Below are 115,343 nucleotides of genomic sequence, written 5' to 3'. Positions count from 1 at the left end.
CAGCTCGGTCTCAAACGCGACACCCATCCCGATACCAACGGCTGGCCCCACCAGCTCTACGTGCGCATCACCCGCCGCATGCACGCCCCCTATCAACTCACCCACGCCGACGTTCTCAATCAAACCAACGAACCTGACAGCGTCGGCCTCGCCCTCTACGGAGTCGACACCTATCCCGCCCGACGTTATGTCGCCAAACACCCCGAAACCGGCCAGATCGGAGTCGCCACCGAAGGCAACATGTTCATCGGCGGCGCCAAAGGCACCGGCACCCCCTATCCGGTTCCTTATCGATCCATCACCCCCAAACCCGAGCAATGCACCAACCTCCTTGTCCCCGTCTGTTTCAGCGCCACCCACATTGCCTATGCATCCGCCCGTATGGAGCCCGTCTTCGCCGTCCTCGGTGAATCCGCCGGCGTCGCCGCCGCCCAATCCGTCAAAGAATCCAAACCCGTCCAGTCCATCGACATCGCCACGTTGCAGAAACGACTTCTGCAACGCGGCCAGGTGCTCGAATGGAAAAAGTCCCAGTAAGCTTTTGGCCCACCGAAAACTTACAGTGTCTTCAGATACTTGATGCTCTCCTTCACGCTCGCCACCGGATCAGGCGACTGATCCTGCTCCACGTGCGCATGCTTCACCCCGGCCTTCTCCGCCGCCGCCAGCAGGGGTTCCGTGGCGATCACCCCATTGCCCAACTCCTTGAACGCATCCTTCGGCAGACTGCCAAAATTCGGCACCTCAATTCCCTCTTTCAAATCCTTCAGGTGAACCTGCGACACCCGTCCCGCCAGCTTCCCAATCAACTCCGCAGGCTCCAATCCCCCGACCTTCACCCAAAACAAATCCAGCTCAAACTGCGCGGCATCGAACTCCTCGACAAACACATCAAACCCCGTCTTCCCGCCTTCAAACGGCTTGAACTCAAACGCATGATTGTGATACGACAACACAACCCCCGCCTCCTTCGCCTTCACCGCCGCCTTGTTCAGATTCTCCGCCACTTTTTTATAAGCATCCAGCGAGTCCCGATACTGATCCTGCAAATACGGCACCACCAAATGCGTCAATCCCGCCTCTTTCGCCTTCTCCACAATCTTCAAGAAATCCGAGAACGAATCATCTTTCGGACTAACCGCCGAGTCCCACTGAAAATGCGAAGAGTTCACCTTCAACCCCACGTCCTTCGCGCCCTTTAACAGCGCCTCCGCATCAGGAAATCCAAACAACTCCACCTGCTTGTAACCCGCCTCCGCCACCGCTTTCAAGGTCCCCATCAAATCCGCCTTCAACGGATCCCGCAAGGTATAAAGCTGCAGCCCAATGTCTCCCACATACTGCTTCCCTGCCTCCAGCGCCAGCAAACGACTCGCAGGAACAGAAGCAAGAACACTGGCAACAACAGAACGAACAAAATAGCGGCGATTCATGCACCGATTGTGAACGGACTTCCCTCTCACAGCAAGTTTCCTTCCATGAAAATTCCCTGCCCGATCAGGACAAGGCCCACGGTGGATCTACCCCTCAAAGTCCTGCGCTCCCGCAAAAATCCCCGCCAGCGGACTCGTGGCACTCGCCAGCGCACTGGCACCGGCCACACCAATTTCATAAGCCGCCCGACCCGCCTCCACCGCCGCCTTAAACGCCAGTGCCATGCGCACCGGATCACTCGCGATGGCAATCGCCGTATTTACAAGCACCGCATCCGCCCCCATCTCGAAAGCCTCCGCCGCGTGACTCGGCACCCCAATCCCCGCATCCACCACCACCGGCACCGTGGCCTGCTCAATGATGATCTCAATCTGCCGTCTCGTCGTGATCCCTTGATGAGATCCAATTGGCGATCCCAAAGGCATCACCGTCGCCACCCCCACATCCTGCAACCGCTTCGCCAACACCGGATCCGCATTGATATAAGGCAGCACCACAAACCCCTCCTTCACCAAAATCTCCGCCGCCGCCAACGTCTCGATCGGATCAGGCAGCAAATAACGGGGATCAGGATGAATCTCCAGTTTCACCCAATTCGGCAAACCCGCCGCCACCGCCAGCCTCGCCAACCGAACCGCTTCCTGCGCGTTCATCGCTCCGCTGGTATTCGGCAAAAGCAGATACTTGTCCGCAGGAATGAACTCCAAAATATTCGCAAACGGATCCTTCTTCCCACTCAAATCCGCCCGGCGCAGCGCCACCGTCACGATCTCCGCCCCACTCGCCTCCAGCGCATCGTGCATCAATGGACCCGAAGAAAATTTGCCCGTTCCAAGCATCAACCGCGAACGAATTTCACGGCCGGCAATGATCAAAGGTGTCGAGGATGAAGAAAGTGACATGGACCCGAAACCTACTGCAAACGCCGCTTCAGGAAAGCACGAATCCATCACTCCCTCAATCGTCGGGAAAGAAAAGCCCGCACCCATGCCGGATCACGCCTTTGATCAATCACCGCCAACACAAGCACATTCTCCACCTCGATCCGATAAAAAACCGCATAATAAGGGAACTTGCCACCCACCCGCATTCTAAACACCCCGTTTCTTTCAGGGTGCAAACCAGAAAGGATCTCCAGAGAAAGAATCTCAAGACTCATTTCATCATAAAAGCGGTCCCCCAAGCCAGACTCTTGAAGCTCCCAAAAAGTAGAAGCTTCAAACAAATCCCGCTTGGCACCATTGCCAAGCTCCACCCTTTTCACTGGTTCCCTTTCGTCTCCTTCCACTCTTTGAACTCCGCCCGTAACTCATCAAACGCCTGCTCCAGCGGAATCACCTTCATCTTGCCCTCATCCACCAAGCGGCAGCGCTCTTCCAGCTCCTCCATCGGCCAAAAATCCTGCAAGATCGCCGGTTGCATCGATTCCGCCAGCACATCAAAAAGCGCCAGCTTCTGCTCAACACTCAGCGCATCAACCTCTTCGGGGGATAAAGGGGACTTCACCAACATCCCCCATCATCCACCCAAACCCACATCACGTCAACCCAACTGCACGCGGCTCAGCAGCTCATTCAACGGCAGTTGCAGGCAGATGTAAAAATCTCCAAACTCCGCATACTTCGAGCTCACCTCATCAAAACGCATTTGATAAACGATCCCCTTGATGTTGAACGTGTCATGCGCCAGCAAACTCACCCCCCACTCCATTGAGTCCAGTCCCGTTGATCCCGTGATCAACTGCCGCACCTTGCCCGCCCACTGCCGGCCCACCCGCGCGTGACCCTGCATCAACTCACGACGCGCCTCAAAATCCGTCGCATACCAGTTGTTGCCATCGCTGCGACGCTTGCTCATCGGATAAAAACACAGCACCGGCCAGTCGGCCAGATTCGGATACAAGCGGTCCTGATTATACTTCTCCATCCGCTTGCGCCACTCCACCACGCGCAGCTCAAAGGTCTCGCTGCCATCCAGATCATTCGGATTCAACACCAACTCGGTGCCGTGCGCCGCCTGCTCCTTCATCTCCGCCGCCAGCGTCTTTTTATACTCCTCCTCCGATGTCGAATATTCACTCAATTCCGTCATCGAATAATAGCTATACACCGGCTGCAACACATCAGCCCCCAACGACAACGTGAGTTCCTTCTCAAACCGGTTCGCATCGTGCAAATCGGGGGTCAGCAACATGAACCCCAAATCCGCTTTTGGCGTCACCACACTAAAAGTCAGCAGCTGCGTTTTCGGATGCGAACGAATCATCTGCACCAGCTCCGCAAACCGCACCTTCGCCGCCCGCTGCTCTTCGCCCGTCAACATCGCCCACGCCCCATGCTCGATCGTGTAAAACAGATGCAGCACATGCAACCCCTCCACAGGGATCAACGGCTTCAAAGCCTCAACATTCGCAGACGTAGGGAAGGGAGTCGTGGACATAAAAATAAAAAAACTCAGCAGGCCAGCACCCTGCCACTCCCCGGCCCTTGAAGCAACCCACACGAAACAAAAAATCCAATTGGCCCGCCCAATGCTTCAGCGACCTTAATCGAACGCCTTTTCCTTTACTCAAAATCAAAAAGTCCGTTCGCCAAAATCCAGTTGCAGCCCCTGCATCTGGGATTACCCTCCAACGACAATACTTCCCACCCACCTTCCATGGCCGACGTCGAAAACAAATATCCTCAAAACACCACAGGCAAATTCTACGTGGACGATCAGTGCATTGACTGCGACCTCTGCCGCGAAACCGCCCCCTCCAATTTCACCCGCGATGACGACGGCGGTCACAGCTACGTCTTCAAGCAACCCGAGAGCGCCGAAGAAATCCAGCTCTGTGAAGAAGCCCTCGCCGGTTGCCCGGTTGAAGCCATCGGCGAAGACGGCGAATAAACCGTCACTTTAGTCCTCATTTTCAAGCCGTGCCTCCACCCGGGGTCACGGCTTTTTTTATGCAACAAAGTAGAAGGTTCGTCCCGAGCCTTGCCTTTCCACCCAAGGGCCGGGACGGCCCTTCTACTTTCCTTTTGTGTTTTCTGTGATCTTTCGTGGCAAACAACCTCAAAACAAAAAATACCGCTGCGCCATCGGCAGCACCGATGCCGGTTCACACCGCAACTCCCGTCCATCCGCCTTCACAATGTAAGTATCGGGATCCACCTCAATCTTCGGCAGATAATCATTCCAAATCAGATCCTTCTTCCCAATCCCCCGGCACTTCTTCACCACCGCCAGCGTCTTCTGCAACCCCAGCTCCTTCACCCCCGCCTCCAACCCTGCCTGACTCACAAACGTCAGCGACGTCTTATACTTTGCCCGACCATGCGCCGCAAACTGAGGACGATAAAACATCGGCTGCGGCGTCGGAATGCTCGCATTCGGATCCCCCATGTTCGCCATCGCAATCAATCCTCCCTTCAAAATCACCTCGGGCTTCACCCCAAAAAACGCCGGTTTCCACACCACCAAGTCCGCCAGCTTGCCCACCTCAATCGATCCCACTTCATGCGCAATCCCCTGCGCAATCGCTGGGTTGATCGTGTATTTCGCCACATAACGCAGCGCCCGGAAATTGTCCCCTGCCTGATGCACATCGCTCTCCAGCTTGCCAAACTGCGTCTTCATCTTGTGCGCCGTCTGCCAGGTCCGCGTGATCACCTCCCCAATCCGTCCCATCGCCTGACTGTCACTCGACATGATCGACATCGCCCCCAAGTCATGCAGCAAATCCTCCGCCGCAATCGTCTCCGGCCGAATCCTCGATTCCGCAAATGCCACATCCTCCGGGATCTTCGAGTCCAAGTGATGACACACCATCAGCATGTCCAGGTGCTCATCAATCGTGTTCACCGTGAACGGCCGCGTCGGATTTGTCGAAGCCGGCAGCACATTCGGCTCGCCGCAAACCCGAATGATATCCGGCGCATGTCCTCCGCCCGCGCCTTCCGAGTGGAACGTATGAATCGTCCTTCCCTTAAACGCCCCAATCGAACTCTCCACAAACCCCGCCTCGTTCAGCGTGTCTGTGTGAATCGCCACCTGAATGTCCATCTCATCCGCCACGCCCAGACACGTATCAATCGCCGCAGGAGTCGTCCCCCAGTCCTCATGCAACTTCAGCCCAATCGCCCCCGCCCGCACCTGCTCACGCAACGGCTCCGGCGTTGAGCAGTTCCCCTTGCCCATGAATCCCAAATTCATCGGATATTCCTCCGCCGCCTCCAGCATCCGCTCAATGTTCCACTTACCCGGCGTGCAAGTCGTCGCATAAGTGCCATGCGCCGGACCCGTTCCGCCGCCAAACATCGTGGTAATCCCACTCGCCAGGGCATGCTCAATCTGCTGCGGACAAATAAAATGAATGTGCGTGTCGATCCCCCCCGCCGTGATGATGCACCCTTCTCCCGCGATCACCTCCGTCGCCGCCCCCACGATCATGTCCACCCCATCCTGCAAAAGCGGATTCCCTGCATGCCCGATCCCAACAATCCGCCCGCCCTTGATCCCAATGTCCGCCTTAATCACCCCCTGAATCGCGTCAATGATCAATGCATTCGTGATCACCAAATCCAGCGCGTCCACATCCAAAGCCAGTGGCGACTGCGCCATCCCATCACGAATCACTTTCCCTCCGCCAAACTTCACCTCATTGCCATACCCCCCCATCTCCGCGATCAAGTCCCGTTCCACCTCGACAAAAAGTTCCGTGTCCGCCAACCGCACCTGATCCCCCACCGTCGGACCAAACATGCTGGCGTGTTGCTTGCGTGAAATCTGTAATCCCATAATCAAAAAAATCGGTAGGGACGCGCTGCGTCGCGTCCGTCATTCAGCTAATTCTACAACGGCCCACCCACCAACCCATTCAAGCCATAACCCTCGCGTTTCCCCGCAAACGCCACCAACTCCCCCTCCCTCGTGTCCCCCGGCTCAAACCGAACGGCAGTGCCCGCCGGGATATTCAATCGAAACCCCCGCGCCGCCGCTCTATCAAACACCAGCCCGGTATTCACCTCAAAAAAATGAAAGTGACTTCCCACCTGCACCGGCCGGTCCCCCGTATTGGCCACCTGCACCAGACAAGTCGCCAACCCCACATTCGCCTCCAACATCGGAGCCCCCACAGGATGGACATATTCACCAGGAATCATAAGAAAGTCGGAAGTTAGAAGTCGAAAATCAGAAGTTAAAAATACAAATTCAGAACCACAGATGGACACAGATAAACACAGATCCTGAGTTCAGAACCAAAGGCATTTATCTGCGTTCATCTGTGTCCATCTGTGGTTAAAAAACTCAGCCTGCTCGAGCTTCATCTCACCGGATTGTGCACCGTCACCAGCTTCGTCCCGTCGGGAAAAGTCGCTTCCACCTGCACGTCATGGATCATCTCCGGCACCCCCTCCATCACCTCATCGCGTTTGACGAGCGTCGTCCCATAACTCATCAAATCCGAAACCGACCTCCCATCCCGCGCCCCCTCCATGATCTCCGCCGTGATCAACGCCACCGTCTCTGGGTGATTCAACTTTACCCCCCGATCCCGACGTCGACGCGCCAAATCAGCCGCCACCACAATCAAAAGCTTTTCCGTTTCGCGAGGAGATAAATGCATAACAAAGCGTGCGGAATAATTTCATCAACCCAGGCGGCTCACAATCAGCACCACTCCCGCCACCGCCACCGCCGCCCCCGCCAACCGTGGCACCTGAGGAGACCATCTGCCCGCCGCCACCGCCGCCAAAATTCCCACCACCGCAATTGACAGCATCCCTGCCAGCAATCCCAAGCCATAAACCGCATTCGCCGCCTCCATCCCGTGAGCCCCCCCATTCCAAAAACCAATCAATCCCAACACCCCCCACTTCAGCCAAACCCCTGAACCCGGCTGCAACATCAACAACACCCCCGCCGCCAGCACCGCCAGCGCCATGCCCGACTCCAGCATCGGCAACGCAAACCCCACATGACCCGCCGCATACCCAAAAGCCATCGCGGCAAAAAACACGCCCATCGTCGCCGCCCCCTGTTGCCTCCCCATCCCCAAAGCCAAAGCCCCCACCGCCAGCGCCGCCAGCAAATGATCCAAGCCCGTGAATGGATGTTTCACCCCCATCATAAACGCCTCTGCATCCGCAAACTCATCCACCTCCTCCGGCGGATGATAATGCCCCGGATGCGCTTCCACCGGAGCCACGCAAACCACCCAACCCAACATCAAAAGAGGAAACCAAAAACGCATCATGAGATTCAATTCGTGAACCTCAAAAAAGCAGAAACCAAGCCAGATGTGAAGCTCAAATGTAGAAGGTCCGTCCCGGGCCTTTCATCTCAACTCCAAGGTTCGGGACGAGCCTTCTACTTTCTCTCCAAATCCAGATCCACCTCCAACTCCCCCGACTCAATTGCCGCCACATCCTCAAAGATCCGTTTCGCGATCGGAGCCGCCACCGACCCACCCGAATGCGCTCCCTGCACAAAAACCGTCAATGCCCACTTGGGCTTCTCCGCAGGAGCATACCCACAAAACCACACATGATTGTCCTTTCGCCCATCCGGCCTCCAATTCTGCGCCGTTCCCGTCCTTCCCGCGATGCTGATCTTCTCACTCTTCGCCTGCTGCGCCGAATACTTCTGCACCACATCCTCCATCCCCAGACGCATCTCCTTCATCCCCTCCGCAGTCACTCCATATTCCGCTAAAAACCCCGCTCTCAGCGCCGGGCGTTTCTTGTTCCCCAACCGATCCACCAACCTCGGCTTCCACACCGTCCCCCCATTCGCAATCGCCGCATACACTGTCGTCATCTGCAATGGACTCGCCAGCACCTGCCCCGCACCAATCGCGGTATTCGCCGTGTAGCCCGCCGACCATTTTTCCTTTGGCCGATTTTTCGCCAGCCAATCCGGACTTGGAAGAATTCCCTGATCCTCTTCTTCCAACTCAATCCCCGACTTCTGCCCCAATCCCAAAGCCTTCCCGATGCTCACGATGTTGTCGATCCCCGCCGCATTCCCCATCTGATAAAAATACGTGTTGCACGAACGTCCCATCCCCTCCCGCATCCCCAGCGGTCCATGAGTCTCCCCTTTAGTGGCGATCCAGCACTTCATGCTCTTGCTCCCAAAAGTCACCGACCCCGTGCAGTTAAACACCGTATCCTTTTGTCCCCCAGCAATCCCCGCCAGACAAGTCACCGGCAAATAAGCACCTCCAGGCCCAAAGGTATTCACGGCACGGTTAAACATCGGATTCCTCCAGTCGTTCACCAACTTCCGAAAGTCATCCCGCGAGATCGATGGCACAAACCAATTCGGATCATAACTCGGCCACGACACCATGCCCAGAACATCCCCCGTCTCCACATCCATCAACACCGCCGCACCTCGATCCAACTTCGGAATTGAATCAAACTCCCGCAACGCCCGTTCAATCACCAGCTGAACCCGCATATCCAACGTCAAAAACACATCCTCCCCCCGCCTGCGTTTTCCATGAATCACCGTTTTCAGCACCTCATCCATCGACTTCTCCACACCGGCCACCCCAAACAATTCATTCCCTCCTCTCTGATCATCGGGCTGACTAACGTAACCCGTCACGTGGCTCGCCAGCTCCCCGAACGGATACCGCCTCAACTTCACCACCCGCGTTGCGATTCCTGGCAATTCGACCGCCATCTCCGTCAATGCCTTTACCTCTTCCATCGTAAGACCCGAACGATACATCCAAGGATCACCTGCAGCCATCTCGCGAAAATGCATCCGCATAGCGTTCGCGTTATACTCTTTGGCAATCCCCCGATTATTGAGGGCAGCGATCACCACCTCATCAAACATCGCCTTGATGTCCGGTTCCTCCCCCACCACCGCGAACTCACCATCAGCCCCCTTCTCTTTGAGATCATGCATTGGTAAAATTCCATCATGTTTCGCCGCAAATGCCTCCATCACTTTGGATAAATCAAACACGACCTGCCGATCCACTTTATCCGAAACCGCCAACGCCACCCCATTCCGATCCCGAATCGCCCCGCGCACCAACTCACGCTCGACCTCAACCGCCAAAACCTCCCCGCCCGCCGGCATTAACCACACGCCAACTCCCACCAACAACACCCCCACCCAAGCCAACCCCGGGAACAACCTCAACTCCTCACGCCCCTCCGTCATCCGCACCAACCGCGTTACCCGCACCCACAAATCCCCACGTTCACCCGAAGCCGCCATCGCCAGTGCCATCGATGGAACCCCGTCCAACTCCCGCTCCGCCAACTGTGTCAATGTCCGCGCATAACCATCGGCATCTCCCATCACCGCCACCACCGCTTCATCACAGGCATGCTCGCGCTCACGACGAATCTGCCGGTTGATCCACCACACCGCCGGGTGAAAAAACAACACTGTCTCGGTCACCATCTGCAACAGGTTCACCAAATAATCCTGACGCCGCACATGCGCAAACTCATGCGCCAGGATCATCTCCACCTGCGCCGCCGTAAACCCCGTCATCAACGACACCGGCAGCAATACTACCGGCCTCCACCATCCAAAAACCAGCGGTCCACCCACCTTGTCCGACCAGTAAACCACCACCCGCCGTCCCACTCTCATCTTCCGCGCCAAACGCCTCGCCAGCGTTTCAAATTCGCCACTCAACGGCACCGCCCCCACCTTCAATCGCCTCAAGGCGCACCATCCCATCGTCCGCCACACCGTCAGCAGCATCATCCCACTCAGCCAACCAACCATCAGCCATCCCCAAATCGGCAACCTTCGACCTTTCTCCACCTTCGCTCCTCCGCTCGCCACCATATCGACCTCCTCACTCCCATTGCCCCCAACCTGCGTCATCGCCGTCATGTCTCCACTTCCCATCACTTGATCCCATGGCATCTCCACCACCTCCAAACCCGTCCCTCGCCCCATCTGCCACCACGTCCACACCGGCCACAAAACCAAACCGACCAACGCCAAACAGCACACCCCATATCTCATTCCCGCCCCCGCACTCCGCATCATCTTCAACACCACCGCCAGCCCCACGGCCACCACCGTCCCCTGCCAAAGCGAATGCCCCAACGTCACTGCCACCTCTTGCATCAGTGGATGCGATAACCACTCCATCATCCATCCACTCATGACTTGTTCCCTCCCTTCTCAAGTTCATCCAACAATCCCCGAATCGCCAAAATCTCCTTCTTGCTCGCTTTCTTCGCCCCCAGCGCATGCATCACCAACTGACTCACCGATCCCGCAAAAACTTTTTCCATCAAATCCCCCACCAACCTCCGCTGCATCCTTTCCGCCGGAATCCCCGCCTCATACACATGGGTTTTGCCCGCCTCATCCCGTTTCACCAGCCCCTTGCCCAACATGATCTGCAAAAACTTCAGCACCGTCGTATACCCCATCTCCTTCTCACCCGCCAGATGCTCCATCACCTCCCGCACCGTGCTCGGCCCCCGCTCCCACAACACCCTTAACAGAGCCAACTCCGCCGCCGTCGGTTTTTGATTCATTAAATCCGCCATGTCGCCATCATCTACGAAGCCCTTCGTTCTATCAAACGAATTCTTTCGTAGATCGTCGATTTTTCATTCACTCGAAAAAAACCAGGTTCCTCCCCCGTAAACCTATCCCATGCCGCGCTTCGCCCTTCTCCTGTTTCTAGCTTCCCTCACCACCACGGTCTTCGCCCACGAAAAAGTCGCCGACGATATGGCTAGGGCCGCCAACACCTTCACCGCCAGCCTCAACGCCGAACAAAAAACCAAAACCCTTTTTCCCTTCGAATCCGAAGAACGCGTCAACTGGCACTTCGTCCCCCGCGAACGCAAAGGCCTCTCCTTCCGCGACATGACCGAGGCCCAGCAAAAACTCGCTCACACCCTCATCAACACCGGCCTCAGCGCCCAGGGCTACCGTCGTGTCAACGACATCATCTCCCTCGAAGATCTCCTCTTCGAAATCGAATCCGCCACCCGCACCGACCCCAAAGATAAAGCCTCCGTCCGCGAACGTCGCAACCCCGCCAAATACCACCTCAGCATCTTCGGCGAACCCTCCATGAAAAGCATTTGGGGCTGGCGCTTCGAAGGCCATCACCTCTCCCTGAATTACACCATCAAAAACGGTCACCTCCTGCGCACCGCCCCCCACTTCTTCGGCTCCAATCCCGCCGAAATTCGTCAAGGCCCCCGCGCCGGACTCCGCGTCCTCGCCGAAGAAGAAGACCACGGCCGCACCCTCGCCGCCTCCCTCAACGACCAACAATGGAAACAAGCCCTCGTCAGCGAGAAAGCTTATCCCGACATCCTCACCGGCAACAGTCGTAAAGCCAAAACTCTGGAGCCCCTCGGTCTCTCCACCGCCGACTTCAGCGAATCGCAAACCACCTATCTCCAGCAACTCGTCCGCACCCACCTGTTCCGCATGCGACCTGAAGTTGCCGAAGACCGCTGGAAGGAAATCCTCACCGAAGGCCCCCTCCATTTCGCCTGGGCCGGCAGCCGCAAACCCAACGAACCCCACTACTATCGCGTCCAGGGCAAAAGCTTCCTTCTCGAATACGACAACACCCAAAACAACGCCAATCACATCCACACCGTCTGGCGCGACTTCAACGGCGACTTTGGCGACGACCTCCTCCGCCAGCACCTCGAACAAGACCACGGCCTCAAAAAATAATTCGGAGGTGTTGTTCAAAGGACAGGCTCATTCTCAGGCCTTTATCCCTTAGCCTTTAGCCTTTAGCCTTTCGATATCAGCTTCTCCATCCGCTTCCTAAACACCGCCGCCTTTTTTTCCTCGCCCGCTGACTCCAAAACGGTCAGATAATCCGCCCCCGTCTCCGCATAAGCATCCGTGCCCGTGGTCTCCAGATGCTGCTCAAGGATTGCCAGACTTTTCTCGTAATTCTGCTGCGCCCCGGCATCGTCCTGAAGCTCGTAACATGACGTCGCCAAATTGTTGTAGCTCTGCGCCACCTCGGGGTGATCCGCCCCGAAAACCTGAATCCGGATGTCCAGCGCCTCCAGATGCATCTCCTTCGATTGCTCCGGAAACCCCGCCGCATAATACAACCCACCCAGGTTGTTAAAAACCGCCGCCACCCGCTCGTTGTTCCGTCCGTAGATCTCCTCCAACGTTTCCAGCGCCATCAAATAATGCTGCTCTGCGAGCGCATAACGCCCCAGGCTTTTGTAAATCATCGCCAGGTTGTTGCGCAACTGCGCCGCATCCTGCCCGCGAGGTGGAGTCAGCTTTTCATACTCCGAAATCGCCTGCTCATAATGGGGAATCGCCTGTTCCTCACGCTGATTAAAATCATACAGCATCGCCAGACTGCTGCGCAACCGCGCAAACCGATCCTTCGACAAGCCCGCCTGCTCCGCATGCTCCAACGCCTCAAGATACATCGACTCCGCCTTGTCAAAATCCCCTACTTCCTGATGCAGCCCCGCCAGTTTTTCCAAGGCATTTACCAATAGTGGCAACTCAGCCTCGTCCTCTTCCGCCGCCTGTCGCGCATTCCTCAGCGCCGTGCCCGCGACACGCATCGCCTCATCAAATTTGCCTGCATCATACAGGTTGTCGGCATGACCTTCTAAGAGGGAATTAATCGATTCTGACGACATCGTGACTATGGAACACTTGTTGGGGGTTCTGGGACATTAGGACGAACGCGACAAATTAACAAGCCCTGAGTTCAACGATTGGTTAGGAATTTTTCATTTCATCGGTTCCGCGCGATTCCTGCCGCCTCAACTCCTTCATCAAATCCCCCCTCTGTGTCGGCAACGGACGATGAAACACCTCCCCCAGCATCCGCCCCCCGCTTCCCGGCAACACCTCGCCCAACCCCAGTTCCAGGCACAACCGATCCTCAAATCTTTCCACCAATCTCACCGTTGGCTCATGCGAATCCAAATAGTCCAAGCTCAACTCGAGCAGCGGAAATACCCCTGGCAACGGCGTCTGCGTTTCCGCCACCAGCTCCAGCAACTTGCAAAAATACGTCGCCGCCAGCACCCTCGAATAACTGCCGCGCAACCCCATGCGTGCCGTCAGCATGCGCACCTCCTTCAGCGCATGCAAATCCGAAACCCGCGCCGGAACCCAGCCTACCTCACAGGTCACCAGCAAATCCAACCCCGCAAAGGCCGACTTCGGCCTCAACGCCCCCTTCGCCACCGTCTTGAACAACCCCGCCTCCGCCGAGCACCAGTGCACGATCAGCGACGACTCCGTCAGTCGGTAACGATTGATCAAAATGGCCGTATTCTTCTCCAATCAGACAGAAGACTCGAAGACAAAAGACAAAAGACAACCATATCCTCAAACAACTCCACTCAACAAACCTCACGTCCGTCCAGAAGTCTTTTGTCTTGAAGTCTTCCGTCTTATGTCTACCTAGTAAAATGGAAAAGCCAGCCAAATCCGTCATCACCGATCTCCAAGCCTTCGATACCGAGGCTCTCAAGGGCCGCCTCGGGGCGCTCCGGAGGTATCTTTGACGTCGCTAAACTAAACTCCGAACTCGCCGCCCTCGAAGACCAGATGACCGCCCCAGCCTTCTGGGACCGTCAAGAGGCCGCCAAAAAGGTCATCGACCGCGTCAACACCATCAAAGGCCAGCTTGGCCCCCTTGCTGAAATCGACGCCCGTCTCGACGACTTCGCCGTGCTTGGCGAAATCGCCCAGTCCGAGAACACCCTCGATTCATGGAAGGAAGTCGAACTCGAATTCGAATCCATCGAGAAAGCGCTCGACCAGTTCGAACTCACCGTCATGCTCAGTGGCACTTTCGATAAGAACGGTGCCTACCTGACCATTCACTGCGGCGCCGGCGGCACCGAATCCTGCGACTGGGCCGACATGCTCCTGCGCATGTTCACCCGCTGGTCCGAACGTTCCGGCTACAAACTCGAAATGATCGACTTCCAACCCGGTGAAGAAGTCGGCGTGCGCAACGCCACCCTGCGCGTCAGCGGCGATTACGCTTATGGCAAGCTCAACTGCGAACGCGGCATTCATCGCCTCGTGCGCATCAGCCCCTTCGACGCCGCCAAAAAGCGCCACACCTCCTTCGCCAGCGTCGATGTCACCCCCGAAGTCGAAGAAGACGTCGGCATCGAACTCAACGAAGCCGACATCAAATTCGAAACCTACCGCTCCGGCGGCAAGGGTGGACAGAACGTCAACAAGGTGGAAACCGCCGTGCGCCTCATCCACCAGCCCACCGGCATCATCGTCAACTGTCAGGTCCAGCGTTCCCAAGGCAAAAACCGCGAGATGGCCATGAACATGTTGCGCGCCAAACTCTACCAGCTCGAAGAAGACAAAAAGAAGTCCGAGATGGAGCGTCAATACGGCGAAAAAGGCGACGTCGCCTGGGGCAACCAGATCCGCTCCTACGTCTTCCAACCTTATCAGATGGTCAAAGACCACCGCACCGGCGAAAAAACCGGCAACGTCAGCGGCGTCATGGACGGCGACCTCGATGACTTCATCGAAGCCAAACTCCGCGGCAAAAAAGCCGGCGAAGACGAAGACGACATCGATTAATTCGAACGAAAAAAGTAGAAGGCTCGTCCCGGGCCTTTCATACCACCTCCGTAGTGACACAGGCTTCAAGCCTGTGGGCGGGACAGGCATTTTGTCTGTCCCGAACGTCCCCGCGCATCAATTCCGCCTCACGCCCCCAAACCCTTCCACCCAACCGCTCCGTCACCTCGGAACCCGCTCCACTCCGACTTCCCCAAGTCGCCTAATTTCTCCATTGCGCCCACGAAGGAAATCTGAAACCATTTCCGGCATGCCCCCGCCACCCCTCCACAGTCGAGTCCACCGCTTCGCCAAATACCTTCCGCTCTTCCTCTGTCTCCTCGCCATCTCCCTCGAAGCCATCCGCCTCAAAACACGTCCCATCCAATACATCGCCATTGCCAGGCTGAAGATATCATCATCGGCTCCAGATCAACCCACCCTCAAGTCGTTCCCAAAAACACTTGTGCGCGAATTCTTTGAAACACAAATCGAAGTCATTCAAAGCCATCAAGTCCATCTTGGCGCCCTCCATCGCCTAAACTCCCTTCATCCCAACCTTCAACCTGCCGAGGTATCCCTGAAAGTCCTGCACCATCCAGGGTCTACCTTTTTAAGCATCGGAGCTTTCGGGACACAGTCAGAATACCCCGCTCACTACCTTGATGCCGTAATCGACGAATATCTTTCCTGGCGCAAAAACGTCATGGACATCTCAAAAAAAGGATCGATTCAGATGGAACCCGACTTCGCACTAACTGTTCTTCAACGCCCCCAACCTAACCTCATCCATCCCCCGCCTTACCGCCGTAACCTCATCATCGCAGCCATCATCGGCACTCTCTTGGGTTGGATCATGAAACGCATCGTTGAAAGAAGTTCCCATCGACCATCCCCAGCATGTTAACCTATAAACTCCAAGCGCAGAGGTGGAGAGATGCGCCACTTTTGGCACGCCGTGCGCCCAGCAAAGCGGCGAACATCGCCGCACTCCACAAAAACTACTCACCCACCCCCGCTCACATTCACCTTACCCCGATACTCCTCAAACAAACTCCCCGCCCCCTTCGCCGCCTCGACATACTTCGCCATTACCATCATGTTAGCGACAATCTCCCCGGCGTCGTATCGATTCTCCTCGGTCCAAAGGCCCTCCTTGTTCTTGTCCTTCAACGCCGTCACCGCTTTCTTTGTCAGTCCCTTCAACGCCGAAAGCCACTCGCGCTCCGTCGCCTTCGGCACCCGCTTCGCCAATAACTCCTCGCGCGGTCTCAGCATCAATTTCTTGAACTGCTCAATATCATCCTGCAACTCATCCAACTTAAAACCGTAATGAGTTGGCAGGTTACCATCCTCATAAGTCAGCTCATAAGTGTCCTTCACGAAATACAGCGGCTTGTTGCTCCCCAATTCATAGAACCGCGCATACTGTCCATCTGGCAACCGCGACTTCTCCAGCCACGCCAGCGCCTCCTTCACCGGTTCAAGATATTTCTTCTCTCCCGTCGCCAGCCAAACCTGATGCAAGGTTTTCAAAGCCCCCAAAGTCTCGAGTGAACTCACACTCGGCGGCTCAAACTTCCGCGCCCACACTGGCTCCATCTCCAGATTATACTGCTGCGCCCAACCCGGCTGCGGTTGAGGACACTGCGCCAGCAACAGAAAATCTCCCAACCGCTTCGCCGCCGCCAGATACTTCTCCCCGCCCTCTGCATCAAGTTCATGTGCCCTCAGCAACAAACGGCATAACGACTCCAGATTGCCATCATTCAATGTGTAAAACGACGTGTATTCCACCTTTGGAAACACCCTCGACCACTCCACCGGGAACCGCGCTTTCACGACCGGAGCCGAACCATCCGCCGGCCCTTCATATCCCTGCGGCCATCCACCATTGGGTGCCTGTGCCGCAAGCAACCCTTCCATCCCAAATCGCAACGCCTTCTGCAGAGACCCATCTTCCTTGAACTCCGCCAGCTGTGCCACCTCCAGCAAAAACATCAACGCCAGCTGTGTTTTGCCATCATCCAAAGTCGAACGAGCCTTCCGCCCTCCCCGTTCCACATCCCCTGCATCCAGATCACGTCGATAATGCCACTTACGCGCCGCTGGCAACGCAAAATCATGAAACGTATCCCACCCTCCTGACGCCAGCTGCGACCACAACAACGCCTGCACCACCTCCTTCATCCCCTGCAAATAGAGCGGATCCCCCGTCGCCTTCCACCCCGCCAGATAAGCCAGTCCGAAACTCGGCGTCCCCGGTGACTCAATGCTGATCACCGTCGACATCATTATGTCCGACGTGCCCGACTCCTTCAAATCCCGCGACCAATCCGTTGCATATCCCCCGGCAAAACTCAGATTCGTCCGACAAAACATTGCCGCCTTCTTCAACGCCTCCTCCACTTCAGCCACCGAAGGACAATCTTGCACGACCACCGGCGTTGTCTCTGCTTTCTCCACCGACGTCACCTGCGCCCCAACTCCCATCAACCCCAATCCCAAAAATAGCATTAATCGCTTCACCATCTCACATCAACGCCAACCGCCCGACACTCTTGCATCGATCCAGGTTTCCCATCGACACAAACGGTTACACCCGCTTTTTGTCGCGACGAATCAACCATCCAAACAGCCCCACCGTCAGCAGCAACATCCTCCCCGGTTCCGGCACCACATACACCACCCCGCTGCTTAAAAACTGACTCCGATCCCAGCTCCAACCATTAAGTGTCATCGCCGCACTGGTTTCCAAAACCAGATCCGTGTTCACATTGAATGCGTTGGGCAACAAAGCTCCGCTTGTCGTCGCCCAATCCAACAGATTAAACACGTCTCCAAACACCGGCGAATAACCGGTCCCCAACGACACCTGGATCGTGCTCCCCGTATTCAAAGTCAGCGATCCCGCCACACTGATCTGATCATGCGCCCCTAAACCACCTGTGAGCAATCCCACCGTCTGGATTCCATCCAAAGGATTCGCCTCATTCCCCGTCGCTCCGGCCAATGTCAGAAACGTGGTCGATCCCGTTGCCAGAATCAAGCTGTTCGCCGTCACATCCGAAAACGTCAGCTTTCCGACGCCCCCACCCGCCAAAAAGGTCACACCTGAACCCGTGCCATCGCCCGGTCTCAAAGAAGCGCCGGAAGATATCGTCGTCGCGCCACGCACCGTCCCGGTTCCTGACAACATCGCGGTTGCCGATTCCACGGTCACCAAGCCCGATCCAGTCGCGCCCACCCCCGCTGCACCCACCTGCAAATTCCCCGCCAGCACCCGCGTTCTCCCGGTGTAAGTGTTCGCATTCGCGAAAATGGTCGTCGAGGCCGCACTGCCATTAACCGTTACGTTGCCGACCCCGCCGCTCTCAGAAATCACCTCGCTCATCCGCAACGTCGTCGCAGCCGCGTTCACCGGCGTCAAACTTAGTGTTTTCGTTCCCTTCACCACCACCGGCCCCAACCAGTTCACCATCACCCCTGCATTCAAACTATTGGAATTGAGCGACAGGCTCTCATTCACATTCAAGGTCGTCCCCGCCGCATAGTTATACCCGCCACTACCGCCTCGGATATCAATTCCCCCACTGTTCAGATTGATCACACTCAATCCATCAAACGCCCCGCCATTTCTAAACAGCGCCTGGCCTGTCGTCTCAATATTCAGAGTCCCTCCCCCACCAAAAGAAGTATTGCTCATCCAAAACCTTCTCCCCTTCAACGTCACCGTCCCTGTCGTAAATAGCGCCCCATCAATGCTGTGCAAGGCAGAATCCGTCGTCGCCAAATTGTGGATCGCTGCCCCATCATTCAAAGTCACCATCCCGCCCTGGATCCTGAACAAGGAAAGCGATCCATTGTTCGCCTGCGCGTTAAAATTGATGCCACCCACCGTCACCCCGCCTGCAGCCACCGTCACCGTCGACGTCACCCCGCCAGTCGTCACCCCATCTCCAAAGGCCGCTGTATCGCCATTTGCGTTGTTCCACAAAACATTGCTTCCCCCACTCACCCAATCCGTCCCCACGCCGTTCTCCCAAGTTCCAGTCCCATCATTGGCGACCCCACCCACCGAGTCGGAATCCCACAACAAAACTGCCGCCGATGCCCTCGTTGCAGTCAACCCAAAACAGGCAATCAACAGTCCTGCACCGCAGGCCCGTCCGGCCGAGATCACCCTGGAAAAATTTGCATGCATCATCGGAAAGCTCATTGAATTGCCCAACCCTATCATGATCGCTTGAATCGGCACTGCAAGCTTCAATCTCCCCCGTAGTTGATGACCCCCTCCATCACGTCAACTGCCCGCTCAGCCGACCGATCTTCTGTGCACCATCCCGCCACTTGCGCGCATCCCTTTCTTATCTCCTTGCTCTCCAACACACCGCTCAAAACCTTCTCTAAAGCTCCCAATCTCGCCGCCACCCTGCCCGCACTCAACCTTTCCATCCGCGCTCCATTGTCCGGCTGATCATGCGCCATCGGCACCACCACCTGAGGCACCCCCGCTGCAAACGCCTGCGACATTGTGCCAATCCCTCCATGATGCACCATCGCCGCCACCTCCGGCAACAACTCACCAAACGGCAGATACTCAAACCACCGCGCCCAATCCGGCAACACCTCCGGCATCTGCTCCCGATACCGCGTTCCCACCAGCGCACGCCGACCCAACTTCTCACACGCCCGCAACCCGACCTCAAAAAATTCCCGAGCCTGCGCATTGCCCGTTCCTGCCGTTAACAAAACCGGTTTGTCACCCGCATCAAGAAACTCCCGCAAACCTTCAGGCCAAACAAACTGCCCACTCAGATCCTCCAAGGGAAACCCCACCGCCACCGCCTTCTCCGGCCAGTCACGCTGCTTCTCTGCAAACCATTCCGGCCACAAACACAAATCCCCATCTGGCGAATGCAACCATTCCCTCAACACCCGCTTCGGAGCCTTCACCCCATGCTCCGCACACAACTTCTTGATCTCCGGTGCCAAAAAAACATCGGCAGGATTGGGCAGACTGAACATCACCCGCTTCACCCACCATGGCAGCTTCGCCAGCCACTTCATCCCCTGCACAAACACCGCCCTGTCATGCACGCTGAACATCGCAATCGGCTGCAAATGCACCGTCACCAACGGCACCTTCAACACCTCACGCGCCAGTCGCCCCGCCACATTCTGAAACGGAGCCGCCACCACCACCTCGCCCGCCTTGCCCTTCGCCACCTCTTCCCGGATCGCTTCAAAAAACGGCCGCATCCCCTTCGCCGCCGCTTGAAAAACCAGGCCCGTTCCAATCAACGGCTGCCACAATCTCGGATCACGGATCAACGCTTCATACTCCTCTCGGACTCCCACTCCATGAAACTCCAACCCCGCCCGTTTCACCACCTCATCAAACATCGGCACCGTCACCACCACCACCTCATGCCCCCGCGCCCTCAGCAACTTGCCAAGCCAGATGAATGGATTCACATCCCCCCCACTCCCAAACGGACATAAAACAAATCGCGCCATAATCATCACCCCTTCATCATTCCGACTGCTTCTCACCCTTCACCCCATACTGCTCCTTGCGCTGCTCGACAGCCTCCTCCCCCCAAGGGTAAAACACCCCACAATCCAGCTCATCTGGACGACGCGACTTGGTATAACTCCCCCCATCATCCACCTCATTCAGAAACACACTGTAACCCCGCTGACTCACCGCATCCCAGCGGAACGGTTTTCCATTAAGTGGATCGATCGGCAATCTGTTAATAAATTCAGGCACCAGTTCATCAAGAGCATCAGGCATCGTCCCACGCTCCACCTCATACCGTCGCACCGCCAGCATCAACTGCGTCAACCCCGGTAGTGTCTCCATCATCGCAGCCCGTTCATCGATTCGTCCAAACGTCGCAACCGACGCGACCATCCATTGACCCATTCCATTGGGATGCACATACTTCCACCACCCACGGTCACGCCATGCTTCAAGTTGCTTTGTTCTCCACTTCGACTTCCTCATCATCGCAAGTGCATCACCCCCGCCCGAGTTAACTAATGGCTCATGGTAATAAATGTAACTCGACAGAGTGTAGTTTCGTTTGTATCCCGCCCGAATCACTGGTTTCGCCCAGTTCAGATTCGCGTTTTCAGCGAGATAGTCAGGCATGAATTCTAGACTGTTTTTCATCATCAGATACTCAACTTGGTAAGTGAATTTAAGGGTTTTGCAGGGACTCTCTTCCACTTGCGCCAAAGCCTCTTGGATCCTCACAAGCGTCGGGTCGTCACAATCACCTGCCATCACCGCATCCTCCAGCGCAGCGAGACCAATGGATTCGATGGTTAACGATACCAGCCAATGTATCAACGCACCTTGCGCCCGTCTTTGTCCACCACCCATGCGCCACAAGTCCAATGCCATATCCACCCCCTCTCCGATCTTTCCGTCCCGCGCCAAGAGCAAAGATTTCATCCGTATGACATTCGCCGTCTCTTGAACTGCCAACAAATAAGACATGTCGATCTTCATGTCTAATGGCTCCACATCTTGAAGCCCCCACCTCCATCCACTTCGATCCGACATCATCAACCGTTTCCATGCCTCGATTCTCGCTTCGTTCTTACCCAAAAACGTTCGCAACTCCTCCGTGTTCCCCCACTCTCTTGAGCGGGCCTCCATCGATAGATCATCGAAGCCCGAATCCGGCATGGCCCTCACCTCGTCAATAAATTTTCGCAATCCATTCTCCTTCCCATTACCTCCCGTTAACACCGGCAGCATTGCCGAATCATCTGGAGGAGCGACATCGCGTGCCCATACAAACCCTATAATCATTAACAACACTCCGACCATACCCAACCCGAACCACCACGCTCGTCGGGTATCCCGTCGGTCCAAGTCCCGCAGTTCATCAATCAGTTCAGCCATGTTCCCTACTACCCTACACAAGTGCCTCCAGTGACTTCAATCCTAATCGCCCACAGATTTAAATCATCGAGCCTTTACCCTTCCACTCACCAATTTTTTCAAGCGAACGCAACTTCCATTCGACCCGTCGGTTACACCTCCACGACAAACCCAATTGAACTACACCAACTAACATGAAAATCGCCACCCTGCTCTTCTTTGGAGTCCTCACCTCCTCCGTCACCCTTGCCACCGCCCAAGACAAGGGCAAACCCAAAGGCCCCGGCGGTGATCGCCCTGTCCCACCTGAAGTCCTCGAAAAATTTGATGCCGACAAGGACGGCAAACTCTCCCCCGAAGAACGCAAAGCCGCGCGTGAAGCCCGCGAAAAAGAATTCGACAAGGATGGCGACGGCAAACTCAATCAAGAGGAAAAAGCCGCCATGCAAGAAGCCGGACGCGCGAAGATGCTTGAGCGATTCGACAAAGACGGCGACGGCAAGTTGAGCGAAGAAGAAAGAGCTTCCATGCCCCGCCCACCCCGCGGTGAAGGACCACCCGATGGCGGCAAAAAAGGCAAAAAAGGCCCGCCCGATGGAGCCAAAGGACCCAAAGGTCCACCCGATGGCGGCAAACCTTGACCGACCTAGGCCTCACAAAAAAATCATTCGCCTTCAAACCACGGACCGCCACGCGCTCCGTGGTTTTTCATGTTCGGATCAACCCTAACTTTTATTGGGACGGGACACTGCAGTATTATCGACAGCATGTCTTGGCCTACGACACAGTTGTCGTGGACTGCTGCAGCCTGCTGCCGCTGTAGCGGGGCGCAGCCTGCTGCGCTTCAGAGGAGACAATATGGCGGCATTTACTGGGTTGGGCACAAACCGGCAGGCCGGTTCTTGAAAAGCTGCGGCAAGCCGCAGCACTCCACAACAAGACGCTCCATGTAAGGGGCAAAGAAACTGGAGGGTCAACTCTCAAAAAACCATCCGCCACATCCACCCAAACAAACCCCTCAGATCCTCATAAACATCGCTCCAGCCCACCTTGGGTGAAGCCGCAATGAACAGCACCACCAGGATCACGATGTTGATAAAAATGATCAGCATCATCGAAAAGAACTCCCCATTGTGCAGCAAGTCGCTCTGCTCCGTCTGCAATACCTGCATCGTGAAGGTCAGGTGAAAACACCACGTCAGCCCCACCATAAAATAAAACACCCACACCCCCTTCAACCGCAACCCTTCGCCAAACCATGGCAAAATCCATTCGCGATCCATGTCCATCAACAACGACAGCAGTCCAAAAATCGCAAAAACCACCCCCGTGTAAAACGGCACCAGATACGGCGACAAGGTGATCAAAGTATTCGTCTTGTCCGTGTCCACAAACCCCCCATCCGGACCCACATGCATGTCATGCACCCGACCCCCGCTCAACCGCACCGCTATCGCATGCGTCATCTCATGGGCAAACACATACATCAACCCCGGTTCACGCCGCAACCAGCCCATGCAAAGCCAGCAAACACAGCCGCTGCCAAAAAACCAAAATCCTTCCGACTTCCAAAACTCCCCCTTCACCGTCTCCGTAAACAACAAATCCAAAAACGTCAGCAACGCCAGCAAACACAGCGGCAGCATCAGCAATCCCAGCAAAAACTTGCGCTTGCGTCCGCTGTCCGGATTGTGATCGCGATCTCGATCGCGGTCAACCTTCGGCAACTTCGCCAGCAATGCATCACGCCCTTGCGACCGCTGGCGCAACTCCGCAATTCGGCGTTGCTCTTCAAGCCGCTTCCTGGCCCGTTCGCGCTGCGTGCGTTGGGTCGCGCTCATGCTAGTGATTCCATGCTGCCAATCCTTTGCCTGTTCCCACAGTTTACCCACACCACCCGGACTGGCAACCTGCCAACCACGCACTTCTCCGCGCATTTACGCATTCACTTGCTATAGCGCCCGCCTTTCGGACCCGTCATCCACTTCCAGGCCGACTCCACATGCTGCCTCGGATCTTTGATCTGCGCCTCCCAGCCCAGCACTGACTTCGCCTTCGCCGGATTCGCCACCAACTCCGGAGGATCACCCGCACGACGCGGGCCAAAAGTCACCGGCACCTTCAAACCTGTCACCGACTCCGCCGTCGCAATGATCTCCTTCACACTAAACCCGCGACCCGTCCCCAGATTCACTGCGGTCGACTCGCCACCACCACGCAGGTAATTCAACGCCAGCGCATGCGCCGAAGCCAGATCATTGACATGGATGTAATCCCGAATGCACGTCCCGTCCGCCGTCGGATAATCCGTCCCAAAAATGGTCATCGACTCAATCTCCCCTCTCAACGCCATCAAAATTCGCGGAATCAAATGCGACTCGGGCTCGTGATCCTCCCCGATCATCCCCTCAAAATCACATCCACTCGCGTTGAAATAGCGCAAAAACACCGACTTCACGCCCCAGGCAACTTCACAGTCCTGAATCACCCGCTCCAACATCAGCTTGCTGGCTCCATAAGGATTCACCGGCACCTGCGGGTGCGACTCATCCATCGGCACGAATTGCGGATTCCCATAAGTCGCACATGTCGACGAAAAAACGATCCGCAACGTCCCATGCTTCTTCATCGCATCCAGCAAGGTCAGCGGTGCCACCACGTTGTTTTTATAATACTTCAGAGGTTCGTCGACTGACTCGCCCACAAACGCCGAAGCCGCAAAGTGCAAAACCGCCTCCGGTTTATATTCCGTGAACAGCCAGTCGACGAGCACGGCATCCATCAGCTCGCCCTCCACCAGCGTCACGCCTTCCGGCACCGCCTCCGCGTGCCCCATCGAAAGATTGTCCAATACCACCAACTGCTCCCCCTGGGCCAGCAGATGTTTCACTGTGTGCGACCCAATATACCCCGCACCGCCCGTCACCAGGATCGGTCCCTTTGTTGATTCAGTCACTTCTTGCATTCCCGCACCACAGCATGTGCCCCTGCTCTAGTCCACCAAATTAAACATCCACCATCACTCTTCGCCAATATCCTCATTCCAAACCGCAGGATACGATTCAATGAACTCGGTCAGCATCGTGATGCACTCCTTTGAATTCAGATCCACCACCTTTACCCCCAAGCCACGAAGCCATTCGATCCCCCCCTGAAAAGTCACCGACTCCCCCACCACCACCGTGCCGATGTTGAACTGCCTCACCAATCCACTGCAATACCAGCACGGTGCCAAAGTCGTTACCATGATCTTGTCCCGGTAACTCCGCTGCCGGCCCGCCTTGCGAAACGCATCCGTCTCCCCATGCACGGATGGATCGCCCTCCTGCACCCGGCGATTGTGCCCCCTCCCCAAAACCTTCCCCTCCATATCAAACAACGCCGCACCAATCGGAATCCCCCCCTCGGAAATCCCCTCCCGGGCCTCCTCAATCGCCACCGCCAACATTGCCTCAAAATCAACGCTTCCACTCATAGTAAGTAAAATCATAGCAAACCCCGCGCCGAAGCCCCAGCACAATTAACGCCACCACCAAACCCAGCCCACCGGCACCAGCAGTGCGACATCCATCAGCACTCTCGGCAGTTCTCCCGGCATTTTGGGTGCCCAGTGATACACCAAACCCATCGACACCACTCCAAAAAATGCCGCCTCCAGCAAAACCCCGCCAGTTCCAACCCACCACGCTCCCGCAAGCCCACCCACCACCCCGGCCACCAGCACGGTGAACCTCTTTCCCGACAACATCGAAGCACTCGAAGCATCCTCCTTTCCACTCTCCAAAGCGGCAATTCCCACACAGTTCAACACCGCCAGCATCGCCAACCCCATCACCTCGACCGAAAAAAATCCAGCAACCTGATCCATCGAATAAAAATGCACACTCAGCCCGCACCCCAAAGCAAACACCACCCCGCAACAGATCTCCTTCGAGATTCCAAGCCGTCCTCCTACCAACCGCAGGACCAAAACCACCAGCAACAGCGGCCCGACCCAGGACCATTGCTCAACTCCGCTCCACCAGACGCACCCCACCACCACCATCGCCATCAGCGCATTTCCAATGCCCACCATCCAACGCCTCGAGCTTCCTGCGTGATTCCACAAATACCACCCCACCACCAATCCCAATCCCATCCCACGCTCCATCAACCCGACCGGAATCTGCGTCATCGCCAGCCACCCCGTCACCACCCCCATCAGCGGCAACACCTCCCTCACCATGAACGCGCGGTGCCGAAGATAAAACCTATGCCTTGCCGTCTGCTCCCCCTCCCCTTCTGATCGCCAACCATCCATCGTCCGGTCCAGCACATAAATGAACCACACCGTCATCCACAACACCGCAAAGCAAGCCCACGGCAGCTTCACCCCCGAAACCTCTGCCAGCATCCACAGCCACCCTGCCGCCACCAGAGGCGCATCCAAACTCAACACATTTCCCCACATCCACCACGGCACCCGCGGACGCACCATTGAATCTGACAACTCTGACACCACCCCCATCTTTACCATCACCCACGTCCTGTCCAACTCTTTGCTGAAATCCCCCCATACTGTGCTATCGCATTTTCCGAACTACTCACCACCACCGTCGACGCCGCCGCTCTGAATCAATGAAATACCTTACCCTCGTCCGCCACGCCAAATCCAGTTGGGACAATCCCGGTCAACTCGATCACGACCGCACCCTCAACGAACGTGGCGAACGCAACGCCCCTGAGATGGCCCGCTTCCTCGCCAAAACCTACTTCGGCCTCGAATCCAGTCCCGCCATCCTCCCCGCGCCGGACCACCTCATCGCCAGCAGCGCGACGCGCACCCAGCAAACGGCCGAACTCATGCAGGCCGAAATGAACCTCCCCCCCGAAATCATCCTCACCGAACCTCGTGCCTACCTGGCCGAAGCCAACAGCCTCCTGCAAATCGTCCAGTCCTTTGACAACAGCTGGCAAAGCATCATGCTCTTCGCCCACAACAACGGCATCAGCGACTTCGCCAACCAACTCCTGCAGCGCAACAGCATCGGCGACATGCCCACCTGTGCCGTCGCCATCCTCGAACTTCCCGTCATCCGCTGGGATGCCGTCGCGTGGAAACAAGCGCGCCTCATCGGCTACATCACCCCCAAACTCATCGTCAAACGCTTCCCTTCCAGCGAGTTGCCCGCTCCCTTTGATCTCGAATAGATTAAAAACTCTAACGAAGATTCTCCCGGTGCGTTCTCTCTTACCAAGATGCACCCTTTCATTGCTGCCCTGCTCCTCACGCTGACAATCCCCGGCCTCAGTCACGCACTCGATCCCGCCTCCGACATCGCGACCCAGGTCCCCAAAGCCGCCGCCACGCTCACCGCCTTCCACGGTCCCCTTCCCGGCGACCTCGAACGCAAACTCCATATCATCTACTGGACCCCGTCCGACCGCGAACCCCAGCCCCAATGGCGCGAACGCCTTTCCCGCGTCCTCGAAACCACTGCCGATTTCTACGACAAGGAACTCCGCCGCCAGGGTTTCCCCGTTCGCCGGCTCCCCCTCGATCATCAACCGGACGGCCTGCTCAGCATCCACCTCGTCAAAGGCACCCATCCCTACGCCCATTACTCCGGCGAAAGCGGCAATGAAATCCGCAAGGAATGCCTCCCCGTCCTGCGTCAGGCCGGCATCATCAAGTCCCTCGACGGACGCGACGAAACCCTCGTCATCTTCTGCAACATGTCAGTCTGGGACCCCGTCAAACGCACCATGCGCCAGAACAGTCCCTACTACGCCGGAGGCAATGCCAAAGGCGGCACCGCGTGGCAGGTCGACTCCGCCCTGCTCGATCCCGACCTGCTCGCCGACAAGGCCAACCATCTCCAGGACGGACAATACGGCCGCATCTCGTTGGGCAAATACAATTCCATCTTCGTCGGTGGCGTCGTCCATGAAATCGGCCATGCCCTCGGCCTTCCTCACAATCGGGAACGCTCCGACGAAGCCGCCGCCTTCGGCACCGCCCTTATGGGCAGCGGCAACCGCACCTTTGGCGAAGAAAAACGCGACGAAAGCAAAGGCTCCTTCCTCACTCTCGCCCACGGCATGCGACTCGCCAGCCACCCCTTCTTCACCGGATCAAACAAAGCTCTCACCGATCCCATCGTCGCCAATCTTTCCGTCACGCAAATCAGCATCAATGGCAAAATCATCACCGTCAGCGGCCAAATCACTTCGGCCATTCCCACCTACGCCATCGTCGGCTACACCGACCCCAAAGGCGGCGGCGACTACGATGCCACCACCCAGACCACCATTCCCAATGCCGACGGTTCATTTGAAATCACGTTCACCGATCCTCCCATCGCCAAACCCGGCGTCATCAACCTCGTCGCCTGTCATGTCAATGGAATGACCACCTCCCTGCGTGGTCTCGGTTATCAACCAACCCCGGACGGCCAGATCGACGTCTCCAACGCCCAAATACAACTGCATCTGGAATCTCTGGCTGCCAGGTTTGCTGTTGCCGGTGGAGTCAATCCCTTGGACTCAATTTCCAACAGCAATGACCCGATCCTCGTCAAAACGCACGCCATCGCCCAGCGCATCTGGAGTTCATCACCTCCACCCGAAACCACCCCCGCCAACATCCCCGAAGACATCCGCACCCTCAGTCTCTGCGACACCAAACCCGAAAAGATGGAAGTCGGCTATGGCAAACCCTCCACCGACAAACTCCCTTCCCCTCAACCCTGGCTCTCCTCCTCCGGCCAGATCTTCGAACGCGGCTATTATGCCCATGCCCCGGCCCGTCATCAATTCCAGCTCGGCAAAGCTTGGAAACAACTCCTGATCACGCCAGGCGTTGCCACCGGTCAATACGGCAAGGTCATCTTCCTCATCAAAGGCGACGGTCGTGAACTCTTCAAATCCAAGCTAACCTCAGCCGACTCCCCCCTCCAATCCATCAAGGTGGACCTCACCAACATCGACACCCTCGAACTCATGGTCGAGGACGGAGGCGATGGCAAAAATGGCGACTGGGGCCTCTGGCTCGATCCAAAGCTTTCCCGCTAAGAAACGCGCTTCTTCTTCCCGGCACTCTTCCGGCGAGTCGCCCATGCCTTTTTCGCACTGAGCTTGCGGCGTAGAGCTGGCCAGTATTCCTCACCCGCGATGTAACCCGCACAACGTTCCGCACCACAACGGCAGGGATGATCCTCCCAACTCTCGAGATCAAATCCATAGTTGAAAAACAACTCCTCCCCTTTCTTGATGTCTTTCAGCGAAACAAACCAGATCTCCTTGTCCTGCCAGGTCTGCGCCTCCACGTTGGGATCACAACAATGGTTCATCAACCGCGCATCGTTGTATTCGACATCCCCATCAATGTCCCATTTATCGTTCAGGATGAAGATGTAAACCTTCGCACCCCCGGTTGACTTCGCCTTTTCCAGCAGCGCATTGGCACGGCGGTCACTCTCCTCCTTGTCCACTTTCTCCCCAAGATACTGAACAATCCACGTGTCTTTAGGAATGTCGCGACTGGCATAAAGACCCCGACCATGAATGCGGGAATTTCGAATCTGATAGAGAATTTCGTGATTTTTTGCAGCCATAAGCAGTTCGACAAACGCCATGGTGATGCAGGAATCGATGAAAGCAAGCCACAGACACGTTCTTCCAAACCTTCAACTTCACCTTCACCAACTATTTTCACCAATCGTCACAAGAAGCTTGAGCCCGACGCAATTTTAACATTGGTTAACACTTCTTCATGACCGAATCTCCACAGAAACGCACCCGTTCCCGGTATTTCGGTCGCTCTCGTCTGCTCATTGTCTTGTCGGTGCTTCGCATCGTCGCTTCACTGACCCTCCTTGCCTGTGTCTGGTTCGTGATTGATGTCTTCCAACAGCGCGACCGCACCAGCGCTGCCATTGCCCTCGGACTCATCATCCTGTTCGGTGCCCTGCGAGTCTTCATCTTCACCCAGGCCCGGCATCTCCGATGCCCCCTCTGCCATGGGACCATCCTGCACTCTAATGCCGCCCACAAACACAAACACGCCATGCGCATTCCCGTCATCGGGCACGGCTGGGCCGTCATCATCAATGCCCTGATTCGTGGCAAATTCCGCTGCATGTATTGCGGCACCAGTTTTCGCACCAAAAAGTGACAATTCGCACGACTCAAGGCGTTCTGGTTGCAGTCAGGTGATTTGCGTTTCACCATGCCGCTGATTTTTCATCCATGCCGAAATACCACCTCGCCTACGTCTTCGAACGCTTCCCAACGTTCACCCAAACGTTTTGCGTTCGCGAGGTGCTTGAACTGGTGCGTCTCGGCCTGCGTCCCATCATCTTTTCCATTCACGATACCCGCGCCGAATCGGTCCAGCATTTCCCAAAGGAACTCTTCGACCAGGTTCACTTTCTGCCGCCGGAAGATCAATTGGTCAAAGAAGTCCTCAAGCTCAAAAAACAAAACCGGCTTCCTCAAAGCGTCGTGCTCACCCTCCGACACTGGAACGACCGCTCCGACAAACTGCGCGTTTATGAAGCCGCCTGGATCGGCCATCGCATGCGCCAGTTGCGTGCCCGTGTCCACCACGCCCACTCCCACTTCGCTGGCGTGGGAGCCCGCACCTGCTGGTGGTTGCGCAAATTTCACGGCCTCAGCTACAGCTTCACCGCCCATGCCAACGACATCTTCTGCAACCCCGGTGACGTGCATCCAAAACCCGAAACGCTCGCGCGCGATGCCAGCCTGATCGTCACCGTCAGCGACTACACTGCGCGCGATCTTCACCACCGGTTTCCCGCCGCCTCCGCAAGGGTCCGGCGCGTTTACAACGGACTCGATCTCGGCCCATTCCAACGCGCCAAAGAAAAACAAAAGGCTTCCAAGAATCCACAGCAAGCTGGCGGCATTCTCAGCGTCGGAAGATTGATCGAGAAGAAAGGCTACGATGACCTCATCGCCGCCTGTGCCCTGATGCGCGATCGCGGCTTGAATTTCCATTGCCGCATCGTCGGCGAAGGACCACTCGAAGCCGAACTGAGATTCCAGATTGCCGACCTCAACCTGAACCATCTCGTCTCCCTCACCGGCCCCCTGCCGATGAACGAAATCATTCGTCTGCTCGCCGAGGAAACCCAAATCTTCGCCCTTGCCTGCAAAACCGAAAAAGACGGCGGCAAGGACAATCTCCCGACCGTGTTGATGGAGGCCATGGCCGCCGAACTTCCCTGCGTCTCCACCCATGTCGCTGGCGTTCCTGAGATGGTCATCAATGGAGAGACTGGTTTGCTTTGTGAAGAACGCCAGCCCGAAGCGCTTGCCGGACTTCTCGCCGGACTGCTCTCCGATCCCGCCCGCTGCGAACAAATGGGAAAAGCAGGACTCGCGCATGCACGACAACACTTCTCCAAGGAAATCACCGCACAGGCATTGATGAAAGCCTTCGCCCGTCACACCAGCATGCGATTCGATCTCGGCCTGGCGTTGCGTCGCGGATTGTGGAGCGACTTCCGGCAGCGCCAAAAAGGGCCGCATCTATACCATGTGCCGTCGAAGGCATCCGACAAGACCTTCAATCTCGACCAGTTCATGCAAGGCACTTAACGTCACCCGCAACCTTGCCTGACTCCGCGCCACCGTCGGGTAACGAATTGCAGGAGCGAAAAATCCTGCCTCCATCAGTTGCTCTGCCGCAGCCACGGCCTCCCGTTCCCCGCCAATCATCACCGGCACAATCGCTGCCATCACCAAATCCGCATCCAACTCTGGCAACAAGCTCAGCAGATGCGCGCGATTCGCCCACAGTCGTTCACGCCGCCGATCTCCCTCACCGCCTCCAATCATCGCCACTGCCGCCGCTGCCGTCGCCGCGACCGCTGGAGGAGGCGCTGTGCTGTAGATCAAACTGCGTGCCCGATTGATCAGTAAATCAATCACCTCACGCGAAGCCGCCACATATCCGCCACTCACTCCCGCCGCCTTGCTCAACGTTCCCATCTGCAATTCCACCCGTTTTTCCAATCGAAGTCCGGCCACCAATCCACGTCCTTGCGGACCCAAAATCCCAAAAGCATGTGCCTCGTCCACCAGCAGCCACGCCCCATGCCGGTCTTTCAACTCCACCAGCGCCGCCAGAGGTGCCGCATCTCCATCCATGCTGAACACCGATTCCGTCACCACCAAAATCCGCCCCTTGGCATTCTTCGCACGGATCGCCACCAGCATGCGCTCAAGTTTCTCCAGGTTGTTGTGGGGAAAAATCCGCAATGTCGCCCCGCTCAAACGAGCCCCATCAATCAATGAAGCGTGACTCAATTTGTCGAGAACGATCGTATCCCCCGCTCCACACAAAGCCGGCAGAACTCCCACCGCCACCGCATGCCCCGTGCTGAACGACAACGCCGCCTCCGTCCCCTTGAACTCGGCCAAAGCCGCTTCCAATGCCTCGTGGCACTCCATGTTGCCACACACCAATCGCGAAGCACCCGACCCCACGCCATGCCTCGACACCGCCTCGACCATCGCCTGTTTCAACTGATCCGACACCGCAAGACCGAGGTAATCGTTGGAGGAGAAATTGACCACTGTTCCCCCGTCCAGTGTCACCAGGCCCACTGAATCACGCTGCAACAATCGCAAGCGGCGCCGCAGTCCTGCCGCATCAAGATCGCCCAACTGCGCAGCAACTCCTCCCTCAACCCAATCCAAATGATCAGCACTCATCCTCAACATCTCCTCCTACCCTTTCCACCACGTTCAAAACCTGCGGAAGGTTAGGGTTTTTTCAGTTTTTCATCCACCAATTCATCCCTGCCAGACCCGAGGGAAAGCGCGGTTTCGTAGTGGCGTCGCGCCAGTTCAATCGCGGGCGGTTTACGGTCCAAATACATCAACGCCAGGTTGAAATGCGCATTCGCATATTCCGGATACAATTCAATGGCACGGCGCAACTCTGCCTCCGCCGCATCCAACCAACCCAATCGCTTCACCGCCGCCGCGAGATAATTGTGCGCCCGCGCATCCGTCGGATCCTCATGAATCGCCCGCGTGAGAGCCGAAACCGCGTAGTATGAATCCCCCAGCTCATAACTCACCAACCCAAGCGCCGTCCAGGTCTGCTGCAATCCCGGATTGATCAGTAGAGCCCGGCTAAAATAACTTTGCGCCTCCTTCAGCTTGCCATCCTGCTGTTCAACTGCACCAAGGTTTGCCAGCGTGAGTGCATTTCGAGGCTCCTCTTTCAACATCTCCAGGTAAGCTTCCCGAGCCGTTTTCCAGTCTTTCTTGCCAAATGCCTGCGTGGCCCGCTCCGATAGTGCCGTGGTGAGCGCAGGAAGCTGTCCGGTTTTTTCTTGTTTCGGAATTCCCAATTCCACTGGATCTCCCTGAACCGACGTAGGTTGGGCAGTTTCCTGACTAATCGATTCACTGGCAGCCATTAGCCAGACCCCAGGCGCAAGGGCAAATGCAATCAAGAAAGTGATTCTCATCAGCCACTATCGCTGCAAAAAGCTACACACAAGCGAAATTTTTCTTGCCTGCACAACTGAATGGTATTCAAATAGAACCTATGTTACTTACGGCGCGCCAACAGGAATTGCTGGTCTTTTTGAAAGGTTACCAGCGTCGCAATGGATTGATGCCTTCAACCAGGGACATCCAGCAGCACTTTGGCTTTGCCAGTCAAACCGCCGCCATGAGCCACCTGCGTGCCCTCGAGCGCAAAGGGGTGATCCGCCGTCTGGCGGGAAAAGCCCGCGCCGTCGTGTTTCCTGAAGACATCAATCGCGAAACCGTCGACATCCCCATTTATGGTGACATCCCCGCCGGATTCGCCGCCGACAACCCCGAAATCGCCGATGGCAAATTGACCATCGACACCCGCAGCATGGGTCTCAACCCTGGAGCCAAACCTTTTGCTCTACGCGTTCGCGGCGACTCAATGACAGGGGCTCACATCCAGCATGGCGATTTTGTCATTCTTGATCAACGCCCCCCCAAACCACGCGATGTCGTCGCCGCTCTCATTGATGGCGAAAGCACCCTGAAAAGATACCTGGTTGTCGACAACCGCCCGTTCCTGCACGCAGAGAATCCGAATTATCCCGACTTGATCCCCGCTCAAGAACTGAGCATTCAAGGAGTGATGGTCGGCCTGCTTCGCACTTCCATTTGATCGACAAAAAGGAGCTCGATCGTCCGGCCTGTTGAGATTGGAAGAATTACGGCCAAGATGCCTGTGCTTAGTCGCGCAGGTCTTTTTCCCTTCTGCGTTACTCCAGTATCACAAAATTTTTCAAAGTTTGTGAGCCACTCGCTTGGCACTTCCAGGCAGCCGAACTAGCAGGTCAATTTTCGCTCCGGCAGCTTTCATTGTCTCAGCGGGACAATCCCCAAGGCCCGGCCCGTATTGCTACGTTCGGGCTCATTCGAGTGAGCATCCTGAGGAAAGCCTAACAGCTCATCAAGGAGCACCACACGCCCCCACGAAAAACCTCTCCGCGGCCACTCGCAACTCTGTCATTCGGCGACTTGATAGCCGCCACTTCAAAAGCATCAACGCCCAGCCATCAACCGCCTCTCAACCCACCGGTTTCGGCTTGGCCTTCTGAGGCGATGTCGTTGAGTAGTAGCTGGCGTAGTTGTAATAGGTGTATTCCTTCAAGCTGGTGCTGGAACGATTTAGAATCACCCCCGCCACATTGACCTGACGTTCATACAACAGATCGAGCGCCTTGGCCGAAAGCCTCGCCGTGGTCGAGGAAATCCTCACCACGAACAGGGTGGCATCAATCTTCGGAGCGAAACTGGCCGTGTCGTCTGCGACAAGAACCGGTGCCGTATCGAAGATGATGTAATCATACTCTTCAGCCAGTTCTCCCAACACTTGATCGGAAAGGGATGAAAGGAACAACTCCGATGTCTGCGAAATGGCCTCGCCACGGGTCAAAATGTGCAAATTCCGGGTATCCGTTTCCTGCACTGCATCACGCCAGTTGATCTGACCCGTCAACACCTCGCTGAAGCCTGGCGAAGCGGGCGCATTAAACATCTCGTTCACGCCACCACGACGCAAGTCCGCATCTGCAAGCAACACCCGGGAACCCCCCAAGGCCATGGTAATGGCCATGTTGCAAACCGTGGTGGTTTTGCCTTCATTGGGCACCGCACTGGTGATAAGAATGGTTTTCGGTGGTTTTCCACCTTCCCAGTTTTTGAAGAGGATCGAAGATCGCAAATTTCGAAACGCCTCCGCATAGAGATGTCGGTCATCGTTTGGGGAAATCAATGCGACATCCCCCCTCGACTTGAGCTCGGGGATCTGGCCCACCACGGGCTCATTCGGAAACAATGCCTGGAACTCGCTGTAGGAATTCATCCGGTCGTCCAAGCGGTCGAAAAGCAGGAGAATCCCCATCCCGGCGGCGGAGCCACCAAAGAATGCGAGCAGTAATGGCACCAACAACTTTTGCTCATCTTCCCGGGCGATTTTTGGTCGCTCCATGATGTTCACCATGTCGGTGGTGGTGGCATTCGTGTCGCTCAGACTGTCCATTTTTCTCTTCCAGTCTTGGTAATCCTCAAAAACGCGCTCAGCCTCGCTCTTCAGAGACAGGTGGGTCACAATTTTGTCGTTGGCATCGCGCGCCTTGTTCTCCCAAATGATGATCTCATCATTCAAATTGGCAATTTTCAGGCGGATGGTTTCCAACCGTCGCTGCCATTCTTCAGAGCTGGCAACTCGATGAATCTCAATCAGCGCCATTTGTTTTTCGATCTTTTCATCCAGTTCAAGCACCCGGGGGTGCTCTGGTTTGTAGATCCGCAGTAGTTGCTGACGCTCCGCCTCGAAGAGCTTGAGGTCGCTCATTGAATTCAGGTATTCCGCTTCGGTCCTCGAAAGCCCGCCCATCAAATCACTGCTGCGCGCAGAATTGCTGTTCTGAATGCCTGCACCTTCCGATCTCTGACCCGCTGCTCCACCTGGAGCAGGCGCGGGTGCCGTAGCCGCCCCGGCCGTTCCCGATTGATCTTTTTGTTTGAGATAATCGTCAAGACCCATTTTTTCCATCAGGCTCCGCTCCGTCTGATAATCATTCAGGGTGCTCTTCAGCTTGGAAAGATAAAGCGCTGCCTCATTGCGCTCCCCCTCAAAAATGACGGTGTTGTTGTTCTTCAGAAACTCTTCGAGCCTCTCTTTGGTCAGTTTCACTTCCTTCTCGCGAGTAAGCACCTCCTGAATCACCTTGTTCAGGGCACTGGTGATCGAAGAATCGATCATCTCTTTCCGAAACGCCATGTATTCATCCAGCAGCGCCTCGACCAGATGCCGGGTAAACTCAGGCTCCTTGCCAGTGCCACCAACATTTAGAATGGATGATCCCCGCTGCTGCGCCACTTTGACGTCCACTTCAATCGGCTTGATCTCGGGATGCAAACTCCGAACACGTTCCACCGCACGCGTATACAGCGTCGAACCCATCAAAATTTCCATCTGGGTTCCGTAAAAATCTGCCGGTAAAACGCCGTTTTCCACCACGCCGCCGCCTCTGCCTTCAGTAAGATTGATGCGAGTCCCGGTGGCGATCCGCCCAATGGCGATGTATTCTGTCTCCTTGCTGGTGATCCACAGCGTCACGACACAAACCGCAATCGAAGCGGTCAATAGAACAAACCACCAACGGCGACGCAGCAGCACCCGGTAGCGGGTGAGCTTGGCCGAAGTTTCATGGTAACGATGCAGCGAGTTTCCGCCGGTTGGTTGATTATCGAAGACGTCCATCAATTTTAGGTTGGGGGATGATTATACACAGAGCGACGCATTACCGAAAGATGAAACTGCTTTTCACCAACGCTCCCGTGAAGGTTTTGATCCATTCGGCCCTTGAAAGGCCGAATTCCCTCTGGCACTTTCGCCGCGTGATCAAAAATTAATGAGGTTTTCGTCAACGATGATCACATCGTTCGAGCGAATTGGCACATCAAACTGCAGTTTGCCTTTTCTCATGATGTCATCAAGATTCACCACGAAGGTTTTGCGGGCACCACTAGGATATGTGCGGATCAATTTCACCTTCTTTTTGTCCGCAAACTGGGACAGTCCACCGGCACGCAACACCGCCTGACTCACGGTCAATTCCTCTTCCGGTGCCATCTCATACCGCCCCTGCCGCATCACCTGCCCGTAGATGGTGATATACTCCATCTCGTCAGGTCTCATGCCTCCTCTTTCCTGACGCGCCTGCTCCAGGGCAATGATCACGGTGGCCTGTTGAAAATATTGCTTCTCAAGCTCTTTCTTCATCTCGAAGGCCACTTCTTTACAAGTCTTGCCCGCCGCCTTCACCAAGTTCAAAAACGGAGTGTTGATGTCACCGGAGTCTTGCACCAGGAGGCTTCTCACTTCGTCACGGTTTTCCACAATCCGCAAACTCACCCGATCACCAATCCGCAAAGGGCGGGTGTCATCCAACGCCGCCATGGAGGTGATGTTGGCCACCGAACCAGCCGTATCATCGGAGGTCGACGCACTGGAAGTTTGCGCTGCGGGAGCTTCTCTGCTCGCCAAACGACGAGGCTCCGCTTCACGAAATCCCGGATCTTGCGCATGCAACGCACTCGCCGCGACCGCCAAACATCCAACCGTAAAAATAACTAATTTTTTCATATAGACCTGTCTCAAATGAACACCGTTTCTGACACTCCACATGGTCATCCGTTGTATTCGAAATCAAAAATTGTAGTTCAACGACATGATCACCCGGTTTTGGTCAAAGCTGAGATCGGGATTTTCGGCGTCTGTGGTCCAGTAGCGATAGCCCAGACCCATGTTGAGCTTCGAAGTCAGAGAATAATTCAAGTCGACCGTGAACGAATGTTGATCGTAGTCACGCAGCGCGAGATTGGAATCGGTGTTGCCGTAGTGGTAACCGAGGCCCAGCATGATGCGTTTCGTCAAACGCTGACCGAAAAACAAATCGAATCCCCACTGGGTGGTGTCTTCCGCGAGTCGACCTCCCGATTCCTCGGCCTTTTCCAAATAGGTGCTGAGGGCAATTTGGGAACCTCTCCATCCAACAATGCCCACTCCGTAACTGATGAAATCTGCAGTGATGAAGTTGGACGTGGTGTTGATGGAAGACTCATGACCAAAGCTCAATTGATGGCTCACGCGGGAATTGATCTGGTTGAACAACGTGACGTTGTAGTAGTAGTCGCTCAAGTCCTCATTGTCGAAGCTGCGGCTGTTTTCCGTTTCGTCATCACGCTGCTTTTGCAGACGCTGAAATGCGATCAGCTCCTCAAGTTCCAACCGCGCAGCGTCAAGTTCGGCGGTGCGACGCTCCAATTCAATCGGATCTTCGATCCTGAACAACTCACCATAAAGCTGGTTGATGCCTTCCAACTGCTGCTGCGCCATGATGATGTCGGCCTCGCTGACCTGACGGCTAAACACCGGCGGTGAATCAAAATCAAACTGCTGATAACCACCCGATGCCTTCAAAATCGTCCGCTGCGTAATTGGCACAATCACAAACACACCCGCGCTGGCCGTCGTGCCGTCGTTGTTGAACTCGTTGTCATAATTGATCCAGGAAAAGCTGCCTTCCACACCCACGGTATAAGTGCCGGTAGGCGACCAGGCGAGCGAACCGGCAATGGTATGAATCACACGGTCAAATGCCGAAAACGCTTCCTCAAGCGCCCAAGAATCGGAGCGATTGAAGTTAAGCGAGAGGTTGGTTTTGGAATTCAACGCCCAGTTCATGGCCACGCCGGCGTCATTCTGCACGGTTCCGAAAACATCATTCTGATCAAGACCGAAGTCGTTTTGAGCCACCGGCCGCACCGAGAGGCGATCGTAAAGCACGAAAACAATGTCACCGACCTTCACGTCAAACGCGATGGTCGATCCAGGCAGCACGTTCAGCACCAGTTCGTTGCCGTTTGGACTCGCCTCAGGATGGTTGAAATAGTGGTCAACCCCCAAGCCAACCGAAACCGAAAGCCGGTTGTTCTCGGTGATCTGCCAGTTCAAATCCGTATTCAAAAGCACACCGGCGATGATGTCATCGAGCTTGTTCGTGTTGCGGCGGGTGATGTTGTCGTTGTATTCAACGTTTGCATTCATCCCCAGCCCAATGTTCACCGGACCAATCTTGATGTTGCGCTTGCCAGCCAGAAAGGGATCGGTGATGTAAGTTGGCGCAAAATACGTCGAAGTGGTTGGATAAGGCCCTGTGGCCCCCGTGTAGTCGCCCGCCGTCCGGCTTGTCGTTCCGTAGGTGGAAGCCCCGATCCGTCTTCCCGCTTCATCCCCCGGCACATAGCGCTGCCCCAAAGGCCGCTCATCTTCATAGACTCCCTCAAACTCACCGTTCTCACTGAAATCATACACGCCCGATGAGCGGGTGCCGTCCAAATTTCCCTGAGCAGGAGTCCGAAAACTGGATGCACGGTTGCGCAAATCGTCGAAGAAGAGCCCCGTTTGACTCGGTGCCACCCCCGTTTGAGCGAACGTCATACCAGGAACCACAACCAAGCCCAGCAAAGCGCCAGTGGAAGTGAATTTGCGAAAGAATGCCTTCACGCTGAAAATCATATGCAAGTTCGGATAATGGGTCTAATCACCTATGGAAGCAAAATGACACCCCCTTGTCGAGAGGTTTAAACGCAATTTTCCATAAATTTCACCTCCGCGTGCCATTCTGCCCCGATCGCTAAACAAGGCAGGGCAATTTTCCGCGATTTTTGGTGCCAAGAGCCCTTGTTGACGACCCCTTGCCACCCATGCCACAATAGTCGCAATGCCAATGCCCGATCCCGATCCTTTTCCCCTGGTTACCAAAACCCGGCTCAGCATCCCAGAATATGCCATGGCCCTCGCCCATGTCGCCAGCTTGCGCTCCGAGGACCCATTCCGCAAGGTAGGCGCCGTCGCCTTCGATTTCGACAACCGCGTCATTGGCACCGCCTACAACGGATTGGCCCCCGGATTCAACGCCGATCACGAATTCTGGCTCGATCGCGACACCCGCCGAAAATACATGCTGCATGCCGAGGTGAACCTTTGTTCACTGTTCACCCGTGGCAATGTGAAGCTCATCGCCTGCACCACCAAACCCTGCACCTCCTGCGCTCAGATGCTCTGCGCTTATGGAGTGAAGGAGATCTATTACCGCGACGACTACCCCGCCTCCGAAGCCGACGCCATTTGCCAGCTCTACAGCATCCCCCTCATCCAGATCACCGACTACCCGCAAATCATCTCCGCCTTGGAAGCCTCCTCCCCAAGCTCTTAATCCCGCTTCTGCGCAAAAATCCACGCCCAGAACTCTGGATTGTCATAGGTCTGTGTCCACGAATCATGTCCCACTCCCGGATAGATCGTCACCTTCAGCCCCTTCGAATCCTTCAATCGAACCTGAGCACTCGTGGTGTAAGCCACCGGCACCACGGTATCCGCCTCCCCGTGGAAAATCCACAGTGGCAGTTCCTTGATCCGGTCAAACTTCAAGATTCCAATCCCGGCCCCTCCACAACCCGGAGCCGCCGCCGCAAAAGTTTCGGGATATTCCAGAATCGTCTCCCAGGTCCCAAATCCGCCCATGCTGATCCCGGTCAGATACACGCGCGATTCGTCCACCCGGAATTCCTTCACCAATTTGTCCACCAACGCCTTCACGCCATGCGGATTCCAAGCCTCTCCCGCCGGCACCTGAGGACAGACCACAATCGCCTCCAGCTTTTTCCCCGCCGCCAATAATTTTGGTGGACCATGCTTCTTCAAAAGCTCCAGATCGCTTCCCCTCTCCCCGGCCCCGTGTAAAAAAACCAGCAGTGGCCACTTTTTCGCTTCGTCCGCCTCATATCCCTCCGGCATCGCCAGGAGATAATGATACCCCAGCTTTTGCACGAACTCGGCTTCGAACGACTGCGGTTTTAACATGACGCCACTATCAGCGCAGGCAGCACCCAGCGACAACATCATTACTGAACAGATCACAGAAAATTTCATGCGCCGATCAAACCAGAACCATGGCATTCGTAAAGTCCAATCCGCCGCACCCGATCAAACCACGGCCTGCTCCATCACGCTTTCAACCCGCACACCAGCGCGCTCCGCCAAAGCCTCCACCGCCTCAAGAATCATGCCGCGATCCATCTCATGCACCTCCACCTTTTTTCCGATCTCCGGCACCAGGGTCACCGTCAACTCTCCCCCCAAATGCTCGCGGAACTCCTCCAGCCCTTCCAACACCACCACCTCACCCGACCTCGATCTCGACTGCAAATACGGGGAAAACGTCTCAAAGCCCAATTGCTCAATCAACATCACAATCTCATTCGCCACTCCCCCATCAAGCAACCCCGCCCGAACGGAATAAAACAAATCCAGCGCCATCCCGATCGCCACCGCCTCCCCGTGCGCCATCGCAAATCCCGACACCTGCTCCAGCTTGTGCGCCGCCCAATGTCCAAAATCCAACGGTCGTGCCGATCCCTGCTCAAACGGATCCCCATTCGTCACAATGTGCTCCACGTGCAACTCCGCACTGCGCTTGACCAAATACTCCACCGCCTCCGAATCCAACGCCGCCAGCGCCTCCACATTCGCCTCAATCCAATGATAAAACTCCGCATCCCGAATTAGGGCCACCTTCACCGCCTCAATCAGCCCGCAACGCCGTTCCCGCGTTGGGAGCGAGTCCAAAAACGCAAAATCGTTCACAATGGCAAACGGAACCGCAAATGTCCCGATCCAGTTCTTCTTCCCAAAATAATTCACCCCGTTTTTCACGCCGACCCCGCCATCCCCCTGACTCAACGTTGTCGTCGGAAACCGCACATGACGAATCCCCCGATGCGCCGTCGCGGCCGCAAAACAAACCAGATCCAGCACCGCCCCTCCGCCAATCACAAAAACAAACGAATGCCGATCCAACCCTGCCTCATGCATCGCCTTCCAGCACTTCTCCACCTGCGAAAAATCGTTCTTGCAAGCCTCCCCGCCCGGCACCTTCACCAGTCCACCCGCCAGCGTCAGCACCCCGGCATGACACTCCGCATAAGCCAAAAGCCGATCCTCCAACTCCGGAAACGCCTCCACCACGTGACTGTCCACAAAAACCAGCACCTTCGCCACCCCGCCATTTTCACTCGCCCCCGACAAAAGATCGCTCAACAACCCATTCCCCACAGCAAACACCTCCCGGGAAAACAACACTCGCTGGGCAAAGGGCACTGAAAACTCTCTCTCGGTGATCATGTAATATTCAATTGGAAAACGCGGAACAAACAAACGTTCACGTTGCAGCTATCTTACGCTGCCACAAGCGCAGAAGAGGCATTGAAGCCACAAAACCCACTGCCAGCCAAGGATTTATGCGCACCACCGCCAGCGCATCCACCACCGGAATCGCCGCCAACAACAACCCCACCGCTCGCCCAATGTTCGACTTCGGTGGCGTCTTCATCCAATGCAAAGCTAAATCGATTACAAGGAAAAGAACAACCGCCACCACCACGACCAAAGTCATGGTCAGAGACTCCGCACGCTGCTCTGGAGTTGTTCTAAATGGAATAAAAAACGCCATCATAATAAGAGGCAGGCCAATGATCAGCAACCCCCAGGGAATACGAAATTTCTTCTCCTCGGAAAATTCGCTCGTCGTCGCCACCAATCGGATCGAAAAAAGCACACCAAAACAGCTCACCACGAACCAATGCCACCACACGACCACCAACGGTGACAATACAAATATCAACGGCAACAGCAGTCCAAAAACACCCATCGTCTGCATCAACCATCCCCCCCCATCTCCTTTTCCTCCCTCCCCCCGCGCCGCCAAACTCAACCCCCCCACATCCCCCCCCAGCGCCAGCGCCTTAAAAATCAATCCCCCATTCCCCCCCCATTCCCATCCCCCCGCCACCGCCGAACCCGCCATCAAATACAGCAACACCCGGCACATCCCCATCACCAAAACCGACCCTTTCCACGGCTTGTGATAAAGGTCATACCCCACAATCGCCGCCACTAACGCCAGCGACACCCAAACATTCGCCCCTCCCCCGATCACCACCATCCCCAATCCCACCGCCAAAAAAATCACCGCCACCAGCCACACCATCCGCTCCTTAACCCTCCCCATCGCAATCGGCCTCTCCGCCCGATGTTCCCGATCCCACCGCGCATCCGCCGCATCATTCAAAAACATCCCGCCAGTATATAAAAGCGAGCCACCCAACAGCAGCCACGCCAGGGTCACCCACTCCCCCTCCCACTTCCCGCCCGCCAGCACCCACCCGGCCAGGACATTCGTCCAAACCGTCGGCAAATTCGAAATTCGAGCCAGCTCCAACCAAACACGCATCGTCATCCCCCGTTCACCAATCAAGATTCATCAATCCTAAATCATCAATCCTAAATCTCCTTCACGCCAGCCCCCGCTTCCTCATCTCCCCCAGCGTCCAGTCATACTCCGCGCACAACTGATCCACCACATCCCCCGCCCGCAACTCCACCGGCAATACCTCCCAAGTGTAAGTCTCCATTTCCAGATGCTGACACGCCTTCGGCCGCGCCGCCAGCCAGTCCAGACATCCTAAAATGTGATCCTGCGTGTCCCCGAATCCCCCCGTCGGACTCGCATGCAGCGGGATATGAAAATGCACCCGCCACTCCTCACCCACCTGACCCGGCATCGACCGCGCAAACTCCAGTGCCTCCGGAATATCCCTAAACCTCCGCAACGGATTCACACCATCCGACGCAATCACCTGATGAAAATACACCGGCTCATCAAACTCCTTCAACCTCTCCAAATTCTCCACCGTCGGCTTCAGCTTCAACGCCGAACTCAGATGCAGCTTGCTCAACCTCACCCCCGCATCCGCAATTCTCGACAGCGCCTCATCCGCCTCCTCAAACTCCACCGCCAGATGACAGCAATCATAATTCACCCCCACATTCCTCAAAAACCGCCCATCACGCGGATGCCGATCCAGATACAACCCAAAAAACTTCAGCACTTCCCCGCTCGTCTCCACCAAACCCAGCGGCTCCGGCTCCAGTCCCAAATGCAAATCCTTGCCCGTTTTTTCACGCAGCGATTCAATGTGTTGACTGCAAACCTGCAAATGATCAAAGATCAGACCAAGCTCCTCTTTACCCACCCCGAACTCCTTGTGCGAACCCGGCAAAGTGCTCACACTTCCGCTCATCCCAGCGGGCAGCAACTGCGCCAGCAGATCAAACAGCAGCTTCGTGTATTCCAACCGCTTCGGCGACGTCCAGTCCGGCTTGAACACCTCCTCCTTGACCCGTTCCCCATGGAAGTTCCCATACGGAAACCCGTTGATCGTGAACACATAACAATCGTGCTTCTCCAGCCACTCCTGAAACTCCGCCATCTGACACGGCGCCGACAACTCCCGCGCCGCACGCTCGCTCAAACGCAGCCCAATCCCATACTTCCGCCCCTTCGCCACCCGCCGCCGCACCTGCAAAGTATACTCCTCCAGACCGCGCCACGTCGACGCCCAGTCCTCGCCCCGATGAATGTTCGTGCAATAACCCAGATGCAGCCCATGATTCAATTCCATGCCGGAGTTTGCAATCGTTGGCAGAGCTTTGCAATGCTTTGCCATCGTCCGTTCGTCCAATCCAGCGTCAACATTTCCCAACCATCATCAACCTCTGCAAACAATCGCCCCCTTGGCCTCGATTTTGCTTTGCCATAAAACTTCCACACTTCCCTTATCACACCATGGTTCTCGACAATTACCTAACCGAAGATTTTTTCGACGAAATGTTCAACGATGGCCGCCTGGTGCGACCACATTACAAGCGTGTCCTTGATCGCATGCAAAGCCTCGACACCGAGGAATACCATCGCCGTCAAACCGCTGTCGACCTCTCGTTCATGCGCAGCGGCGTCACCTTCACCGTCTACAACGACAACGAAGGCACCGAACGCATCTTCCCCTTCGACCTCATGCCCCGCGTCATTCCCGCCGATGAATGGGCGATTGTCGAAAAAGGCCTCATCCAGCGCATCACCGCCCTCAACCTCTTCCTCCACGATCTCTACCACGAACAGAAAATCCTCAAGGACCGCATCATCCCCCCTCACTACATCAACGGCGCCAAGCATTTCCGTCGCGAGTTCATGGGATGCAACGTCGCCAAAGACATCTACGTCCACATCTGCGGCACCGACCTCATCCGCGGTCGCGACGGCGGCTACCTCGTCCTTGAAGACAACCTTCGCTGTCCTTCCGGCGCCTCCTACATGCTGGAAAACCGCACCGCCCTCAAGCGTGCGTTCCCCAATCTCTACCAGTCCGCCAACGTCCACCCTGTCGACGATTACCCCAACCAGCTCCGCAACGTTCTCCAATTCGTCGCGCCCGACAACCTCGGCTCCGACGACGGCCCCAACGTGGTCCTCCTCACCCCCGGCGTCTACAACTCCGCCTACTTTGAACACGCCTTCCTCGCCCGCCAGATGGGCATCCCGATTGTCGAAGGACGCGACCTCGTCGTGCGCGACGCCAAGGTCTACATGCGCACCACCGCCGGCCTCATGCCCGTCGACGTCATCTACCGCCGCATCGACGACGATTTCCTTGATCCTTCCGTGTTCCGTCCCGACTCCCTCCTCGGCGTCCCCGGCCTCATCCACGCCTGCCGCTCCGGCAACGTGACTCTGGCAAACGCCGTCGGCACCGGAATCGCCGACGACAAAGTCATCTACTACTTCGTCCCCAAGATCATCAAATACTACCTCGGCGAAGACCCCATCCTTCCCAACGTCGAGACCTATCTCGCCAGCGAGCCCTCCGACCGCGCCTTCATCCTCGACAACCTCGCCAAACTCGTCGTCAAATCCGCCAACGAAGCCGGCGGCTACGGCATGCTCATGGGACCCTGGGCCAGCAGCGAAGAAATCGAAACCTTCCGCAAAAACATAATCGCTGATCCCCGCAACTTCATCGCCCAGCCGCCCATCTCCCTCTCCCGCCACCCGACCTGGTGCGGCGAAGATTTTGAAGGCCGCCACGTCGACCTCCGACCCTACATCCTCTACGGCGACAAAATCAGCGTCACCCCCGGAGGCCTCACCCGCGTCGCCCTCCGCAAGGGCAGTCTCGTTGTCAACTCCTCCCAAGGTGGCGGCTCCAAAGACACCTGGGTCCTCCGCGACAACGGCTGATACTCAAAAAATCGGAAGCGCGAAGTCGAACATCTTTTGTTAAACCCTCCGCCCTTCAGATTTATCCTTTATCCCTTATCCTTTAGCCTTTCTTGATATGTCCGCTCCTCTCCCCGCCAACTCCCACGCCACCCGGCGTAGCAGCGAAGCCATGCTCTCCCGCGTGGCCAACTCCCTTTACTGGATGAGTCGCTACATCGAGCGCGCCGAAAACATCGCGCGCCTGCTCGACGTCAACCTCCAGCTCATGCTCGACTTCGTCAATCTCGACGACCAGCAGCTCAAGGAACACTGGCTCCCCATCCTCCGCTCCGCCGGTGATGAAGAACTGTTCTTCAAACATCACGATCAGGCCAACAGCACCACGGTCACCGAGTTCATGACCTTCAGCGAGGAGAACCCCAACTCCGTGCTCTCCTGCATCTTCTCCGCCCGTGAAAACGCCCGTCAGGTGCGCGACCAGATCTCCGGCGAAATGTTTGAAACGCTCAACGAAGCCTACCTCTTCCTGAAGTCGAAAAACGCCCGCGCCGTGTGGAACTCCGGTGCCCATGAGTTCTACGAACAAATCAAAAAATACTCCCACCTCTTCCAAGGCCTCACCGACGCCACCTTCTCCCGCGTCGACGGATACGAGTTCATCCAGTTCGGCAAATTTCTCGAGCGCGCCGACAAAACCAGCCGCATTCTCGACATCAAATACCACATCCTGCTCCCCAGCGTTTTTGATGTCGGTGGAGCCGTTGATGCCGCCCAGTGGCAGGCCCTCCTTCGTTCCGCCAGCGCCATGGAGGCTTACCGTCGCTTCCACCCCGCCGACGTCACCCCCGCGAAAGTTGCCGAGTTCCTCATCCTTTCCGACACCTTCCCGCGCTCCATCCGTTATTGCGTCAACCGCGTCGATCACTACCATCACCTCCTCGCCGAGACCCAGTCCGACGAATACTATAGCCAGGAAGGCGAAGATTTCGGCAAGCTTGTTGCCGACCTCCGCACCCTGACCATCAAACAAATCCTCTCCAGCGGTCTTCATGAATTCATGCAGCGTGTTCAAAGCGATCTTGATCACATCGATGACTTCATCTATCAAACCTTCATGTATCACCCGCCCATCGACCTCGAAGCCGAAATCCGCCTTCACCAGCAGGAGATGCAGCAGCAGCAGAAAAAATCAGCCTGATGAGCGACCCCGCCCCTGCGGCTGATCCTACTGACACTCATCGCGAATGGACCGAACCCCTTTCCCTTCGCGTCCGTCACCTCACCCGCTACCACTACAACGACATCGTCCGGGACAGCTTCAACGAAGCCCGTCTCCAGCCGTTTAGTGATCCCACTCAAACCTGCGTTCAGTTCGATCTCAACATCACCCCGCACGCCGCTGTGCGAGACTACCCCGATGTGTTCAACAACCACGTCCATTATTTCGACATCATCGCCCCCCATCAGGACCTTGCTGTTGAAGCCATCTCCCTCGTCAACACCCATCCCGACCTGCGCGGCCCAGTCCCTGCCGACAACCATCCGGACGCCCTCAAAAACCTTCCCGCCACCGAAGATCATTTCTCCTACCTCCACAGTTCGGCTTATGTCTCACTAGAGGTCGAAATCTGGCGCGCCGCCATTGATGCGCTCACGGAAGACCCCATCACCGACCTCTGGAAAGCCACCCTCACCATGGGTGCTTACATCCATTCCAATTTCACCTACTCCCCCCAGCTCACCACCGTCAACACCAAACCCACCGACGTCCTGCGCCTCCGCAAAGGTGTCTGCCAGGACTTCGCCCACCTGCTTCTCGGCATGTGCCGCAGCCGGGACATCCCCGCCCGCTACGTCAGCGGCTATTTCCACAATCCCAACAAGACTCCCGGCGAAATCGAAGCCAGCCACGCGTGGATCGAAGTTTATCTCCCCGGCTACGGCTGGAAGGGCTACGACCCCACCCACGACCGCATCCCCGACACCCGTTACATCAAACTCGCCGTCGGTGCCGACTACGGCGACATCCGCCCCTTGAGCGGCAACTTCCGAGGCAAAGGCACCCGCGAAATGATCGTCGAAGTCCACATCGACCGCGTCTGATCCGCCCGCCACACCCCCTCATCCGGGCCGACACATCCACCCTACTCCTGCCGCACCATCCCAGCATTTTCCATGCGTAACCGGGCCATCCTCGCCCGCAGAGTAACCGGGTGACTCGCTCCCAATTGTTTGGTCCACCCATTCTCCGCCTGCCGCGCCAATGTTAACGCATCCCCCAGTCGCCCTTGGGACTCAACACACAAAGCCAGAGCAAACGATGTCTTCAAAACATCCCTATCCTCAACCCCCCTGACACGCACCCGAATCGTCAGCACTTCACGATACTCTATCTCCGCCGCCATATACTTACCCTGCGCATGCAAGGCAACCGCAAGATTACTCCGACTCGACAACGTTTCAGCATGCTCCCTGCCAAGCACCCGCTCCCTGACCATCAGCACCTTGCGATGTTCCACCTCAGCCTCCGCAGACCTCCCGTTTGCATTCAAAGCATTCGCGAGATTATTCCGACACTTCAAACTCTCCACGCTGTCAGCACCAAAATCGTGTTCTGCCGCCGCCAGTTCCCTGCGGAAAACATCCACCGCCTCCTCATATCTCCCCTTTGCATAAAGCGTCACTCCATCAGGCGTCGCTTGCGCAACCAAACTCAGTCCCGCCACAACAACGAGGTTTAACCATCCCCTCATCCAAAAAAGTGGCATCTTCCTCATGGGATATTCCACCAACACGGCAGCGCTCCAGATTGATGCAAAATCTTCACCCAAAGCACCGCTGACCAGGCCACGAAAAACCACGAAGCATCTCGCGACGTGCGATGAAACAGCTTGGAACTAAACACCTGCTGTTCAGGAGCCATTGACCTCTGCAGGCGCAGCCTCATCCAAAACCGTGGAACCTCCTTGCAATAGTTCAAAAAACTCTCCCCATGCAAACCCAACAACTTCTTTTCCTCAGCCCTGATGACAAAATGGTATCCAACAGCAAAAAACGCCATCACCACACCCAAAACAACAACAGACCCAGCCGCCGCAGCCACCCCCAACCCTGCCAACGCACTGAAAAAATAAAGCGGATTACGACACCTTGCATACGGCCCATCCGTCACCAGCATCTGATCCTTCCTGCCGCCAATATAAAGCGTGCACCAAATCCTACCCCACACCCCCATTGCCACTAACAACAACCCCATCACCGCCATCATGACCTCCACTTGATCATGTCCAGCCATCCTATTCCCTGAGGCCAAAAGCAAAACCACTGACACCAACAGAATCAGCCTCGTGAAAAGAATGCGCCCTCTCCTCCAGCCGGTAAACTCCGAAGAAAACCGTGACGATGGCTTGTCCAATATTGACGTGGGGAAATTTGACAAATGCATGTTTCTTGGGCCAGGGATCCTCATGGGCAGCGAACACAACGGCCTGAATTTGCGTCGCGGCACCACTGCTCGAACCAGATCGATCAGTCCTGTCATGTTACCTTCCCCACGTGACGGGATCATGACGCCCGCCTAACATTCGTGTTAATCACACCTTCGGGGCAGCAGCAGCGTCATGGACGTTCCCAACCCCTGCTTGCTCCATACCTCTACCGACCCACCATGCAAACTCGCTACCGTCTTCACCAAAGCCAAACCCAACCCCACACCAGCATCCGCAGCCACACTGGATCGCGCCGCATCAACCCTGTAAAACCGGTCGAATAACCGCGGTAAATGCACTTCGTCGATACCGATGCCCGAATCAGTTACCGTAATCTTACAGTCGTCTAATCGGCCATCAATCAGCACGCTCACCCTCCCCCCCCTTGGAGTATGCCGCAAAGCATTGGAAACAAGATTCGCAAGCGCCATGCGCAGTAACGTCTCATCCGCCAGCAACTCGCCACTCCCATCACTCACCAGCATCACCCCATGCTCTTCCGCCAAAGCCGAAAAAAAATCCACCACCCCACCAGCAAGCACCCGAGCATCCACCACGGTTTTTTTGATCACCGCCTCCGCATTGTCCGCACGCGCAAGAAAAAGCAAACTGTCCACCAACCGCTTCATCCGCTCAAACTCCGCGAAGTTTGCCACCAGTGCCTGCCGGTATTCCTCTTTATCATGATCACGCGAAAGCAGAAAGCTCGTCGACACCATCAGGTTGTTCAACGGCGTGCGGAATTCATGCGCAGCATCAGCGGAAAATTGTGAAAGCCTCTGAAACGCCTCATGCAAACGCTCCAGCATCAAGTCAAACTCGCCCGCCATCGCCGCAAGCTCATGTGGCCATCGATTACGACTCAACCGCTCATCCAACCCCTTCGCACCCACCCGTTGCATGCCCGCAGTAATCTCCTGCAACGGCCTCAATCCCGTCCGAGTCAAAAACCACGCCAACAAGCCTGAAATTACCGTCCCTGTAACCACCACAAAAAACAACTGCACCCGAAATTTTTCCAACCAATTGTCAACATGCGTAATGTCCAAAGCAACAAGATAGACCAGCGGAGGCTCCCCCGCACGACGTGTCATCAATGCGGAAGCAAGAAACAACGGCGTGCCCGACAACGACCTTGAACGAACCACTTTCTGAAGATTGTCCGAAACACCTACGGGCTTTGGAAAAGCTTCACGCGCAACCGCCAGCTCTTCATACCCTCTGGTTTCAACCAGCGTTGTCCCATCATCCTCCAACAACCGCCCAAAATATTTTTCCAAACTTTGCGCATTCGCCGTCGCCCCAATAATCTCACGCACCCGTCCCAACTCCTCAGGACTTTCCAGCATCTCCCGACGCAGCAAACGCACATGATCTGACATCAACCCCGCATCTTCCACTTCAAATCCATAATCCAAAATTTCATGCAAAAACACTGCTGCCGCCGACAGCGTGAAAAACGCCACCAGCATATACCCAAGCACCAACCTTGTCGTCAGCGCCAGCGCTGGAGGCAATGAAGGATGTTCAATCTTCATCACGATCCTCCAAAACATAACCCAAACCCCTTTGGGTATGAATGAGCTTCCTTTCAAACGGCTCATCCACCTTTCTTCTCAGCCGCCCCATCGCCACATCCACGGCATTGGACTCTGTCGAAAAATTCATATCCCAAACCAATTCAGCAATCGTCGTCCGGGACAACACCTCACCCGTCCGCCTCACCAACAAGCTCAGCAACTGAAACTCCTTCGCCGTAAGATCAATCACATTTTTACCTCGCTTCGCCTTCATTCGACGCAAATCCAGTTCCAGATCGGCAATTCCCGAAGACTCCATTTGTTTCACAGGCCCCCGCCTCAACAACGCCCTTACTCGTGCCAGGAACTCAACCCAAGCAAACGGCTTCACTAAATAGTCATCTGCCCCCAACTCCAACCCCCGCACCCGATCCTCAATCGCATCCCTCGCCGTCAGAAACAACACAGGAGTCTCCCGACCCAGCGCCCTCAATTTCTCAAGCACCTGCCACCCCGTCTTACCCGGCAGCATCACATCCAGCACAATCAAATCATGATCAACCTCCTCAGCAAGACTCAACCCCTCATCTCCATCTTCTGCCCCATCCACCGCAAAACCTGACTCCCGCAGCCCCTTGATCAAAAATTCGCGACTGCGCGATTCATCTTCCACAATAAGAATGCGCATAAGTCACAAAATTAACGAACCAGGAAACAAAACCACCAGCATTCACCCACTCAATCAGATTTTGGCCGATAAGATAATAACAATTTTGTTATTCACGCACCACTTAGCGGAACGGGAGAAAAATTCTGGAGGAAACATTGGTCCGCCCCGCCAGATACGACACCCGTTACATCAAACTTGCCGTCGGTGCTGACTACGGAGACATCCGCCCCTTGAGCGGCAACTTCCGCGGCAAAGGAACCCGCGAAATGATCGTCGAAGTCCACATCGACCGGCAAACCTGACTCCTGCCGTGGTGTGGTCAGGGGTGTCCCACACCTGAACCAAAATCTTTTTTGCAGGCGCAGCCTGCCAGATTATTCTACAGTTGTATGGGACATCCGACACCACCCCTGCAACCCGTGCACCCACTCGACTTCGACAAACCCATCACCGTCACCCGGCAGCAGCTTCCCCACTGGACGCAACAACACGTCACCTACTTCGTCAACTTCCGCCTCGCCGACTCCGTGCCCGCGCCTCTACTGCGAAGCTGGGAAGAACAACGCACCATCTGGCTACGCGTGCATGGCATCACCTACGATTCCGAAAATCAGTGGCGGCACAAACTCCAAACCCTCCCCGAAGCCCTGCGCCGGGAGTTCCGCACCCGCTTCACCCAAACCTTCGAACGCATGCTCGACGACGGCCACGGCTCCTGCCTCCTGCGCAACCCGGAATCCCGCAACGTCGTGGAAAATGCCCTGCGCTACTTTCACAACGAGCGGTATACCTTGGGTCGCTTCGTCATCATGCCGAATCATGTGCACGCTCTGATATGCCCGCAAGGCGAGCACGCCTTGAAAGACATCCTGCACTCATGGAAACGTTTCACTGCCCGGAAGATCAACGAAGCCCTCGGCCGAAAGGGAGAGTTATGGCAATCAGAAAGCTACGATCACATCGTGCGGGATGAGGCTGAGCTGCAACGCATCGAGAATTACATCCTCCAAAACCCCCTCAAGGCCGGCCTGCAAGATGGGTTTACCCTTGGTTGAGCGAGTGAGTGGTCGGGGGTGTCCCACACCCGCCCTGAAAACATAGAAAAACTATTCAACAAAGGCGTGTGGGACACCCGCCACCACACCTAAAACCTCACCTCCGCCCCAAACACAAAATTCACCCCCGGCTCGTTCACCCCGGAACCGTGCACGCGATAAGCCTCATCGCTCAGGTTCTCCACCGCCGCCGTCAGCGTGAACGCATCCGTCACCCGCCATCCACTCCTCAAAGTCGCCACCGTATAACCCGGCGTGCCCCCGGGCGGAATGCGCTGCGTGTCCGCACGATCCCCGGCATTCAGCCGATCCTGCCGATCCACCATCAACACCGTGCCTTCCACCCAGAAACGCTCCGCTGGACTATCCCAACGCAACCCCACCAAGCCCGACAAAGGCAACAAGCGGCTCACCGGCTCTTCCACCCGTTCCGTCGTTGAATTCGGAAACCCCTCCACCTTTCCATCCTGCCAGGCCACGCTGCCAAACACCCGCCACTGCGGATGAAACTGCCAGCTCAAATCAAACTCAATGCCCTGAATGTAGCCATCTCCTGCATTCAGCTTGGTCACCTCGTCTAACCCATCCACGATCCGCCCGGTCGGTGCCCGCACAATCATGTCCTTCACATCCGTATAAAAATAAGCAAGGCCCGCCGACACCGTCTCACTATCCCAACGCATCCCGATTTCCCCGGTCAAAAACTTCTCCGGATCAAGGCCAGGTGCCGCCGTTTCCAGCTCATTGGAACGAGCCGAATCCAACCGCGAAACGTCCGAAAGATTGGGCGCACGGAAGCTCTGCGAGACCCCGGTGAAAAGCTTCAAGTGCTTCTCTTCATCCACACCAAACAACAACCGCGCATTGCCCGACACATCGTTCCAGTCATCATCAAACGACACCTCTTCCCCGCTGATCGGATCTTCCGCCTTTCCAACCTCTGCCTTCGCATAGGTGTAACGAGCACCAAGGGTCAATTCCAAGCGGTCATTGAGCTTGATCACATCCTGTAAAAACGCGCTGCCCAGATGATAGTCGGAGTCATCCCCCACCGGCCCCTGAATGGCCGAACGATTGAAGCTGCCGTCCGCGCGGAACCGATCCGAGAACGAATCCACCTTGTCCAGATAATAACTCACACCATAAGTCAGGTCACCCATCGCCGTGCCGCTTTCGAATTGTAAATCAAACCCAAAGGTATCTGCATCAAACCCATCAATCCGGCTGCTGCGATCCGCCGCCGTGCGATGAATGTCTTCACTCTGACGTTGATAAGACAACGTCGCCTGCCAGCGATCCAACCAGCCATTGTCCGGCGTGCCTTCCAATCTCACATAACTGAGATGACGATGCTGATCAAAATAATGCTCCCGCTCATTGCCAATTGAACTCCCTTCATAAGGCACCGCAAAGATGGTGCGATGCGTGCGCCATACATCCTCCTGCACCATCTGATTGTGCGCGATCGTCAGCTTCACATTGTCAGCCAAAAACAGCTCCAGTTTCGCATCCAATCCCAATTCATCGTAACCCGTCTCTGGAAGCCGCCCCACACCCGCCGCACGCAGATCCCCAAACGTGCGTCCAGTAAGCCCAAGGTAGAAACCATACTTTTCGTATTCACTGATGCTGCCCTCAAGACGCCCTGTCCAGCTATCCTCCGCCGTCGCATAACGCGTCGACATCAAGCCGGTGATGTAAGGCCCGCCCGCTAACGGAGCAGGGGCCGTCGGCTGCACATTCTTCGCCCCTTTAGCCACGGGGGTGATCGCCAGTGGATCCGGCGCACGATACACCGGACCTTTGGTCAAGGCATTGATCACCCCGCCAATCGCGTCACTCCCATAAAGCACCGAACCCTGGCTTTTCACCACTTCGATTCCGCGCAGCGACAACACATCAATCGTGCTCAAATACTGATTCGGACCATCGCGAAAAACCGAGTTGTTCAAGCGAATCCCGTCAATCATTGTCAACGTCCGAAACCCCGTGAAACCCCGCAGGTAAGGCGACCCCTGACCATGCGAAGTCTGCTGAATGAACACTCCCGGAATCTCCTTCAACGCCTCCGGAAAACTTTGTGGTGCCATCTCCGTGACGCGCTCCTGATCAATCAAATGCACTGTGTAAGGGACTTCAGCCAAAGGTGTTGCACTGCGCGTCGCAGTGACCACGACCGGCTCGATCTCCGTCGTCGAAAAGTTGGGTTCTGCCGCTGCGGCCTGAAACAAACAACATCCCGCCGCCATGGCCAACGGGAAGTGCATTTTGATTGGGTGTGTTATTCTTTTCATAGGGTGAGGTAAGCGCCGCGCGGTAAGGCACAGAGCATGCCACCCCACCACTCAAAGCCTGCAACCCCACTCTCACTAAGCTTCCGGCTCACTCACAATTTTCAATGTCCATCGTTTCCTTTCAAATCATGGATAAAAAACATTCACAAGTCAGCCTCCCATGGATAAAGTTTATCCGCTCAACCCGCTCCCAAAACACCTTCATGCCACTCCCACGGCTGCCATGGCGCATCAGCCTGCCCTTCTTCGCCTTCGTCCTCACTGGCACCATCGCCCTCGTTGTCTGGATGGGCTGGAACCTCACCCGAGAAGACCGTGCCCAGTTCGAAAAACTCGCCCGCACCAACGCCAGCTTCCTCAGTCGCATGAATCTGCCCGCCTCCGACCGCATGGCGCGCCAGCTTACCGAAGTGCTCGGCATCCAGGTCCACTTTCGCTCCAATGGCAACCTCGTTCCCCAGCCACTGTGGCTGTCCAGCACACCCAACCTTGCAACCATCCCCGCAGACGCCAATTGTCACCGCAGCGGCAGCATGGAGGCCGTCGCCGTTCCCCTTCCATCCGGTCACGATCTTTTCATCACCCGACCCGCCTTCACCGCCTGGCGATCCGTCATGCAACCCCGCACCTATGCCATCCTCGCCGCCTTCTGGTGCGTCGCCCTTCTGCTCGCCTGGCTCATCACCCGCGGGTTGGTCCGACCACTTCAAAACCTCGCCAGCCAACTCCCGGCCATCGAAACCGCCGATCCCCTCCATCTCCCAGAAGCATCCCGTCACGACGAAATCGGCGACCTCGCCCGCGCTTTTCTCCGCACCAACCAAGCCCTCAAACACGAGCGCCAGCAACGGGAACAAGCCGAAAAACTCGCGGTCCTCGGTCGCATGACCGCCGCCCTCGCCCACGAAATTCAAAACCCCGTCAGTGCCATCAAAATGCACGCCCAACTCGCGGCCCTCGATGCCAACCTCCCCGCTGCCCACCTCATCAATACCGAAGCCGACCGCATCAGCGACCTCGTCAACCAATGGCTCTTTCTCAGCAAACCCGACCCACCCGTCAAATCCGCAGTCAACCTCCAAACCCTTCTCCAGCAATCTCTGCAATCCCACGCTTCCCAAACGCAACATTCCCAGATCACCATCGATCTTGACCTCCCCACCGACCTCATCGTCGAAGCCGATCAACGCCGGCTCCTGCAAGTCTTCAACAACCTCATCAACAACGCCATCCAGTCCATGCCCCAAGGCGGCACCCTTACCATCACCGGCATCCATCAGTCCACTTCCCACCAAACCACCCTCACCTTCACCGACACCGGCGGCGGTTTCTCCCCGGCCGCCCTCGAACGCCACGCCGAATTCTTCTTCAGTGAAAAGGAAGGCGGCATGGGCATCGGCCTCAGCGTGGTCTCCGAAATCCTCAAAGCCCACCACGGCACCCTCACCATCACCAACCGAACTCCTCCCGCCCAAGGTGCTTCCGTCACCATCTCTCTTCCAGCCTAGCTTCCCCACTCTGTGTTCTTTGTGATCTTTTGTGGCCAAATCAAACACCCATTCTGACCTCATGCATCCCGTTCTCATCATCGAAGACGAAGCCGCCCTCGCCGCCGCCCTCGGCCAGTTCATCCAGCGCTTCCAAATGCATCCCATCCTCTGCGCCTCCGCCGCGATGGGCCTGCAGAAACTCAACCAAACCACCCCATCCCTCGTGATCCTCGACATCGGCCTTCCTGACAACAACGGCCTCGAAGTCCTCAACACCATCCGCCTCGACCATCCCGATCTCCCCGTTCTCATCATCACCGCCCACGGCAACCTTCACAACGCCGTCGAAGCCCGCAAACGCGGCGCATCCGCCTACCTCGTCAAACCCCTCGACCTCCACGAACTCCAACAAACCCTCCACTCGATCCTCCCCTCTCCCACCACCCTTCCCCCTGCAACCACCACCGCCCTTTCCGAGCTTCCTCAACTCGTCGGCAACTCTCCGGCCATGCAACCCGCATTTGCCGCCATCGCCCACGCCATCTCCTCATCCTCCCCCGTCCTCATCACTGGCCCCACCGGGATCGGCAAATCCCTCGCCGCCAAAGTCATCCACCACCACAGCCCTCGTCAGCAGCAACCCTTCATCACCCTCTCCTGCGCCAGCCTCCCTGAAACCCTTCTCGAAGCCGAACTCTTCGGCCACGAAAAAGGAGCCTTCACCGGAGCCCTCACCACCAAAACCGGCCACCTCGAACGTGCCGCCGGTGGCACCCTGTTCCTCGACGAAATTGCCGAAATCCCCCTCTCCATCCAGGTCAAACTTCTCCGCTTCGTCGAAGAAAAAACCTTCACCCGCGTCGGTGGTCGCGACGACCTCAGCGTCGACCTCCGCCTCATCGCCGCCACCAATCAAAACCTCAACCGCGCCGTCGCCGAAAAACGTTTTCGCGAAGACTTGTATTACCGCCTGCGTGTCCTCGAAGTCCCCCTCCCCCCCCTCGCCGACCGCCTTGGCGATCTCCCCATTCTCTGTCAAAACCTTCTCCATCACATCAGTCCCCACCGACCCATCACCCTAACCGCAGAAACCCTCACCCTCCTCAAAAATCACCCCTGGCCCGGCAACGTCCGCGAACTCCGCAACGTCCTCGAATACGCCGTCAGCACCTCCACCAGCAACATCCTCCATCCTGCCCACCTCCCTCGCGAACTCCGTCACCCACTTCCCCCCTCTTCCGATCTCATCGACCAAGCTCTCCATCAGTGGCTCGACACCCGGCTCACCGCTAACAACGACAACAGCGACCCCGCCAGCTATGACTCTCTTCACGACGAACTCGAAAACCGACTCCTCGCCGCCCTCCTCCCCCGCTATGAACACAAACCCACCCTGCTCGCCCGCGCCCTGCAAATGAACCGCGCCACCCTCCGCAAAAAGCTCGCCCTCAATTCCACCGACGCCGACTGACATCGTCCGCAAAATCCTCCCGCCCTACCGCGTATCCCTCCGATGCGCCTCTCCCTGCTCCTCTTTCTTCTCGGCACCTTCGCTCTCATCGCCGCCCCTAAACCGCCAGACGCTCCCAAACCACCGCCACCCAAGGCCTACGACAATCCCGCCAGCACCGACGACGACTTCATCATTCAGGGCGAATACACCGGCACCGCTCCCGACGGCGGCAAATTCGCCGTCCAAATCATCGCCCTCGGCGACAACACCTTCGAAGCCGTCTCTTATCATGGTGGTCTCCCCGGCGAGGGCTGGGATGGCGACAAATCAAAAATCGATCGCCGCCAGGGCAGCCGCAATCCCGGCGACACCACTGTCATCTTCAGGTCCGAAGAATACGTCGGTGAAGTCGACGGCAACAAGATCTTCGTCACCGATCCCCACGGCAAAAGCCTCATGGAGCTCGACCGCGTCACCCGTGAATCCCCCACCCTCAACGCAACCCCTCCAACCGGTGCCCAAGTTCTCTTCGACGGCAAAGACATCAACCGCTTCATCAAATCCAACGTCACGGAAGACGGTCTCCTCACGCAAGGCGCCACCAGCACCGACCTCTTCAACGACTTCTCCCTCCATCTCGAATTCCGCCTCCCCTACACCCCCACCGGGCGCGGCCAAAAACGCGGTAACAGCGGCATCTACCTCCAGGGACGATATGAAATCCAGATGCTCGACAGCTTCGGCCTCGAAGGCAAAGACAACGAATGTGGCGGCCTCTACAAAATCGCCGTTCCCAAAGTCAACATGTGTTACCCGCCCCTCAGCTGGCAAACCTACGACATCGACTTCACCGCCGCGAAATTCGATGCCGAAGGCAAAAAGACCGCCAACGCCAAAGTCACCGTCAAACACAACGGTGTCCTCATTCACGAAAACCAGGAAATTCCCGGCCCCACCGGGTCCTCCCCCATCAAAACCGAAACTCCCACCCCTGGTCCCATTTACCTACAAAACCACGGCGACCCGGTCCGCTACCGCAACATCTGGCTCCGATCATAAACTCAGATTTTGCGTCTGGGTGTAGGAGGGATGAATGTCCTCACAACGGTCGGCAGCCATCACACCGCCACCCTGCTCGCCCGCGATTTCGCCTCCAATCGCCTCAACGTCGCCGCACTCTTCAGAAATCTCAACGCATCCCTTCCAATCCATCGCGCCGACGCACTTTCCGATTCCACCAGCCGTTCGGCCATTTCAAGCGCCGCCGCATGCAACGTTGCATGCCGACTCCCCATCGCCCGCAACGCCCAACTTACCCCTTTCTTCACAAAATTCCGCTCATCACCCGCCGCTTTCCCAATCAGCGGCAAACACCTCAAATTCTCTTCCACCGACAAATCTCCCGCACTCGCCAGCAACGCAAACGCCGCTCTTTTCTGAAACTCCCCTTTCTCCTTCGCCCACTTAAAAATCTTCTTCAACGCATGCGGCGTCTGATCAAACAAATGAAAACAGGCCGTGTCGCAAATCGCCCAGCTATCAAAATCCCCACACCACTCATCCATCACCTTCGCACTTACTTTCAAGGGATCACCCACAAAAACGGCTAGCATCCTCGCCTCATAAACATCCGTTTTCCATAGCGCCTCACTTAACCTCTGATCCCGCCCCAACAGCTTCGCATATCGCCGCAAGTCACCGACCGAAATTCCCAACGCCTTCTCCGCAGGAATTGCATATCTCGCCATCCCCGCACGCACGTTGTCACTGCGATGCTCCTCCAACCAAATCAGGATCGTTGCCACCGCTTCTTCAAGCTGCCTGGCGGTCCATTCCGTCTCGACTGTAGTTGCTCCCTTCTTTTTCATAACCCATCACTCCACCTTAAATTCATGCACGGGAGCCATCGATTGCAACATCAACGACACCTTCCCCTCCTCCCTCGCCAACACCAGGTCCACTCGAAACTCCAACTGCCAGTCATTCAACCCCTCGGGGTCTACCAATACCTGACAAACCCTCCAACTCTTCACATCCTCCGCAACCTCCACATAAGTATGCCGACCATTGCGCGCCTCATTATCCAGACAAATCCGCTCATGCCCGTCAAGATAGTCATCCAGCGCCGTTAGCAACACCTCCTCCTTCAACACCGATCCCACCATCTTCAACGCCGCGCCCGGACTGCCGCCGATTAACCCCTTCATGAACCGGAAGATCTCCGTCCTCACCAATGCCGTAAACTCCCGTTTGTTCCGTGTTACATCCACCACCTCGTCTTTTTTCTTCTCATCCTCGTCTTCATCAGGCTTCCAGTTCGGATCACGCAAACGCTCCCACTCATCCAACAAACTCGAGTCCGTCCCACGCAACACTCCCGCCAGCCAAGCTTCCATTTCCTGCACCGGCTCTGTTTTGAACCGGTCCGGCACCGTCTGCGCAAGAATCTTGTGCACCCCGGAAATATGTCTCAGTAACACCCCTTCCGCCCGATGCAGCTCATAGTCATTGATGTAATCCGCAAATCCCCGAAAATTCTCGAACATCTCCCGCGCAATGCTCTTCGGTCGAATGTTTTCCTGCCCCACCCACGGATGCGCTTCAGAAAAAGCATTGAACGTGTTGTAAATAAAATCCCGGCAAGGTTTGGGATATTCCAACTCCTCCAATCGCGCGATCCTCTCCTCATACGGAATCCCCTCCTCCTTCATCGCCGCCATCGCTTCGTCCTTCACCTTGCTAAGTTGCCTGCGCAAAAGTAGATCCGGATTTTCCATGATCGACTCGCAAAGCGTGAGGATATCTGCCGCATAAGTCGGTGACGCCGGATCGATCAACGCCAGCGTGTCAATGAGATACAACGACAACGAATAGTTCAGCGAAAAATCCTGCTGTAACTCGACATTCACCCGCAACTTCCTTCCACCCTTCACTTGCTCCGACTTCGGCAGGATCTCAATGATCTTCCGATTGATCAACGCCCGAAACAACTCCCAGGCCCGCGCCCGATGTTTTTTCTTCTGCGCCGCCGTCTCATGCGAATCCCGAATGATCTGCTGCATCGCCGCACACCCATCACCATCCCGGCTCAACACCTCCAGCAACATCCCGTGCGTAACCTGAAACCTCGAAACCAACGGCTCCGGCGCCGCCCCCTGCAACTTTTTGAACGTCTCCTCATTCCACCCAACAAAACCTTCCGGTGGTTTTTTCTTCACCATCTTCTTCAACTTCTTCGGATCGCCCGCCGCTTTCGCATCCATCTTCGCATTCTCGATCACATGCTCAGGTGCCTGTGCCACCACGAACCCCACATCATCAAATCCTTTTCTTCCTGCGCGACCCGAGATCTGATGAAAATCCCGCGCCGACAACGTCGCCACTTTCTGTCCGCCATATTTGCTCAACTTGGTAAACAACACCGTGCGAATCGGCACATTCACCCCCACTCCCAACGTATCCGTTCCACAAATCACCTTCAACAATCCGCGCTGAGCCAGCTGCTCCACCAACACCCGATACTTCGGCAACAATCCCGCATGATGGATCCCGATCCCATGACTCAGGTATTTCTTCACTTCCTTGCCATAAGGACTCGTGAACTTCACCCCCACCAGATACTCTTTGATGGATAACTTCTCCTCCGCCGAACAGAAGTTAAGGCTCATCAAGTCCTGTGCCGCCTGTGCCGCATCGTTCTGCGTGAAATGCACCAGATAGACCGGAGCCTTTCTCTCGCCAATCAACTCTTGCAAGGTGACATCCACCGATGACTCCACATAACTAAACTCCAACGGCACCGGGCGATCCCTTGACGAAACAATCACGGCCTCCGCGCCCGTCAGCCTCGTCAACTCCTTCTGAAAAAACTCCGTCGAACCCATGGTCGCCGACATCAACAAAAACCGCGACTTGCTCATCGTCAGCAACGGCACCTGCCACGCCACCCCGCGCTCCTGATCCGAGTAATAATGAAACTCGTCCATGATCACTTCCCCAAACGGTGCCTCACTGCCGTTGCCCAAAGCATAATTTGCCAAAATCTCCGCCGTGCAGCAAAGGATCGGCGCATCCCGGTTCACCGTTGCATCCCCCGTCGCCATCCCCACCTGATCCGGCCCGAAATCCCGACACAGCGCGAGAAACTTCTCGTTCACCAATGCCTTGATCGGACAGGTATAAACCGACCTCCGCTTCTTCGCCAAAGATCGAAAATGCAAAGCCGTTGCGACCAGCGACTTCCCCGATCCCGTCGGTGTGTTCAAGATGACATGCTTGTCCTCAAACAGTTCAAGAATCGCCTCCTCCTGCGCCGGGTAAAGCTCCAGTTTTTTCTCCATCACATAATCCAGAAACCTGTCCAACAATTCGTCATTGGAACAATCCGGCGATTCAGGAAGTCGGCGCAAAAGAGGGTGGTCGGACATGGAACATCCACTCTTCACCTCTCACAAAAGATGAGCAACGCCAGACTGCGGATTGTTACATCCGCACCTACTCCTCAATTGTAGGTTGACCTAAAACTTATTTCCTGCCATGAATTCGATGCGCCCCAGCTCGAGCGATCCATTTCCTCATCTCCGCCGCCATGAAAACTAGATTTCGATTCAAATTGTCGCGGTGGATTTTGCTGGTAGCAATCATCCCGCTTTTGGCAGCCATAGCTTTTTTGTCATTGTGGAAACATGATGCATCCCAACAACAAAGGCAGGATGCAGCACCTTCGGCACGTCAGAGCCCCATCCCACCAACGGCCACCAATCATCCTAATTTGCCCGATCAAGTTATCACGGGAGCCAGCGCAGTCTCCTCAACCGAAGCCGCCAAACCACCCGCGACCACGATTGCGCCTGCCCCAACCGCACAAACCAACCAGTCAAATCGAATCATCGTCAGCGACACTTTCCGTCGACTGCGCGCCACCGAAATCGTCAAAGTTCAGAAAACCTCTGCCACTGGCGGCCAATCCACGCGGGTCGACACCCTGGTCAAAACCACCGGCAAATATCCCACCGTCGTCGTGCGCCAAAATTTTTCCGGCGACTCACCCGTCGCTGAGAACTTGCGTCAGGAGTCTGCCTTCGTTGCCGACCACGTTCTGATCACTCCAGAAGCCGATGAGAGTTCAGATGCTTTTCAAACTCGGCTCAATCAATTCGGCTACCGCATTCTCAAAACTCTGCCCAATTCAAATATCCACCTCGTATCCGTGGGGAACGGCTCGATCGACGCCGTGGATCGCGCCACCAAACTCCTCGCCCGGGCAGAACCCGATTATCTCGTCTTCACCCAGGAGACCCTCGGAAGCGCCAAAGAACTCATTTGGGTGCCCGAAGCCCAGCGGTTCCTTGATCCCGAAACTCAAAATTGGTGGCAGGACAATGACAACGGACCTTCGGTGCCAAGCGCTTTGACCTCACTCATCCAGGCAGACGCCGCGACCTCGACTTCCAGTGATGGCAGCCGTTTGTTGGATTTTGAGAATCGTTCCGGTGACTACCGGCCTTACGCTTACCGGCACGGCTTCAAGATCGCTCGCTCTACCAACGAATCTTCCGTCTACATCCAGAATGCCTACACCAGCGGTTACCCGGAGAATGGCGGCTTTTACCTACGCTCGCTGTATGGAGACCTTGACACCGACTTTGAACACAAGGATGGCCTTCCCTTCAAGGCCCATTCTGTCGATCTGGCAGAATACAGCACCGTTTTTCCCACCCCTAAAACCGTTCGGGTCACCGGCACCAAACAAGACGGCACAACCGTGTTCACCCAGTTCACCACTGATGGCATCATCGATGGCGCAGGTCCCCAGAAGGATTTCCAAACCTTCCAATTTCCGGCCAGTTTTGACTCACTGGTGAAACTGCGCTTCTCCGATCAACCGTTCATGCTCGACAACCTTCTGGTCACCTTGAATGGCCAGGAAACGCCCCCGCCTGTTCCCCCGACGCTGCCAGTCATCTACGACGTCAACTGGGATGAAGCTCCTCATGTCATCGGACAAGTCAGTGCCGTTGGCGGGCACCATGCACCCAGCAGCCTCAATTTCGGCAACCCCATCGTCCGCGAAACCTTCGGAGTGCTCAATAATCGTCCTTTGGAACTCATCGACGGAGGCAACTCCAGCAACTACAGCCAGCCTCGCTTCGATCTTAAGCTCAATGCAAAAACCTACCGCGTCGAATTTGATCTGACCTCGCTGGACAACAGCGATTCCACCTCGGTGTTTTTTGATGGAATAACCAACTTCGTCAGGTTTACGTTTTCACCCTCTTCCATTTCCATGCATGGAGGATCTCTCGTCTCGATCCCTTTCTCCGCCAGCGCTCTCAATCGGGTGGTCATTGACGTCAATCTAACGACCAACACCTATACCCTCCAGTTGAACAACCAAACCCCGGTCACCGGCAGCATCACCAGCGTCCTGGCCGACGTTGCCGCCATCCGCTTCAGCACCTCAGACGGTGGCACCCAAGGCGGTTCAGCCATCGATAACGTGCGCATCAGCGCCTTCCAAATCGGCGAACAAACCACCGCCCCCATTGCTACGGTGTTTCCGAGTGCAGGGCTCACCTTCCCCACCGTTGCATTGGGATCTTCCGTTACCCGTCTCATCGAATTCCGCAACGCCGGGCTCTCTCCATTAACGCTCCAGGTCCTGTCGATCAGCGACCCCCAATTCTCCCTTGATGCGCCGTTGCCCGCACAACTGGGTGCAGGTCAACCCTTCTTCCTTTCCACGAGATTCACTCCCACCACTACGGGTTCTCCGACCGCAGAACTGCGCGTTGCCACCAACGATCCCAACAAACCCATAGTAACTATCCCCCTGTCCGGCACGGTTCAGACCCCTCCCCGAATCTCCCTCGAACCCGCCCATTTGAGGGTTAACATGGTCGCGGACACCAAAGGCACCGAACGCTTCACCATTCGCAACACCGGCACCTCCCCCCTTAACTGGCAGATCATCCGCCTCCAGCCAACCGGCGGCGGCACACCCGCACCACGCAACACCAACGATCCCCAACTTCCCTTTCTATGGGGAATGCTAAGCTCCCTTCAGGGAGGTATCGATGCCCAGGCAGCTTGGAATCAAAACACCGGTTCAGCCAACATCACCGTCGCCGTCATCGACACCGGCGTTTCTCTAAGTCACCCCGATCTCGCTGCCAACATCAAACAAAACAGCGCCGAGATCGCGGGTAATCAGATCGACGATGATCACAATGGATTCGTGGATGATGTCCGCGGTTGGAACTTCTATTCCGACACCTCCAATGCCGACGACGTCAATGGCCACGGCACCCATGTCTCCGGCACCATCGCCGCCCTCGGCAACAACGCCACCGGCGTGGTCGGCGTTTCTTGGAATTCCAAAGTATTGCCCGTCCAGTTTCTCAGCGCTGGCGGCTCCGGATACACCTCCGACGCCATCGCCTCCGTCGACTACGCCAGACAACGCGGTGCCCGTCTTATCAACGCCAGTTGGGGTGGCGGCGGCTTTTCCAGCTACCTCCAACAAAGCATCCAAAACTTCTGCGCCACCAACAACGGCCTCTTCGTCGCCGCCGCAGGCAATCAGGGAACCAACAACGACAGCGCTCCCCATTATCCCTCCAACTACACCACTGCAGGAATCATCTCCGTCGCTTCGACCACCAAATCCAGCCAGCTCTCGAGTTTTTCCAACTACGGCAAAATCAGTGTCGACCTCGCCGCTCCCGGCAGCGACATCATCAGTTGCCTCCCCGGTGCCCGCTATGCCAGTTACAGCGGCACCTCCATGGCCGCCCCACATGTTACCGGTGCGGCCGCGCTGTTGATGAGCGCCAACCCAGATTATCCGAACCACCAGGTGAAATCTTACCTGATGGTTTCCACCGACTACCCCCCTGCTCTCAATCAAAAAGTCGCCAGCGACGGACGCCTCAACGTCTATCAGAGCCTCCGCAAAATGCCTGAAACCTGGATCAATCCCCTCACCACCAGCGGCACCGTCGGCCCCGGATTGGCCTCCAGCATCGACTTGGAAGTCAACACCTTCGGCCTCGCACCCGGCACCTACAACATCCTGCTCGCGCTCGCCACCAACGATCCCGACCGCCTTTCCCTCCAACTTCCCGTCGAACTGAAGGTCGTCGCCCCCAACGCCCTCGCCACCTGGCGAAACCTCAACTTCGCCCCCAATCAACTGCTCCATCTTGAAAGCGAAGAAACGCTCTGGTCCGACTACGCAGACCCCGACAACGACGGCATCAGCAACCTCCTCGAGTTCGCCCTTGCTCTTGCACCCAGGCAATCGGATTCCATGTCGAAAGCCATGAGCCTCAATCCGCCCGGCGAATCGGGTGCCAAACTCATCGTCACCACCCGCACCCAGCTCGGTCCTGTGAGCATCGTCCCCGAATGGTCAACCAACCTTCACCCCGATTCATGGAGTTCTTCTGGAATCATCATGGACGAAGTCTCTGCCGATCCCATTAAAGGCACCACCACTTGGGAGATCACCCTCGATCCATCCCTCGGAAACCCTCCCAGCGCCTTTTTCCGTGTTCGTGCGGACAGCAACGGCAATTGAGTCGACGGCAACATCACAAAAAATTGTCCTCACCTGGCGGTGCCATTCGTTGTGAGTCGTTGACCGTCCACCATTCTACAACCCATTCATCTCTAATCCGAATCACCAAATGAAAATCGTTGCTCACGTCGCCGCCACCATTCTCGGTCTGCTCTTCCTCATGGCCTCCGTCGTTGGCCTTTTCCAGCTCGCTGAAGCGCCAAAATTTCCCGAAGGCTCGCCAGCTGCGATGTTCATGGGAGCCTTCGGTCCCACGGGTTACATGACCTTCGTCAAGGTCTTCGAACTCATCGGTGCCATCCTCGTCATCATCCCCAAAACCCGCAACTTTGGCCTGCTGGTCCTCGGTCCCATCATCATCAACGTCCTCGCCTACCATCAGTTTGTCCTCAATGGCCAGGGCCTTCTCAACCCCATGATCATCATCATCTGCTTCTCCGCCCTGTTTCTTTTGTGGGTTGAACGCAACCGCTTCCTCGGTTTGTTGCGTTAACAGGGTAATCCCCACCCGTAATATCAGACTCATCCCAACACCATCGATTCATCATGAAACAAAAAGCATCCGCAGTATGGCAGGGCAGCCTCAAGGAAGGCACCGGCACCGTCTCGACAGGCTCAGGCGCACTGGTCGAAAAACCGTATTCCTTCAAAACCCGCTTTGAAGGCGAGCAGGGCACCAATCCAGAAGAACTCATCGGCGCCGCCCACGCCGGCTGCTTCTCAATGGCGTTCTCGATGATCCTCGGTGGTGCGGGATTCACCCCTGACAAAATTGAAACCACCGCCACGATTTCATTGGAACCCAAGGACGGCGGATTCGCCATCACTGCCAGCCACCTTGAAATGACCGCCGTCATCCCCGGTATCGACGAAGCCACCTTCCAAGACCTCGCCGGCAAAGCCAAAACCGGCTGCCCAGTTTCAAAATTGCTCAACGCAGAAATCACGCTGGACGCCAAGCTCGGTTGATCCCCGCTCAGTCCCTTGTCCACCTCTATCCGGTGAGCCTCCCATTTGGGAAACGCCCACCGGATTTTTTATGTCCATCTCCAAAAACCCATCATCAAAAATCCCAACCCCGCAAGCGAACTCATCGTCCTCACATAATTCCAAAAATTCCAACTCGCCTGATAGTTCGCCCAAAAAGTCGTCCTCTCTGGAGCTGAGGAAGTCAGGCCTGCCAATGCATCATTCAAGGGAACATTAAAAATCACCGTCACCAAAAACGTTCCACCCAGATACAAGGCCGCTCCGGCCATACTCCAATAGGTCGACGTCATTCCCCATTGCCCGAAGGACCCAACCAACACCAACAGGCACAGCAGTGCCGTCCCCATGAACACCGGCAAAAACCACGACTTCAAGGCACCCACATTGATCGCCTGCATCGCCGCGATTCCATCCTCCGTCGGAAGCCTTCCCAGCGCTTTCATCACCAAGGTCGAAAACGCAAAAAACACCCCCGCCATCAGACCACATCCCAGCGCAGCCACAAACCGCAAACTGTCGTCCAATTCATTCATCGTGATCATGGTTTCAACCCTCCACCACTCAGCGCCAGCGTGCCCAATAGCTCATCCACCTTCGCATCCACCTGCGCTTCCGCGGCACTCAATGATCGCTTGAACTGGCCATCCTGCTGCTCCTCAAACACCACGCGAACAAACGCTGCGTCGTCCAGTCCAATGAATGCCATCACCGCTCTCAGATGCGGATCCAAAAAATTGAGATGCTCGCTGTGACCTCCCGGTTCATATCCCGACGTTCCCGCCGCCGAGATGATCACCAGCGGCTTTGACTCCAGCAACGGCTGATACGGATGGGAATCATCTCCCGTCAAGGCAAACGTCCTTCCCACCCTCACGATTTGGTCCAGATAGGCCTTCATCGCTGCGGGCATGCCAAAGTTATACATCGGCACCCCCATCACCACCACCCTCGCATTTTCAATCTCTTCGATCAACGCCTCACTGGTCGACAAGGCCTCCCGCATCTCAGGGGTGCGTTGATGATCTTCCGTAAAACCCGCCGCAATCCACGCCTCATCAATCGCCGTTGGAGGTTCCAATCCCACGTCCCGATAAGTCACGGCTGCCCCGTCATCCAAACCGATCCACCGATCCACAAACCGCTGAGTTAGATGGCGTGTAACCGAACGCGTCACACGTCCGCTGGCATTGATCACTAACAAGGATTTCGGTTTCATAGGAGCCGAGCATGCACCCGCAATCTCACCCCTGCCTCGTCCCAAGATTGTGACCGGCTCACAACTTTGTGACCGCACCCTGCCGCTTCAGATAAGCCTCACCCCAATCCTGCAGTTGATCCATCACCCCCGACAAGGCATGGCCATGTTCCGTCAGCCCATACTCAACACGCACCGACATTTCAGGATACACCGTCCGCACCACCACACCGTCTGCCTCCAGTTGACGAAGCTGCACCGTCAACGCCTGGGCCGTCACTCCAGGCAATGCCGACTGCAAATCCGAAAACCTTTTTGTTCCAAGATGCAATTCCCACAAGATGGAAGGTTTCCACCGCCCACGAATCACATCCAGCGCCGCCCTCACCGGACATTCATCCCGTAATCGGTCGAACTTCTGCTCATAGTCCGCGAGTGTCTTCATGGAAGAAGGTAGTGCTTGTCCAAGGCAAAGACAACCCGAACCCTATGAACTCGCCTTCTGAAAATTCGCATTCCATTTGATTTATCGGTTCGCATGCGCAATAACATCAATGTCATGTTCTTAACCGCTCATTCCTGATTCGGACTGCTGCTGCTACAAATTATTTAAGCAGATATCCAGCCACTGTCCTCGCGCGCTCACTGAGCAAGCGCACACGCGTCCTAAACAGCAGCCCCTGCGCCTGCTTTGGACCCTCAAATCTTCATCAGGAATTAAATCACATGAATCATCATCGCGATTCGGAGGAATCGCGCTTGCCTCGCTCCGCCTCCGTTTTGTTAAACATCATCGACGGAAAAGCCTGGAATGCGCGCCTCGTCCGCAACAACAACCTTCGCCAGCATTGTCGGCGCGTGGGAAAGATCTTCCGGCACCCTCAACAGTTACCCCACCTCCGGCAATCCCTCCGAAGACTTCTTGTGACCCTCATCAACGATACCGACCTGTTTACCACCAGCCATCCGGATGAATACCCCTGCATCACCGTGCAGGTGCGTGTCGCGGCTTATTCGAAACATTGGATTCGCCAGCCAGAAGACTGGATCCCGAGACCAAACTCATCGGCATCGCCAAAAGAACAAATCCAACATTTGCTTGAACATCTCTTTGTCCTTTGGCCCGTGCCGGAATACCTGCACTCCGCCTGGCTGGTGAACGGCGATCTGGTGTATCTGGAGCGGGATTGGTATTGCCTGCTCGGCAGCGGTGCAAGTCTCCGGAATCTCCCAGGCATGCCGCCCTCAATCAGTTCGAGAGCATTGCATCTCAGCCAGACCGCACCAGCGCATCTGACGATCCGGCAAGCCCTCCGCTGGGGACAGGTCAAAGCCATGAACGGGAGCGAGTCCCTCATCCATGCGGTTCTTTCCAGTCGCATGGTCTACGATTTCTCCAATGACGTGATCTGGTCACGGCTTGTCGAGAAGTTCAGCGTTTCACTTGAGCTGCCGCCAAATGATTTCGGCATCATCTCCGACACCCTTTTGGAGGTGCTCGACAAACACGGCTTGAAACGCGCAAAGACTCTGGTGGATCGACCATTAAAGGAACTGCTGTGCTTCAGTCAAAAATACTGGCGTTCCTTCATCACAAGCATCCGAGCTTCATTGCCGGACTTCAAAATTGACGATGTGAACCGCCCCAGTTATCGAGCCGAACTCCGCTATCTTGGCGCGTCAACCTGGCCTCTCATTACCGGGTCAACTCCAGCTGAACTAATCACCCACCATGGTGGTCGGACTCGGCATTGGAAAATGCAGGAACTCAACTCCCATGCTCAACTCATCGCCGAAAGCCAGACATTGAGGCACTGTGTTCACGCCTACGGTGGCTGCTGCAAAGCGGGTCACTCGGCCATTTTCAGCCTGCAATCCTATGACATCATCAAGGAGCAAAAATATGAATCCCATCACCTCACCATTGAAGTCGATCCCCAGACGCGCAAGGTGGTTCAGGTTCGTGGTAAATGGAATCGAATTCATGACTCCAAAAAACTCTCTGCACTTCAGATCTTTGCCGAACAACTTGATCTTGTTCTCTGAACTTACCAAATCACATGACTGCCAGCTCAAACAAAACCGCCATCGTCACTGGATCGTCACGCGGCATCGGTGCTGCCATTGCCAGACGCCTTGCCGCCGATGGATTTAATCTGGTCATCAACTACGCCGGACGCGCTGCCGATGCCGCCCGGGTCGTCAACGAGATCGAATCCGCCGGAGGACAAGCCATCGCCATTCAAGCCGATGTCTCCAACGTGTCGGAAGTCACTGCCATGTTTGATCAGACCGAACAAACCTACGGCGGCATCGACGTGATCATCAACAATGCCGGGGTCATGCAACCTGGACTCGTTCCCCTCGCCGACATCGATGACGCGTGGTTTGATCGCCTCTTCTCCATCAACGTCAAAGGCACTTTCAACACCCTTCGCCTCGCCGCCACACGACTCCGCCAAGGTGGACGCATCGTGAACTTTTCGAGCAGCGTGATCGGGCTTGCCCTGCCTGGATACGCGGCTTACGGCGCAACCAAGGCAGCGGTGGAAATGATGACCAATATCTTCGCCAAGGAACTCCGAGGTCGGGAAATCACCGTCAACGCCGTGGCTCCCGGTCCGACCGCCACCGACCTTTTCCTGAATGGCAAAACGCCCGAACAAATCGCTGGCATGGCAAAACTCGCCCCGCTTGAACGCCTCGGCAGCCCCGACGATATCGCCGGTGTGGTGTCCTTCCTCGTTGGTCCTGATGGAACATGGGTGAACGGACAAACGATCCGCGCCAACGGTGGCATGGTTTAATTCCAATCAGCCAAACAAAAAAGAAAAGCCCGCATCACGGAAGAATATTCCAGATGCGGGCTAGAGGGGATTTTGACTATTCAGTCGGACGATCGATTACGAATTCGTTTTCACCTCGAACCGTCCGCTGTCACGCAGATCACGCACAAAATCATGATCTTCCTTCACTTCCGCGGCTTGGGCCTGGACCGTGGTCACCGCATCGGCAGGAAGGGGTGGTTGATGCGTGAGTGCTTCACGATAGGCGGCAACGGCTGCATCCTCACCACGCTCGGCTTCTTCAAGAATGGCCTGATCTTCGCGACGGGCCACCGTCGAGCGAATCTGCAGCCAGGCACGATGCAGGCTTCCACTAACGGAACCGCTGTCCTGTGGATCACTCGTTCCGTATCTCGTCTGCAAATCCTGCAACTGGCTCACGAAACGGGCACGGGAAGCACTGCGCTCGGAGAACGCCTGTTTCAAGGCAGGGTCAGTGGCATGCTCCGACGCGAGCCGATAACCTTCCTGGCCGTCTTTGCTGATCTCGATCAGGTTGTCGAGGACTCCGCGCACATCTTTCGCATCTGGGGTATTGGCAGTAGTATTCATGGTAATAGTTAAGGTAAGTGTTGATCACGAGAGGAGACTTCGATGTCTCCGTTGACATAGAAAGATCGCAGCCTCTTCAAAAGGCGGTCCCCCGACTAAGGCATCAGGGGACGACCAGTCCGTCCTGCATCCATCAACTCCAGCAGGCTCGTTCCATTTTTACTCATCTTATTATGGACCTCCAACTTATCGGCAAAACCGCACTCGTCACCGCCTCCACTGGTGGCATCGGCAAAGAGATCGCCACCTCACTCGCCCTTGAAGGTGCTACCGTCATCATCAATGGCCGCAGCGCTGCCAGCGTCGAAGCCGCCATGGCCGACATCCAAACCAAAGTGCCACGAGCCAGGCTTCTCGCCCTCGCCGCCGACAACGCCACTGCTGAAGGAACCGCCGTCAGCATCCGCCAGTTCCCGAAAATCGACATCCTCGTCAACAACCTCGGCATTTACGAAGCCGTTGAATTTTTCGACGAAACCGACGAAGCCTGGCAGCATTTGTTTGAGGTCAACATCATGAGCGGAGTCCGTCTCGCCCGCCATTATTTAAAATCCATGCTCGATCAGGGCACGGGTCGCATCATTTTTGTTTCCAGCGAATCCGCCATCAGCCCCTCGCCGGAAATGGCCCATTACGCCGCCACCAAAACCATGCAATTGTCGATCTCGCGCAGTCTCGCCGAACTGACCAAAGGCACCGCCGTCACCGTCAACACCATCCTGCCCGGCTCCACCAAAACCGAAGGCGTGGAAAAATTTGTCCAAGACATCTTTCCCGAGAATCGCTTCAAGATGCCGAGCGCCGGTTCGTGAAGGAAAACCGTCCTACCTCCCTCATCGAACGGCTTATCGACCCCAAAGAGATCGCCGACTTCGTCACTTTTGTCAGCAGTCCGCTTGCCGGTGCCATCAATGGAGCCGCCCTGCGCGTCGATGGTGGACTGGTTCGCAGCGTGTTTTGATCATCAACTTCAGCCTCTGCTGAGCACCTTCTCAATAACCTCGTCGCAAAAACGAGAATCTGCCAATTATTGAAAATAGCCATTGCCCAAACATACGTAACTGCTAACAGTTAAGTATTGCGAAGTTTATGGCTGCCGTGTCGTCCCTCACCTGTGATCCCCCCCGCCCGCGACAGGCTTCCACGCCTGGCCAGGCTGATCCGTTGAAGGCCGCCCATCTTGCCAGTTTTTACCTTCGCACCGCCCTTGATCAATCGACCGAAGGCGTGATGATCCTTCAACCTGCCCACGATGAAGTGGTTGGCCCCAAGGTCATCTTCAGCAACTCCCGCATGGCGATGCTTTCCGGAGCCGATCCGCGATCAGGCATGCGTGGCACCTTGTTGAAGGACCTTCTCCCCGGCGATGCTGAATACGCCGACCTTCTCGAAGCCCTCCATCAAGCCGACCGCCAGGGCGGTGCCGGTCAATGGGTGGGCGATCTTCGCACCTGCTACGGTCAGCGCACCCAACGCTGCCATTGGCGCATCCGTGCCGTGCAGAACGACTTCGGTCGCCTGCAAAATTACACCCTCACCGTTACTCCCGCCAAGCCAGAGCCGACAGCGACCGCAGCCCTTCAATCATCGTCCAATAACGAAGCCCAGGACGCACGGCGCATGCGCAACGACAACCTCGCGACCATGTCGCAAGGCGTGCTGCATGACCTTAACAACCTGCTCGGCATCATCATGACCAATCTGTCGGCCGTCTCCCAATGGGGCGAAGGCAACGAGCAGGCCGCGCACCACGTTCAGGAAGCCCTTGATGCCGCCGCGCAGGCCCGCGAATTCACCACCCAAACCCTGCGCATGGCCAAGGACGTGCCCGCCACCCGCGAACCGCTTGAGCTCGCCCAGATTGTGCGCGAAGCCACGCGCATTGCCCAGAGTGGCAGCGGCGTCAAACTCCACATGCATGTCCCCAAAGACCTGTGGTGGACCGTGGCTGATCGATCCAGTCTCGCTCAAGTGGTGCAAAATCTGGTCATCAACGGCATCCAGGCCATGAACAACAGCGGCTCGATGGACGTCGGTGCCCGCAACGTCATGGTCCCCCAAGGCCACAGCCTGCTGCAACCCGGTCCTTATGTCGAAGTGCTGGTGCGTGATCGCGGCTGCGGCATGCCACCCGACCTGCTCACCCGGGTCATGCACGAACCTTTTACCACCAAGGCTCAAGGCAACGGCATCGGACTCACCACCTGCCGACGCGTCATTGAAGAGCACGGCGGCAAGATGCACATCTCGTCCATGAGCGGCATCGGGACCGAAGTCCATTTCTGGCTTCCCGCCAGCAATCCGCTGCTTGCGCCAGTCGAAACCATTCAGGAAAAAAACGAACTGATCCGCGGCACCGGTTCCGTGCTGGTCGTCGACGATGAAGATCGCCTGCGCCAGGTCATCGTCACCGTGCTGAAGCAATGTGGTTATCGGGTCTACGAAGCCCCCGGCGGCAGCGAAGCGGTCGACCTCTACCGCAACCTCATGCGTCAGGGACAGGAGATTGATCTCGTCATCATGGACCTCACCCTCAAAGGCGGACTCAGCGGTGAAGAATCCATGCGTGGCATCCGCAGCCTCAACACCTCCGCCAAAGTCATCGCCTCCAGTGGTGGCCTTGTTGAAGAGACTCGCGAACACTACCTGCAACTCGGCTTCTGCGACATCCTCCCCAAACCTTATCTGGCTCCCGATGTCGCCGCTCTGGTGCATCATCACATCCTGCAGATCCATCACGCCGCCCCGCAATCTCAGTCGCGGGCAGCCTGATTTGATTTCACTCCAACTCCGGCGGCACATTGCCATATCGCCACGGTTGTTTGAACAAGGGAGCCTTCGGCGGCACTGGCAGCGCCATGGGTTGCATGCTTTTCAGTAACTCAATGCCTGCATCGGCCATCTGCGTTCCCGCCGTCACCTCAAGGTTGCTGTAATAAGTCAGCCGCGTTTCATAACCGCCCCCATCTGGTTGAAACGCTTTCTCCGTCGGCACATACCCCGCTGATCCATTCGCCAACGAAACCGGAAATGTCAGCGCAAAACCTCCCTCCTTTTTGATCCGCAGTCCGTTCTCCACAAAATACTCCGCCGGATTGCTCGCCAACCCCACCGGTCCAATCTGAATTGCCTGCACCTCCACCTCACTCTGAGGCTGATGTTTCACTAATGCATCCAACATGACGATCTCTTTCGCAAACATCCACTCCGTCGTGTCCCCCAACGGCTTTGGCTGACTCACCACCTCCAACGCTTTCGACACCCGCTGGGCCGATGGCACCCGCCTCTTGATGTTCCAAATTTTCTGCTTCGCATCCAGCTTCACCTCACTCGTCCGCGTCATTCCCAGAATCACCTTCACCGCCTCCGCCCCCACCCTTCCGCCCACCAGTCGCGACCACGTCTCAGGGGCTGGACGTTGTGTCGTGCTGAGGTTGTCCACCTGTGTCACATCTCCGCTCGCCCCTGTCAAAAACACCACCGGTGCCCGCGATCCCAGCGCGCCCTGCATGGTCTGCTCCAGATAACAAATCCAGTTCGCCGAGATCCCACCCGGACTCGCCGTCGCATGACACGCAAAATTCACCACCGTTCCCAGCAAAGTCCCATTCTCATCCCAGGCGGCAATGACTCCCACCTCGGGATCAATCGGCCCCGCGTATTCAAGAATGTCCGGATTGCCCGGTCCAGGATGACTAAAGGTCAGCCCGTTTTTCATCCTCAACCTCCGATTGAACGATACCGACCCTTCCTGCCCACTTCCAAAACCGAGCGTGGCCGGCACCTTCGTTTTATCAGCCATCACCACCGCGTCCACCATCGCCTTGCGCACCTTCAAAAGATACCCCGCATCCGCCATCGAAGACTCCTCATATCCCAATCGCTGCACCAACTCTGATGCAAAATCCAACTCCCCCGGCAACACCATTCCGACTGGCCCGGAGGAATGGGAATGCGAAGCACCGATCATCACCGCATCACCGGGAATGCCGCACCTCTCCTCGATCTCCTTTCTCACCTCCAAAGCCAGGGTGCGTGGCGTGATCAATGCATCAAACCCCACCAACGCCACGCGCTTTTTTCCGTCGTCAAACACCGCTGCACGCACCTTGCAGGCATCATGAAAGCTCTTGTGAAACGACTTCCCATAGCCTCCCGGTTGCTCCATCCCAATCGACGGCGTGATGTCCTGCTCCGCAAATCCCGCCTTGATCCCTCCCTGTTCCACGGGCTCCACGGCCATCAGATTTACCAATCCCCAATGAATAAAAACTCCCAACGTCAGAAGGTATCGCATGCGCATGCATCTCATACGCAACCAACCACATATCCCTGTCGTTCAGTTCGATTCGAACGGTCAAGTCATGTCATGGCTCACCACTCATCTTCACCGCCCAAGCTTGCAAAGCCGGAGCGAGCACCTTCGCCATGGCCACGTTCCCTTCGCCATCCGGATGAACCCCATCTTTCAACAGGGCATAATCAGGCACCACACCGAACAAACTCATGAAATCACAGCCCGTTTCGTTGGCGAGATCAGCAAACGCCTGACCGAGTTCCTTGAGTTTGCCCTCGCGCTGATCTCCGATTGGCTTTGTCGGACCAAGCGCCGTCTTGTTGATATTGGTCGGCCCGATCAGCATGATGGGAAACTCTGCTCCGTAGGTCTGGCGGGCTTTCTCGATCATACTGCTGATGTGAGTCGCGGCTTTGGGCACACAAGCATCAGTGATGTCTCTCGAATCATTCATGCCCAACGCAATCACCAGGGCGTCAGGCCTGGGGTGTCGCTGTAACACCTCCTCAAACTCCTTCAACGAATTCGTCGGACGTCCTCCCTTGCCTTCGTTGATCAATTTCAAATCACCAGCCGATGCCGCTTCCACCAATTTCACCCAAAGCTGCCCACGTTGGTCCGCTGGCAACGCGCCACCTGCGGTGATGGAGTCACCAAACACCACCATGGTGAACGGCTTCGGAATCGATTGTGCGTGGACGTGAACAACCATCCCAAAAATCAATGTGCAAAGCAGACAAAGAGTTTTAGCCATAACGATCAGAACGCAGATCCTAGTTGAGCACCTTTTTTACGAAACACGCCTTCAAACCAATCATCAATCCGTCCATCCTGCAGGAGATTTCGTGATCGCCATCGACCAGCTTGATCCCTTTTGATTTCGTGCCGATTTTAAGCACCTGCGAAGAACCCTTCAACTGGAGGTCTTTTATCATGGCAACAACATCGCCATCCGCCAGCACATTGCCATAAGCATCTTTGACGACCCGATCACCCGCAGGCACTTCAGCGTCGGTCTCCGCCACAAGCGGCCATTCATGACCGCAGGTGACGCATTCATAGTGGTCGGCCAGAGTCAACAGTTCGGTCATTTCACACATCGGACAGGAGGGTTCGCTCATGGGACCACCAAACACCCCCGGAAGGTGAATGACAAGGGCTCACTTGGTGTCGCACATGAATGCTGCTTGTCGCTGCCTTCGATAGGGTGGAAGGGTGCCTATGAACGATTTTTTTAAGGATCTCGGCCGCACGGTGCTTGAGCAATGGAAACGCGAGAACTTTTCGCTCTCCAGTTTCCCCGGCATCGCCCAGAAGGCGCTGGAGGATCATCCCCCGGCAACCTCAGTCGATCTCAGCGAGTTCATGCGAGAGTTTCTTCTGAACGACGAGCAACCCCAACAAACGCATTCCGGCTTCGGTCAACCCGAACTCGTCGCTTATCATCATCCCAAGTTCTACATCCAGCTGCTGTTCTGGCTCGATGGCACCACCGACATCCATCAACACGAATTTTCCGGCGCATTTCATGTGATGTCAGGATCCAGCATCCACGCCCATTTTAAGTTCGAGAACGCCCAGTCCATTACGCCGCACTTCCGCGTCGGCGACGTGCGCATGCAGAACATCGAACTGCTGGAAACGGGCCGCACCGTGCCCATCATCTCAGGCTCCAGCTGCATTCACTCCCTCTTTCATTTGGACACCCCTTCCATCACCGTCGTGGTGCGAACGCAGCACGATCCCGGCACGGGACCGCAGTTCAACTACCTGCCCCCCCATGTCGCGATGGACCCGGTGCTGGACGACTCGCTCACCATGCGGCGCAAACAACTGCTTGATGTCATGGCGCAGGTTGAAGATCCCGACTACGTGGAGGTGGTCATCGAAATGATCAACGAACTCGACTTCGAGCGCGGATTTTTCATCCTGCAAAACTGCATGGGTCCCCTCCATCAACTTGGCGCGTGGGATGCGGTTTTGGAGACTTATCAAAAAAAACATGGCGACCTCGCCTCAGGAATCCCCGCCACCTTGGAAGAGTATGTCAGGCGCGATGTGATCAAGGAAATGCGCGGCTCCATCACCGATCCAGAACACCGCTTTTTCCTCGCTCTGCTGATGAATGTGCCCACCAAAAAAGACCTTCTACCGCTGATTCAACAACGATTCTCCGATGTTCCGCCTATCGATACCGTTTTGCGCTGGGCAGAGGAACTGGGCGGCGAAACCGAAAGCGGCATTGCCCTTCTCGATGCCTTCTTCCCAGAAACTCTGGAAATCGAAGCCGAAGAACAACCTGCCATCTACCTGACCGCTCTGAAACATTTCATCGAAGGAAGCAAAAAAGTCCCCGCCGAACTGCGCAAACTCTCGTCCTCCCAGATAAAGGAACTTCGCGCCAGCCTGGAAAGTTCAAGCCTCTGCGTCCTGCTCCGATGACGCAGCGCCGAAGCTCACCACCTCACCCCGACATCAGTTGCCTTCAAAGGTTCGAGTCTCACGATCTGAGGCTCCACCCCTTCAATACCTTCGGTGGCAGGTATCCCCAGTTCCTTTCCGGCAAACTGATTCTTTCTCCATTCGATCCCTGAAAGCGAGCATCGAGCTTCCACGATGACCTGCCCGGGGGCAGAAATCCGATTGCCAATGATGAGGGTTTCCACCGGTGGCAAAACCCCGTTTTTGTCATCACTGAGCCCGATCAAAATCGAGTGTTTGCAGTTCACCAAAACGTTGTCTTCAATCCGCGCGCGCTTGACTTGGAAATAACGATGCGCGGGCGACTCGGGAATGCCCATCATGAAACAGATACCGGCACGCGCATCATCGCCCGTGAGATTTTCAAGGTAGTTGCCACGCACCACATGATCCTCGCCAATGATCCGAACACCGCCAGTGCCATTGGCCTGATTCCCGATAAACACATTTTTCTCCACGGTGCATCGATTGCCATGACGCAGGGTGAGCGTGCCACCCACTTCCAGAAAGGTGTTCTCGCGATAAACGTTGTCGCAAGATTTGTTGGAGATGCATTCCACCTCGCCATTGCATTTCTCAAACAGGTTGCGCTCGACCACGCACTCGGCGCTGAGCATGGAGGTTTTGCTGTCGCCAATGCGAATGGTTTCACCACCGTTCTTGCCCAGTTTTTCACGTGGACCAAAGTAGTTGTGGTCGATGCGATGCCGCCCATCCCCTTCGCCTTCGTTCCCCAGCCAGACCACCAAGGTCGTGCCCTTCCCCGTCTTGCCTTGAAAGCTGCAATGGTCGACGCGATTGCCCGCCCCATAGATCCCAACCCAACGACAATCCGCCGCCCCTTCCGCTGGTTGGGTATTGATGACCGCGCACTGCGTCATCCGACAATGGTTGGCCAGCAATTTTGAGTCTTTGCGGAACAGAATCAAATCTCCCACGCGATTGTCGGGATCTTTAAATAGCAAACCCTCCACCACCAGATGTTCTCCGCCGATGCGCAAAGTGCTGGCGCCGGTTAATACCGCTTTTCCGGGTGTTGCCGCCTTCAAGGTGATCGGCGCCGCCTCCGTTCCCTTCCCAGTGAAAACGATCTCCACATCCCGCCATTCCCCTTCGTTCAAACTAATAACGTCACCCGCCTCCGCCGCTCGAATCGCCTTCTCCAGCGCAGCCGGATTGGCAACCCGCAGCTCTTTCGCCGACGCCGATGCCCATGGCCCCGCCACCAAACCAATCAACAAAACGAAGACGAAACGCATGAGCTCTATAGTCGTGCAAACGCCATGTTCTATCTTGGAGTGCGGGGCTTAGCACCGCTTTGGATTTCGCCCCACGCCCCCTCTGCATCACAAGTCCCCAACCACTCCACCACTTTCATCAACGAAGAACCAAGAACCAAGAACCAATAACTTCCCCATCGCCACTCCGCAACCCACCCGCCCAACCAGCCAAAAGCGGTGCATAGCACCGCACTCCATATCGCGCATCAACGCAACTCCTGCCGAATGACCTTGGCCAGTGCAACCCGGCTGAGGACTCACCTCTGGACTGCGGGCTTCGCACCGCTTTGGATATTCTCCACACGCCCCCTCTGCATCACAAGTCCCCAATCACTCCACCACTTTCATCGACGAAGAACCAAGAACCAAGAACCAAGAACTTCCCCATCGCCACTCCGCATCCCACCCATCCCCCCAGCCAAAAGCGGTGCAGAGCCCCGCACTCCACATCCCCATCGCGCTTCAAAGCGGACCCGTTGCCTCCCGCCTTGCCTCCTTCTCCTGCCATTGCTCAAAATCGGACGTCTCCGGGATCCGATTAAACGCAATCTTCGTCCCGGTAAAACTGCTGCCATCGGACTCCGTCAGACCCAACGTCAACGCATCACGACCAAACCGTTGAGTCACGTTATCCAACACCTGCGACAACCGCTCCCGCAACTCCCGCTGCTGCGGACTTCTGGCATCCACCCCGTTCTCCGCCGGAAACAAGCTCAACTGCTCCGCCGCCTCCACCGGGACCAACCCATGCAAAGCCAGGCTAACCTTCTTCAAATGCGCAGGCCGATCCCGCACCACCTTCGCCCACAATTCCCCAAAAATCTTCAACAACGCAAAGCTGTCACACACGGGCGAGAACCGGACACTCCCCTCCAATCTCTCCCCACGCTCAACACGCACGCTGATGTCCAGATGCGTTGCCTTCATGTTCAACTTCCGCATGCGACTGGCCGCCTTCAACAACAAACGCCGACCCACATTCTCCGCCCTCGCCAACGGACGATCCACCGGACCCAGCACATGACTGTGCGTGATCATCCGACGCACCGTCTCCGCACGCTCCACTTCCCTGCCGTGCAAGGCATGCCAGAAACGCTCGCCCTCAACGCTGCCCCACAAGCCGCCCGCCTGTTTCGGCGCACAATGCCAGAGCTGCCAGATCGTCGTGATCCCCTTGGCATAAAGACGCGTCTCCATGTTGCGTCCGATGCCCGGCAGGTCCCGCAGTTTCAGCCCATTCAAGCGATCCGGCATCTGACTCGGATGCAACACCGTGATGCCGTTGGGTTTCACCATGTCACTGGCCACCTTCGCCAGAAACCGGTTCGTCGAAATCCCAATCGAACTCGTCAAACACACCCCCACATTTTCCGCGATACCCGCCTTGATGGCTTGGGCAAGTTCCACTGCCGCCGATTCCTCGTGAAAGCGGCCATACAGCTCGCAGGACATCTCATCAATCGACTCCACCCGCAAAATGGGAATGTGCCGGTCGATCTCCTTCTTCAGTTTCCCGTGAAAATGCACATAAGCGTCATGCTGCGCCAGCACACACACCAACCCCGGACACATCTTCTTCGCATCCCCGATCCGCGTCCCCGTCTTCACTCCAAACGCCTTCGCCTCATAACTCGCCGCAATCGCACAGGTCGAATCGGTGATCACCGGCACCACCGCCACCGGCCGACCACGCAATTCCGGCCGCATCTGCTGCTCCACCGAGGCAAAATACGAGTTGAAATCAATGAACAGAATGCGGTGATCCACCATTAATTAGTAGTGTTCTCTTGAACGCATTTCAACTTAAGAATCTTCTCACCTCGATTTGCTCGATGCCTCACCCAATGCCCCTACATCAATCCTCCTCCGCATTTCGGCACGGTCGATGCTTGGGAAGCGTATCTGAAAGGAACATTATGTCCAAAGTAAGACTGTCAGGAACTGTTCTCGGTGCCGAAGACCCAGGTCGCGCATCACGTGCCCGCCTCCTCTATCTCCTGTTTGCAGGTGGATGGGACATCTACAATTCCAACGGCGACCAGCGCATCACGCTGTCGAACATCGAACGAAAAATCATCGAATCCGACGCCTTTGTGTTCACTCCAGGCGCCACACTGGAGGACATGTTTAAGGCGATCTCCATCTTTGTGGGTTTTCAGACGCTCGACCGCAACCTGAGCGGCAAACCCACCGTCATCCTCAACGGCGACTTTTCCTGGGACCCCTTGTTCGCCGTCCTTGCCCACCTTCGCAAGATGGGAACCATCAAACAAGACTACCGCGACTTCCTGCTCACCGTGGAATCACCGGAAGCCGTTTTGGAAACCCTGGAGATCGTCAAATCCCAAGGCATCCCCGACGTCGGCCGACACAAAATCGGCGAAAGTCAGGCCGGCACCTTTGAAACTCCGATCCCCGACGACTACATCGGCAACGCCTGCGTCTTCTGTTCCGCCACCCTGGAAGATCCCTTGTATCTTGCCGATGGCGAAGCTCTGGGACGCCTTCTTGCCGAGAACAAAATCGGTTGTGTCTCCGGAGCCGGCAAATCCGGCATCATGGGTGCCGTGGTCAAAGGCTCCGTCGAAGCAGGCGGCTGGACCGGCGGCTCCAACGTTCCCCACATCATCGAACTCGAAGGCCTGCCCGATGGACTCTCCAGCTTCTGGCTGCGTCCCGACATCTACACCCGGATGGAGGTCATGATCGAAAACTCCAACGCCTTTGTCATCTTCCCCGGCGGTGCCGGCACTGTGCAGGAGCTTCTTGCCCTGATGATCTTCAAACATCAGAAAAACCCGCTGATGCTCGGCAAACCCGTCGTCATCTTCAACCGCGCCAGCTCCAACGGCCTGCGCTTCTGGGACCCCCTCATCGAACTCCTCGGAACCATGTCCCAACCCGGCGATTTCGTCGTCGCCAACACCCTGGAAGAAATCCTCCCCGCCATTCAAACCGGCATGCGCAATCCCGACGCGCTGGCGGCGTGAAACTGAGGCCATCATGTCAACGAACAACCAACAGAGCTTGGCGTGACGCCTAGATCGCAGAATAGTTCCTACGACGTTTAGATGCTAGCATGTTCAAATGGGGCTACCGGTGACGCTTACCACTGAGCGCCACATCGTCACGAATGAAGTTATGGCACGATAAATATTTTGAGTGATACCGGATCGCGAACTTTTTGGCCCTTATTGAAGTCCCTGACATCTACTAAATTTGATTCAATTGGTTCCCGGCCAGGTGGGTAGACAAAGCCTTTCCTTTCGGAAAGAACGCCAATGTCAATTTGATTGGCAGAAGATGGACTATCGGAAGGCGTAACGATTGTCCCTGAGTCGGTAGATCCGACTAACACCATCTCAGGTTTACCCCTCAGTTTACGAATGAAATTCACAACGCTTCCATTAGAAGAACTCAAATCCAATTCAACTGCTTCGAGTGTTTGATCGGTTACAAAAAATACCCTTTCTTCAATTGCTTTCGCAATTTTAGTCAACTCCTCTTTAAACTCGAGAGCTCCTTGATAGAATCTCTCTCTTTTGGATGTCAATAATATGAAAACGAATAGCACTATCATGCCCATCTGGAAGACCGACTGGAAATGAGAAGCGGCGATTGCCAGGTTTGAATGTGCTACAAGCTCGGATAAACCAGACGCGGTCATACGGCTCAAGCTTAAGCCTAGAAAACTCCAAAATGAAGTATTACTCCCAATGGAAAATGCCTGTGCATTAAGCATAAATATTGCACTATATATCAGCGCAAATGTCACAGTCGTTAGGAGAAACGTATAAACTAGAGAGACCATCAACATCAGCTCAAACTTTCTTGAATGCGTGAAATCCGTGAACTTACTCTCGATATAATTAATGAGATTATCAGTTAAGTAGTATGTCCAGCGATGTTCTACCTGAGCGATTGTTGCTTTATTATCTACTTGATTTAGCGCTTCTATTTCAGCAAAATTTTTGGTTCGGGGCCGCTTTTCTAGAATCCCGTCGGCGATCGCCATTCTAATCTTTCCCGCAAATTTGGCCATCCCTCTGAAAACATTTGCTGCATAGGCTCGCTTGATCGCACTTGCGTAATGAAGCGTCAAAAAAACAGCCAAATAACATAGCGAAATTACTATTGATGGTCTCCAATCGCTAGTAAAGATTACCAGAATGGAGAAAAGAAAAAATACGTAAGAAATAAATACGGCCTTAATTCTCCCAGACAGCTCATGAAGCGCCGGAATTATTGCAAACAGAATGGGCCAATGAATCGCAAATCTCTTTGTTAAGCGCCATGCCAACAAAAAAGGATACAACAATATCGATGATACGAAATAGGCAATTTTTTTGCCTCCCATAAATATGAGCGCCAACGCAAACATGAAGAGACTAAACAAGAATCCGTGGTCCAAAAACCATCTACCCTGTGGAAACCAATGCGAAACAATCAATTCGTCAAAATCAACGAAAAAAACTTTCGCGATTATTGCGATCCAAATGGTGATCTTTACACTCTCGATCAGATAGAATATGGGTGGTTTTTTCATGTCGCATTTGAAATCCGAAAACCCCTTAGTTTTTCCTAACATCAAAGAATTGGATTCGGGCAATCGAGTCCTGTATTACAGCTGAAATGTGTTTCCATTATGATATAGAGAAATGCTATTTTTTCTCTTTCCGTTCCCTAGATTTTTTGGGAATCAGTGGCTTATCTGCGGCTGGTTCCTTGTAAAATGAAATGGTTGGTAAAAGCATGTCACCCCATGGACCTACGGAGGTGATGCTACGCAGTGTTTCACGCGCAATACCGTATAAGATCGAACTTCCGTTTGTGCGGACGAAAACCTCCGGAGTAAGATCTGCTTTTTTCTTACTGCATCGGAATAATCCAACAATTTTTACTTTGAATTGATATGGAATGTTAGCACTCTCGTCAGGAAGCTGGCATAAATCCAACTCTACACTCCAGGCTGTATATTTTTTCGGCTCTTTAGATTCCAAAGGGTAAATTTGAGATTCGACCTTGAACGTATTGTCGTTGAGGTCCGAAGAGCGCTCCACATCGTAATGTTCGTTAGCGACGCAGCTAATCTCCGGCACCAAATAGCGAATCAATTGCAGAGGGGAGAGATTCATGACACTTCAGCAGTATAATTTTTTTGTTCATTGCTGTAACACAAAATCATTTCTAATTTTGGAACCCATTTAGTGAAACCGTGTATGGCATTACAAGAAGCATTTCTTGAGTTTTCTTGGAGCCCAATTCCGAGAATAGCTGTATCAGATCTATCTCGTATAAACGGCCAGTTTGCATTCGACTCTGAGTCCATAGAAGAGAGTATTTCCCACCATCGATTAGATTCAAATCCACAATCTGATATTGGCTGTTTGCCCGCCTGTTTTAGTAGGTAGTTGACTGGAATGGCCCCCTCAAAAACACCTTTTATAAGAAGGCTAATTACCCTACTGGGTCGTTGGTTGCCTGACTCCCAACGCGTCCAGCTCTTCTCCCCTACTTGGAAGAGCTCCCCCATTTCTTTTTGGCTGAGATTCAATCGTTTGCGCAACAACTTAAATTGCTCAGGCAATAAAAGCCCCATGTGACGTGCCTTAGTGCTTTCGATAATTTCATGTGCCTCTTCGGTCAGAACCCAATCCCCAGTTTCCTCGTCAAACCGAAGAGGGATTATTACTTTTATGCGTTCGGCGATGTCCGTTCCTTCAAAATTTGGAATCAGCACATCAAAATCTTCGTATTTCGTCTTCATGTCTTGTAAAGTCCTTCAATCGCAGGACAGCTTTGGTTTGAGTGGAAGATGCGCAGAGAAGATCGTGATTTTTTTACGATCAGTGTGAAGCAACACCTTCCCGTATGTCTTCTTTGTCTTAAAGTGGAAATAAAACTCGTATGTAATGCCAGACGGCTTGTCCATCGTCACTGAACAGCCTGTAAGATTCTGGGAGTCCTTGAAATGTTGAATAAGAACTGGATAAAGATCATTCTGAAACACAGACAGAAAATCCCCACCATACCGAGTCACAGCGTCCTTGGTCCATAGAATTTCGCAGCCGGTGCGGCCCGACTTCAGGACCGCGCAAACAGATTTTCGCCAAGCTTGCGGGATTTCCTGTTGTGCCATGGTTTGAAATTAAAAGAAATGCAAAATTGCTCACGACCTAATATGGTATCAATTGATACCAAATGTCAATCTGATTTTAACTGTTTTCGTTTCGGTCGGTGTTGGGTATTCGTAGCTGGGGGTATGAACCGACACATCGGTAACACATTGGCAGGGAACAACGGTTACACGATAAACTGGGCGAATGCCCTAGAAAAACGTGTCTCCTACGGAACAACAACGATTTGTCAGTCAAGCCCACAGCGGTCATTTCACCATCAAGGAACTCTGCGAGGAGTTCGGCATCAACCGCAATGCGGGGCATAAACGGCTGGTGCGTGTTGCCGAGTTCGGCATGGTCGGAACTGACTTTCCGTCGGTGCGTGTGCCGGGCATTCGGTTTGGGTTGCGGGAATCGGAGACGGACAGAATGTCCGTTGCACGCACAGGTTAAAAACCTGTGTTACATCCGGGCGCTCAACTCGAATGAAGTTGAATGTATCCCGGTGGCGACTCGCTGCGGTTGACGAGGAGGTTGTAGACCATTTGAGTTTGGGTGGGAAGTAACACGGACTTTCAGTCGGTGCGTGTGCCGGACATTCTGTCCGGTTGAGAAGTGGGATGAACGGAATTTCCGGTCGGACGCCCAATCTACCGAAAGCTCATGCCGAGGTTCCGTCCGCGCACTACAACCTTCTGAAGCCCTGTTGTGTTGAGTTCGGCAAGCGAAATTCTCACCCAACCGGGTGTTCGGCGCGCCTCATGGCTCTGCAGGAAGCGGGAAGCGACAGGCTATCAGGTTGTTGCATAACAAATAACACTCGACCCAGCGGGCGAACGGCTCTCAGAGCAGTTCGTTGCGTTCGACGCCACTCGCTTTGCTCAACGAGGTGTTCATATCGGCGGATCGTCCTAAAACGATCATCGCATCTCCCTCGACCATGTGGTGATCGGCAAAATGATCACGCATGATCCTGCCGTCGGCACACTTCAGCGCCACTACCAAAAAAGAGTTTTTGGTCTTTTGTTGAATGTCCCGGATTTTCATTCCCTCGAAACTCGCATCGTGCTGAATGGACAGCTCATCGACTTCCAACCCGAGGTATTTCAACTCCTGCCCCACAAGACCTTTGGGATCACCAAGAAACTGCATCACCGACGGTCGGATGATACTGTTGGCAAACCGATGCGCACCGATCGACGAAGGCAACACCACTTCGTCCGCCCCCGCCTGGCGCAGCTTCTTCTCTGTCGAAGGTTGTTCCCCTCTTGCCATGATCCGAATGGACCGATTGAGATTGCGGGCGGTCAGTGTGATGAAGACATTCAGCGTATCTTGAGGCAACACCGTGGCCAGCACCTTGGCCCGCTCGATCCCCGCGCTGATGAGGCATTCTTCCTCCATCGCGCTGCCACGCAAGGTCAGATAGCCAAGCGCTTCCGCAGCTGCCAGCCGCTCCGCATCAATGTCCACAACCACAAACGGATGTTTGCTCGCCGCGAGCTCCTTCGCGAGAATTTGACCAATGCGCCCATAACCGCAAAGGATGGCGTGCGATTGTAACTCTTCGATGCTGCGTTTCATTTTGATCATGCCAAGGCTGCGCCTGATTTCACCCTCCGTGATGATGCGGACAATGCTGCCAATGATGTAAACAACGGCCGTGGAATCCGCCACGATGACCAGCATGGTAAATACCCTAAGCCCGACGGTATCAATGGGTCGCACCTCACCAAATCCGACCCCAAAAACCGTGATAACCACCATGTAGAGGGCATCCAGCCATGGCCAACCCGCCAGCCAGTAGCCGAAGGTGGAGGCCAGAATGATAAAAACGAAGAGGCCAAGACCGAAGTAAAGTTTGCGTAACGCCATGCTGGCGCACCCAAACAAAGCAATTCCAGGGCCGATGCGTGGAGAAAAACACCCAGCCCCCTAGTCAAAACCCACCCGCCAATTCCGTTCTCCCCAAAAGGATCAGACCGCTGCCAGTGTCACGAAAATACAGCAGCTGGCCACTGTCGCCACGTCACCGCCATCGCCTACTTGCCTTTCATCGCCTTCCTCTCGGCCTTGGCGAGCTTCTTCTCCTTGGGCGTTTTGGTGGGAGCTTTCTTTTTCTCTTTTTTGGCGTCGTTGGATTTCATGGCAGCATCAGCAGAAAGTTATCTTTACGTCGTCCTGCAAAGCACAAAAAATGCCTGCGGCGACGGATCTCTACCAGCATTATCCAAATGACCGCGCAAAGCAAGGCGCAGCCATCGATAAATGGAGGGGATATTCGTTCGCGAATCTCGTTCGCCGGGGCGAGGGAGACTGCCTACTGCCCACTGCCCACTGCCTACTGCTACTAACGGCGTCCTGGAGAACGCCGCTCCTTGGCTACTTCCGCCTTCCGCCTTCCGCCTTCCGCCTTTTAAACCATGTCCCTCCTCGAACATCTCTTCGCCATTGGCCGCATCCGCAAAACCCTTTGGGCCTGGTGGTATCCGTTTCTCACCCGCCGCCTGCGCAGCGACGACATCCTGTTCCTCAACTACGCGTTTGAAACCGATCCTCCCGTGGGCCTAGCGTTGGACCCCGAGGATGAACCCAATCGCGCCTGCATCCAGCTCTATCATCACGTCGCTTCGGCCATCGATCTGAGTGGCAAGGAGGTGCTGGAAGTCAGTTGCGGCCATGGAGGAGGCGCTTCGTGGATCACCCGGACCAAACACCCCCAATCCTACACCGGGCTCGATCTCAATCCCGAAGGCGTGCGCTTCTGCCAGAAACGTCATGCGGTGACCGGACTTACCTTCGTTCAAGGCGATGCCCAAAAGCTGCCGTTTGCCGATCAGTCGATGGATGCGGTCATCAATGTCGAAGCGTCCCACTGCTACCCCGACTTCCCGACCTTCCTCAACGAAGTGGCGCGTGTGCTGCGTCCCGGTGGCCATTTTCTGTATGCCGACTTCCGCTTCGGCGACGGCTTCGATGTTTGGCAAAAAGCCGTCAACTCTGCACCTCTTGAAATCGTGAACCAACGCGACATCAGTTCCGAAGTCTTAAGAGGCATGGATGCCAATGCCGCCAGCAGTCTCGCCCTGGTGCAAAAACGCCTTCCAAAACTTTTGCACGATCTCGGTCGCGACTTCGCCGGCGTGCCGGGATCACGCGTGTATGAGGCCCTGCGATCAGGCGAACTGTCCTACCGCTCCTGGTGCTTCCGCAAACCCGACCATTCCCAAGATGGCTGATCAAGCCCCAATCGCCAGCCAGTTGAACTCCGCCGCATAAACACGCGTGCCCGCCCAGGTGGTGACCAATACCTGAAAACCCGATTGCGTGATGTTCTCCGCCGTCAGCGTGAGCCGTGAACTGTCGCGATCATCAATATCAAATCCAGTAAGGCCAAGTTGCACGACTGGAGGCGACACAAATGTCGAGTCAAAAAACACGTCCACCACAAAGGTGCGGATTTCCTGCGTGTCCTCTTCAACCCCCGCCAGATTCCAACCCTCCGTAAGCACACCGACGCCGACTTTTGATGAGAGCACTTTCCAGGGGATGGATGCGGTATACATGCGATCCATGGTAGCAGCAGCAATCAGACCTTCACGCAAAGCTTTCGTCGATTGACCTTCATCATTTGCAGCATCTCCGGTTATTGGGTTGCCAATTTTGTTAAGCTCAATTAATGTTCTATTGAACATGCAAATTCGCGATAAGCTTTCGATTCTGGCCGATGCCGCCAAATATGATGCCTCCTGCGCCAGCAGCGGCACCAACAAACGCGATTCACGCGCGGGTGGTCTTGGCAGCACCACCGGCATGGGCATCTGCCACAGCTACACGCCCGATGGACGCTGCGTTTCGCTGCTGAAAATCTTGATGACCAACTCCTGCATTTACAACTGCCTGTATTGCATCAATCGTTCCTCCAGCAACGTGCGCCGCGCCCGTTTCACCCCCGAAGAAGTGGTCGATCTCACCCTCGATTTCTACCGCCGCAACTACATCGAAGGCCTGTTCCTCAGTTCCGGCATTGTCCGCAGTTCGAACCACACCATGGAACAAGTGGTGCGGGTCGCAAAAACGCTGCGCGTGGATCATCAGTTTCGCGGTTACATCCATCTTAAAACCATCCCCGAAGCAGCCCCCGAATTGATCGAAGAAGCTGGCCGCTGGGCGGATCGATTAAGCATCAACGTGGAACTCCCCACGCCGGCCGATCTCGACCAGCTCGCGCCGGAAAAGAACCTTGATCGCATTCGCGGAGCCATGACCGTCATCGGCAAGCGCATCACCCAGGCCAAGATAGAAAAGCGCGAAAACCGCAAGGCTTCCGCGTTCTCACCCGCCGGTCAAAGCACGCAAATGATCGTTGGCGCCACACCCACCGCGGACCGCGCCATCCTCGATCAAGCCTCTTCCCTCTACCAAAACCACCAACTCAAACGCGTTTATTATTCCGCCTTCAGTCCCATCCCCGATGCATCGAGTCAACTGCCGCTGATCTCACCTCCACTGGTTCGCGAACATCGATTGTATCAAGCCGACTGGCTGCTGCGTTTTTACGGATTCAAGGTCACCGAACTCACCACCCCCGACTCGCCCAACCTGCCACTCGACATCGATCCCAAGCTCGCCTGGGCATTAAATCATCGCGACGAGTTCCCCACCGATATCAATCGTGCTCCACGCGAAACCCTGCTGCGTGTTCCCGGACTCGGCGTCCGCAACGTCGATCGCATCCTGCAAATTCGGCGCTGGCACACCCTTCGTTTGACCGATCTGATGCGCATGCGCATGCCCATGAAAAAGGTCCTGCCGTTCATCATCACCGCCGATCACACGCCTCATCGCATCGAAAAACACACGGCAGTCATGGCCCGCTCCGAGAAGCAAATGGAGTTGTTTGCGCCCGATGTTTTCACCCCGCTTGCCGTTGGCTAACTCCAGCACGAAAAATGCAAACGTTTAGATTTCGACCCACCTTCCCGGACTGGCAAACCGCCGCCCGTCTCGCCCTGCGCGAACAAGTCCCTCCCCTCCTCGCCAACTGGGAAGAACTCGACACCCATCAGCCATCCCTCGCGCTGTTCGATTCCCCCACCTCTACTCCCCCATCGGCAGCCGCTCCCGACCCCACCATTCGCGTCCCGCGCGACTTCCTGCCGCTGGCCAAACGGGTGTCCTGTCATCGCGATCCCAAACGTTGGACCCTTCTTTACCGACTCCTGTGGCGGCACACCCATGGCGAATCCCACCTCATGCAAATCTCTGTCGATGACGACATGCACACCCTCATCCAAATGGACAAGGCCGTGCGCCGTGACTCCCACAAAATGCGCGCCTTCGTGCGCTTCCGGGCAGTTCAAACGGAGCAGGGCCAATGGTATGTCGCCTGGTTCGAACCCGAGCATCTCATCGTCGAACTCAACGCCCCATTCTTCCGCGATCGCTTCGCCAGCATGCGCTGGTCCATTCTCACCCCCGACCGCTGTGTGCATTGGGATGGAACCGAACTGCAATTCACCCCTCCGGCCACCAAAGCGCAAGCTCCCGACGCCGACGCCGTGGAAGATTTATGGCTCACCTACTTCGGCAGCATCTTCAATCCTGCCCGGGTAAAAATTCAGGCGATGCAATCCGAGATGCCCAAGAAATACTGGAAAAATCTCCCCGAAGCCGCCCTTATTCCTTCGCTGATCGAGGATGCTCCCAACCGGGTCAAAGCCATGGTGTCACGCAGTCAGCAAAAATTGGCTCCGGCGCAACGACCCGACTGAAGCACCAGCCACAATTGCCCACACGCAACCTCGCAGGGGCCAGCGTTTCAGCCTCGACAAGCACGCCTTCCTGATGGACGGACCATCCTTCCGAGCCATGCCCTATTTGAAACGCCACCACCTTCTTTTCCCGAATGACATTTGAAATAGGCATTGTCCTCGCATTGCTCGCCATCGCCGTGCTGTGTTTCTCGTTTGAATGGGTGGCGGCTGAGATTGTCGCGCTCGGCCTCATGCTTGCCTTTGTCATCTCCGGTGTGCTCAGTCCCGAACAAGCCTTTGCCGGTTTTGCCAGCGATACCGTGATGATGATCCTCGGGCTGCTGCTCATGACCACCGTCCTGTCGCGAACCGGATTGATGGAGGTGGTCTCAAGGCAACTGCTGCGTGCCACCGGTCAAAGCCCCACCCGCTTCCTTTGGCTGATGATGATCTCGGTGGGCTTCTTGAGCGCGTTTGTCAGCAATACCGCCACCACCGCCTTCTTCATCCCGGTGGTGCTCGCCGTGGCCCGACGCATGAAAACGCCCGGAGCCATGTTTCTGCTGCCTCTGGCATTTGCTTCCATCCTCGCCAGTTCCGTCTCGCTCATTGCCACCTCCACCAATCTGGTCGTCAGCGGATTGATGCAAAATCTCGGCATGCCCGCGATGGACATGTTTGAACTCGCCCCTGTCGGACTGCCCATCTTGTTGCTCGGCATCGTCTACATTGGACTGATCGGCCTCCGACTCCTCCCCAAGCGCCACTACACCTCGGTCGAAGACGAGCTAAAAGAAGGCAAGTATCTCGGCGAACTGGTGCTCACTGAGGGCTCCTCCTTCGCGGGAAAAACGCTGGTCGACAGCCGCCTGGGCGAGGACTACGACCTCAACGTGTTGCGCATCGTGCGCAACAAAGACCAAAACCTTCGTCCCCGTGGCAACGTCACCCTGCGTGATGGCGACGTGCTGCTGGTCGAAGGTCCGCACGATGCCCTGCTGCGCATCAAGGACATGCATGCCGTGCAGCTAAAGGCCGATGCCAAACTGTCCGCCTTGTCCGAAGCCGACCCGGACACCAAAATCGTCGAAGCCCTGCTGCTGCCAAAATCGACCCTCATTGGACGCTCCCTCAAAGACGCGCGTTTCCGTGATCGTTTCGGCGTCATCGCCCTCGGACTTCAACACAAAGGCCGCGCCGTGCGTAAAATGAGTCAGGTCAACCTCGCGGTCGGCGATGTGCTTCTCCTGCAAGGTCCTCCCGGCGAACTGGCCACCCTGCAGGACATGGGTGCCTTCCGGATGATCGGCGAGCCGGAGACCAAATCCATGCCCGCCCTCCGTGCCGGCCTGATGGCCGCCTGTTTCATCATCGCCCTGCTCATTGGCATCTTCAAAATCGCTCCCCTTCCTGTTGCCGTGTTGGGAGGAGCTTTTGCGATGCTCGCCAGCGGACTAGTCTCCCCTGAAGTCATCTATCGCGAAGTTGAATGGAAGGCCGTCATCCTCATCGCCTGCATGTTAAGCGTCGGAGCCGCGATGCAGGCGTCTGGAGCTGATCAACTGATCGGCCAATGGATCAATCACCTGGCATCCGGCCTGAGTCCGCGATGGTTGATCGCCGGTATTTTCCTGCTCACCGTGGCCCTTTCTCAACCCATGTCGAACCAGGCCGCCGCCGCGCTGGTGCTGCCCATTGCCGTTGCCGCCGCCGTGCAGATGGACCTCAATCCAAGGGCATTGGCCATGACCGTCGCCGTCGCTGCGAGCTGCTCCTTCCTGACTCCCCTCGAACCCGCCTGTCTCATGGTGTATGGACCAGGAGGATACCGGTTTCGTGATTTCTTCCTGGTGGGACTGCCCCTCAGCCTGGGAATCCTGGTGATCACCCTGGTGTTGATCCCCGTGTTCTGGCCGCTTTGAATCAACGCTTCGCTTTGAGCGCCACCACGAAGTTTTTGAAGTTGGTCGTGAGCCTTTCCGCCTCCAACTGAAAATCTTCAGACTTCGGATCGACGGGCTTCTTCTTCGTGTCCAGCCACTTGACCATCCTGCCATCTTTGAAATACAGGCGGTTCTCCACTTTCATGTCTTTCTCGGAGACAGGATCAACCGAGTCATAAGTATTAAAAACAAACAACGGCTGACCATTCTCGACATAATACTCGTCGTGACCATTGCCATCCTCACCCGGCACCCTGGCGACAATTTTGCGCAATGTCGCCCCGTCAAAAAATCCCACAATCTCAAACGTCGTCTCATCTTCCCCATACGATGCCTTGACCTTTTGGTAGGATCCCTCGTTTTTGTTGATCTCCGCATACACTTCCCGGTGATGCGCCGTGTCTTTTTGAGCGACCGCCGAGTTACAAAGGACCAGAAAGCAAAACAGGAAGCTGAATCTCATGGTGAGATCATCGCAGCAACTTTCGCCTACGCAAGAAGCATGAACGTGACCCTATTTTACTTCGCCGTTCGCACCAATGGCTTGGGTCGGTTGGCAAGCCGATATCCCAACAACAGCACCACCACCATGCCGAACACCACGGGATACCGGATGTCGGACTTCTCAATCATGTAATAATGCACCACCCCGCCAATGGCGACCACATAGGTCAATCGATGCAGCTGCGCCCAGCGTTTCCCACCCAGCTTTTTGATCATCGCGTTCGTCGAAGTCACCGCCAGCGGAATCATCAACGCAAAAGCCAGCATGCCCACCGCGATGAATGGTCTTTTCAACACATCGCCCACCACGGTCTGCAACTGCCAGTCGCGATCAAATGCCAGATACGTGAGCAAATGCGCCACCCCATAAAAGAACGCATACAGCCCCAGCAATCGCCGTTGTTTGAGCAGCCAGTTCCATCCGAATGCCTTCCTTAAAGGGGTCACCAACAAGGTGATGATCAAAAACACCAACGACAACACCCCGGTTGCACGCGTTACAAATTCCACCGGATTGGCCCCCAAATTGCCTCGCCATGCATCCACCAAAATCAGCATCAACGGCAGCAGTCCGTGAAACACAAAAAGCGCCCGATGGAACTTGAAGTCAGTTGAAAAAGTCATGGCCGTTTAATAATTCACCCGCAAGTCCATGCCCGCATACAAATGCGCCACCTGATCGGCGTAGCCATTAAACATCAAGGTCTCGCGCGTGCCGCCCTCACCAATGCGCCGCTCCCTCGCCTGCGACCAACGCGGATGACTCACCTCTGGATTCACATTGGAATAAAAACCATACTCGTTCGGGTTGGCGAGGTTCCAGGTGATGGGCGGTTCCTTGTCCGTGAGCGTGATTTTCACCACCGACTTAATGCTCTTGAATCCATACTTCCAAGGCACCACCAAACGGATCGGCGCCCCATTCTGATTCGGCAGGGTCTTGCCATACAACCCGGTCGCCATCAACGTCAGCGGATGCATCGCCTCATCAAGCCGCAAACCTTCCACGTAAGGTAGATCAATGCCTGCATAACCTGAGTCAGGCATTTGCTTGATGTCATAATAAGTCTCAAACGCCACATGCGTCGCCTGACTTTTCGGATCGGCCATGCTGAGCAATTTCGAAAGCGGAAAACCCACCCAGGGAATCACCATCGACCAGCCTTCGACACAACGAAAACGATAGGTGCGTTCCACGCTTTCGATCTTGAGCAATTCATCGAGATCAAAGGTGCGCGGTTGATTGACCAGTCCATCGATCTGCAGACTCCACGGATTGGTAATGAAATTTTTCGCCTTGGCCGCCACCGCCGACTTGCTGGTGGAGAACTCATAAAAATTGTTATATCCCGCGATGTCATCAAACGCCGTCAGCTTCTCATTCAGCACCGGCAACTCCGCCGCCTCTCCCGCTGTTTCAGCCACTGTCGCGATTTCCGTTCCAGTGTTGACCACTTCAGGTCGTGGACTGAATGCCCGATAGATCCCTGCTGTGGCCAGTGAAGTGCCTGCCCAGATGGACGACTTCATGAAAAAACGCCGATTGAGAAACGTGGCCTCAGGCGTGATCTCGCTGGATGGAATTTTGGGACTGCTGTCACTCATCGGAGAGAAATTAAAAGGTGGGGCTGAAGGTGAGAGAAGCGACGATCAAAAATATTCCCAGAATATTCCGTTTTCTGCAACCCGGCAGATTCACCGAACCCGAAACTATCCCTGTTCATCGAGCTCCAACTGTGCCAAAGCTCGGCATGCAAGTGGAACGACTCAAGTATGTCATCTGGGCTGCGGACATGGATCGCGCCTTGAATTTTTACGTCACCGTGTTTGGCGGCGAGGTGCTGAAGAAGAACGATTTCATCAGCGAAGTCGCCGTTGCCAACGGCATCATCGGCATCCATGGCGGCGGTGAAGGCTCACGCACCTGGACCGGACTGAGCTTTCAAGTTCCCGACGTCATCGCCGGGGCCGCCGAGATCGTTGCCGCCGGCGGTCAACTGTCCCGCGAACCCGAACCCGAAAACGGAGAACCTCCCCATCTCGCCATGTGCATCGATCCTGACGGCAACGAAATCATGCTCACGCGCAAACGCTCATGATCGGGTGAAGCCAAAGGTCTGCATGGACGCCTCATGCGCATTCAGGGTCGCCAAACATACGCGGTATGAAGCGTCCCTGTAGGACGCCATCCGAACCTCAACCGAAACCCGGCACCTTGTGCCGGGCTGTTATGAAACGTCCCGACGGGACGAAAAATCCATCGTGCGGAATGGCGCAGGATAACGAACCTCACCTCACCCAATCGACGGAATCGAAACCGCCGTGTCGGTGTCCGCACTGTAATCCACGCCATCTAGGCCAAAACCAAACAGACGCAGGAAGCTGGACTGATAACCTGCAAAGTCACCAAACTCCGCCAGGTTCTCGGTATTCACTTCCGTCCAGCGCTTCGCAATAAGCGCCTGCACGGCCGGCTTCATTTCCCAATCATCCACACGAATCCGACCCGACTCATCAGGCAGCGGCGCGCCACTGTAAAGACGATCGCGGAATAGACGGTCCATCTGCTCAATGCAATCTTCATGCGTGCCTTCCGCCTTCATGATTTTGTAAAGCAACGAGATATAAAGCGGCACGACCGGAATCGCCGAACTCGCCTGCGTCACCAGCGCCTTGTTCACCGAAACCCACGCCTTGCCATTGAGCGGAGCGAGCTTCTCATCAAGCGCCTGCTGCACGCGTTCAAGATCTTCCTTGGCTTTGCCAATGGTGCCATTTTTGTAAATCGGCCAGGTCACTTCAGGCCCAATGTAAGAATAGGAAACCGTCTGAACTCCGTCGGCAAGGACGCCTGCTGCCATCAAAGCATCAATCCACAATTCCCAATCTTCACCACCCATCACCGCCACCGTTTGCGCAATGTCATCGCCCTGGGCGGGTTCAATCGAAATCTCGCTCACCACGCCCGTGGTGGTGTTGAGGGTCTTGTTGGTGTAAACACCGCCAATCGGCTTCAAGACCGACTTGAAAACTTCGCCCGTCTTGGGATCGGTCCGACGCGGCGATGCCAGACTGTAAACGACACAATCCACCTGACCGAGATCCGCCTTGATGGCTTCAATGACCTCTGCCTTGATCGGATCTGAATAGGCATCTCCATTGAACGAACGCGCATACAATCCCGCTTCCTTCGCCTCTTTTTCAAACGCCGCCGTGTTATACCAGCCTGCGGTCGCGGTGCGGCCATCTTCGGCAGGACGCTCAAAAAACACGCCAATGGTCGCGGCATTCGAACCGAAAGCGGCCGCGATTCGCGAGGACAGGCCATAACCGGTCGACGAGCCGATCACCAGCACCTTTTTGGGGCCCTCAGCGAGAATCCCCCCGCTTTTGACGACAGCAATCTGGTCGGAAACGTGTTTCGCGCATCCTTCAGGATGGGCGGTGGTGCAGATGAATCCGCGAATCTTGGGTGTAACGATCATAAGGAAGTCGGACGTGATGAGACTAGCAGACAGCACATTCCACAAGACTTCGCTTTGCGCGAGCAAGATTTTTCGCCCAAAATGCCCGGTGAGAACTCCAGAATCACCCGCGCCGGAACAGCGATTCTCCAATCGAGTGGCCAATTATGTGCGCTACCGCCCCAGTTACCCGGCGGAAATGATGCCCCTTTTGCGTCGCGAAACCGGTCTTTCCGAAGCGTCGACAGTCGCCGATATCGGCTCCGGCACCGGCATTTCCAGCAAACTTTTCCTCGAAGCTGGCTGCTCCGTATTCGGAGTGGAGCCCAACATGGAAATGCGCACCGCAGCGGAAAACCTTCTCTCTGGCTATCCCAAATTTCACACCATCAACGGCAAAGCCCAGGAGACCGGACTGCCCGACCAATCCGTTGATCTGATCGTGGCTGCCCAAGCTTTTCACTGGTTTAACCTGCCGGAAACACGCCAGGAATTCAGCCGCATCCTTAAACCAAAACCACAACCCAAGGGCCAAATTGCCCTCATCTGGAACGTGCGAGACTCGGATAGCACACCGTTTCTTCGCGATTACGAAGCCTTGTTGCTACGGTTCGGCACCGACTACGCCAAGGTTCGCCACGAGCAAATTGATACAGTCGAACTGACTCGCTTTTTCAACGGCCCCTACACCACCCACTGCTTCCCCAATTTGCAATGGCTCGACCATCCATCCCTTGAAGGTCGCTTGATGTCCTCCTCCTATGCTCCCGTCGAGGGCGAACCCGGACATGCTGAAATGATCGCGGAGCTACGCCGCCTATTCGACCTCCATCAATCCGCCAACAAGGTGTGCATTGAATATCAAACCCAGCTTAATCTGGGCAGATAGACGGTCTGGTTCATGAAGACACCTACTTCAACTCTGACTCAATCGCCTTTGCCACCCGCTCCCCTAAAAATTCGTATCCCTCAGCCGTAAAATGCACGTCGTTGGGATTCTGTAGTGTCGCGAGAAGTGGGGTGATGGCCGCAGCGAGATCGTTCACAATTACACCCTGCTTTTTCATCACCTCCGCCGCCGCTTCATTGCGCTCAATGATCGAAACTGCGGTTTGTTTTTTGGCGGCATCATCAGGAATTGGGGTGGTGCTCGCCCACATCAGTTTCGCTCCCGTTGACTTCATGCGCTCGATCAACTTCTCCAGCCTTTGCGTGTAGTCAGGCAGCGGCGTGGCACGATCATGAATGCCGAAGTTGAAGTGAATCAGATCCCACTTGCCGTCGCCCAGCCAGATGTCGATCTTCTTCAGTCCATTGGCTGTCGGACCACAATTTTCCGGCGCCCGATGCACATTCGCTTTGCCCGCGAGGGCCTTGCGAACTGCCAGCGTATAGCCTCGCGACACTGAATCACCGATCAACAGCACCCGTGGCAAGGTGGGATCATCCTGCACAAAATCCCAGGCATTGGATTTGCCACTCAGCTTCTCCTTCTGGTGGATGGGAAAATAAAAGCCGCCCAGATTGTCCTGAAGCACCTTCTCCCAAGCTCGCTGGTCCGTTGGCAGCTTGGCCACCAAGTCTGCATATTCTTCGTCAAGCTTCTGTTGCGCCTGCTCCTTCTTTTGGGCCTCCGCCTCCTTGGCATTGGTCGGCTCGCCTTGCGGGACCGTGGTTGGCTGTTGGGAGATGACTGTTGAAGCGATCAGCAGAAAGAGTGCGGCGAAAGATGTTTTCATGGCGTGAGGAGACCATGAATCTTACGTCAACACTTCCGCAGGACTACCCAGAAATTTCATCGTTCAGCCTCAATGGCGCGGTTGCGCGACCATCTGCCGATGAGCCGGTAACTTGCGTTGTGGTTTGGGGACCTTGGCCGCATCATCGTGCAAGCCTTTGATGAACAAATCCATATCCCGCCAGATGGCCCGGTAAAATTCCGCATCAGTCGCGCCTAAAGCGATCAATGCACTGCGATGATTGATCCACAAAACCGTGCCTGCCATCAAACCGCGCATCCGAAACAACCCTTCCCAAAAATAGCCCGGTTGACGCCCATTTGTCGTCGCCTCATGTGCCAGACGTGCCCGATGAAAAGCGATGTGGCCGGTCTCATCCCGAATGATCAACTGGCACATGCCCCGAACCGCCTCATCCTCGCAATGCTTGCGCAGCATCTTGTAATACACATGGCTCACGATCTCCGTGAGCAACAACGCGCTCAACTCAAACTGCACGCCCAGATACTTTCTCAATCCACAAAACAGTTCAAAACTCCAATGGGTATGAATCTCTTCGACATCAAACCTTTTCAAGGCATCTCCGAGCAACCGGGAATGCTCTTTCTCCTCCGCGAACCACAGATCCACCAGGGTCTTCATGCCTAGATCACAGGCCAATATCCCATCCCGATTCCATGCGATCAAATAGGCCGGGCCACCGCCGTCACCCAATTGAAACTGTTGCAGTGACCTCTTGAGCTTGTCCAACGCCCGGCCTCCGATGGTGATGGGAGCCTGCCAGTTTGGCTCGACACGATTCAGACGGTTTCTTTCAAAATGTTTGGTCCATTGTTTGATGTTCATGATGTCCTCCTTGGTTCGACATCATGATGCCGTTCGTTCATGAGGCTTCCGCGAACGCCTGATGAAAAGTCGGTGAATTTTCAATCATCCGCGAATGGCCTTGAGATATCGATCCGCCGACCGTTTCACCACCTCTTTGGCATTGGCCGAAACGATGCTCTGCCAGAAAGGACCATACAGCCGATCAAACTCATACGGAGCCAATACCCTGACAATTCTTTCAATGGCCGGACGATTCAGCGGGATGAAATTGGGATAGCTATACATAAAACTCACCCAATTTCGATCCGCCGCCACCTGTGGCTGATCGCCCGCAAGGAGCGCACCCCCACCGCCCGCGCCATCGCGCCAGTGCAACACTTGAAACCCAACAAAATGCCCGCCCGTGCGAAGCAGGGTCAATCCGTCGCCGATGGACTTGGTCTCGCCGCTCCAAAACTCAATGCACTTGTCCGGCCTAATGACCCATTGCCGGTCCGATTCGTGAAGGTAGACGGGGGCATTGCCAAATGCCTGGCTCCACTCGATCATCGATGTGTAGTAATGAGGATGTGAAATGGCGATGGCGCTGATGCCACCGAGATTCTGAATGGCTGCAACCGTTTGCTCATCCAGATAGCTGATGCAATCCCACAGAACATTGCCTTGAGGCGTCCGCAGCAACAATGCTCGCTGACCGATGCCAAACTTCGGCTCCGTTCCGATCCCAATTAAATTAGGTCCCTGTCCGCGATACACATTACGCCATCCCCCCCGCCGCATTTTCTCCAACGTGGTCCACTGCTGCCCGTCCAAACCGACATACTGGCGTTCATCCAAACAAATCGGGCACTCCTTCGGCGGTCCAAATGTCGCCGGAAACTGCGTTCCGCAGGTCATGCAAAGGTGATGCTGCCTCTGATTGGACCTCGCCGAAATGACTTCTTCAATGATGGTCGGATTCTGGGCTTTGATCAAAGAAAGAGCAGACAGCGCCAACGCACCTTTGGCGAGCAGACGACGACGGGAAAAAGCGGATGGATTCATCTTGAACGCTGATTCACGACGACTCCGCTTGGAAATGTCATTTTGCTTGTGTGACCATACCTTTCAAGTATTCTCGGTCTCATGGAACTTCGCCATCTTCGATACTTTGTGGCGGTGGCGGAGGAACAGAACGTCACCCGGGCCGCCTTAAGGTTGCATGTTACCCAACCACCTCTGACGCGACAGATTCAGGACCTGGAGGCCGAGCTGGGTATCGCTTTGTTTCGGCGCACCGGGAAATCGATCCACCTCACCGACGCCGGAAATCTCTTTCTTCGGGAAGCCAGGGCCGTTCTGAATCGGGCAGAGGCCGCAGTGCGCAATCTTCAGTCTTCGCTTCAACGATCACAAATCGAGTTGAACATTGGATACGCCCCCTCGCCCACCGTTGAGATTCTCCCCAAGGTGCTACGTCGATTCAACAAGAGAAATCAGGAGGTCAAGATGACTCTCCACGACCTTTCTTCACCTGAAATGGTCAGCGGCATGAATGACGGATCATTGGACGCTTCTTTCATGATGAAACCTCCGAAACGCCTGGCGCGCGGCCTGAATTTTGTGCCCCTCAAAACTTATCCCATTGCCGTGGCGACCTCTCCCCTCCATCCTCTGGCAAAGAAACGCCGTATCGAAATCGCCGACATATTGAAGCATCCCCTGGTGGGTTATTCGCGAATTCAATACCCTGACTACCACGAATTTCTGCGGCGAATTGTCGGCACAGGCACCTACCGAAAGCTGCAATTCGCCAAAGAGTGCGACAGTGGCATGACGTTGATTGCCGCCATCGAATCCGGCAAAGGCGTGGCCATCACCTCTTCAAGTCTGGGTGCAACCGCAGGCAAACGACTCGTATTGATTCCCATCCACCCCGCCCCCAGCCCCGCCGTGGTTGGCCTTGCTTATCCCTCCAAAAATTTCAACCCAACTCGCGCCCTGCAAAGGCTCATCGACTCCGCCCTGGCGGTCGCTGAAACTTGAAGACTACGCCTCCTGTTTCGGCCAGCGCAAAAACTCGGAGAAGCTTCCGGCAACTGGTTCGATCTGATCCGCAGGGGGATGCGATCCTCCATTTGAATGCCAAACTGGTGGATCAGGTGCGCCAAGTTGTAGCCAGAGTTCTTCTTCACCATCATCGCCTCGTCCGAAACACAGAAACGGCCCGTCAATCTCAGGATGGATGCGCAGGGCCTCCACATGCGCCGGTTCCAGCTCGGTGAACGAATACATCACTTCTTCATCTTCCAGTCCGTTGGGATGAAGCCACCATTCTTTGGTCATCCAATCGGAACTCGCCATGAACATCACCTTGTAAGAGGCCGGCAATGGAAAGCCGATCGCTTCTTCAATCGATGCAAAATGCGGATGAGTAAGACGATGTTGATGCTGATCGAGACGCAACCGGTCTTCCTCTTCAGTCGAAGCTGTTTGATTTCTAAACGGCATCGCAAACAACCACCCTCCACCCAAAGTTAGCATCCCCCCTAAACCACACACCCCCAACGCAGTCAGTCCCTGCTTTATTGAGTTGGCTTCCCACATCTCTCGAATGCCGATGAACAGACCAACCACCCCAAAAACCGTCATGACCAATGCGAGCAACCAACAACCCAAGGTGATCAAACCACGATAAAAAAACGATTGGCCCGTGCGCCGGTTCTTCCAATCCAGATAAGGCTTGAGATCCATCGCCTGCAAGATTCCCAGTGTTGGCGCGATAAAAATCAGCACCACATAGGCACCAAAGGTCACCCAGTCCTCCCAAGAATCGCGCCTGCCCAACTGCCGGCCAATCCAGACCAACCAACCAATGGCCGCCGCCCAAACCATGAACGTCAACAGGCAGCCTTTCTGCTGTCTTTGACCGATCTGATTGGTTTGCTCGAACGGATCACCGGTCATGAAAGGATGCAAGCAAATCTGCTGCTCACTGTCAATCAGTTCTGGACTTGCACGAGATTTCCACGATTACTCAAACTGTTCCAATGCTCACCCGGCTCAACCGCCCAAGGCAGCCACCTGTTGAGCACCCCATCCTCCCCACATCACCCGTTCATTGTCAACTCCTTGGAACAAAGAGGATGGGCTGTTTGTCCATTTTATCTGGACCTCCAAGAAGGAAAGCTGCTTTCCGAAGAGAGTCAGACGGCGTGGGATGCAGGTGCATTTCGCCGGGCAGGGGTGGGACGCGGCACTGATCTTCAAGTGAGTGAAGAAGTCCGTCGCGATCATGTCATGTGGCTTCAAAACGGCGAAACCACCGCAGCGCAACGAGCCTACCTGATGCTGCTCGAATCCCTCCGACTCGCCATCAACCAACAACTGTTTCTCGGATTGTTCGATTTTGAGGGCCACTTCGCCGTTTATCCCGAGGGCGGATTTTACAAAGCCCATTTGGATCGGCATCGCGAAAGTGGTGACCGCATCGTCTCCGTCATCCTCTACCTCAATGCCGATTGGAAACCCGGTGACGGCGGCGAGCTCAAGTTGTGGACCAAACCCGCTGACAAGGATGGTGCATTTGAACTGGTCGAACCACGGCTCGGCACCCTGGTGTGTTTCATGGCTGGGGATCACTGGCACGAGGTTCTCCCCGCATGCAAAACACGCAGGAGCATCACCGGATGGTTTCGCATCCGATCATGAAGTTAAGCCGATCTCTTTTTCTTAAGAGCCCGGAGTTTCCTGATGGTAATACACCTTCACGAATTTCATCTTCTTCTCATCATCGAATCCCCGCTCAATGGTCGGATTGCTCGGCTCAAGCAGGAAATTTGATTTGAGATGAATCTCGACGCCGTTGTCGAGTTTCATGATGGCACCGATCTTCTTTTTCGCCTTGCTGATATCCTTCTTGGAGATCTCAAAATTTTTCTCCAATGGCTGACCGCTTTCTTCCTCAATCTTGTTGCGGTGTTCGGTGAATTTGGCCACCACTTCCGGACTTTTCAGCACCTGTTGCTCAAACTCACCCAGATCAAAACTTTCCCGCCCTTCAAAAAACTCCAGCGCCTCACGGGCGGCCACACAAGTCTCCCAAGGCGGTGAATTGTCGTCTTCCTTCGGCGTTTCTTGCTCAAGAAACGACACCGCCATGTCGGCATAGGATTTGGTCAGGTAGGACGCATCGGTCACCACCTTGACCCCAAGAAAATCACGCACCCAGAAACGCGACTCACCGCTGGTGCGGTCAAACGTCAGCACATAATATCCCTGATCGGAATGCACATCAATGATCAGGCAGCCCTTGTCAATTTTTTCCGGGTTGATGCCCTGCTCGGTGTGCAATTGAAGGTCGCCATTGCGCGTGGAGATGCTCAAAAACGGCGTCACGCTCTCCGACTTGAGAATGCACAATCCTTTGGTCATTTTGCCGTCAAACTCGATGTCCTTGATGAGCGAGATGCACAGGTCGCCCGCCTTGATGTTGGGATGATTGGACTTTGAATAAAGCCGTTTGGCGATGTCGCAACCCTTTTCCAGCAGTCCGAGTCCGTCTTCCGAAGTGAAGATCGCCTTGGCCAGCGTGTTCATTTCATGCTGCTCCAGCGAAGAATGATGGCTGAACCGGTGGCCCACCAGATTGCGGAACGGCTTGACGAAGATGGTGGTCAGGGTGGCCTGGTCCGCCTCATCCACCTTGAATACATCGCGCGAGGTCAGCAATGGCTCGTCTCGCTGCGGATTGCCGATTTTGGCGAGCACGAGACCGGTGGCGATGGAGGAGCTGAAGCGAATTTTGGCAGGCATGGGGGGCAGAGCGTAGGGAGGGAATCGCGCTTTGCAAAAGCCAAAATGAAATCCTTTATTTTTCCCATGCTCGCATCGCACAATTGCCTTCTGAAATGCGGTTTTGGCACAGCCGTTGTTTGAGCTTGAACCGATCCATTGCACGCATGCCAAAATCATCAACCGGACGGCCTCAAACTCGCGACAGGAGCGATACACACGAGTATCTCGTCGCCTTGGCGAGGGCGTTCGGAGGCGCGGTCATTTTTTCCATCCCGATCTTCATGACCGCTGAGATGTGGGAGCTGGGAGTCACCGCCGCACGCCTTCGGCTGGGACTGCTGATGATCCTGCTGGTGCCGTTGCTGGTCGGCCTGTCGCACTTGTGCGGTTTCGAAAAAACTTTTGGCTGGCTGGATGATGTGATTGACGCCTTTGCCGCCTGCGCTGTCGGCTTCATCACGGCATCTGTGGTGCTGCTGCTGTTCGGTGAACTCCATGCCGGCATGCGCTGGGATGACGTGGTCGGCAAGGTTGCCTTGCAAGCCGTCCCCGGCAGCATTGGAGCGCTGCTGGCGCAAAGCGAGTTTGGACAAGGGAATGCCCAGCGGGTGGATCGAAGCGGACATCGCGGAGAATTTTTGCTGATGCTGATTGGCGCTCTGTTTCTTGCCCTAAGCGTGGCACCGACCGAGGAGATCATCATTATTGCTCAACAGATGTCGACGGTCCATGTGTTGGCGCTGATCACGGTGTCACTGATGATCATGCATGCCTTTGTGTATGCCGTGGAGTTCCGCGGCAGTGAGCCCATTGAAGAAGGCACGACTTCCAGGAGTTTATTCCTGCGCTACACCATCCCCGGTTATGCCCTGGCTTTGCTGACCAGTCTTTTTCTGTTGTGGACCTTTTGTCGAACTGATGGACTGGCGATCCAGCCCTTGGTGACGTCAATGGTGGTCCTTGGCTTTCCCGCCTCCATCGGAGCCGCCGCCGCCCGTCTAATCATCTAATCTCATGACCGCTAAATCATCATCCGATCGTTCCAAGAATAAAGAGGACGCCCCCAAGATCCCCATGATCGAATGGGTGGTGGGCGCACTGGGCCTTGCGCTGGTTTCTGGTGCCATTGGCCTGCTGATTTACGAAGGCCTTTCAGCGGCTCCATCACCTCCAGACATTCACGTGTCTGCACATACCGTGTCAACGCAACGCAACGGACACGTGGCCTTGATCAACGTCTATAATCAAGGTGGCGAACCCGCGTCCAGAGTGGCCATCTCGGGCGATTTGGTCGAACCCAGCCAGCAGGGGGTGGTGGAAAGCGCCAGCACTGAGATTGAGTTTCTACCGGCAAAATCCCAGCGTGAAGCCGGAATGTTTTTCACTCGTGATCCCAAATCTTTTGAGCTGCGCCTGCGCGCTCTCGGCTACGAAAAACCGTAGCTCGCCGCTTCATTTGATGCTGACGGCCACACCCGTTTTGACAATCTTGGCAAGTCTCGCCACATCCCAGTTCGCCAGCCTGACACAACCATGACTGGCGGACCGACCGATGGTATCCGGCTCATTGGTGCCATGGATCCCCAACCCGCTTTTGTCCAGGGCGATCCAAATGACCCCCACCGGATTATTGGGTCCGGGTTTGAGAATGTGGAAATCTTCGCTCCGGATCCCCTCCTTCAACACCCGTTTGTCATAACGGAAATCGGGCATCCGTGCGACACCCTTCACCTTCCATTCGCCTACCGGAGAAAGCGTCTCCAATCCGCCGATGGTCACTGGATAAGCCGCCACCAACTGCCCCTGATCAAACACGCTGAGCATGTTTTTTACCACATCAATTTTCAACGCGATATTTGCCGCCTGCTCCGCCGGGAGTTCAGGAAACGGTTTTTGGAGAGCCACCAAATCAAACGGCTCCACATTCGGCACCTTTAATTGATCGCCCGCTTTAATGCTGTCCGTCTTCCCTGGATTGAGCTCGGCAAGGAAGTCGACATCGCAGTGAAACTTCTCTGCAATGAGTTCCGCCGCCGTGACATAGGGCATGGATTCCTGTTTGGCCTGCTCTTCCACCGTGGACGCCATTTTGCCCAACAACTCGATGTCATCTTCAGTCACCTCATACTCTACAAACACGGGGTCGATCGATTGAAGATCGAGACCATCCACGTTCGCGGAATTCCCCGCAGGAGCGTCCACAGGGAGCACTTCTCCACGCGATTGTCGATAGAGGGCAATGGCCTTCCGGGTAAATCCCCCATCGCGACCGTCGATCTTGCCGGGGCTAAATCCTTGTCGGTCGAGAAAAACTTGAAGGCGCGTGAGAGGTTCGATCTCCGATATCGGACGAGCCGCGTGCCCTTCTCCGCTGACTACCATGGATGCCAGGGCAACCAAAAGAAAATTGAACACCAGTCCGCTGAATCCGATCATGCAATCCGCCAAGGAATAGGTTGATGTGCGATGCGCCGACATAAAAAAGAAAGGGATTCTAAGCGGCGCACCGCCGCACCGAACAACAACAAGACAGCTTCGCGACGGGGTTTCCATCTGGTTGTATGGAATTCTCAGGAAGGATCTCAGCCCCGGGGATTTGCCGGTGTCAGCAACTCCGCCTTCTTGATCAGCCGGCAAAATTCCTTCTTGGTCAGCTCATGTTCTTCGCCTTCTTTGGTCTCTGGATCTTTCATGGCCTTGTAAACCACCCGGTAGTTGTCCCGGTGCAAAATGCGCCAGTAGATGTCGCCCACTTTCCAAAGCTGCCCTTCCAATAACTTCATGCCCCTACATAAACCCATCCCTCCTTTCTTGCGAGCACGATTGCGTCGAATGTCGGGGCCATGCAAGTTTTGCTGGCAAGCGCCCCTTGTCGTGGCATGGTGAGGGTTCGGCCTATCGTTCGCCGAACCAACCCTGATCGCATCGCATTTTGGATTCCAGCCTTCCCACACCAGCCGCAGCTTCCTGGCTGATTCGTATCCCCGAACTTTTCTCGCCTTTCATCCCAGAGATTCTGCAACGTCTCGCCACCACCAGCGTGACCAAACTGGGCAACGAGTATTTTGTGATCAAGCTGCCTGATCCTTCGCTGATCCGCCACTCGCCCGTGGCGCTTTTTATCACTTGGAATGTGCCCATTCATCACAGCTGGCCGTGCAATCCGCAAAAAATGGAAGGGTTTGTCGAAAAAGCAGCCCTCACCCTCGCGGGGAAATTCCAGGCCATGAATCCCCAGTCGTTGCTGATCTCGCCATTGCTGCCAGGACTGCCCAATTCTTATTACAAAAGCCTCGCCTCCAATCTGCGCGGAAGAGCGCTGCAATTGTTCGAACCCCTTCCGCCGCACGAAGCCGAAGAACAGGACAGCACCCGCCCAACCCTGTTCTGTTTTGTCGGCAAGGAAGGTTTGTTTGCCGGCATTCAGAGCCCCAAACAAAGCAACGGATTCTACGCTGGAGGAACCCGCTACATCCGGCAGGAAGCCGAACAATCCATCAGCCGAGCCGGAGCCAAGGTGGCGGAAGCTTTGCATTACCTGCGACTCTACCGACCTGAGCCAGCCGAAGGCAGCCGCTGGCTGGAACTCGGTGCCAGTCCGGGAGGCATGACCTCCGAACTGCTCGCCCGCAAACAACGCGTCACCGCCATCGATCGCGCCCCGCTCGAACCGAGATTGAATGGCTCGCCAGGACTCAGCTTCGTCAAGGCCGACGTCGCCACCTTCAAGACCACTCCCGGCTTTGTTTATGACGCTCTCCTCTGCGATCTGAATGGCGATCCGCATCAATCCATCAAGCACGTCATTCGATTGTCCGACAGCCTCTGCTCCTTTGGTCTGATCATCTTCACCTTAAAAACCCCTGGAGCCGACACCCTCGAAGATCTGATCACGCTGCACGATTCCGTGGTCACCACTGCCTCAAAAGCAGGACTCACCTTGCTCGCCTCCACGCATTTGAATTACAACCGGCAGGAGTTCACGTTGTTCTTTCAAACCCTGCTTGAGGCGTGAGGATTGAGTCATGAACTTCGACCGCATCGCGCCACACTACCGATGGCTCGAAGGTCTTCTGGCATTTGGACAACTGCAGCGGGCGCGAACTTTTTGGATTCGTGAGGTGCAGTCGAGTCACCGCCCAGCCAACATCTTGATCATCGGCGAAGGCAACGGCCGCTTCCTTCAAGTCTTGATCAAACATTGTCCCCACGCGCACATCACCTGCGTGGACTCCAGCCTTCGCATGATCGAACTCGCCCAATCGAGGATCGGCAAAAACGCCTCACGCGTCCAGTGGGTGCATGCCAACGTGCAGCACTGGCAGGCCGATCCCGCGTCGTTTGACCTGATCGTCACGCATTTTTTCTTCGACTGTTTCAAGCCGGATGAGGTAGCCTCCACCGTCGATCATCTGGCACCGATGGTCACCAGGAATGCCGCTTGGTTGATCGCCGACTTCTGCGCGCCCTCGCCAAGCGCCATTGCCTCGCGTTCCCTGCTTGCGCTGTTGTATGCCTTCTTCAAACGAACCGCCGACGTCACCAACCAGTCCATCTCTCCACCAGACCCGTGGTTGGGCCAACATCGATTCCACCTTCGCCAACGTCGCCACTTCGCCTGCGGGCTGCTGCATAGCGACTGGTGGCAGCAGGGTTGAGGTTCGCCCCACGATTGTTCACACAAAACACCCGGTCAAAGTTGCGTGGAGTTGCGAATCCCCACACGAACCTTCCAATTTGCATTGGCCATGTCCAAAAATTTTCACCGCCTTCTGTGCCTTCTCGCGACCATTTGCCTCTGTGGCTGCGGATCCATCGGTCGATTTCATGGGGTCGGAAACGAGCATTTATCATTATCGAAAATCCCCGGCACTCTCAGTGCCAAAATGATATTGAGGTCAACCGCCGTTGCCACCGCACGTGCACCCGTTGCTTCCACCAAAACAGGGGTGGTGATGTGGAACGACCGGATGTATACCTTGATCCGAGGCACCGCCCCGTTGCCCCGGCTGCGGCTTGATCGTGGCGACCCGCTCCCACCAAAAGCCGGTGGCGAAGCATTCGAAGGTCTGCTTGATTCGGAAAACCTGCCGCCGCGCGTCAAGGGATTCGTTCAGGTCTTCGTGGATGGAGAAGAATTTTTTCCGTTTTACCTGAACGCGATTCGCCGGGCCCGAACCAGTATCGATGTGCAAACCTACATCTTCGACAACGATCCCTTCGGCGTGGAAGTCGCCGACTTGCTCAAGCAGAAATCCCGCGAGATCCCCGTGCGCGTTTACTTTGACGGACTCGGCACCGCCCTTGCCATGGCAAAATTACCCGAGAACCAACCGGAGGATTTCAAGCCCCCTTACAATATGCGCCGTTATCTCACCAAAGACTCCAATGTCAAGGTGCGCCGCACCATGAACCCTTACCTGGTGGCAGACCACACCAAACTGCACCTCATTGATGGCCGCACCGCCTTTCTCGGCGGCATGAACATTGGCACGGAATACCGGCACGAATGGCATGACCTGATGGTGGCCGTCGAAGGCCCCGTGGTGGACGAACTCATCGATCTCTACAACTACCGCTGGAACGGCGAGGACTGGCGGCGCAACTGGGGTCTGACCGGATGGTGGGGTGATAAGAAGGATGCCAAGAGCGCTTCAACCCCCATCCCGGCCAACCACCTGCAAGACCTCCGTGTTTTGCGCACCGACACCCCTGCTGGCAAACGCGACATCATGAAGGCCGCACTATTGGCCATCCGCAGTGCCTCCACGCGCATCTGGGTTCAAACCCCTTATTTCTCCAGCGACGAAATCGCCGAAGAACTCGAAGACGCCTCCGAGCGCGGCGTCGATGTGCGCATCATCATTCCCGGCGAAAATGATTCTGATCTCATGACTTTGAGCAATCTTGAAGCCCTCAAAGACCTCATCAAAAGTGGTGCCAGAGTGTATGAATATCCTGGCATGACCCATCTCAAAGCGATGGTTTGCGATGACTGGGCAATGTTTGGCTCCGCCAATAAGGACACCCTGAGCATGCGCATCAATCGCGAACTCAGCCTGGCCACCTCCGATCCACGCACCGTGAAAACTTTGGAACAACGACTGTTCCTGAAGGACTTTCGAATTTCCAAGCCAGTCACCGAAGAATCGCTCACCCATTGGGGCGGCCCCATCATAGACCGTATCGGCGATCAACTTTAACGCTGACCGATGATCTTTACTTGGGCCAGATGAACGCCAGATAGGCACCGTAACCCGCCAGCAACACGACTCCCTCCCAACGTCGCACCATCGAACTCGTCCAGAGAATCGGCATCAATACCAACGAAAAGCCGAACATCACATACAGATCCACCTGACTGATCCCCGGTCCCTGCAACGGACCCGCAGCCATTCCCGAAATGCCAAGGATACAAAGGATGTTGAAAATACTGGAGCCGATCACGTTGCCGATTGCGATGTCAGCCTGCTTGCGCATGGCCGCCACCAATGACGAAGCCAGTTCAGGCAGGCTCGTCCCCGCTGCTACAATCGTCAGCCCAATGATCGCTTCGCTGATCTGAAAAGTTCTCGCGATCTCCACCGCGCCGCTCACGAAAGCTTTCGAACCCGCCACCAGGACACCGAGACCAATCACCAACAACAGGGCAATCTTCCATCCAGGAGTCGTCGCAGTGGCATCCACCGCCTCCATGCCTGAGGCATATTCGCTGTTCACCGCAGCCGTCGTTTGCCGCTTCGCCAACCACACATTGACCGCCACATAAACCACCAACAAACCGAACAAAATCGCCGCCTCAATGCTGTCGATGGAGCGGTCCTGAAAAAACCATAGAAACAATCCGGCGGATGCAATCATGAACGGGGTGTCGAACTTGAGAAGCTGAAACTCCACCCGTAGAGGCACGATGATTGCCGTGATCGCAAGAATCACGGCAATGTTGAAAATGTTGGACCCCACCACATTACCCAACGCAATGTCGCCCTGTCCCTGCAAAGTGGCGGTGAGACTGACCACCAGCTCAGGACTGCTGGTGCCAAACGCCACCACGGTCAGACCAGCTATCAACGGTGTCATGCCGAGTTTCAGCGCCAGCGAGGTTGCTCCCCGGACGAGCCATTCCGCCCCGTAGTAAAGGGCCACCAAACCGGCAACGATGAGGGTAACGCTAAGCAGCATAAGAAGAAAAAGCAGCCCATTCAGGCAGCTCCTCCATCCGATGAAACGCGGTGCAAATCAACGAAAAAACGGCACGTTCAATGATGGATCATGGGGCACAGTGTTTGGGCATGAAAACGGCAGGTCGCCTCGCGGCTACCGGACTAGACACCCTGTGCCGGGCTGTAATTTGGCATCCTGCGGGAACGCGGTCACTCACGTTCTCCGCAATGGAGCTTTACCTCAATGACACATCGCTATCGCCTCCCAGCTTTACCCCGCTGAAAGAATACGTGCTCACCGTATCCCAGGCGATCTGCTGGAGCAACCCATTGAGCTCCTTCGCCTCTGGCATTTGCCGGATCGATGCCGGCACTGGCAGTCCAACAGGACTGAGTTGATGAATCGCGGCGAAATGACAATACGAAACCAGCAACGCCAGCGTCGGTGCTGGATGACCATGATCATCCCTGAACAATTCGCTCTGCAATTTTAGTCCCGGCGCCTCTCCACGCGCGATCCGTTCTCTCAAACGCAACACCGCCTCGCCAACGGGCACGACAAAGACGGTGGGTTTGCCAATCGACTCATTGAGCGAAGCCACCTGTTCCTCCAACGCCACCATCCAGTTTTGATTCTGCGAATCGCGCATCTGCTGCAGCTGCTCCTGCGTCACCCGATCCCGTTGACTGTTCACAAAATCGGCATTATTGCCGTCACGCGGCACCCAGGAGGCCTGAACCAGCACCCGCAATTCGGGATTTTTCTCGAGACCCAGCTTGGTGTAGTTGTTGATGCCTTCATCGGGCATCAACAAGTTGGGAGACAGCATCAACACATCCACCAACCCCTCGCGCAGAGACATTTTTGCCTGGTTCTTGTCGTCGGGAAGATTCCAATGCTGAACCACCTGGGAACCGCCGATCATTTGACTGCCCGCATCAAGATACGGGATGCCAGCTGATTTTGATATGGCCGGCAACATGCCCGCCGTGAAGATCATGTAACTGTGTCCGCAAACAAACACCCGGATGCCTTTTGCGCCCGGAATAAACGACGGTGGTTGCGACCGACTGCCGCCGCCACCCATCGCAGCCTGGAGTTTCGCCCTGACTTCAGGATGTTTTTCAAGATAGGCCATCCCCTCGTTAATCGAGAGCACTCCATCTTTGTTGGTGTCGGAGTCAGGGTATAATTTTAAAGCTTGAGCGAGACGCTTTTCGATCGCAGCCTGCCGGGGATTGACTTCTCCAAACAGCGACCACCCTCCGACCAGCAGAAAGGTGGGGAGAAGAACGTAGAGGCATTTTTTCATGACAAGATCAGTTGGAAACAGAAGGCATGACGATTGGAACTCCCAACGTCAACTGCGTTCAATTGGAGAAGTTATGGATTGGAAGATGAATGGTAACGGAACGACAGAAGAGACCGGGGCAAGCGAGCGCATTTTCACAATAAAAGGCAGATCTCGCGCGGGTCGTTTGATCCAATCCGCGATCGTCTATTTCATTCAGCGTCTCTCCTGAAAAAGACTCGGAGTGCAGGAGATCAATGGATGTTACGGCGATTGGACTGGGTTGCTTGCAATCACATGCTTAAGAACCTCCACATGTTTCAACGCAAATTTCGATAGTGCCCATTTCGTGCAGAATTTAATTTCGATTTCTCGGTCTTTAGTTTTTTCTTCATATGCCGCTTTTAACTCGTCTTCTTGATCCCAAAAACTTGGAGTCATCGACATCATTTGCTGGTTGCGGCGTTCTCGATCTTTTGAAGGGCCGCCGATTCCAAATGGCCGGCACATGAAGTCGAGCCATTCCACGTTCCATGGTTCGCCGATTTCCGCATACCCTTTTCTGACCCAAAGCAAATAGTTTCCCGATGGACCGCCGAAAGCTTGCGCTATACCACCATAAAAATGAGCCGCTTCAAAGAAGGTTACGGAGAAAAACACTTTCGCAGACTCGGGTAACTCATCGAACCTCTTCGCATCATCTTCGTATTCACACAATACTTGATAAAGCTTCGTGAAACCGCATGCAGCAAGCACCACTTCACTGTAAGCCTCGCTAAGGCCGGGCGATTGTTGAACCAGTTGCTCAGTCATTTCCAATGCCCGCTGCGGTTGATGAAAAGCCAGCGCATGAATGGCTTCTTTTAGCCCATTTCGATCACGGTAATATGAATCATACTTGTTGCCCTTCTCAATCCAGTGAGTGATCAAACTCTCCACAAAATTTAACGGGATCGAAAGGCACTCCTTGTTAAAAAAGTGTAAAACAGCACGAACATGACGCGCATCAGGAAAAAGGTATTTGTCATTCACCAAAGTCTCTCTAGCAAGTTTTTCATCCATGCAAACCAGCAAGCCAATTGCCGAATCTAGATCTGGAAGTTGATCATTTCCAATCCAAGGGATGACAGATGGAGCCAGAGCTTTGCGGAATTCTTGATTCGCTTGATTCAAGTTACAGGCATAAAAAACGCCCGCGAGCGCTAACTTGCCGTTTTCCTTGTCTTCCAACACCTGCTTTACCAGCGGAATCACTAATGTTGATCCAGTCCTGCCCAATTCCATCGCTAGTTCAGCCCTCACGAATGGACTGATTTGGTCGGAATTTTCGATTAGAAATGCCAAGTCGTGTTTACCCCGCTCCGTCTCCAACCAGCGCATGTGCGCTAAAGTCGAAGCATTATCTCCATTATCAAGGACTTCACGTTCATCAAATCCCGCGAGAATCTCCCGGAGCCGGATTGATGGGGTTTCAGCGAAAG

The 115,343-nt window shown here is 55.5% G+C and carries 109 protein-coding genes and 1 pseudogene (2 of these 110 cut by a window edge); 43 read left to right on the top strand and 67 right to left on the bottom strand.

Annotated elements, in window-relative coordinates:
- Positions 1–537 carry the final stretch of an FAD-dependent oxidoreductase gene (locus FEM03_RS02990; protein WP_138084693.1) on the top strand. Its footprint begins 1,092 nt before the window's first position, so only the last 537 of its 1,629 coding nucleotides appear in the window; its start codon lies beyond the left edge, outside the window; it ends in the stop codon at positions 535–537.
- A 20-nt stretch (positions 538–557) separates the two neighbouring features.
- Here the strand turns inward: FEM03_RS02990 and FEM03_RS02985 are convergent, their stop codons facing one another.
- The 5 genes from FEM03_RS02985 to FEM03_RS02965 form a co-directional block, all read right to left on the bottom strand.
- Entirely contained in the window at positions 558–1,433 is an 876-nt protein-coding gene (locus tag FEM03_RS02985) for a sugar phosphate isomerase/epimerase family protein (protein WP_138084692.1), read from the bottom strand.
- Between the two features lie 87 nt (positions 1,434–1,520).
- A complete protein-coding gene (locus tag FEM03_RS02980) occupies positions 1,521–2,336 on the bottom strand; it encodes a thiazole synthase (protein ID WP_138084691.1) in 816 nt (271 codons plus the stop codon).
- 47 nt (positions 2,337–2,383) lie between these two features.
- Entirely contained in the window at positions 2,384–2,689 is a 306-nt protein-coding gene (locus FEM03_RS02975; protein ID WP_206170834.1) for a type II toxin-antitoxin system RelE/ParE family toxin, read from the bottom strand.
- A gap of 5 nt (positions 2,690–2,694) precedes the next feature.
- Entirely contained in the window at positions 2,695–2,940 is a 246-nt protein-coding gene (locus tag FEM03_RS02970) for an addiction module protein (RefSeq protein WP_206170832.1), read from the bottom strand.
- Positions 2,941–2,976: 36 nt separating this feature from the next.
- Entirely contained in the window at positions 2,977–3,873 is an 897-nt protein-coding gene (locus FEM03_RS02965) for a chlorite dismutase family protein (RefSeq protein WP_138084688.1), read from the bottom strand.
- A gap of 219 nt (positions 3,874–4,092) precedes the next feature.
- Here FEM03_RS02965 and FEM03_RS02960 point away from each other — a divergent pair, with 219 nt between their 5' ends.
- Positions 4,093–4,326, top strand: a complete 234-nt coding sequence (locus FEM03_RS02960; protein WP_138084687.1) for a ferredoxin — start codon at positions 4,093–4,095, stop codon at positions 4,324–4,326.
- A 168-nt stretch (positions 4,327–4,494) separates the two neighbouring features.
- Here the strand turns inward: FEM03_RS02960 and ureC are convergent, their stop codons facing one another.
- The 6 genes from ureC to FEM03_RS02930 all read right to left on the bottom strand — a co-directional run bounded on the left by ureC (position 4,495) and on the right by FEM03_RS02930 (position 10,967).
- Positions 4,495–6,219, bottom strand: a complete 1,725-nt coding sequence (gene ureC / locus FEM03_RS02955; protein ID WP_138084686.1) for an urease subunit alpha — start codon at positions 6,217–6,219, stop codon at positions 4,495–4,497.
- A 53-nt stretch (positions 6,220–6,272) separates the two neighbouring features.
- Positions 6,273–6,584 carry an urease subunit beta gene (locus FEM03_RS02950; protein WP_138084685.1) on the bottom strand — a complete coding sequence of 104 codons (312 nt, stop codon included), beginning with the start codon at positions 6,582–6,584 and terminating at the stop codon, positions 6,273–6,275.
- Between the two features lie 161 nt (positions 6,585–6,745).
- On the bottom strand, positions 6,746–7,048 hold the full coding sequence (locus FEM03_RS02945; RefSeq protein WP_138084684.1) for an urease subunit gamma: 303 nt from the start codon (positions 7,046–7,048) through the stop codon (positions 6,746–6,748).
- Between the two features lie 24 nt (positions 7,049–7,072).
- Positions 7,073–7,678 (bottom strand): HupE/UreJ family protein, encoded by a 606-nt coding sequence (locus FEM03_RS02940; protein WP_138084683.1) that lies wholly within the window; start codon positions 7,676–7,678, stop codon positions 7,073–7,075.
- Between the two features lie 113 nt (positions 7,679–7,791).
- The gene (locus FEM03_RS02935) at positions 7,792–10,536 is read right to left on the bottom strand and encodes a penicillin-binding transpeptidase domain-containing protein (protein WP_166442583.1); all 2,745 of its coding nucleotides are present in this window, start codon (positions 10,534–10,536) and stop codon (positions 7,792–7,794) included.
- Positions 10,537–10,571: 35 nt separating this feature from the next.
- Complete coding sequence (locus FEM03_RS02930) at positions 10,572–10,967, bottom strand: BlaI/MecI/CopY family transcriptional regulator (RefSeq protein WP_138084681.1); 396 nt, start codon at positions 10,965–10,967, stop codon at positions 10,572–10,574.
- 109 nt (positions 10,968–11,076) lie between these two features.
- Here FEM03_RS02930 and FEM03_RS02925 point away from each other — a divergent pair, with 109 nt between their 5' ends.
- Positions 11,077–12,123 (top strand): DUF3500 domain-containing protein, encoded by a 1,047-nt coding sequence (locus FEM03_RS02925; RefSeq protein ID WP_138084680.1) that lies wholly within the window; start codon positions 11,077–11,079, stop codon positions 12,121–12,123.
- 62 nt (positions 12,124–12,185) lie between these two features.
- Here FEM03_RS02925 and FEM03_RS02920 read toward each other — a convergent pair whose 3' ends face one another.
- Together FEM03_RS02920 and recO are read right to left on the bottom strand one after the other, a co-directional pair.
- A complete protein-coding gene (locus FEM03_RS02920) occupies positions 12,186–13,073 on the bottom strand; it encodes a tetratricopeptide repeat protein (protein WP_138084679.1) in 888 nt (295 codons plus the stop codon).
- Positions 13,074–13,155: 82 nt separating this feature from the next.
- Complete coding sequence (recO, locus tag FEM03_RS02915) at positions 13,156–13,728, bottom strand: DNA repair protein RecO (RefSeq protein WP_138084678.1); 573 nt, start codon at positions 13,726–13,728, stop codon at positions 13,156–13,158.
- Positions 13,729–13,880: 152 nt separating this feature from the next.
- Between recO and prfB the strand changes: the two genes are divergently transcribed.
- Positions 13,881–15,003, top strand: a protein-coding gene (gene prfB, locus FEM03_RS02910) for a peptide chain release factor 2 (protein ID WP_206170850.1) whose coding sequence is annotated in 2 segments (ribosomal slippage) — positions 13,881–13,943 and positions 13,945–15,003 — 1,122 coding nt in all. Because the reading frame shifts where the segments join, the coding sequence is not laid out codon by codon here.
- Positions 15,004–15,253: 250 nt separating this feature from the next.
- Positions 15,254–15,889 carry a hypothetical protein gene (locus tag FEM03_RS02905; RefSeq protein ID WP_138084676.1) on the top strand — a complete coding sequence of 212 codons (636 nt, stop codon included), beginning with the start codon at positions 15,254–15,256 and terminating at the stop codon, positions 15,887–15,889.
- 98 nt (positions 15,890–15,987) lie between these two features.
- On the opposite strand, the gene FEM03_RS02900 is transcribed toward FEM03_RS02905, so the two are convergent.
- The 4 genes from FEM03_RS02900 to FEM03_RS02885 form a co-directional block, all read right to left on the bottom strand.
- Positions 15,988–17,514, bottom strand: coding sequence for a pectate lyase (locus tag FEM03_RS02900; RefSeq protein ID WP_138084675.1), 1,527 nt, complete (start codon positions 17,512–17,514; stop codon positions 15,988–15,990).
- A gap of 64 nt (positions 17,515–17,578) precedes the next feature.
- Positions 17,579–19,165, bottom strand: a complete 1,587-nt coding sequence (locus tag FEM03_RS02895; RefSeq protein WP_166442582.1) for a PEP-CTERM sorting domain-containing protein — start codon at positions 19,163–19,165, stop codon at positions 17,579–17,581.
- An 83-nt stretch (positions 19,166–19,248) separates the two neighbouring features.
- Entirely contained in the window at positions 19,249–20,502 is a 1,254-nt protein-coding gene (locus tag FEM03_RS02890; RefSeq protein WP_166442581.1) for a glycosyltransferase, read from the bottom strand.
- 16 nt (positions 20,503–20,518) lie between these two features.
- Positions 20,519–21,904: a hypothetical protein gene (locus FEM03_RS02885; RefSeq protein ID WP_138084672.1), complete on the bottom strand. Its 1,386-nt coding sequence runs from the start codon at positions 21,902–21,904 to the stop codon at positions 20,519–20,521.
- A gap of 173 nt (positions 21,905–22,077) precedes the next feature.
- Between FEM03_RS02885 and FEM03_RS02880 the strand changes: the two genes are divergently transcribed.
- Positions 22,078–22,524 carry an EF-hand domain-containing protein gene (locus FEM03_RS02880; RefSeq protein WP_138084671.1) on the top strand — a complete coding sequence of 149 codons (447 nt, stop codon included), beginning with the start codon at positions 22,078–22,080 and terminating at the stop codon, positions 22,522–22,524.
- Between the two features lie 339 nt (positions 22,525–22,863).
- Here the strand turns inward: FEM03_RS02880 and FEM03_RS02875 are convergent, their stop codons facing one another.
- The 4 genes from FEM03_RS02875 to FEM03_RS02860 form a co-directional block, all read right to left on the bottom strand.
- Positions 22,864–23,724, bottom strand: coding sequence for a zinc metalloprotease (locus FEM03_RS02875; protein WP_166442580.1), 861 nt, complete (start codon positions 23,722–23,724; stop codon positions 22,864–22,866).
- A 104-nt stretch (positions 23,725–23,828) separates the two neighbouring features.
- A complete protein-coding gene (gene galE, locus FEM03_RS02870) occupies positions 23,829–24,848 on the bottom strand; it encodes a UDP-glucose 4-epimerase GalE (RefSeq protein WP_138084669.1) in 1,020 nt (339 codons plus the stop codon).
- Positions 24,849–24,902: 54 nt separating this feature from the next.
- Entirely contained in the window at positions 24,903–25,358 is a 456-nt protein-coding gene (locus tag FEM03_RS02865; protein ID WP_138084668.1) for a nucleoside deaminase, read from the bottom strand.
- 45 nt (positions 25,359–25,403) lie between these two features.
- A complete protein-coding gene (locus tag FEM03_RS02860; RefSeq protein WP_138084667.1) occupies positions 25,404–26,417 on the bottom strand; it encodes a hypothetical protein in 1,014 nt (337 codons plus the stop codon).
- 83 nt (positions 26,418–26,500) lie between these two features.
- Between FEM03_RS02860 and FEM03_RS02855 the strand changes: the two genes are divergently transcribed.
- Together FEM03_RS02855 and FEM03_RS02850 are read left to right on the top strand one after the other, a co-directional pair.
- Positions 26,501–27,073, top strand: coding sequence for a SixA phosphatase family protein (locus FEM03_RS02855; protein WP_138084666.1), 573 nt, complete (start codon positions 26,501–26,503; stop codon positions 27,071–27,073).
- Between the two features lie 48 nt (positions 27,074–27,121).
- Entirely contained in the window at positions 27,122–28,936 is a 1,815-nt protein-coding gene (locus tag FEM03_RS02850) for an NPCBM/NEW2 domain-containing protein (RefSeq protein ID WP_138084665.1), read from the top strand.
- Here the strand turns inward: FEM03_RS02850 and FEM03_RS02845 are convergent.
- Complete coding sequence (locus FEM03_RS02845; protein WP_206170830.1) at positions 28,933–29,499, bottom strand: SET domain-containing protein; 567 nt, start codon at positions 29,497–29,499, stop codon at positions 28,933–28,935. The two genes, FEM03_RS02850 and FEM03_RS02845, sit on opposite strands and share 4 nt — an antisense overlap.
- A 137-nt stretch (positions 29,500–29,636) precedes the next feature.
- Here FEM03_RS02845 and FEM03_RS02840 point away from each other — a divergent pair, with 137 nt between their 5' ends.
- Together FEM03_RS02840 and FEM03_RS02835 are read left to right on the top strand one after the other, a co-directional pair.
- Entirely contained in the window at positions 29,637–30,038 is a 402-nt protein-coding gene (locus tag FEM03_RS02840; protein WP_138084663.1) for a hypothetical protein, read from the top strand.
- Between the two features lie 74 nt (positions 30,039–30,112).
- The gene (locus FEM03_RS02835) at positions 30,113–31,486 is read left to right on the top strand and encodes a glycosyltransferase family 4 protein (RefSeq protein ID WP_138084662.1); all 1,374 of its coding nucleotides are present in this window, start codon (positions 30,113–30,115) and stop codon (positions 31,484–31,486) included.
- Here the strand turns inward: FEM03_RS02835 and FEM03_RS02830 are convergent.
- Both FEM03_RS02830 and FEM03_RS02825 read right to left on the bottom strand, forming a co-directional pair.
- On the bottom strand, positions 31,418–32,605 hold the full coding sequence (locus FEM03_RS02830; protein WP_240772648.1) for an aminotransferase class I/II-fold pyridoxal phosphate-dependent enzyme: 1,188 nt from the start codon (positions 32,603–32,605) through the stop codon (positions 31,418–31,420). The genes FEM03_RS02835 and FEM03_RS02830 overlap by 69 nt on opposite strands.
- 50 nt (positions 32,606–32,655) lie before the next feature.
- A complete protein-coding gene (locus FEM03_RS02825) occupies positions 32,656–33,321 on the bottom strand; it encodes a tetratricopeptide repeat protein (RefSeq protein WP_166442578.1) in 666 nt (221 codons plus the stop codon).
- Positions 33,322–33,452: 131 nt separating this feature from the next.
- On the opposite strand from FEM03_RS02825, the gene lexA reads away from it, so the two are divergent.
- A complete protein-coding gene (gene lexA / locus FEM03_RS02820; protein WP_138084659.1) occupies positions 33,453–34,058 on the top strand; it encodes a transcriptional repressor LexA in 606 nt (201 codons plus the stop codon).
- Positions 34,059–34,463: 405 nt separating this feature from the next.
- On the opposite strand, the gene FEM03_RS02815 is transcribed toward lexA, so the two are convergent.
- The 3 genes from FEM03_RS02815 to FEM03_RS02805 all read right to left on the bottom strand — a co-directional run bounded on the left by FEM03_RS02815 (position 34,464) and on the right by FEM03_RS02805 (position 39,407).
- Positions 34,464–36,665, bottom strand: coding sequence for a polysaccharide biosynthesis tyrosine autokinase (locus FEM03_RS02815; protein ID WP_138084658.1), 2,202 nt, complete (start codon positions 36,663–36,665; stop codon positions 34,464–34,466).
- A 141-nt stretch (positions 36,666–36,806) separates the two neighbouring features.
- Positions 36,807–37,550: a polysaccharide biosynthesis/export family protein gene (locus FEM03_RS02810; protein ID WP_166442577.1), complete on the bottom strand. Its 744-nt coding sequence runs from the start codon at positions 37,548–37,550 to the stop codon at positions 36,807–36,809.
- Between the two features lie 63 nt (positions 37,551–37,613).
- Positions 37,614–39,407, bottom strand: coding sequence for a porin family protein (locus FEM03_RS02805; RefSeq protein ID WP_138084656.1), 1,794 nt, complete (start codon positions 39,405–39,407; stop codon positions 37,614–37,616).
- Positions 39,408–39,759: 352 nt separating this feature from the next.
- On the opposite strand from FEM03_RS02805, the gene FEM03_RS02800 reads away from it, so the two are divergent.
- A complete protein-coding gene (locus FEM03_RS02800; RefSeq protein ID WP_138084655.1) occupies positions 39,760–40,185 on the top strand; it encodes a cytidine/deoxycytidylate deaminase family protein in 426 nt (141 codons plus the stop codon).
- Here the strand turns inward: FEM03_RS02800 and FEM03_RS02795 are convergent.
- The 4 genes from FEM03_RS02795 to eboE are packed head-to-tail and all read right to left on the bottom strand — an operon-like array spanning position 40,182 to position 44,491.
- Positions 40,182–40,901: a carboxylesterase family protein gene (locus FEM03_RS02795; RefSeq protein ID WP_206170827.1), complete on the bottom strand. Its 720-nt coding sequence runs from the start codon at positions 40,899–40,901 to the stop codon at positions 40,182–40,184. The genes FEM03_RS02800 and FEM03_RS02795 overlap by 4 nt on opposite strands.
- A gap of 54 nt (positions 40,902–40,955) precedes the next feature.
- Entirely contained in the window at positions 40,956–42,152 is a 1,197-nt protein-coding gene (locus tag FEM03_RS02790; RefSeq protein ID WP_166442576.1) for a 3-dehydroquinate synthase, read from the bottom strand.
- A gap of 37 nt (positions 42,153–42,189) precedes the next feature.
- Positions 42,190–43,266: a UbiA family prenyltransferase gene (locus FEM03_RS02785; protein ID WP_138084654.1), complete on the bottom strand. Its 1,077-nt coding sequence runs from the start codon at positions 43,264–43,266 to the stop codon at positions 42,190–42,192.
- A 55-nt stretch (positions 43,267–43,321) separates the two neighbouring features.
- A complete protein-coding gene (eboE, locus tag FEM03_RS02780) occupies positions 43,322–44,491 on the bottom strand; it encodes a metabolite traffic protein EboE (RefSeq protein ID WP_138084653.1) in 1,170 nt (389 codons plus the stop codon).
- A 164-nt stretch (positions 44,492–44,655) separates the two neighbouring features.
- Between eboE and FEM03_RS02775 the strand changes: the two genes are divergently transcribed.
- The 3 genes from FEM03_RS02775 (at position 44,656) to FEM03_RS02765 (ending at position 48,189) form a co-directional block, all read left to right on the top strand.
- Positions 44,656–46,104: a circularly permuted type 2 ATP-grasp protein gene (locus FEM03_RS02775; RefSeq protein ID WP_138084652.1), complete on the top strand. Its 1,449-nt coding sequence runs from the start codon at positions 44,656–44,658 to the stop codon at positions 46,102–46,104.
- Positions 46,105–46,201: 97 nt separating this feature from the next.
- Positions 46,202–47,284: an alpha-E domain-containing protein gene (locus FEM03_RS02770; protein WP_206170826.1), complete on the top strand. Its 1,083-nt coding sequence runs from the start codon at positions 46,202–46,204 to the stop codon at positions 47,282–47,284.
- Positions 47,284–48,189, top strand: coding sequence for a transglutaminase family protein (locus tag FEM03_RS02765; RefSeq protein WP_138084651.1), 906 nt, complete (start codon positions 47,284–47,286; stop codon positions 48,187–48,189). The genes FEM03_RS02770 and FEM03_RS02765 overlap by 1 nt, the downstream gene beginning before the upstream one ends.
- Before the next feature lie 41 nt (positions 48,190–48,230).
- On the opposite strand, the gene FEM03_RS02760 is transcribed toward FEM03_RS02765, so the two are convergent.
- The 4 genes from FEM03_RS02760 to FEM03_RS02745 form a co-directional block, all read right to left on the bottom strand.
- Positions 48,231–48,854, bottom strand: a complete 624-nt coding sequence (locus tag FEM03_RS02760) for a tetratricopeptide repeat protein (protein WP_166442575.1) — start codon at positions 48,852–48,854, stop codon at positions 48,231–48,233.
- A gap of 5 nt (positions 48,855–48,859) precedes the next feature.
- Positions 48,860–49,381, bottom strand: coding sequence for a methyltransferase family protein (locus FEM03_RS02755; protein WP_166442574.1), 522 nt, complete (start codon positions 49,379–49,381; stop codon positions 48,860–48,862).
- A 294-nt stretch (positions 49,382–49,675) separates the two neighbouring features.
- Positions 49,676–51,112: a heavy metal sensor histidine kinase gene (locus tag FEM03_RS02750; RefSeq protein ID WP_206170825.1), complete on the bottom strand. Its 1,437-nt coding sequence runs from the start codon at positions 51,110–51,112 to the stop codon at positions 49,676–49,678.
- On the bottom strand, positions 51,102–51,782 hold the full coding sequence (locus tag FEM03_RS02745; RefSeq protein WP_138084647.1) for a heavy metal response regulator transcription factor: 681 nt from the start codon (positions 51,780–51,782) through the stop codon (positions 51,102–51,104). Before FEM03_RS02745 ends, FEM03_RS02750 begins: the two co-directional genes overlap by 11 nt.
- 137 nt (positions 51,783–51,919) lie before the next feature.
- Between FEM03_RS02745 and FEM03_RS24255 the strand changes: the two genes are divergently transcribed.
- A complete protein-coding gene (locus FEM03_RS24255) occupies positions 51,920–52,066 on the top strand; it encodes a hypothetical protein (RefSeq protein ID WP_166442572.1) in 147 nt (48 codons plus the stop codon).
- A gap of 117 nt (positions 52,067–52,183) precedes the next feature.
- Complete coding sequence (locus FEM03_RS02740) at positions 52,184–52,819, top strand: transposase (RefSeq protein WP_166442571.1); 636 nt, start codon at positions 52,184–52,186, stop codon at positions 52,817–52,819.
- A gap of 89 nt (positions 52,820–52,908) precedes the next feature.
- Here FEM03_RS02740 and FEM03_RS02735 read toward each other — a convergent pair whose 3' ends face one another.
- A complete protein-coding gene (locus FEM03_RS02735) occupies positions 52,909–55,086 on the bottom strand; it encodes a TonB-dependent receptor (RefSeq protein WP_166442570.1) in 2,178 nt (725 codons plus the stop codon).
- Positions 55,087–55,316: 230 nt separating this feature from the next.
- Here FEM03_RS02735 and FEM03_RS02730 point away from each other — a divergent pair, with 230 nt between their 5' ends.
- From FEM03_RS02730 to FEM03_RS02720, 3 genes are all read left to right on the top strand, one after another.
- Positions 55,317–56,621 (top strand): sensor histidine kinase, encoded by a 1,305-nt coding sequence (locus FEM03_RS02730; protein ID WP_166442569.1) that lies wholly within the window; start codon positions 55,317–55,319, stop codon positions 56,619–56,621.
- Positions 56,622–56,682: 61 nt separating this feature from the next.
- Positions 56,683–58,074, top strand: coding sequence for a sigma-54-dependent transcriptional regulator (locus tag FEM03_RS02725; protein ID WP_138084643.1), 1,392 nt, complete (start codon positions 56,683–56,685; stop codon positions 58,072–58,074).
- A gap of 42 nt (positions 58,075–58,116) precedes the next feature.
- The gene (locus FEM03_RS02720) at positions 58,117–59,115 is read left to right on the top strand and encodes a 3-keto-disaccharide hydrolase (RefSeq protein WP_138084642.1); all 999 of its coding nucleotides are present in this window, start codon (positions 58,117–58,119) and stop codon (positions 59,113–59,115) included.
- Between the two features lie 59 nt (positions 59,116–59,174).
- Here FEM03_RS02720 and FEM03_RS02715 read toward each other — a convergent pair whose 3' ends face one another.
- Positions 59,175–59,924, bottom strand: coding sequence for a DNA alkylation repair protein (locus tag FEM03_RS02715; protein ID WP_138084641.1), 750 nt, complete (start codon positions 59,922–59,924; stop codon positions 59,175–59,177).
- A gap of 6 nt (positions 59,925–59,930) precedes the next feature.
- Positions 59,931–62,483: a DEAD/DEAH box helicase gene (locus tag FEM03_RS02710; protein ID WP_138084640.1), complete on the bottom strand. Its 2,553-nt coding sequence runs from the start codon at positions 62,481–62,483 to the stop codon at positions 59,931–59,933.
- A gap of 344 nt (positions 62,484–62,827) precedes the next feature.
- Between FEM03_RS02710 and FEM03_RS02705 the strand changes: the two genes are divergently transcribed.
- From FEM03_RS02705 to FEM03_RS02695, 3 genes are all read left to right on the top strand, one after another.
- A complete protein-coding gene (locus FEM03_RS02705) occupies positions 62,828–66,637 on the top strand; it encodes a S8 family serine peptidase (protein WP_166442568.1) in 3,810 nt (1,269 codons plus the stop codon).
- Positions 66,638–66,746: 109 nt separating this feature from the next.
- Positions 66,747–67,130, top strand: coding sequence for a hypothetical protein (locus tag FEM03_RS02700; protein WP_138084638.1), 384 nt, complete (start codon positions 66,747–66,749; stop codon positions 67,128–67,130).
- A gap of 53 nt (positions 67,131–67,183) precedes the next feature.
- The gene (locus FEM03_RS02695) at positions 67,184–67,606 is read left to right on the top strand and encodes an OsmC family protein (protein ID WP_138084637.1); all 423 of its coding nucleotides are present in this window, start codon (positions 67,184–67,186) and stop codon (positions 67,604–67,606) included.
- A gap of 68 nt (positions 67,607–67,674) precedes the next feature.
- Here FEM03_RS02695 and FEM03_RS02690 read toward each other — a convergent pair whose 3' ends face one another.
- The 3 genes from FEM03_RS02690 to FEM03_RS02680 are packed head-to-tail and all read right to left on the bottom strand — an operon-like array spanning position 67,675 to position 69,267.
- Positions 67,675–68,160, bottom strand: a complete 486-nt coding sequence (locus FEM03_RS02690) for an anthrone oxygenase family protein (protein ID WP_138084636.1) — start codon at positions 68,158–68,160, stop codon at positions 67,675–67,677.
- 5 nt (positions 68,161–68,165) lie between these two features.
- Positions 68,166–68,843 carry an FMN-dependent NADH-azoreductase gene (locus tag FEM03_RS02685; protein WP_138084635.1) on the bottom strand — a complete coding sequence of 226 codons (678 nt, stop codon included), beginning with the start codon at positions 68,841–68,843 and terminating at the stop codon, positions 68,166–68,168.
- Positions 68,844–68,901: 58 nt separating this feature from the next.
- Positions 68,902–69,267, bottom strand: a complete 366-nt coding sequence (locus FEM03_RS02680; protein WP_138084634.1) for a winged helix-turn-helix transcriptional regulator — start codon at positions 69,265–69,267, stop codon at positions 68,902–68,904.
- Positions 69,268–69,746: 479 nt separating this feature from the next.
- Between FEM03_RS02680 and FEM03_RS02675 the strand changes: the two genes are divergently transcribed.
- Positions 69,747–70,868, top strand: a complete 1,122-nt coding sequence (locus FEM03_RS02675) for a PcfJ domain-containing protein (RefSeq protein ID WP_166442567.1) — start codon at positions 69,747–69,749, stop codon at positions 70,866–70,868.
- 14 nt (positions 70,869–70,882) lie between these two features.
- Positions 70,883–71,629: an SDR family oxidoreductase gene (locus tag FEM03_RS02670; RefSeq protein WP_138084632.1), complete on the top strand. Its 747-nt coding sequence runs from the start codon at positions 70,883–70,885 to the stop codon at positions 71,627–71,629.
- A gap of 96 nt (positions 71,630–71,725) precedes the next feature.
- Here FEM03_RS02670 and FEM03_RS02665 read toward each other — a convergent pair whose 3' ends face one another.
- On the bottom strand, positions 71,726–72,220 hold the full coding sequence (locus FEM03_RS02665) for a ferritin-like domain-containing protein (RefSeq protein WP_138084631.1): 495 nt from the start codon (positions 72,218–72,220) through the stop codon (positions 71,726–71,728).
- A 173-nt stretch (positions 72,221–72,393) separates the two neighbouring features.
- Between FEM03_RS02665 and FEM03_RS02660 the strand changes: the two are divergent.
- Both FEM03_RS02660 and FEM03_RS02655 read left to right on the top strand, forming a co-directional pair.
- Positions 72,394–73,181, top strand: a pseudogene (locus FEM03_RS02660) (SDR family NAD(P)-dependent oxidoreductase).
- A gap of 128 nt (positions 73,182–73,309) precedes the next feature.
- Complete coding sequence (locus FEM03_RS02655; protein ID WP_138084630.1) at positions 73,310–74,992, top strand: hybrid sensor histidine kinase/response regulator; 1,683 nt, start codon at positions 73,310–73,312, stop codon at positions 74,990–74,992.
- Positions 74,993–74,999: 7 nt separating this feature from the next.
- Here the strand turns inward: FEM03_RS02655 and FEM03_RS02650 are convergent, their stop codons facing one another.
- From FEM03_RS02650 to FEM03_RS02640, 3 genes are all read right to left on the bottom strand, one after another.
- Entirely contained in the window at positions 75,000–76,517 is a 1,518-nt protein-coding gene (locus tag FEM03_RS02650) for a hypothetical protein (RefSeq protein ID WP_206170819.1), read from the bottom strand.
- A gap of 70 nt (positions 76,518–76,587) precedes the next feature.
- Positions 76,588–77,229, bottom strand: a complete 642-nt coding sequence (locus tag FEM03_RS02645; RefSeq protein WP_138084843.1) for an SGNH/GDSL hydrolase family protein — start codon at positions 77,227–77,229, stop codon at positions 76,588–76,590.
- Between the two features lie 61 nt (positions 77,230–77,290).
- Entirely contained in the window at positions 77,291–77,638 is a 348-nt protein-coding gene (locus tag FEM03_RS02640; RefSeq protein ID WP_138084629.1) for a zinc ribbon domain-containing protein YjdM, read from the bottom strand.
- A 100-nt stretch (positions 77,639–77,738) separates the two neighbouring features.
- Here FEM03_RS02640 and FEM03_RS02635 point away from each other — a divergent pair, with 100 nt between their 5' ends.
- A complete protein-coding gene (locus FEM03_RS02635) occupies positions 77,739–78,959 on the top strand; it encodes a hypothetical protein (RefSeq protein WP_138084628.1) in 1,221 nt (406 codons plus the stop codon).
- Between the two features lie 14 nt (positions 78,960–78,973).
- Here the strand turns inward: FEM03_RS02635 and FEM03_RS02630 are convergent, their stop codons facing one another.
- On the bottom strand, positions 78,974–80,257 hold the full coding sequence (locus FEM03_RS02630) for a polysaccharide lyase 6 family protein (RefSeq protein WP_138084627.1): 1,284 nt from the start codon (positions 80,255–80,257) through the stop codon (positions 78,974–78,976).
- 483 nt (positions 80,258–80,740) lie between these two features.
- Positions 80,741–82,048, bottom strand: coding sequence for a Y-family DNA polymerase (locus tag FEM03_RS02625; RefSeq protein ID WP_138084626.1), 1,308 nt, complete (start codon positions 82,046–82,048; stop codon positions 80,741–80,743).
- A 146-nt stretch (positions 82,049–82,194) separates the two neighbouring features.
- Here FEM03_RS02625 and FEM03_RS02620 point away from each other — a divergent pair, with 146 nt between their 5' ends.
- Positions 82,195–83,268 (top strand): LOG family protein, encoded by a 1,074-nt coding sequence (locus FEM03_RS02620; RefSeq protein ID WP_166442566.1) that lies wholly within the window; start codon positions 82,195–82,197, stop codon positions 83,266–83,268.
- A 149-nt stretch (positions 83,269–83,417) separates the two neighbouring features.
- Here FEM03_RS02620 and FEM03_RS02615 read toward each other — a convergent pair whose 3' ends face one another.
- The 4 genes from FEM03_RS02615 to FEM03_RS02600 all read right to left on the bottom strand — a co-directional run bounded on the left by FEM03_RS02615 (position 83,418) and on the right by FEM03_RS02600 (position 86,417).
- Positions 83,418–84,824: a hypothetical protein gene (locus FEM03_RS02615; protein WP_138084624.1), complete on the bottom strand. Its 1,407-nt coding sequence runs from the start codon at positions 84,822–84,824 to the stop codon at positions 83,418–83,420.
- Positions 84,825–84,939: 115 nt separating this feature from the next.
- The gene (locus tag FEM03_RS02610) at positions 84,940–85,413 is read right to left on the bottom strand and encodes a hypothetical protein (RefSeq protein ID WP_138084623.1); all 474 of its coding nucleotides are present in this window, start codon (positions 85,411–85,413) and stop codon (positions 84,940–84,942) included.
- On the bottom strand, positions 85,410–86,045 hold the full coding sequence (locus FEM03_RS02605; protein ID WP_138084622.1) for a helix-turn-helix domain-containing protein: 636 nt from the start codon (positions 86,043–86,045) through the stop codon (positions 85,410–85,412). The genes FEM03_RS02610 and FEM03_RS02605 overlap by 4 nt, the downstream gene beginning before the upstream one ends.
- Before the next feature lie 15 nt (positions 86,046–86,060).
- Entirely contained in the window at positions 86,061–86,417 is a 357-nt protein-coding gene (locus FEM03_RS02600) for a hypothetical protein (protein WP_138084621.1), read from the bottom strand.
- Between the two features lie 199 nt (positions 86,418–86,616).
- Between FEM03_RS02600 and FEM03_RS02595 the strand changes: the two genes are divergently transcribed.
- On the top strand, positions 86,617–86,850 hold the full coding sequence (locus tag FEM03_RS02595; RefSeq protein ID WP_138084620.1) for a hypothetical protein: 234 nt from the start codon (positions 86,617–86,619) through the stop codon (positions 86,848–86,850).
- A 390-nt stretch (positions 86,851–87,240) separates the two neighbouring features.
- Here the strand turns inward: FEM03_RS02595 and FEM03_RS02590 are convergent, their stop codons facing one another.
- Positions 87,241–88,272 carry a potassium channel family protein gene (locus tag FEM03_RS02590; protein ID WP_138084619.1) on the bottom strand — a complete coding sequence of 344 codons (1,032 nt, stop codon included), beginning with the start codon at positions 88,270–88,272 and terminating at the stop codon, positions 87,241–87,243.
- Positions 88,273–88,820: 548 nt separating this feature from the next.
- Here FEM03_RS02590 and FEM03_RS02585 point away from each other — a divergent pair.
- Positions 88,821–89,636, top strand: coding sequence for a phthiotriol/phenolphthiotriol dimycocerosates methyltransferase (locus FEM03_RS02585; RefSeq protein ID WP_138084618.1), 816 nt, complete (start codon positions 88,821–88,823; stop codon positions 89,634–89,636).
- Here FEM03_RS02585 and FEM03_RS02580 read toward each other — a convergent pair whose 3' ends face one another.
- Entirely contained in the window at positions 89,637–89,963 is a 327-nt protein-coding gene (locus FEM03_RS02580) for an H-type lectin domain-containing protein (protein WP_166442565.1), read from the bottom strand.
- A 127-nt stretch (positions 89,964–90,090) separates the two neighbouring features.
- Between FEM03_RS02580 and FEM03_RS02575 the strand changes: the two genes are divergently transcribed.
- The 3 genes from FEM03_RS02575 (at position 90,091) to FEM03_RS02565 (ending at position 94,075) form a co-directional block, all read left to right on the top strand.
- Positions 90,091–91,335, top strand: coding sequence for a putative DNA modification/repair radical SAM protein (locus FEM03_RS02575; protein WP_138084616.1), 1,245 nt, complete (start codon positions 90,091–90,093; stop codon positions 91,333–91,335).
- A gap of 14 nt (positions 91,336–91,349) precedes the next feature.
- Complete coding sequence (locus tag FEM03_RS02570) at positions 91,350–92,171, top strand: TIGR03915 family putative DNA repair protein (protein ID WP_138084615.1); 822 nt, start codon at positions 91,350–91,352, stop codon at positions 92,169–92,171.
- Positions 92,172–92,305: 134 nt separating this feature from the next.
- On the top strand, positions 92,306–94,075 hold the full coding sequence (locus FEM03_RS02565) for an SLC13 family permease (protein ID WP_138084614.1): 1,770 nt from the start codon (positions 92,306–92,308) through the stop codon (positions 94,073–94,075).
- A 1-nt stretch (position 94,076) separates the two neighbouring features.
- Here the strand turns inward: FEM03_RS02565 and FEM03_RS02560 are convergent, their stop codons facing one another.
- From FEM03_RS02560 to msrP, 3 genes are read right to left on the bottom strand one after another with little or no spacing between them, the layout of a single operon-like run.
- Positions 94,077–94,559, bottom strand: a complete 483-nt coding sequence (locus FEM03_RS02560) for a hypothetical protein (protein WP_138084613.1) — start codon at positions 94,557–94,559, stop codon at positions 94,077–94,079.
- 56 nt (positions 94,560–94,615) lie between these two features.
- Entirely contained in the window at positions 94,616–95,224 is a 609-nt protein-coding gene (locus FEM03_RS02555) for a protein-methionine-sulfoxide reductase heme-binding subunit MsrQ (RefSeq protein ID WP_138084612.1), read from the bottom strand.
- Positions 95,225–95,230: 6 nt separating this feature from the next.
- Positions 95,231–96,205, bottom strand: a complete 975-nt coding sequence (gene msrP, locus FEM03_RS02550; RefSeq protein WP_138084611.1) for a protein-methionine-sulfoxide reductase catalytic subunit MsrP — start codon at positions 96,203–96,205, stop codon at positions 95,231–95,233.
- Positions 96,206–96,351: 146 nt separating this feature from the next.
- On the opposite strand from msrP, the gene FEM03_RS02545 reads away from it, so the two are divergent.
- Positions 96,352–96,699 (top strand): VOC family protein, encoded by a 348-nt coding sequence (locus tag FEM03_RS02545; RefSeq protein ID WP_138084610.1) that lies wholly within the window; start codon positions 96,352–96,354, stop codon positions 96,697–96,699.
- Positions 96,700–96,894: 195 nt separating this feature from the next.
- On the opposite strand, the gene fabV is transcribed toward FEM03_RS02545, so the two are convergent.
- Positions 96,895–98,085, bottom strand: coding sequence for an enoyl-ACP reductase FabV (gene fabV / locus FEM03_RS02540; protein WP_138084609.1), 1,191 nt, complete (start codon positions 98,083–98,085; stop codon positions 96,895–96,897).
- Here fabV and FEM03_RS02535 point away from each other — a divergent pair.
- Complete coding sequence (locus tag FEM03_RS02535; RefSeq protein ID WP_206170818.1) at positions 98,054–98,953, top strand: class I SAM-dependent methyltransferase; 900 nt, start codon at positions 98,054–98,056, stop codon at positions 98,951–98,953. The genes fabV and FEM03_RS02535 overlap by 32 nt on opposite strands.
- Before the next feature lie 22 nt (positions 98,954–98,975).
- On the opposite strand, the gene FEM03_RS02530 is transcribed toward FEM03_RS02535, so the two are convergent.
- The 3 genes from FEM03_RS02530 to FEM03_RS02520 all read right to left on the bottom strand — a co-directional run bounded on the left by FEM03_RS02530 (position 98,976) and on the right by FEM03_RS02520 (position 101,675).
- A complete protein-coding gene (locus FEM03_RS02530; protein WP_138084608.1) occupies positions 98,976–99,803 on the bottom strand; it encodes an SGNH/GDSL hydrolase family protein in 828 nt (275 codons plus the stop codon).
- A 69-nt stretch (positions 99,804–99,872) separates the two neighbouring features.
- Positions 99,873–100,553 (bottom strand): hypothetical protein, encoded by a 681-nt coding sequence (locus FEM03_RS02525; protein WP_138084607.1) that lies wholly within the window; start codon positions 100,551–100,553, stop codon positions 99,873–99,875.
- A gap of 180 nt (positions 100,554–100,733) precedes the next feature.
- On the bottom strand, positions 100,734–101,675 hold the full coding sequence (locus tag FEM03_RS02520) for an MBL fold metallo-hydrolase (protein WP_206170816.1): 942 nt from the start codon (positions 101,673–101,675) through the stop codon (positions 100,734–100,736).
- A gap of 81 nt (positions 101,676–101,756) precedes the next feature.
- Between FEM03_RS02520 and FEM03_RS02515 the strand changes: the two genes are divergently transcribed.
- Complete coding sequence (locus FEM03_RS02515; protein WP_138084606.1) at positions 101,757–102,656, top strand: LysR family transcriptional regulator; 900 nt, start codon at positions 101,757–101,759, stop codon at positions 102,654–102,656.
- 3 nt (positions 102,657–102,659) lie between these two features.
- On the opposite strand, the gene FEM03_RS02510 is transcribed toward FEM03_RS02515, so the two are convergent.
- Positions 102,660–103,577: an SMI1/KNR4 family protein gene (locus FEM03_RS02510; protein ID WP_138084605.1), complete on the bottom strand. Its 918-nt coding sequence runs from the start codon at positions 103,575–103,577 to the stop codon at positions 102,660–102,662.
- 303 nt (positions 103,578–103,880) lie between these two features.
- Between FEM03_RS02510 and FEM03_RS24250 the strand changes: the two genes are divergently transcribed.
- On the top strand, positions 103,881–104,321 hold the full coding sequence (locus tag FEM03_RS24250; RefSeq protein WP_206170814.1) for a 2OG-Fe(II) oxygenase: 441 nt from the start codon (positions 103,881–103,883) through the stop codon (positions 104,319–104,321).
- Positions 104,322–104,342: 21 nt separating this feature from the next.
- Here FEM03_RS24250 and FEM03_RS02500 read toward each other — a convergent pair whose 3' ends face one another.
- A complete protein-coding gene (locus FEM03_RS02500) occupies positions 104,343–105,425 on the bottom strand; it encodes a nucleoid-associated protein (RefSeq protein WP_166442563.1) in 1,083 nt (360 codons plus the stop codon).
- A 146-nt stretch (positions 105,426–105,571) separates the two neighbouring features.
- Here FEM03_RS02500 and FEM03_RS02495 point away from each other — a divergent pair, with 146 nt between their 5' ends.
- Both FEM03_RS02495 and FEM03_RS02490 read left to right on the top strand, forming a co-directional pair.
- A complete protein-coding gene (locus FEM03_RS02495) occupies positions 105,572–106,417 on the top strand; it encodes a TIGR02587 family membrane protein (protein ID WP_138084602.1) in 846 nt (281 codons plus the stop codon).
- 4 nt (positions 106,418–106,421) lie between these two features.
- A complete protein-coding gene (locus tag FEM03_RS02490) occupies positions 106,422–106,850 on the top strand; it encodes a hypothetical protein (RefSeq protein WP_138084601.1) in 429 nt (142 codons plus the stop codon).
- 9 nt (positions 106,851–106,859) lie between these two features.
- Here FEM03_RS02490 and FEM03_RS02485 read toward each other — a convergent pair whose 3' ends face one another.
- Together FEM03_RS02485 and FEM03_RS02480 are read right to left on the bottom strand one after the other, a co-directional pair.
- A complete protein-coding gene (locus FEM03_RS02485) occupies positions 106,860–107,885 on the bottom strand; it encodes a L,D-transpeptidase family protein (RefSeq protein WP_166442562.1) in 1,026 nt (341 codons plus the stop codon).
- A 104-nt stretch (positions 107,886–107,989) separates the two neighbouring features.
- Positions 107,990–108,190 carry a hypothetical protein gene (locus FEM03_RS02480; protein ID WP_138084599.1) on the bottom strand — a complete coding sequence of 67 codons (201 nt, stop codon included), beginning with the start codon at positions 108,188–108,190 and terminating at the stop codon, positions 107,990–107,992.
- Positions 108,191–108,339: 149 nt separating this feature from the next.
- Here FEM03_RS02480 and FEM03_RS02475 point away from each other — a divergent pair, with 149 nt between their 5' ends.
- The 3 genes from FEM03_RS02475 (at position 108,340) to FEM03_RS02465 (ending at position 111,610) form a co-directional block, all read left to right on the top strand.
- Positions 108,340–109,422, top strand: a complete 1,083-nt coding sequence (locus FEM03_RS02475; RefSeq protein WP_138084598.1) for an SAM-dependent methyltransferase — start codon at positions 108,340–108,342, stop codon at positions 109,420–109,422.
- A 10-nt stretch (positions 109,423–109,432) separates the two neighbouring features.
- Positions 109,433–110,065: a class I SAM-dependent methyltransferase gene (locus FEM03_RS02470; protein ID WP_138084597.1), complete on the top strand. Its 633-nt coding sequence runs from the start codon at positions 109,433–109,435 to the stop codon at positions 110,063–110,065.
- Between the two features lie 228 nt (positions 110,066–110,293).
- Positions 110,294–111,610 carry a phospholipase D-like domain-containing protein gene (locus tag FEM03_RS02465; RefSeq protein ID WP_166442561.1) on the top strand — a complete coding sequence of 439 codons (1,317 nt, stop codon included), beginning with the start codon at positions 110,294–110,296 and terminating at the stop codon, positions 111,608–111,610.
- Positions 111,611–111,626: 16 nt separating this feature from the next.
- On the opposite strand, the gene FEM03_RS02460 is transcribed toward FEM03_RS02465, so the two are convergent.
- The 3 genes from FEM03_RS02460 to FEM03_RS02450 form a co-directional block, all read right to left on the bottom strand.
- Positions 111,627–112,589, bottom strand: coding sequence for a calcium/sodium antiporter (locus FEM03_RS02460; protein WP_138084595.1), 963 nt, complete (start codon positions 112,587–112,589; stop codon positions 111,627–111,629).
- 217 nt (positions 112,590–112,806) lie between these two features.
- Entirely contained in the window at positions 112,807–113,883 is a 1,077-nt protein-coding gene (locus tag FEM03_RS02455) for a hypothetical protein (protein ID WP_138084594.1), read from the bottom strand.
- Positions 113,884–114,126: 243 nt separating this feature from the next.
- Positions 114,127–115,343 carry the 3' portion of a DMP19 family protein gene (locus FEM03_RS02450; RefSeq protein WP_138084593.1) on the bottom strand. The gene runs 82 nt beyond the window's last position, so only the last 1,217 of its 1,299 coding nucleotides appear in the window; its start codon lies off the right edge, out of view — the gene reads right to left on this strand; the stop codon is at positions 114,127–114,129.

It is taken from the genome of Phragmitibacter flavus (assembly GCF_005780165.1).
Taxonomy (GTDB): Bacteria; Verrucomicrobiota; Verrucomicrobiia; order Verrucomicrobiales; family Verrucomicrobiaceae; genus Phragmitibacter; species Phragmitibacter flavus.
This window is presented reverse-complemented; position numbering and strand designations above follow the sequence as displayed.

Coding starts and splice junctions, on each gene's coding strand:
- FEM03_RS02985 (WP_138084692.1), bottom strand. CDS start 1,433: ATGAATCGCCGCTATTTTGTTCGTTCTGTTGTTGCCAGTGTTCTTGCT.
- FEM03_RS02980 (WP_138084691.1), bottom strand. CDS start 2,336: ATGTCACTTTCTTCATCCTCGACACCTTTGATCATTGCCGGCCGTGAA.
- FEM03_RS02965 (WP_138084688.1), bottom strand. CDS start 3,873: ATGTCCACGACTCCCTTCCCTACGTCTGCGAATGTTGAGGCTTTGAAG.
- FEM03_RS02960 (WP_138084687.1), top strand. CDS start 4,093: ATGGCCGACGTCGAAAACAAATATCCTCAAAACACCACAGGCAAATTC.
- ureC (WP_138084686.1), bottom strand. CDS start 6,219: ATGGGATTACAGATTTCACGCAAGCAACACGCCAGCATGTTTGGTCCG.
- FEM03_RS02950 (WP_138084685.1), bottom strand. CDS start 6,584: ATGATTCCTGGTGAATATGTCCATCCTGTGGGGGCTCCGATGTTGGAG.
- FEM03_RS02945 (WP_138084684.1), bottom strand. CDS start 7,048: ATGCATTTATCTCCTCGCGAAACGGAAAAGCTTTTGATTGTGGTGGCG.
- FEM03_RS02940 (WP_138084683.1), bottom strand. CDS start 7,678: ATGATGCGTTTTTGGTTTCCTCTTTTGATGTTGGGTTGGGTGGTTTGC.
- FEM03_RS02935 (WP_166442583.1), bottom strand. CDS start 10,536: ATGCAAGAGGTGGCAGTGACGTTGGGGCATTCGCTTTGGCAGGGGACG.
- FEM03_RS02930 (WP_138084681.1), bottom strand. CDS start 10,967: ATGGCGGATTTAATGAATCAAAAACCGACGGCGGCGGAGTTGGCTCTG.
- FEM03_RS02925 (WP_138084680.1), top strand. CDS start 11,077: ATGCCGCGCTTCGCCCTTCTCCTGTTTCTAGCTTCCCTCACCACCACG.
- FEM03_RS02920 (WP_138084679.1), bottom strand. CDS start 13,073: ATGTCGTCAGAATCGATTAATTCCCTCTTAGAAGGTCATGCCGACAAC.
- FEM03_RS02905 (WP_138084676.1), top strand. CDS start 15,254: ATGCCCCCGCCACCCCTCCACAGTCGAGTCCACCGCTTCGCCAAATAC.
- FEM03_RS02900 (WP_138084675.1), bottom strand. CDS start 17,514: ATGGTGAAGCGATTAATGCTATTTTTGGGATTGGGGTTGATGGGAGTT.
- FEM03_RS02890 (WP_166442581.1), bottom strand. CDS start 20,502: ATGGCGCGATTTGTTTTATGTCCGTTTGGGAGTGGGGGGGATGTGAAT.
- FEM03_RS02885 (WP_138084672.1), bottom strand. CDS start 21,904: ATGGCTGAACTGATTGATGAACTGCGGGACTTGGACCGACGGGATACC.
- FEM03_RS02880 (WP_138084671.1), top strand. CDS start 22,078: ATGAAAATCGCCACCCTGCTCTTCTTTGGAGTCCTCACCTCCTCCGTC.
- FEM03_RS02875 (WP_166442580.1), bottom strand. CDS start 23,724: ATGAGCGCGACCCAACGCACGCAGCGCGAACGGGCCAGGAAGCGGCTT.
- galE (WP_138084669.1), bottom strand. CDS start 24,848: ATGCAAGAAGTGACTGAATCAACAAAGGGACCGATCCTGGTGACGGGC.
- FEM03_RS02865 (WP_138084668.1), bottom strand. CDS start 25,358: ATGAGTGGAAGCGTTGATTTTGAGGCAATGTTGGCGGTGGCGATTGAG.
- FEM03_RS02855 (WP_138084666.1), top strand. CDS start 26,501: ATGAAATACCTTACCCTCGTCCGCCACGCCAAATCCAGTTGGGACAAT.
- FEM03_RS02850 (WP_138084665.1), top strand. CDS start 27,122: ATGCACCCTTTCATTGCTGCCCTGCTCCTCACGCTGACAATCCCCGGC.
- FEM03_RS02845 (WP_206170830.1), bottom strand. CDS start 29,499: ATGGCGTTTGTCGAACTGCTTATGGCTGCAAAAAATCACGAAATTCTC.
- FEM03_RS02840 (WP_138084663.1), top strand. CDS start 29,637: ATGACCGAATCTCCACAGAAACGCACCCGTTCCCGGTATTTCGGTCGC.
- FEM03_RS02835 (WP_138084662.1), top strand. CDS start 30,113: ATGCCGAAATACCACCTCGCCTACGTCTTCGAACGCTTCCCAACGTTC.
- FEM03_RS02830 (WP_240772648.1), bottom strand. CDS start 32,605: ATGAGTGCTGATCATTTGGATTGGGTTGAGGGAGGAGTTGCTGCGCAG.
- FEM03_RS02825 (WP_166442578.1), bottom strand. CDS start 33,321: ATGGCTGCCAGTGAATCGATTAGTCAGGAAACTGCCCAACCTACGTCG.
- lexA (WP_138084659.1), top strand. CDS start 33,453: ATGTTACTTACGGCGCGCCAACAGGAATTGCTGGTCTTTTTGAAAGGT.
- FEM03_RS02815 (WP_138084658.1), bottom strand. CDS start 36,665: ATGGACGTCTTCGATAATCAACCAACCGGCGGAAACTCGCTGCATCGT.
- FEM03_RS02810 (WP_166442577.1), bottom strand. CDS start 37,550: ATGAAAAAATTAGTTATTTTTACGGTTGGATGTTTGGCGGTCGCGGCG.
- FEM03_RS02805 (WP_138084656.1), bottom strand. CDS start 39,407: ATGACGTTCGCTCAAACGGGGGTGGCACCGAGTCAAACGGGGCTCTTC.
- FEM03_RS02800 (WP_138084655.1), top strand. CDS start 39,760: ATGGCCCTCGCCCATGTCGCCAGCTTGCGCTCCGAGGACCCATTCCGC.
- FEM03_RS02795 (WP_206170827.1), bottom strand. CDS start 40,901: ATGAAATTTTCTGTGATCTGTTCAGTAATGATGTTGTCGCTGGGTGCT.
- FEM03_RS02790 (WP_166442576.1), bottom strand. CDS start 42,152: ATGATCACCGAGAGAGAGTTTTCAGTGCCCTTTGCCCAGCGAGTGTTG.
- FEM03_RS02785 (WP_138084654.1), bottom strand. CDS start 43,266: ATGACGATGCGTGTTTGGTTGGAGCTGGCTCGAATTTCGAATTTGCCG.
- eboE (WP_138084653.1), bottom strand. CDS start 44,491: ATGGAATTGAATCATGGGCTGCATCTGGGTTATTGCACGAACATTCAT.
- FEM03_RS02775 (WP_138084652.1), top strand. CDS start 44,656: ATGGTTCTCGACAATTACCTAACCGAAGATTTTTTCGACGAAATGTTC.
- FEM03_RS02770 (WP_206170826.1), top strand. CDS start 46,202: ATGTCCGCTCCTCTCCCCGCCAACTCCCACGCCACCCGGCGTAGCAGC.
- FEM03_RS02765 (WP_138084651.1), top strand. CDS start 47,284: ATGAGCGACCCCGCCCCTGCGGCTGATCCTACTGACACTCATCGCGAA.
- FEM03_RS02760 (WP_166442575.1), bottom strand. CDS start 48,854: ATGCCACTTTTTTGGATGAGGGGATGGTTAAACCTCGTTGTTGTGGCG.
- FEM03_RS02755 (WP_166442574.1), bottom strand. CDS start 49,381: ATGGCTGGACATGATCAAGTGGAGGTCATGATGGCGGTGATGGGGTTG.
- FEM03_RS02750 (WP_206170825.1), bottom strand. CDS start 51,112: ATGAAGATTGAACATCCTTCATTGCCTCCAGCGCTGGCGCTGACGACA.
- FEM03_RS02745 (WP_138084647.1), bottom strand. CDS start 51,782: ATGCGCATTCTTATTGTGGAAGATGAATCGCGCAGTCGCGAATTTTTG.
- FEM03_RS02735 (WP_166442570.1), bottom strand. CDS start 55,086: ATGCACTTCCCGTTGGCCATGGCGGCGGGATGTTGTTTGTTTCAGGCC.
- FEM03_RS02730 (WP_166442569.1), top strand. CDS start 55,317: ATGCCACTCCCACGGCTGCCATGGCGCATCAGCCTGCCCTTCTTCGCC.
- FEM03_RS02725 (WP_138084643.1), top strand. CDS start 56,683: ATGCATCCCGTTCTCATCATCGAAGACGAAGCCGCCCTCGCCGCCGCC.
- FEM03_RS02720 (WP_138084642.1), top strand. CDS start 58,117: ATGCGCCTCTCCCTGCTCCTCTTTCTTCTCGGCACCTTCGCTCTCATC.
- FEM03_RS02715 (WP_138084641.1), bottom strand. CDS start 59,924: ATGAAAAAGAAGGGAGCAACTACAGTCGAGACGGAATGGACCGCCAGG.
- FEM03_RS02710 (WP_138084640.1), bottom strand. CDS start 62,483: ATGTCCGACCACCCTCTTTTGCGCCGACTTCCTGAATCGCCGGATTGT.
- FEM03_RS02700 (WP_138084638.1), top strand. CDS start 66,747: ATGAAAATCGTTGCTCACGTCGCCGCCACCATTCTCGGTCTGCTCTTC.
- FEM03_RS02695 (WP_138084637.1), top strand. CDS start 67,184: ATGAAACAAAAAGCATCCGCAGTATGGCAGGGCAGCCTCAAGGAAGGC.
- FEM03_RS02690 (WP_138084636.1), bottom strand. CDS start 68,160: ATGAATGAATTGGACGACAGTTTGCGGTTTGTGGCTGCGCTGGGATGT.
- FEM03_RS02685 (WP_138084635.1), bottom strand. CDS start 68,843: ATGAAACCGAAATCCTTGTTAGTGATCAATGCCAGCGGACGTGTGACG.
- FEM03_RS02680 (WP_138084634.1), bottom strand. CDS start 69,267: ATGAAGACACTCGCGGACTATGAGCAGAAGTTCGACCGATTACGGGAT.
- FEM03_RS02670 (WP_138084632.1), top strand. CDS start 70,883: ATGACTGCCAGCTCAAACAAAACCGCCATCGTCACTGGATCGTCACGC.
- FEM03_RS02665 (WP_138084631.1), bottom strand. CDS start 72,220: ATGAATACTACTGCCAATACCCCAGATGCGAAAGATGTGCGCGGAGTC.
- FEM03_RS02655 (WP_138084630.1), top strand. CDS start 73,310: ATGGCTGCCGTGTCGTCCCTCACCTGTGATCCCCCCCGCCCGCGACAG.
- FEM03_RS02650 (WP_206170819.1), bottom strand. CDS start 76,517: ATGCGATACCTTCTGACGTTGGGAGTTTTTATTCATTGGGGATTGGTA.
- FEM03_RS02645 (WP_138084843.1), bottom strand. CDS start 77,229: ATGGTTGTTCACGTCCACGCACAATCGATTCCGAAGCCGTTCACCATG.
- FEM03_RS02640 (WP_138084629.1), bottom strand. CDS start 77,638: ATGAGCGAACCCTCCTGTCCGATGTGTGAAATGACCGAACTGTTGACT.
- FEM03_RS02635 (WP_138084628.1), top strand. CDS start 77,739: ATGAACGATTTTTTTAAGGATCTCGGCCGCACGGTGCTTGAGCAATGG.
- FEM03_RS02630 (WP_138084627.1), bottom strand. CDS start 80,257: ATGCGTTTCGTCTTCGTTTTGTTGATTGGTTTGGTGGCGGGGCCATGG.
- FEM03_RS02625 (WP_138084626.1), bottom strand. CDS start 82,048: ATGGTGGATCACCGCATTCTGTTCATTGATTTCAACTCGTATTTTGCC.
- FEM03_RS02620 (WP_166442566.1), top strand. CDS start 82,195: ATGTCCAAAGTAAGACTGTCAGGAACTGTTCTCGGTGCCGAAGACCCA.
- FEM03_RS02615 (WP_138084624.1), bottom strand. CDS start 84,824: ATGAAAAAACCACCCATATTCTATCTGATCGAGAGTGTAAAGATCACC.
- FEM03_RS02610 (WP_138084623.1), bottom strand. CDS start 85,413: ATGAATCTCTCCCCTCTGCAATTGATTCGCTATTTGGTGCCGGAGATT.
- FEM03_RS02605 (WP_138084622.1), bottom strand. CDS start 86,045: ATGAAGACGAAATACGAAGATTTTGATGTGCTGATTCCAAATTTTGAA.
- FEM03_RS02600 (WP_138084621.1), bottom strand. CDS start 86,417: ATGGCACAACAGGAAATCCCGCAAGCTTGGCGAAAATCTGTTTGCGCG.
- FEM03_RS02590 (WP_138084619.1), bottom strand. CDS start 88,272: ATGGCGTTACGCAAACTTTACTTCGGTCTTGGCCTCTTCGTTTTTATC.
- FEM03_RS02585 (WP_138084618.1), top strand. CDS start 88,821: ATGTCCCTCCTCGAACATCTCTTCGCCATTGGCCGCATCCGCAAAACC.
- FEM03_RS02580 (WP_166442565.1), bottom strand. CDS start 89,963: ATGTATACCGCATCCATCCCCTGGAAAGTGCTCTCATCAAAAGTCGGC.
- FEM03_RS02575 (WP_138084616.1), top strand. CDS start 90,091: ATGCAAATTCGCGATAAGCTTTCGATTCTGGCCGATGCCGCCAAATAT.
- FEM03_RS02570 (WP_138084615.1), top strand. CDS start 91,350: ATGCAAACGTTTAGATTTCGACCCACCTTCCCGGACTGGCAAACCGCC.
- FEM03_RS02565 (WP_138084614.1), top strand. CDS start 92,306: ATGACATTTGAAATAGGCATTGTCCTCGCATTGCTCGCCATCGCCGTG.
- FEM03_RS02560 (WP_138084613.1), bottom strand. CDS start 94,559: ATGAGATTCAGCTTCCTGTTTTGCTTTCTGGTCCTTTGTAACTCGGCG.
- FEM03_RS02555 (WP_138084612.1), bottom strand. CDS start 95,224: ATGACTTTTTCAACTGACTTCAAGTTCCATCGGGCGCTTTTTGTGTTT.
- msrP (WP_138084611.1), bottom strand. CDS start 96,205: ATGAGTGACAGCAGTCCCAAAATTCCATCCAGCGAGATCACGCCTGAG.
- FEM03_RS02545 (WP_138084610.1), top strand. CDS start 96,352: ATGCAAGTGGAACGACTCAAGTATGTCATCTGGGCTGCGGACATGGAT.
- FEM03_RS02535 (WP_206170818.1), top strand. CDS start 98,054: ATGAATCCGCGAATCTTGGGTGTAACGATCATAAGGAAGTCGGACGTG.
- fabV (WP_138084609.1), bottom strand. CDS start 98,085: ATGATCGTTACACCCAAGATTCGCGGATTCATCTGCACCACCGCCCAT.
- FEM03_RS02530 (WP_138084608.1), bottom strand. CDS start 99,803: ATGAAAACATCTTTCGCCGCACTCTTTCTGCTGATCGCTTCAACAGTC.
- FEM03_RS02520 (WP_206170816.1), bottom strand. CDS start 101,675: ATGAATCCATCCGCTTTTTCCCGTCGTCGTCTGCTCGCCAAAGGTGCG.
- FEM03_RS02515 (WP_138084606.1), top strand. CDS start 101,757: ATGGAACTTCGCCATCTTCGATACTTTGTGGCGGTGGCGGAGGAACAG.
- FEM03_RS02510 (WP_138084605.1), bottom strand. CDS start 103,577: ATGACCGGTGATCCGTTCGAGCAAACCAATCAGATCGGTCAAAGACAG.
- FEM03_RS02500 (WP_166442563.1), bottom strand. CDS start 105,425: ATGCCTGCCAAAATTCGCTTCAGCTCCTCCATCGCCACCGGTCTCGTG.
- FEM03_RS02495 (WP_138084602.1), top strand. CDS start 105,572: ATGCCAAAATCATCAACCGGACGGCCTCAAACTCGCGACAGGAGCGAT.
- FEM03_RS02490 (WP_138084601.1), top strand. CDS start 106,422: ATGACCGCTAAATCATCATCCGATCGTTCCAAGAATAAAGAGGACGCC.
- FEM03_RS02485 (WP_166442562.1), bottom strand. CDS start 107,885: ATGTCGGCGCATCGCACATCAACCTATTCCTTGGCGGATTGCATGATC.
- FEM03_RS02480 (WP_138084599.1), bottom strand. CDS start 108,190: ATGAAGTTATTGGAAGGGCAGCTTTGGAAAGTGGGCGACATCTACTGG.
- FEM03_RS02470 (WP_138084597.1), top strand. CDS start 109,433: ATGAACTTCGACCGCATCGCGCCACACTACCGATGGCTCGAAGGTCTT.
- FEM03_RS02465 (WP_166442561.1), top strand. CDS start 110,294: ATGATATTGAGGTCAACCGCCGTTGCCACCGCACGTGCACCCGTTGCT.
- FEM03_RS02460 (WP_138084595.1), bottom strand. CDS start 112,589: ATGCTGCTTAGCGTTACCCTCATCGTTGCCGGTTTGGTGGCCCTTTAC.
- FEM03_RS02455 (WP_138084594.1), bottom strand. CDS start 113,883: ATGAAAAAATGCCTCTACGTTCTTCTCCCCACCTTTCTGCTGGTCGGA.